The following is a 115343-nucleotide window of genomic DNA, read 5'->3' as shown; positions in this document are numbered from 1 at the left end:
GAAAGAAAGCCTCCTCAAATTCCGCATCCGCATCGTTCTTCACCGGTTCAAGGTCGGTTATGCCGAGATACCTATAGTAGGCGGTTGTCTTCTCGTCTGGCTCAACTAGCCCAGCTTTCCCGCCCATCTCCACCGCCATGTTGCAAAGAGTGAAGCGCCCGTCTATGCTTAGGGCTTTGGTAGCTTCCCCAGCAAACTCTACTGCCCGGTAGTTGGCTCCGTCAGCTTTCATCTGCCCAACAAGGTAAAGGATCAGGTCTTTAGATGAAACATACGGGGGTGGTTTACCTTCTAGATTGAATTTGTAAGTCTCAGGAACCTTGAACCAGAGTTTCCCGCTCATAAAGACTGCAGCCATCTCCGTCGAGCCTATGCCGGTTGCGAAGGCGCCAACGCCTCCGTAGGTGCATGTGTGAGAGTCAGCACCCACAACTAAGTAGCCAGGTTTCACATGCCTCTCCACCATCAGCTGGTGGCAGACTCCGGAACCTACATCGTAGAAGTTCTTCAACCCTTGCTCCTCCGCAAAGCGGCGCATCTCTCTGTGGAGGATAGACGTTCCTTCAGAGGCGCTGGGAGCCACATGATCTATCACTAGGGCAATCTTGTTAGGATCCCAGACCTTTTTACCGTTCATCTCCCTGAAGGATCTGATTGCTAGGGGTGCTGTGCCGTCATGTGCCATGGCGAAGTTGACTTCTGCCAGAACTATATCCCCTGCTACTGCATCCTTTCCAGAAGCTCTGCTAAGGATCTTCTCAGAGATAGTCTTACCCACCGAACCTCAAACTCCAAAGCTCCTCTAAACAGTAGAGACTAATAGTTTTCTAATGGATAACATCTAAGAATATTTAAATTACGCTCCAACACACTTATACCCACATGACCAATAGAGGTGCTACAGTTGCGTGAAAAAGTGGAGGAAGCTATATCGAAGATTAGACCCTCCCTCCAAGCAGATGGAGGAGATGTAGAGTTAGTTGAAGTTCAAGAGGATGGCGTAGTAAAGGTCAGATTAACTGGTGCCTGCAGAGGTTGCCCTATGTCTCGGCTTACGCTACAAATGGGGATTGAGAGAGCACTCAAAGCACAGGTACCCGGGATAAAGCGAGTTGAGTCTGTCTAGCTCCTACAGCCTTAAAAACTCTAAAGCTGAGTCTGCAAAATCAAGAGAGCTACTGACTGCCATCCTCCGCTTGACAAACTCCAAAGAATTTTTCACAATTAAAGAGCTTTCAGAAGAGAGTCTCACGCCGCAAGACTTGGCAGAGGATGCTTTAGAACTGCTCGTTAAAGAGAAGCTGGCTGTGAGAGATGGCTCATTCTTCAAGATAGAGCCAGCTTATAAAGTTTTGATCGCAGTCAAAGCCGTAAGACTGGGAGCTGACGCTGAAGGTGTAAGTCGGCACATATCCTGGCGTGAGTTTGAACAGTTTATAGAGTATGCCTTGAATTTTAGCAATTATTTGACGACTAGACACCACTATTTTAAGTCTGGTAGGAAGAGGTATGAGGTAGATGTAGTTGGAGTATGTGGTCAAATAGTCGTGGCGGTGGACTGCAAACATTGGAGTAGCAACTGGAAGCACGGTGAAATCAAGAAATCTGCCTTAGCCCAGCTGGAGAGGGTGAGATCTCTCTCTTCTGTCGAGGGCTTAAACGAGTTAGCCGCTAAGCTTAGAGTTGGGCTATCTGGATGGATATACGTAACACCCGTGGTGGCAACCTTCAAGGAGACAGCTGTCAAAGTCTACGCGGGAGTCCCGATAGTTCCAGTATATAAATTTGGTGCCTTCTTAGGAGAGTTGCTAGGCTACTTACCCTACCTCTCAACTTTCAGGGTGAACTTAAGTGAGCACTTTCCTTAGTAAAATTACCCGCTAAGTTCAAAGTAAAAATAAGAGGCGAGTAAAACTCAGCCGCTTCATCGTTTAAACTGGTAAGCTGGCGGAACTAGAGTATGGCTACCTTCGCTCCTAGGGCTTCGCCTGGAAGCGCCCTGCGGAAGCGCACTCTAATCATACCATTTCTACCATGAATATCGACAACCTCGCCTACTATCTTCTTACCACTCTTCTGGCTCAGCCAGACAACCTTTCTTCCGATATATCTTGAGGCGGCTGTATCATTATCGATGTCTGGTATCTTGACTAGGCACTCTTTATTCTTCTGTGTTTTAGGGCCTATCCTGAAGTTAACCACCACGCCATGCCTCTGCACCGTCAACACCAAGCTCCACGCCCCCACAGATCTAAACGACCCGATGAAGACCTTTTTTGTTTATTAAAATTAAACTTTGCGCGCCTAGGCTTCTGGCATAGGCTTAAATAATCAATCTTAGATAGGCTCAACTCGACTTAAGTTACAGGATTACTAAGTGTTGAGGTGAGGTCCTATCTCACAGATCCGAGTCGCCATAGCAGGGCTTGGAAACTGCGCCTCAGCGTTAATTCAGGGACTCCAATATTACAGAAATGTGAAAGATGAGGACTGCGTCCCAGGGTTGATGCACACAGTCTTCGCAGGCTACCGTATTAGAGACGTCAAAGTTGTCGCAGCCTTTGATGTTAACAGACTGAAAATAGGCAAGGATGTGGCGGAAGCAATCTTCATAGAGCCGAACGTATGTGCCAAGTTCGCTGAGGTCCAGCCTCTCGGTGTGGAAGTACTGCCAGCGCCTATACTCGATAGTGTAGCGCCTCACATGGAGGAGCCCTTCAAAGTCTACGATAGGAGTAAGATAAATGCCCCAGATGTCGCCAAAACTCTGGAGGAGAGTGGCGCTGAGATGCTGCTGAACTATATACCCGTCGGCAGTAACGAAGCCACAAAGTTCTACGCTGATGCCTGCCTCAAAGCGGGGTGCGCATTTGTAAACTGCATCCCGGAGTTTATAGCGTCCGACTCAGTTTGGGCTAGGAAGTTTAAGGAGGCTCGGCTTCCAGTTGCCGGCGACGATATTAAGAGTCAAGTAGGTGCCACTATACTCCATCGCGTCTTAACGAAGCTCATGATTGACAGAGGTGTAAAGATAGACGAGACCTACCAGCTTAACCTCGGAGGCGATACTGACTTCTTGAACATGACTGTGGAGGAGCGGCTTTCATCTAAGCGAGTAAGCAAGACTGAGGCAGTAACTTCGCTCCTACCATACAAGATTCCAACGCGGATAGGGCCTTCTGACTATGTTCCATTCCTAGGCGATGCGAAGATATGTTACATCCACTTGAAGGGTAGAAAATTCGGCGACCGACCTATAAAAATCGATGTAAAGCTTTCAGTCGAAGACTCACCAAACAGCGCTGGGGTGGCCATCGACCTAATACGTGCTGTGAAGGTAGCTTTGGATAGAGGGATCTCTGGACCTCTACTCAGTATTTCAGCCTACGCATTCAAGCATCCACCCATCCAAACAGATGAAGACACGGCTCGACGTTGGGTTGAGGAGTATATTCAAGGCATAAGAGAGTCCTGACTAGTTATAAGGTGGGTTGACTCTGTCTCCAATAAACTGGAGAGTTTTACACTTGAGACCACCGTAGTAGAGGGATTCATGACGTTAGAAGAGCTTACAAACCCTGACTTCATCCTTTTCACGTCACTGATATTAGTACCAGCCTACATGGCAAACGGTATGGGCCCTATACTTGGCGGCGGCAGACCCCTCGACGGCGGGAAAGTTTTCATTGATGGGCGAAGGATTCTGGGAGACGGGAAGACTGTCAACGGCACTTTAGGAGGTATACTCTGCGGCACTCTCGCATCTCTCGGCGAGATTGCCGTGGTGAACCTGTTTATGTCCCAGTTCTTCTCATTTTCTCTTAACCTGCTTCACGCACTGTTCGGTTTTGTAATCTCTGTAGGAGCGATCTCGGGTGATTTGACTGGAGCATTCATAAAGAGAAGACTAAACCTTCCACGGGGCGCCTCTGCACCGGGTCTTGACCAGCTTGACTTTGTTGTAGCTGCGTTGGTATTTGCTTGGGCATTCACTCGGCTGGTGTCTGTAGGTGGCGAGGTCACGTGGCTCACGGTCGTGGTTGTGGTTACAATAACACCCTTCATACACCTCCTGAGTAACTATGTAGCGTTCAAGATTGGGAAAAAGAATGAGCCTTGGTAAAATTGTTCTTTAGTCCGAGTTACGGGTCTCTAGAGCTGGCAGAGTTGAAATTTATAGGTATATGTTAATAACAATCTACGGCTCCACGATTGACCCGTGTAGCGTATCAATTTCTGAAAGCTTACCGTGATGAACGTATTTTTTGTAGGGAAAAGCTTTAATAACGAAATTTAGACTTCTTAGATTCTGTATAACTACACTGGAGGCAAAAAGATAAAGATTGGGGCAACCCACGCACGGGATCTTCCTGCCTAAGAAGTTCTTTGTAACAAGCGGATCAGCCAACAGCCCCACCTCAGCTCTGAACGCCTTTGACGCAGCCCTTATGAAGGCTGGAATAGCGCAATGTAACCTTGTATGCGTCTCATCTATCCTTCCTGCCGACGCTGAATTTATCAAGAACTGCGAGATAACCCCAGGCACCGTAACATTCTCAGTTCTAGCCAGAATGGACGGAGACCCAGGTGAGACCATAGGGGCTGGGCTTGGATGGGCATGGGGCGTCACACTTGACGGACAGAAATATGGGCTAGTCGCCGAAGCGCATGGATACAAAGATAGGGAGGCTATTGAGAGAGAGCTTAAGTGGAAATTGCAAGAGATGGCTAAGATCAGGCAGCTACAGATAACTTCCATCGAGTGTAAGCTCGAGTGTCTAGAGGTTCCAAAGGGACGTTATGGAAGTGTCGTGGTAGCTTTGATTTATGTGCCTTGGGAGCAAGCTGATTCTCAACGCCAACCAAACGCGGAGCGGGAATATCGGCGAACCGTAGTTAGTGAGAGCCCTATTATAAACCATCAGAAAGTCGCGATGACGGACTAATGCAGCGCAGGTATAGTGGATCAGGTGATATGTTTCGGTCTAGTTTTCCAGTCAAAACAAATGGTCGATAGGATTCAGTTCATAGCATATTTTCATCGCTTTGCGACTGCAAACGTTGTATAACAGAAGCTTCTCACAGGTAAAAGTCTAAATAAAATCGTCTGTCATGCAGGCTTATGTATGTTTTCTGTGGTGTTGAAGCCTTTTTACCCCCTGGTAATTAAGCCCAGATTTCCATAGTTAAGTGATGCTTTGTTTAGTAACTTGGTGGCATCAGTTGTATATGTAATATTGATGCAACTGGCTACAACCACGAGTTTCAGCAGACTTCGATTTTTTGAACCCAATATCACCTCTCCAATTTTTCGTATGCCGAACTTCAGCAGCCCACCATACGTCATTATTACATGGAATGGTGTAATTCATCGGACCTCCCATATTTTTGCACTAATCAAGCTTGATGGCGTGCGGTGGGGTCGGCTCAATTACACCATAGTGTGGTAGAGGATTAAATAACCTACCATATACCATATGGTGTAATTGAGGTGGGATGATGTTCAGAACTGTAAAGGACAAGGAATATATGGCAGACTACATTAGGAGACATGGTTACGTGACGGTCAAAGTAGAGGAAGATCGAACTAGCATAGGTGACCTTGCCATATTTTGTGGTTTGCTCTTCCCGTACAACCCAAGAAAAGCTAAACTTGCAGAAGTTCTTCTTCGTGAGATGAGCCGGAGGAAGACCCGTCGAATGGAGCTTACTTCCATCTCAAACGAGATATGTCGGAGGGAGCACTGCAGTGCAACTACCCTCTCACAGACTTGGAAAGCCCTACTGAATAGCGGTCTCCTAGTAAGGACTAGACGCAACGAGCCAGCCCAACTCAGTGAGACATTTTCTAATCGTCTCGAGATGATAGCTAACTACTGGCGCGAGAGAGTGAAAGAGATCCCAAAAGGAGAACTGGCCCGATAAAGCTGTGCGACTGCGAAAACATCTTTCTCCTCAAAGATAGGATAGTTAATAATATACCTATAGTCGAGGATCGCATGTTGGGAGAAGATCAGAGACACCGCGAACTCCATGATGACCCTCCAATGATATGCGAAAATTACTGTTTTGCCTTTAGAACAAGATCTATGAACTGGTCAAAGGGCATTATGACAACCATGAAGAACTCCTAAAGAGAGTTGTGTGATGTGTGGAATATAGGCTAAGGTTCCAGGTTATTCTAAATAATTTTTCTCTTTCAATGAATTGATTGTCTCCTTCAACCTAGCCACGCTTAGCCCCAATTCCTCACTCGCCTGTGAGAGGGAGATCCTCCCGCCGTGCTTGGTAATATAATTCAGTACTTCCTGCTCCGAGTCCGTTAGTATGAAAGAAACCTTTATTGGACTGTGGGGTGCCGCTGGCGGTTTAACTGTCTCAGGAGTGACGGATTGCGGAGCAGCTTTCTTCTGGGTGAGACCGCGGATGAGACCGTATACCCAAAACAAACCCGAGTAGCGCCATATCCACAGCACTTCCCCCCACCACTACTAGCTCACCACTTTCATATGCCATATAGATAGAGAACCATATAGCAAATCCCATAATCACCATAAGCACATTTAAAATTACCTTAGATGTTTTCATCTTCTCCCCACTTAACTTTCAAGTGGCTTTCGTTATTTAAAACTAATTGCCCGAAGAGCTTAATGCATACCTCTGCGTATTTCAGCTTTGAAAACCTCGAGTTTTATTGATATAAATGAGCCCTCATAGTAAACCTTCGTTAAAATATAAATATGCCACGGGCTGCAAGCTGAAAAATAATTTTGTTTATCTTCTCGTCCACTTCCTTACTCCATGCGTTAGCTCGCTCAGCGTTGTAGTTTATTAGGGAATAGATGTTGTTTATGTCCTTCGCCACTACATTACTCCACGCGTTCGCTCGCTTCTGGAACTCATCAAATCTGTTATTCAAGCCATCAATCGCGTCGCACAAACTCTTCAGCTTTTCCTCATTACTCAGTTCTTCCCAGATAAGAACTCTTTTCGGTTTAGAATTCACTTGGGAGGTTTTCTCTGACACCCCTCCAGCTGTTGGCTGGGCTTGCGGCCCCTTCTTCTGAACAGAGTTCATTTTTCCCTCCTCATTAGGTTCTAAGTTTTCTAATACGAGATTTACGGTTTTTTACCTTCAAAAAATTTTCTACATTTCGAGTTTCTCAAAGAGATCTTGTCTCTTCAACCGAACTTGGGGGTAAATTTTTGACTTTGGGGGGCGTTCGAGATCTGAGTTTTAAAGCGCAGTGGAGCGATTGTCAGAGGCGCGCGGTATCGGGTGAAGGGAGACCTTGAGGGCCTCGAAGATGTCAGGTTCAGCCGCCTCAAAGGTTGATCGGGGCTGAAAAACCTGTATGAACGTGTATGAGCGGGTAATACCATTTAAGATGAGAGGGCTAGGATTGTCATAGCCTCGACGAGGTTCACGGTTTATCAGCCGCACATTCTCATTTCTCGCCGAATTACTGGTGTAGGCTCTATGGAACCACGACTGGAGGGGTCTCCTTTAACCTCCGGCTTCTGGCTCCTCGGTCAGCTCGCCGAATTTTTTGAGGTGGCGGCTTGTAGCTTTCTGGATTATAAGTTGCTTCCCCTTTATCTTTACATGGACCCTAAGGCTTGGATCTTTAAATGGGAAGCTGGAGTCGCTAACCAGTTTCGTGGGCAGGTATATCCTAGGCGAGATATATGCCCGTCCAGTCTTGGTCTGCTTCTCGGTAACCTTGTAGCTGGCCAGAGCTTCTTTCATAGAAAATCACTTTCCAATTTTCTTTACATTTTCTTTAAGATTTTCTTAAGTAAAATTTTACTAAATATCAGCTATAAAAGAGTAACGCGAAGGTGAACCAAGTTGCATATAATTATCTGCTAGCTTCTAAAAATTGGAGACCACATGAGCTGTCCAAAATTTCGCACACTAGAAACTGGTTTAACCTAGTGATGGAGAGAGAAACTTTGATACCTTGGATTAGATAAAGTTCAGTATAGTATGGAGGTTTGTCGTTATGTCCTATGTGCATGAAGGAGATGAGGTTGACTTTGAGATTGTGAAAGAGGAGTGGAGTGAGTATAAACTTAAAGATGGAGCAACATTGAAAGTGAAACCGATCCTTCTCGGCGTTCTCCGTACAAACCAGCATGACCCCCTAGGAAACCCGGTATATATAGTCTCTTCCCAAAACGCAATCCGCGTGGTAAACGTCCCTTTTGAACTCAAGAAGAGGCCGAGGGGGCAGCAGGTAGTCTAAGCTAGCCGAAGGCAGCCCTACGAAGAATTTCTTACAAACTTTTTTAAACATCAAAAGGCGTATGATTCTGCAATTTGATCAGTCGTTTGACAGAGACATTAGGCGTGTAGTTATATGAAGGGTAGGAAAATTGGCTGGCTCATATGGTTCACGTTCTTCGTCGTCATAGACTTTGCAGTTCCCTACTTGCTACTTAAGGATGTTCAAAGTTTTTATGGGGCATACCTCTTCTGGGTGTTGATAACTATCATTGTCCTAGTTTCCGCAATAGTGTATATGCGCCCTTGGAAGGATGTGAAGAGCCTTTGATAGAAGCCACTTGGATCTACCTTGCAATCATCATATGGTTTGTTGCAGGGTGTATTGTGTCACACTTAGCACGGAGAAGGATGGGCAGAGGAGTTTCAGAATATTTCATAGCGAACAGGAAACTAGGCGGCTTCATCTCAGCGATGACTTACAGCGCAACCACTTATAGTGCATTCATGATGGTCGGCCTTGTTGGGTTAACTTATAGTACAGGCGTCGCCAGCCTAGGTTTCGAGTTAACGTACCTTATCGGAACTGGTATGCTCTTAATATTATTCGCTCCGAGATTCTGGCTAGCTGGCAAGAGATACCAGTATATAACTCCGGCTCAATTGCTGAGCGGGAGATACGAAAATCCCCTGGTAGGCGCAGTAACCACAGCCCTATGCCTCGTTATGCTTGTTCCTTACGCCTCCGTGCAGTTCATGGGAATTGGCTACCTTGTTGAAAGCCTCTCAGGCGGGACGATAACCTATATGGTAGGCTGCCTTATCGTGGCGGGAGTTACTCTTATCTATGCATGGTGGGCTGGGATGCGGTCTGTTGCGTGGACGGACGCCGTCCAAGCTGTAATAATGCTTGCCACATCGCTCTTTCTGTTACTCTTTATCATATTCACATTCTTCGGCGGCTTCGGCGATTTCATAGTTAATGTCGAGTCTTCTATTCCCTCACACCTCACAGTTAAGTGGCCGTTTACTCTCTTCTTGGGTCTCTCTCTGCCTTGGTTCTTCTTCGCCGTAACCAACCCTCAAGTTACACAGAGACTCTTCATACCAACGAACGTTAGGAGCTTAAAGACCATGGTGAGAGGTTTCTTGATCTTCGGATTCATATACACCATTATAGTAACCCTCTTCGGTCTGGCCGCCAAGATTGTAGAGCCTAACCTGAAGATCGCGGATATGGCTATGCCTATTCTATTGAGCAGAACTCCAACGCTCGTCGCTCTCTTAGCATTCGTAGGCATAGTAGTTGCAGCCACCTCAACCCTCAACTCCATAGTGCTCACATTGAGTTCTATGTGTTCAAGAGACATCTACAGGACAATTAATCCTCTATCATCTGAGGAGAAGGAATTACTGGTGGGCAAGGTAGTGATACCTCTCATGACAGTTGCATGTTTTGTATTTGCACAACTGAGACTTGAACTGATAGCTGTGCTCTCGTCTATGGCGTCTGCTGGGCTGCTTATGCAGCTTCCCGCAGTTGTGGGAGCCTTCTTCTGGAAGAGAGGTACAGCAGTTGGAGCATTGAGCAGCATAGCTATTGGTGGAATTATTGTTGGAGGGATGCTCATCGCAGGCTGGTACCCCTTAGGTCACTGGCCAGGAGTTTGGGGTCTAGCCGCAAGTAGCCTAATATTTGTAGGCGTAAGCCTACTTACTGAACCGCCCAAACGGGCTGAAGAGTTTTTGAGAAACATAAATGAAGCGTTAAAAACGCATAACATGTAGAGGCATCTACCTCTTCAACTACGAGGAAGCCTGAACCTGTCCAAAAATTGGAAACCGGTAGCCCTGTTGAGACCGTTATATATGTGGCTTCAGAGACTTTTCATGCTATGATTATTTTAGGTTAAGTGAGGCTTCCGCGGAGTTACACTCCATAACTAATTTGTTTATATGTGTTGGTAGCCCGGGGGAGATTTCCGCTCGAGTAGCCGAGTTTCGAACTCCCGTCGGCGGGTTTCTCCTCTCGAAGAGAACCAAAGCCCGCTATGCTTGGCCGCTACACCACCGGGCTAACCTCCTATGATAATAGCGTAAGTTAACAGATTTATATTCTCCTTCTTCGCAAAAACTAGGATGAAGAACTTTTTGATAAATAATTAAAAAAGATTAGATAAAAGGTTTAGTCTTCTAGGCCTGTTGGCGCCGGCCCGACTGGTGGTTTAGGCGAAGCTGTTGGCCCCTTAGTTCTCTCCGCAGTTATGACATCATCTATTCTGAGGATCATTGACGCTGCTTCGACGGCTGACTTCAAAGCCTGCTCCTTAACCTTCAGAGGTTCAACCACGCCAGCCTCCATCATATCGACAACCTTGCCCTTGAAGACGTCAACACCATGCCAGAGGCCTTCCGCCTTCTCATGAGCGGCTCTTAGTGAGACAATTATATCTATCGGATCTAAGCCTGCATTCTCAGCTAGCGTCCTCGGTATACCCTCAATAGACTCCGCAAAAGCCTCAATAGCCAGCTGCTCCCTACCACCGACCTGAGCGGCATAGTCCCTCAGCCGCTTAGCCACTTCGGTCTCTATGGCTCCTCCCCCAGCCACAATCTTGGGGCGCTCATACACGTCTGCCACCACACAGAGGGCATCATGGAATGCCCTCTCAGCTTCGTCTACAAACCGTTCAAGGCCTCCGCGTAGGAAGATAGCCACCGACTTTGGGTCTTTGCAACCTTCGATAAAGACCAGCTTGTCGTCACCGAACTTCCTCTCCTCCACCAGATCCGCGTAACCAAGGTAATTACTGGTAACACCCTCGAGACTGTTTGCCACTTTGGCGCCGGTAGCCCTAGCAATCTTCTGCACATCAGAGCCCTTTATTCTGCGTACCGCCATTATGCCTTCCTTTGCTAGGAAGTGTTGAGCTACATCGTCGATGCCTTTCTGGCAGAGTAGGACATTAGCACCAGTAGCCTTCACTTTATCGACCATCTCCTTTAACATCTTGGTCTCCTCGTCGAGGAAAGCTTTCATCTGGCGCGGGTCTTTTATACGGATCTCGGCGCTCATGTCGGTCTTCTCTATCTCCAACGGGAAGTCTAGGAGAAGTATCTTGGCGTTCTCGACTTTCTTAGGCATTGCCGGGTGTACGACTTCCTTATCTATGATTATCCCTTTGATCAGTTTGGTGCTCGAGAGACTCTCACCGGCCTTCTTAACCACTTGCACCTGTTCAACGTCAGCAAAGTATGTATCTCCTCTCTTTTCTACAATCTGCTTCACAGCATCTATTGCAATGTCTGTAATTGATCCGCGTGCTGAACTTATCGCTTTGCTGCGTATCGAGGTACTTGCAACCTTCGTTAACATCGCACGATCATTAACGTCGACTGGCATGGCGATTTCGTCCATTATCTGAAGAGCCTTATCAGCTGCCTTCTTATACCCAGCCACTATGACCGTTGGATGTATGTTCTGGTCTAAAAGCTCTTCTGCCTTTTTAAGAAGTTCAGTTGTGATAACAACCACGGTGGTGGTGCCGTCGCCAGCCACGGTGTCCTGTGCCTTAGCAGCCTCCACCATCATCTTGGCTGCAGGGTGTTGGACATCTATCTCCTTGAGAATTGTAGCTCCGTCGTTTGTCACCGTTACGTCGCCAAGGCTGTCCACCAGCATCTTGTCCATACCCCTTGGGCCAAGAGTAGACCTTAAAACTTCGCCAACTAGGCGAGCTGCCATTATATTATTTCTCTGGGCTGTACGCCCCCTTGTGCGCGCTGCGCCTTCTTTTAGGATCAATATCGGTTGTGTTGCTGCCATATGGCTACCTCCTTTCTCTAGCCTAGATCAACTTCTAATTTGGGCGTGCAATAAGATCTAGTGCGTGGATATAAATTTTTTTATCAGCTCTGCTCCTTTAAGAGCTTCTTTACGGCTAATTCAATGTCTTCTCTTTTAACCGTCTTCCGTCCGGCGTGGGCGCAGTAGTCCATAGCCTCCTTAGCTATTCTAATCGCCAGCTCCTCTAACGACTTCCTTAGCTCATCCGCAGCGGTTTCACTCACCCTGTAGGCTCCAGCCTTTTTGATCAATCTGTGTAAAGGAGCTAGAGACATCTCTTTAGCTGCCACATCTAACCTCCTCTAACTTTATTCAGGATTTTAAGCTATATAAAAGCTTTAATAGCTAAGAATTATGGGCAGTAGAGTATTTTTCAGATCTTCCACCTTAAAACCTCAACCAAACAATGCATGAGGCATTCTTCCCCGAGTTACAAGTTTAAATCGAATACACAGGTGTCATTAAAAAATGGTGATGAATTTGATAAGCACATATGGAGAAGCGAAATCCATCGGACCCTACTACATTGACTCCCACATCCACCTAGCTGACCCCACGTATGAAGATGATCTGCAGCAGATCCTCAAAGCAGCAAGAGAGGTAGGCGTTGTGGCAGTTGTGGCCAACTCTGAGGATCTAGATTCAAGCATCGCCACCATAGAGTTGGCCTCAAAGTTTCCGGACATCATATACCCGGCCGTAGGCATCCACCCTTGGCGTGCCTCCTCACTGAATCCAGGAGAGGTTGAACAGCTTATCGCGTATATTGCTTCAGTTAAGGACGAATTGGCGGCAATAGGAGAGGTTGGGTTAGATGGCATGTATAAAGATAGCCAAAGTTCTACTGGCTCTCAGATCCAAGTCTTCCATATGATGCTCAATATTGCGAGTAAAATGCGACTGCCCGTGATAATTCATTCAAGGATGGCTGTGCAATCTGTCCTAGACTGCATTGGATCCTATGATCTTATCAGCGTGATACTTCACTGGTACAGTGGACCTGTGGAATTTCTGAATCAGATGATTCAAAAAAGCTATTACATAACTTTTGGTCCCTCCCTCACATATGCTAAGCACATCCAGAACATAGCGGAGAGAGTGCCAATGGATTTGATCTTGACTGAGACAGACGGTCCAGTTCAGTTCCGTGGCATCTTTAAGAATGTGAAGACTTCGCCTAGCCTAATACCATATGTAACAGAAAAGCTGGCTGAGATTAAAAAATCAACAGTCCAAGAGCTTGCAGCTCAGATTCTTAGAAACAATGTCTCAGCGTTTCCAAAGCTCTCCAGCGGTCTCAGAAGCCTACTATACCTTTAAGCCGAGATAGAGACGGCTGATTAGTGAATAGTGAGTTAACATTTTATTGAGAGGTGAAGTTTAGGTATAAGCTAAGATTCGGGTTAGGAGACGAGGTGAGTAGATGCGGATTAAAAGAGTTGCGAAAATGCTCGTTGAAAAGTATCCTGGGAAGTTCTCTAATGAGTTCGGTGCAAACAAAGCGGCAGTAGCTCAGCTGCTGGACGTTAAATCAAAGAAGATAATTAACCAGATTGCGGGCTATATCACGCAATTGAAGAGATCTTCAACTTGAATTTTAAAACAAAAACTAGCGGCTGTGAGCTGTTACAGGATTTAGCCTCCATGAAACCAATATATACTTGGTCTTGGTGTAATTGTGATATCTCTGTTCAAGGTTATTTCATATGCCTAGCCCTAGGGGTCTATGGTGGTTGTTAGATTGAATGCGGATTACATAAACCCTCTTATTGCTCAGTTAGGATTTGGGGGTAGTGTAGGTTTCATAGTAGGCTTTGCCTTAAAGAAGATAATGAAGATTTTTATAGTGTTAGTTGGGGTATTTTTTGTGGCACTCCAGTATCTTGCATATATAGGTTTCATTGAGATAAAATATGAGAAGTTCGCAGAGGCAGCTGAGGGATGGCTGGCAACTTTCCAGGGAGAACTTAGCGCTCTATCCATCCTAGCAGCTAACATTCCTTTCGTTGGTAGCTTCATTGTAGGGCTTGCTTTAGGCCTTAAGACTGGCTGAACTAAACCTGCTACCATTAATCGATGTTAGACCTAGGCCGCCTTGTCTGAAATGTTTGAGAGGGTTAATCTTGGACTTGGTGTTTCTGGTTTTAGATTCGCTTATAGCCTACCCTGAAGCTACCTTGTTTCCGACTGCCTAAATGGTTCGGAGGCTGCGATATGAAGCCGTATTTATGGTTCCTCCTCCTTAGGCTTGGAGAGCTTGGTGCTTTAAGTGAGGCTATCCTAACTTCTACAACTACCTTAGCCGAGGATCTTGGCTGTTCTCAGCAGACAGTTTCTAGATGGTTGAAATGCCTTTCCGAAGGCGGCTATATCGATAGAAGAATTGACATGCGAGGTGAGCATGTTGAAATTACTAGGAAAGGTGCGGAGGAACTGACTAAGATCTATTCAGCCCTAGGAGCTCTTCTCCGTGGGAGGAGACGGCGAGTTGTTTCTATTGAAGGGAAACTCTTCAGCGGGTTAGGGGAGGGTGCCTACTATGTATCAAAGGACGGTTATATGAAACAGTTTACTTCCAAGCTAGGTTTCAAGCCTTACCCAGGAACTTTGAACCTTAGACTCTCGAGGTTAGCTGATGTAACCTTAAAGAAAGAGTTGGAGAGATCTCCGGGAATCCTCGTGGAAGGTTTCTCTAACGACAAAAGAACATATGGTTCCCTGAAATGTTTTAACGCGGTGGTGGAGGGAAAGTGTAAGGGTGCCGTAGTACTGATTGAGAGAAGCCATTATGGACCTGACGTAGTGGAGGTAGTTGCCCCAGTCTACCTTAGGGACGAGTTAAAGCTCTTTGATGGAGCAACAGTAAAGGTTAAGGTCTTCCTCTGAGACGCAAGTTTGCCAGATACTCGATAGGGTAAACAGTATTCCTTTTTTTATCTTAAACCTCCATAATAAGCTCGCCACAGCCTATCATAATCTTCTTCTATCACTTTTGCATCCGACCCCTCAAAAACTAAGATGTATTCAAGGTTTTTCCATAAGCCTGTTTCGGTGAGGTTTACTGAACCTACAACGGCATATTCTCCATCCACCACGTAAATTTTAGCGTGAGCCAAGTCGAACCCATATTTTTCAGAATCAACAGCTATTATTCTTAAGATCGGTTCAGTTTTTTCTTTCTTTAAAAAACCTATAACCCTTTTTAGTATACCTCCCTTTTCTTTCAGAATGTTGTAACTTTTTCTGCTAACGTCAAAAGTTTCATTTTGAGAATTGGGTTTACCCCGAATTTGAAGCATTACCCAGACATTAACGCCTCTCTTAGCTAGATCGACAAGTCTACTAGCATATATGGGCGAAATCCAAGGGCTGCAGATCTTAACGTATTTTTTAGCCCCCAAAAGTTGGTTCTCAATATAGGTCCCCACATTAGTGCCAAGATAGCTCCTCAATCTAAGAACCTCTTAGGCATCCTTACGAGTGAGGCATTTTTTTATATTTTAATTATAGCATGAAAGATGCTCTCTCAACATATCTAAGCAATAATAGTCCCGTAAAATGTGTGTAACAGATTTTCTCGACTATATAGGATGACTTGCGAGAGGATCCATGCTTATTCCGCAGGGAAAGATGAAAAGAATATCTAAATTTGGTAGCGGGGTATGGATTTGAACCATAGATCTCGGGGTTTCTCAGAGAGCTTATGAGCCCCGCGGGTTAAGCCTGGCTACCCCACCCCGCTAAGATAGGAGTATTACGCTTTACTTATAATTTTATCGATTAGCCCCCAATTATATCCAGTATTTGTCGCCTTCTGTCGCATTTATCTTGAAAACCAAGATTAGTAGTGTCTTGTCAGAGTCATTCACGACGGAATGAACGTCGCCTGGCTCTAAAAGTATTAGATCTCCCGCCTCGATTTTAGGTGTACCGTCCCCTGTGGAGATGTATCCTCCTCCCTCTATGACATAGAGGATCTCAGTAGTCACCTTATGGTAGTGAGGTTTCTCCTTCTCACCTGGGTCAACTTCAGCCAGCTGAATTATAGCTCCCTTCAACTTAATTTCCTCACCTCTTAAGAGAACCTTTTTCGAGTACCCCGTGCTCCTAGTCCATTCCAGTTCCATATGCCTAACTATCTTCACAATGGACACCGCGGTAACTGTCAGTGTTTTGCTGTCAGTCTCTCAGGTCTCTAACTCTCACACATGCGCTGTATAGATATAATGCTCCTGCCTATTTTTAATTTCGAGTAGAAGCATTATATTCACGGTCGAGATTATGAAGGTTAGAGCTCATCTCTGGATTAGCGGACTGGTTCAAGGCGTCTTCTTCCGACACAATACAAAGCAGGAGGCACGCAGGTTAGGGGTCACCGGATGGATCCGGAACCTTGAAGATGGGAGAGTTGAAGTCGTTTTGGAGGGGGAGAAGGAGAATGTGGACAAGGTGATTCAATATTGCCGCAAGGGTCCTCCAGGTGCGCATGTCACAGATATCGAGCTCAAGTGGGAGGATTACACAGGGAAATTCAAAGAGTTTAAGATAGTTTACGACATACCCAACTCTCGACTGACAGCCTCACCTGATGTGTAAATGGATCTGATACATATTCTCGAGTTCGCTTTAGCGGGGATTCTCCTAAAGATGGCAGACAAATACGGAGAAGAACGCAACAGCCTTATCGGCTATGCCTCGGCGTTCGCTGCCGCATCTCTCTTCTGGCTACTGGTGAATGTAGACCATTACACCTCAACAGCCATCCTAGCAGTCGTTATAGGCTGTATAGCCTCACTCAAAGTTGACAGATGGAACTTAGCCGCCGGATTAGCTCTTCTAGTGGCATTAATGGTGATTATCGGTTTAGAGTTTCCAGTCTTGCCGGCTCTTACAGCTCTCTCAGTTGCTGCGTACCTTGACGAGGCTGGCCATGATAGGCCATGGAGGATGAGGTATGTTAAACTGCTCTTCCGGTATAGGTTTTTCTTGAAGGGGGTAGCGGTTCTTCTAGCCGTAATAGGACTTCTGAATATGCTAAGTGCGGTAGGCTTAATCACCTTTGACATCTCATACGAGGTAGCTGGGGCCATGCTGAAGCGGGGTAGGTCAACTGTGGAGGCCGATTGAGCCTAGACCGTAGAACTCGGCGAGGGAGAGCGTTCTAAGTTGGTAAGAACCAGTCTTCTCACGCCCATACCTCATGTAGGGTTTGGTGAGATGTCGATGCGCCCTAGGTGGTGGAATGTAAATCCCCGGCGACAAGTTTCGCCTCTCAACCTCTCTAACTCTCTTCAAATTTCTCTCCTTAAGACCGCACCTCCTACACTCAAACCCTTTATCGACGCCTAGAGAACTCATTCTCCTCATACATCGAGGGCAAGACGGATTCACAAGTCTAACTTTCTCCGCTACATCCAGAATTTCAAGCTTCTCGAGGTTTATCGTTCGAGGATTAGTCTTGCTAGATTTCCTAACCCCACCATACACTCTAACCTTATCCCCTGGAACTAGCATTCTAACGACATGCGTGAATGAGCCTGTGGGCTCGTAGGCTGCACAATCAATCTCGCCAGTTTCATCCACCAAAGTTAAGATCACATGCCCCCCTGGAATAGTGACAGGCCAGCTTGCAACAGAACCCTCGACGACGACCGGAAGGAAGGGACGGATCTCATTGATCTTGTAGACGGTCTTGAAGTGGCTGTCAGTCCCGTGGTTGGTTCTGAATATAACCCACCTCTCGATCTCTTCAGACACCTTCACAATGCTCAGCGCCTCACGCACCACCCCCGGCGTCTCTCCCCTGATGCCGAGGAGCACCGGGTCTGGACCCCTCGGGGTTATTAAAATTCTTCCAGTCTCGGAGTCTATGTTATTAAAGGTTAAGCCTTTGGTCCTCTTATCCATTTCAACAACCGATCCTACGTCAACTATCCTCGGCTTACCCCGATTCTCCGGCAACCTGTAAGCTATTGCCTCGTAAGTACAATCGCCTCTGAATAGTCCCCCAACGGCTGCGAGAGCACCTATGATACCCCTACGCCCCTTAAGCGCCACAGCCTCAACAGGGAGATTATTCAGTATATTATTTGCCGCCTTGAAGTTGACTATTCTACAGACAGCCTCTGCAGAGAACTCTAACAAAGCTTCAGGAACTTCACCCTTCAAGAACACTACTCCAGGGTCAGTTCGTTCAGATGCCAAGTCAGAGTTCCGCTCCACACAATGTATCACCACTTCTTTTATCGTGTCAATCTCAGCAGGGTCAGGGCTGAGCCTCAGACAAATGGCGCCATTTCCTCTAGTCTTCCATGGTATATTTGGGTTGAGTCTGAGTATGTTTGGGTAATCGATGAATGCCACATTATACCTTGAAAGCTCTTCAACCAAGAGAGCAGCAACATATGTTGTGCAGCCCCCTTTAAGCGAGTCTGTATCATCGATACCTATGTGAAACTGAGGCACCATCCCAATCTGGCTCTACCAAGATAGAGAAAGGCACCACACCTCGAGGGGTGGGCTGGTTTTTATAGGTCTATTTCACGCCGCCCTCTACGACGATCATAGTCAAGGTAGACCTTACCTTGTCCAGTCTCCGAATGCTCCAACTGATACACTCCTTCAGCTTGTCCATGCTGTCAGCCTCAACCTTAGCCAGAACATCATACACGCCGTAAACTATGTAGGCTTCCTTGACACCATTCACTTTCTTCAGTTCTTGGAGAACTTTATCTTCAGCTCCAATTTCAGAGTTGATCAACACAAAGGCCGTTGGCATAGCGACAACCCCGTCTAACTGTGCTTATATCACACTTAGACTTTAAACTTTTTGATTTATGGCTGGTGGTGAAACAGTGTATGAAGGTTTGAGTGCCAGAGAAATGGCTGCTATAGAGCAGAACGCCGAGTATTTGGGGGTTTCAATGGGTCAGTTGATGGAGTGCGCGGGTAGGGCTGTAGCGGAGGTAATCTCTTCAAGGCTGAAGCCTGAGAGCAGATGCACCATCTACGCGGGTACTGGCAGAAACGGCGGGGACGGCATGGTTGCTGCGAGGCATCTTGCTTCGAGAGGGTTTAAGGTTACTGTGATACTTGTCGGCTGCGAGGAGCGGATAACAGACCCCAACGTTAGGCGAAACTGGGAGACCATACGCAGAATGACGGCCACCGTGGAGACACTAATCGCGAAAGATTCAACGATGCTACCCACACAAGTTCAAACCGATATAGTAGTCGATGCGCTATTGGGTACTGGTGCCCGAGGTAACATCACACCCCCAATCCTTCAGGCTGTGATTAGCATAAACAATACAAGAGCGTTCCGTGTGGCAGTAGATATCCCCACGGGCATCGACGCCTCTACTGGGGATGTTCTGGGAGAGGCTGTCAAAGCAAACTTGACTGTTACCTTCCACAAACCGAAGAGAGGTCTCCTTAAGGCTGTGGAAGGTTACGTTGGGGATTTGGTCACCGTGGATATTGGCATCCCCAAAGAGGCTGAGATTTATGCCGGCCCAGGCGATGTATACCTTGTCCGTCGGCCCAGACCACACTTAGCCCATAAAGGGGATTTTGGAAGACTGCTAGTCATAGGTGGGAGTGAGACTTATGTGGGTGCACCAGCCATAACTGGACTGGCAGCCTTGCAGACTGGAGTTGACTTGGTGTATGTGGCTGCCCCTAGAGAGGTTGCCTACGCGATCTCAACGATATCCCCCGACTTGATAACCGTGAAACTTAGTGACAATCATCTTACTGAAGACGGCTTGGCTGTTGTGGCGCCTTTCATCGAGAAAGCTACTGCCGTCGCGATTGGGCCTGGCTTAGGTCTCCACCCTGATACAACCCAGGCTGTAGAGTCTCTGCTAAGGAGGATTGAAGTGTCAAACAAACCTCTCGTCCTAGATGCAGACGGTCTTAAGGTGTTGGGGTGGATGCGGGAGAGACCAAAATTTACAGCCGCAGTGCTCACACCTCACGCTGGTGAGTACAAAATTCTCACGGGCGAAGAGCCTCTGCCACAGCTGGAGGCAAGGTCGAGGCAGGTTAGAAAGTCAGCGGAGATGCTTGGGGCGGTTGTTCTACTTAAGGGACCTGTGGATGTAATCTCTGACGGTCGCAGGGTTAAACTGAACTTCACTGGAAATCCAGGGATGACCGTGGGAGGCACGGGTGATGTTCTGACTGGCGTGGTGGGGGGTTTCTTAGCTCAAGGTGTAGATGTCTTCGAAGCTGCAGTAGCTGGTGCCTTTGTTAATGGCGCGGCAGGCGATCTGCTCTATAGAAAGAAAGGGTACCACATCTTGCCCACTGATCTGATAGAAGAGATCCCCTACGTCATAGAACACCCAATGGAGCACATAGCTGTGAAGCAAGACCGCTAGAAGAATGAAGACTCAACAGCCAATATCTCTTCAAAGCTTCGTGCTCGACTATACTCTTCCAGCAACTCCCGATTGAGGGAGAGGAAACTTGCCCCCCATTTATAAATAGAGAGAAGACTCTCAGCTTCAATCTTAAAACCAGCGATAAAGAGGGTGGCTGCTAAAGCCTCAACAGAGCTCAAAATGGCTCTATGCCCATAATTCACAGGGTTCCCTGCGATGAGAGTGGGAAGCCTTCGGTTTATGCCTGGGAACCTTCTAGAGAAGACTTTCTTGAACATCGCCCAGGAACAGTCGATAGCAACGAGACCCCACCGTGCTACTGCATCCCGGTCGGCGGGGGAGAAGATGTCGTTAGAGACTGGGTTGAGCACAACGGCACGTTTAGGAATGTTTGACATTCGTGTTATTGGAGTGGCGAGGCGTAGGCGGCGAAGCTTTGCGGAGGTACATTTTTCAGGGTCATCTTGCCGCATCTCATAAACGTAAAGCTTAACCGGAAAACTGAACAGTTTACTACTCAACAGTAAAGCGTACCTCGAACTCTCGTGGTTGAGGTGGTTTGGCGTCTGGGCCGTAACCCGCTTTCTGTTTTAGGCGGCATGTGGCTAAGCGGACTACCCGCGTCTCGGGTGGAGCTCATAGACGCCTATTCGTCCTTGCACCCCGCAGAACAGCCGTTGCACTGTAACCAACGGGGTCCTAGGCGACTTACTACGCCTCATAGCCATATCTCGTTGGGCATATCGTTTCTGTGCTGTGGTTAGGGCTCTCGCCCTGCGCCTTGCGGCGCTGCGGGTCCACCGTGTGAGCGGAGTTTCCTCCAGCCTTAAGGCTGGGAAGCCGCCCACCCACTCGCCAAACCACCTCAAAAATAAATAAATGCAAGTTTGAAATAAACTTAGAGATAGCTCCCGCCCAACCTCTCTAGGCAGAGACCCTTTAGCCTCCCAGCAGTAAATCCGCCTACCAGCCACCTTATAAGCCTACTGAGCGACTTCCTTTCCACCATAAAGTTTATGCCACTGTATTTTACGTCGAAAAGTATAAGGTTCTCGGCTGGCGCTGGTTTAGTAACTTTTTTGGGCTTGTAAGCGGGGTCTAAAAGTTGGCCTAGCAACTCGATATTGCTCCTACCCTGCCCAACCTCGATCAAGGCAGCTACTAACCTCCTTACCATTCCACGAGCGAACCCCTTCGCCGAGACCCGGAAGAGGATGAAGCTTCCCTCCCTATTCACTGTGAACTCATCAATTGTTCGCAGGCAGGGCGCCATACCAAGGGTGAAGTTTCGGAAGTCATGCCTCCCAGTTAATAGTTTAGCTGCTGTTGTCATCTCATCCAAGTCTTCACCCCGGTAGTAATGGAGATAAACGTATTCTCTACTCTCCGCCCTCTTCCTCGGGTTGAAGCCATCTGGAACCTTGGCTGAAGCCCACGCCGTTATGTCCAGGGGGAGGAAGGCATTGATACGGGGCGTTGAGAACTGTTCCTTGGTACTGAAGGCTACAGTCTGTGCGAGGGCGCTGACTCCTCTATCTGTTCTAGAGGCAGCTTGAAACCTAGCTGCGCTAGGATCTGTAACTAGTTTCGACTGTTTAAGGGCTTTAAGTATCTCCGAGGCCACGGTTCGCTCAGATCGCTGAGACTGGAAACCGTGATAGCTTCTGCCATCATAGTAAAATCTAACAGCGTAACGAGGCGTGGATGTTAGGCCTCCATCGCATGTTTTACGATGTGGGGGGCCTCTGGGATGATTAAGTTATGGAGAGCTGTTTCCACGGCGTTAGGGGAGCCTGGAAGGCAGAAGATAGCTTTGCCTCTCTTCACGCCGGCTATAGCCCTCGTGAGGATAGCAGCTGATCCTATCCTCTCGTAACTGATCCTCCTGAGAGCCTCGCCGAAGCCTTGAAGCTCCTTCTCCAGTAGTCTCCTGACGACTTCAATAGTAACATCACTTCTAGCGATGCCGGTGCCTCCGGTGGTGACTATTGCGTTGATTTGCTCATTCTCGATGATCTTTTCAATCGTGGCTGCTATCTTCTCAGGATCGTCTGGGATCAAGAAACGTGACGATATCCTGTGACCTGCCCCTTCGAGGAATTTAACTATCAGATCACCTGAGAGGTCATCGACCTCGAAACCTCTCCTACTCCGCTCATACTTTGAGGTGCTAATAGTAACTACAGCGAAGGTTAAGGAACGGGGCGCCTCATGTTTATGTTCTAAAGATGTGTGGCTCATGGTTTTTCAACAACCTTCCTCTCCACGATCAGATCTGTAATTCTGGTAGTGGGATATTGGCCGGCTTCATTCTTCTCATAAGGTTTAACCATGTCCCAGATGTTAAGGAGAGCGGTGGCTGTAGCTACAAGTGCCTCCATCTCAACGCCAGTCTTAGCCTCAGCCTTCACGGTGGATGTCACCTTAACCGTGTGCGTTCCCGTAATCTTAACGTCAATCTTCACATGTGTGATTGGAAGGGGATGGCATAGCAGGATGGTTTGACTTGTACTCTTAACTGCGAGGATACCAGCGATCTTAGCCATCTCAAGCGGGTCTCCCTTTTCCACATCTCCCCTTCTTATGCGGTCAACAGTCTCCGGCTTTAAGTGGATGCAACCCGAAGCTGTGGCTATTCGCACGGCGGATGGCTTACTCGATATGTCAATCATGGATATGTTACTCACTGGCAGTAGCCGCCTCCCTGTAAAAAATAATTCACCTAACGCATAAATAAACACTGTAAAGCTTCCCCGCCATGACGCATAAAATAAGGTCGCGCCGAATAAGTAAACCATTTTAAATTTGTTAAGCCAAACATCTAGGTTACATAAACCTTTTTAGCAAAATTTTAAAATCATAGCGGGTTAATCGCTCAGTAGGGAAGGATGTCGTGTCCGAGCTCTCCACGGGATTCAAACTAATGCGGAGGGCCCTCAACACAGGATCGGTGAGGGCGCTAATAAGGTACTGCATTAAGAAGTGCGAAAGATGCGGGAGGAGACCTATCGATACCTATCTAGACGAGTTATTAGGAATGAAGATTGAGAAATGCCTTGAGTGTAGAATCGCCCTAAGTATCCTCAGGTTTGTCACAGGAGTCACAGTCAAACCTGAAAAATGGAAGGGACCTGGAAATTCCAGCATCAAGGATGTTATAAGCAAGAGCTATTGGCGTAAGGGTGTTGTCTCGCTTCTGAAGGGTATCCTATATTTTGGTCCTCGTAAACCTTTCGTCACAGGAGCCCCACTTCTTGTTGTGTGGAATTTCACTAACCGATGCAACTTGGCGTGCCAGCACTGTTACCAAGACGCCAAGCCTTCAGGTTTAAGCAATGAACTCACAACAGAGGAAGCCCTGAAGATTGTGAACGAGTTTGCTGAAGCTGAAGTTACCTCAATCTCCTTCTCAGGCGGAGAGCCCCTATTGAGGCGGGACATCTACGATGTGGCTAAGAGAGCTAAGGATCTCGGCATGTATGTCTCAATAGCAACGAATGGGACGATGTTAACGAAAGAGACTGCCCAGAAGCTGTCTGAGGCTGTACACTATGTGGAGATAAGTCTCGACGGCGTCACACCGTATATCCATGATGGATTTCGGGGAGTTAGCGGCGCATGGGAGAAGGCGATCCAAGGTATAAGGAACAGCGTAGAGGCAGGCCTTTACACCACAATAGCCACCACCGCCACTAAGATTAACCTCGCAGAAATCCCTGAAATAGTCCGTTTCACCGAAGAAGTTGGCGCTAAGGGCTTCCTCTGCTTCAACTTTATTCCAACTGGCCGAGCCTTTGATGCCAAAAACATTGATCTAAGCCCTACCGAGAGGGAGAACCTTCTCAAGTTCCTCTACGAGAAGCTGGTAGACTTCACGATAAACGGGGGCCCAAACATCTTCGTCACTGCTCCTCAATTCAGCCGGGTTGGTATTCAACACTCAAAAACCCTCAAAGAAAAGTTCGCCAGTCAGTGCAGAAACTCTGCACTAATACCCACGACTCACTACGGTAACCTGCCAGACGTTACTACGGAGGTCGCTGGCTATATTGGCGGTTGTGGGGCGGGGAGGGTCTACTGCGGGCTTAACCCAGATGGGGTTCTCATACCTTGCGTTTTCATGCCTATTCCCCTAGGCAACTTGCGCAGGGAACGTTTTGAAGACCTCTGGGTGAACTCCCCGATACTTAACGATTTAAGGAACCGCGATAAACTTGTGGGGCGTTGTGGAAGATGCGGTTACAGGTATATATGTGGCGGGTGTAGGGCTAGGGCTTATGGCTACGCTGGCAATTATTTGTATCCAGACCCTGGCTGCATTAGAAGCCTTGAGGAGGCATAGACATAGGTTTCTAGCGATTCTAAGCTCGGCGACCCCGACATCCTAAGTTTCCATGAATGGCTTTTAAAGAGCTATAAGACTTCATCTATCTTTCGCGTCATGAAGAGCTGAGCGCAGAATGGAACCGTTTCCTCGCCTCTTTTCTCATACTGTATGACGAAGGACTTAGCCGTCGGGTAGATCTCTTTTATATAGTCGCCAATCTCCTCAGCTTCTAGGGAGAAACTATTCCTAGGTATACAGATGGTAGTTCTCTTCACCTGAAGATGCTCAATCTGGAGTGCGAAGGCACTCTCACGTTTCATAACCATATGAATTATGAGGGGGATCTTAACGAACTTGGATGAACTCTTCAGCTTACGCCGCGTTTCCCCTTCAAGCTCTTCCATAAAACATTCACTACGGAGGTAAAGACAGACACCAGTTATAATAAACATTACGTTTACAGTTGCCGTGATTCCGCCGCTAAATATCAAATATTCACCATTTCTGAATCACTCACTCGACGAGTGGGTAAATCTCTTCTGCCACATAGCTAAAGAAGCCTGAGGGGTCAAGCCGGTTGAAGATGGTGACAATGCCGTCGCGGGTTATCCCCACAATATGCCCATAACGTTTAGAGGTTATGACAATATACCAGATGCTCCCGTGCTTAAGGTATTCGGAGTATAGTCCGGTGTCGGCGAGGCTTGGACCGTAGAGGGAGAGTTTCTTGACGTTTGGTATGTCCACTTCATCGAAGAATATCACCTTTGTACCGTCAGGATTGCCCTCATGGTAGCGCTGTAGCGCCTCTTGGGGTATCCTAGCCTCTACAATGTAGCCCGTGGTGGCGAAGATTATTTCACTCAACCTGTTAGCGATATTGTTAGCGTTCCATTTCTTTTCAAGGACTGTAAGGAGGAGTAGACCTCGCTCATATGTAAAGGCAAATTGCGCCTCGATAGTTTTAGGCACGGGCACAAGCTCGCCATGGTGTCGAATATGAACAATCTTATCCTGAGCATAGAGACCCTCGAGAACATTTCTCCGCAGCGAGAGGTCTCTGAACTCCGTCACCAACCTAAACTCTTTATCCCCCTCGGTGTAGGATTCCTCCTCACGGTAATTCTTCAGCTTTGCAGCTACGGCATCAAGATCGATCTTCTCTCTAACCTTAAAGATCTTTCCGGCTAAAACCAAACCTAACACCACCAAAAAATAGATTTAACCCAGTCTTCAATGTAGCGCTCTATTGTTCACAGTGCTTCTCCGTTAGTAGCTAGCCTCACCGCACATGCGGTTAACCTTATAACGCCCAACGCCCTCTAACCCTTTGCGGGTATCTATGAGTCAAGATGAAGCAGTCATGTGGGTTGAGAAGTACAGGCCAAAAACTTTGGCCGAGGTGGTTAACCATGAGAGCATCGTTGAAAGCCTTAAGGGCTTCTTGAGGAAGCCTCTCACGATGCCTCACCTCCTCTTCGCAGGGCCGCCGGGTAACGGGAAGACTACGGTGGCGCTTTGCGTAGCCCGACAGCTTTTGGGTGAGAGTTGGCGGAATTATACGTTAGAGCTTAACGCCTCTGATGAGCGTGGGATTCAAATGGTTCGTGAGCGCATAAAGACTTTCACCCGTCATATAACTGGTGCGATGGCTAATGTGCCTTTTGGCATAGTGATCCTTGACGAGTGCGACCAGATGACGGCTGACGCGCAGACGGCTCTAAGGCGTATAATGGAGGCAAACTCGCTCACCTCACGCTTCATTCTCGTCTGTAACTATTCCAGCAAGATTATTGAGCCTATTCAGAGTCGATGTGCCATCTTTCGTTTTGCCGCCCTCAGCAGAGAGTCGGTAGTTGAGCAGCTTCGTTTTATAGCTAAGAAGGAGAGGGTCGAGCTCCATGCCGACGCCATAGACGCGATAGTAGAATACTGCGACGGGGATCTACGGCGTTCAATCAATACTCTTCAAGCCGCAGCTGTTCTGGGCAAGACGGTTGATAAAAAAACCGTTCTAAACGTGATTGGTCAAACGAGCTCTGAAGAGGTCTCGAAGATAGTAAAGACAGCGCTCGGCGGGAACTTTCTTGAGGCTAGGAAGCTACTCTACGAGTTAATGGCAACTCAAGGCATGTCTGGGCTAGACATCATACGCCAGATCCACAGGGAAGTAGCTAATTTGAAGGTTACACCAGAAGTTCAAATCCAACTAATAGATCTCCTCGGTGAGTATGATTTCCGCCTTGCGGAGGGAGCCAACGAGGACATCCAACTCAGTGCCCTACTTGCACAGCTCTCACGTTTAAGCGCAAAAACGGGAATTCAACTTTGAGTCGAGTTATGTGGTCTGAGAAATATCGCCCTCAGAATATAGCTCAAGTTGTAGGCAACGAGGAGGCAAAAGTTAAGTTTCTTAGATGGCTCCGAGCTTGGAAGCCTGGCGCCAAAGCTGCCCTACTCTACGGGTCGCCGGGAGTTGGTAAGACGACGTTGGTTCAGGTGGTAGCCAAGGAGTTGGCATACGATCTGGTGGAGATGAATGCCAGCGATACTCGTACTGAGGATGCAGTGTTGAGGGTGGCGGGGCATGCGGCAAAAGAGACATCACTGGAACAGTTCTTCTACGGCTCCAGAGGAACGCTGATTCTTCTGGACGAGGTCGATGGGATATATGGACGGGATGACAAGGGTGGAATTGGAGCTGTAACAAAAGTGATTAGTGAGTCGGGAGCACCAGTTGTACTAATTGCTAACGACCCAGATGATCCGCGCGTACGCGGGCTACGCGAGTACTGTGAAGCGATCAGGTTCTACGAGGTAAGACCCCCAGCTATCTTAGCCCTCCTTGAAGAGATCTGTATTAGGGAGGGCGTTAAAGCTGAAAAGGATGCTCTACAACTCATTGCCGTGAGAAGCCAAGGCGATGTTAGATCTGCGATTAACGACCTTCAAGCCGCGGCAGAGCCTCATGGAGAGGTAAGGGTTAGCGACCTAAAGATTCAGAAACAGCGTGATAGACAGTTAAGTATATTCGAGACATTGAAGGGCATCTTTTTGGCTGATACCCCTGAAGAGGCAAGAAGATCTCAGCTGGATTCTCAGGTAGACTATGAAACACTTTTCCAAAGTATCCACGAGAATCTACCTTACCAGTATGGTGATCTTGAGGAAGTCGCAAATGCCTACGAGAAACTTTCGAGGGCTGATATTTACTTTGGACGTATAAAACGAACCCAAGACTATGGGCTCCTCGGCTATGCGTTGGAACAGATGACTATGGGTGTAGCCTCGGCTAGGCGGCACCAATACCAGCCAGCCGCCTACAAGTTCCCGCCCCAAAAGTTCATCCTGCTAAGTCGAATGAGAGGCCAGCGGGAGATCCGTGAGAGGATTTGCGGTTATGTGGGTGCCAAATGTCACCTCTCTAAGCGGAAGGCTGCTGAGAGTTTTCTGCCTTTCTTTAGGCTCATTTTTAAGAGAGCTCCGGATGAAGCCTCACGTATAGCTGAGTGGCTGGGTTTAGGTGAGGAGGAGGTTGGCTATCTAGGTGTGGAGGCTAAACAGGCTGTTAAGGATTTGAGGTGGGGTAGAGATTGAAGGTTATAACGAAGGATGGGTTCAAGCTTCCTTTTGTTGGGAAGGAGAAGTTTATCGAGTTGATGAGGATCGGTGTAGGTTACGATAGGCAGGCTAGGACCTTCTTCATCAGCGACCTAGACCGCATAGAGCACGTGAAGGCTGCCTTAGCTGAGATCATAGGTGAGGAGGTGACATTTGCCCAAAGCTGCTTTATTTGCGGGAGATCGTTCCCATGCAGTGAGTGCCGTTTCTATGGTGAATGCAAAACACAAGACATTCCCCTTAACTGTATCTGCGACACCTGCCTAGATAAGCCTGACCTTTATAGGCGATACGTGGAGAAAGGTATCAAATTATTCAAGACTTAAGCTAGCACGCCACAACAATGCGAAATGCGTCTTAAATCTCTTGAACCCATTAAACCCTAGGGTTCCTGAATAATTTATTGACCATGCTGACCGATAAGCGTATAAATGAAGTTTTAAGAAGCGTTACGCGGTGGGAGGATGCAGGCTGTAGAGTATAGAGCTGGGCTTCTGATCTTCGACGATCTTGAGCTTTTCAAGAGGGCTGTAGATGAGACAGGGTTCATCTTCGACTTTCAGTCTCTGAGCAAATTAAACGTAAACTTCCTAAAGAGCTCAGATCAGAATCTGATCTTGCTCCTCAAAGATTACGAGGGAGATTTCAATAATATACTATTCTTGAGTGAAAGAGAGGCTTTCTTATACACAAAGAGCCCCCCACCAGTGGATGCCTTCAAAACTTACGATAGAGTTTATGGCAAGCCATATGGCAAGAGCACAGTCCTTGCCTTTCTAACATTGAACAAAGTGTTACTCAGCTACAGGACGAAGCTAGAAGCCCTTATAAACTGTATGAGGGGGCTTGAAGAGGATTTTGATGCAAAGCGGTACCGCGACCTCACTTTGGAGTTCGAACGCCTCATCGATAAAGTTGAAGATTTCCATGATATCCTATTAAGGTTGGAAGAGAGACAAATAAGGGAGGTTGAAACGCGGTATCTATCTTTCGACTACAGCATACTGATCGCTGAAAGCAACGGATTACTGGATAGATGTAGGCATAGATTAAGTATGCTTAGAGAAATTGCATGGGACTATGAGATGCAAACCACAAGAGAGCTTAATCGGAGAATTGAGAGGCTTAACGATGTTGTTAAAAGGCTTACCGCGCTAACACTTATCCTTATGATACCCACTCTAATTGCAAGCCACTTCGGCATGAATTTTGAGTATATGCCAGAGTTACGAATACCGTGGGCATACCCAGCCGTGATAGTTGTTCAAGCATTAATCGCCGTGATGGCAATTTTCATCCTGAGACGAATAGGATGGCTTTAGCCTTGAGTGGAAAGACAAGTATATATTATTAATGCGTACGCTACGCTGGAGTTATTTTCAGCCAATTTTATTGGAGACCTTCATACCTCACGCCTATATGCGATTTAATCACTCAGGCTCTTCAACCTCAGCAAGCTCCAAGGTAAGAATTAAGTCTGGAAAGTGTTAATTATTTGATAGGGAAATCATAAGTTCTAATATCTTCGGTGAGGAGTTCGTGAGTACGTCAAGTGATGATACGGTACAGCCTAAGAAGATAGAGATAGTGCAGGCGATGACTTCTGGCGTCTCCATACGGAACAATACAACTGAAAGGGTTGGCGTGCTAATCCAGTTTTATAGAGGCGACAAGCTCGTGCAGGAGTTAGAATGGTTGGCTGCAGAACAAGGCTTCACAAAGAGAGCTATTCCGTTAGGAGTAACATCCGTCAAGGTAACTTCACTAGACAGAAACACAGTTTACGATGAAGCAACCATATCGGCGGCGCCGATTAAGGTCGCTAAAACCTCCAAATCAATCAAATCCAAGTTGGTCATACGCAGAAAGTTCCTAGTGATCCTTCTCTGGCTACTTGGAATGATCCTACTGTTAATCTTATAATCTTGGATAGCCTCGCCTTTGATGACAAATAGCCCTGGCCCAATTGATAGAGGTGAGGGAATTCCACTCAACTGATTCGTTAGAATAATTGTTCGCTAGAAGTTGGAACCGAAACAGAGATATATATGATTCCCTCATCATGTTTTGAGGTGCCTTACAGTTTGCCACTTGCGTTTGTTCTTATAAACGCAGAGTTAGGATCCGAGGAGGAAGTTGTTGAAGAGTTGAAGAAACTCTCAAACGTTAAAGAAGTATATGTGGTCTATGGGATTTACGACATAATTGTAAAGGTTGAGGCTGAATCTCTAGATAAACTCAAAGAGTATATCTTCTCAAAGATAAGGCAAATGCGCAACATTCGGTCAACCTTGACCATGGTAGTAACGTCCAGCTCCTCCGAAACTAAGTAGCCTAAAGTCCTCTCAGCTATCGGCCACCGTTCATGATAGCCACAGATAAACTGCCAAATTTCATTGCTTCGGCGTCAGCTTAGCCTTGATCCCTATGAAAGCTGGCCCTTTAACCATTATCTTTTTGTGCTCGGCAGTTATATACTGCTCAGCAATCTCGTTAATTTTAAGATTTACGTCGCTCGGAAGTTTGACCATCTTGACGCGGAGGTTGATCTCAAGTGGTTGGTCGTCCTTTACCGCCCTTTCTATCTTCGCGACTGCCAGGGAAGCCACTCCATCAACATATCTTATCCCAGTCGAGACTCCTCTCACTCTAGCCTCCCGGATTATTGGGATGTTATCCATCCCTGCCTTCGGAATTCCCAAGATGTTACCGTTATAGACGTAGATGGTATTTAGGGCTGCGGGCCCAAGCAACTTTGCGCCATTATCCGGCTCGTATACAAAGACTTCAAGTTTCTTCCCTGCCATTTCACCTTTATAGGCGAGGAATTCGCAAGGGCTAGGCTCATCTGCTTTTTGTATGGCGGTATTTATGATGGCTTCTAATATTTTTTCACCCTCAACGGTTGATGGCTTCTCGGCGACCTGAATCATCTGCGCTAACTCTGTGTCCTCGTATTCTTTTTTGAGGTAGAAGTGAGGATACATCAACTCCCTAATGTCGTTGACACAGTGCATAATCATGGTGATCCTTTCAACGCCGAGGCCGACATTGAATACGGGATACTTGATATCATAGTTAGCTAAGGAGACTGGCGAGTAGAGCCCCATGTCCCCCACCTCGACCCATTGATCTTTAAATTTTATGAAGACTTCCTCCTCCATTTGAGGGGCGTAGTATTTGCCGGTTGCTTTCTTGACAACAAACTTGGCGTCCTTAAAACCTAACTCGAGGAGGATAGCCTTTGTCAGCTCCTCCCCATCCTCTAAAGTTATCTCGTCATTCATAACCACTAGGGATGCGACAGATGAGGCATAGAGGTGAAACGGGTCAAGTTTCTGCTCTCTTCGATACTTGACCCCAATTGAGAACTTCTTTATGGGCAACACCTCAACGTTTTGAAGACGAGATAATACGGGGAACCAGAGGGCTGTCATATGTGAGCGGAGAACAAGTCTTGTGGGCAAAGGTCGCAGCTTCATCAGCTCAGGGAAAAGTGCCAATACAGCTGTTGCCTGCTCTGTCTTAACCCTTAGCTTTGTGACTATCTCTTCGACAAGGTCTTCCCCACCAATCTTTCCCTCCTTGTAAGCTCTGAAGATCCGCTTCAGCTCCTCTGTCTCATTCTCGGTGAGGTTTGGGATTACTTCCTTTATCTTCTGGAGCTTCCCCCCGCCAAGCCCTAGTTCAGGTCTAGGAAGACCTGCCAGATAGAAGCAGCGGTCTAAAATTACCGGCGCTTCAGGCCCGTATTGCCTGTAGACTTCTGACTCTTCAACTATCTCAGGGTTTATAATCTCATCGAAGCCGTAGGATAGGATGATCTGTCTGAGCTTCCAGATCATGTCTGAGACTGGATGAGTTCTCCCCTGCGTCCTATTCCAGAAGATGGATCTTCCTCTTTTTGCTAGGAGCCCCTTAGTCTCGAGCCAGGCGTCCTCATAATTTTTCTTTGCTTTAGCCTTTATAGCTTTAACATCGAATTCAACCATGTTGCTTACCTTGGACTGTCTCCACCTCTGATACTTAGACTTCGCCTCAGAGGTTTTAAAGAACTCTCTAAAAGCTTTCACTCCAACTACCGTAATTATTGGGGTTACAGTGAGCTAACCTAGTTTCTTCGGTTTATCCATACTGCTTAGGAGGACGACTCTACTCTCAACTGATTCGTCTATTAACTTATAACCCGTCAGCCTACTCAGCTCCCGTGAGAATGAGAGAATCTCTTCGTGAGTTGGCATATTCTCGAACCTAAGCCTCCGCCTGGAGAAACCCACATACATATATGATTTAGCCTCCACATAGGTGCTACAACCCTTTAAGATAAGCTTTGCATACCCGTCCGGCTTTTGAAGGTTCAGCCCACGCACAAGAGTTAGGCGTATTACTGTGGGGCACTTGAAACTTCTGAGGAGATCTAAAGATTCTTTTATATTCTTCCACCCATCAGTTACTTGCGGTCTGCAGATTCTCTCAAAGACGCTCTCATCATATGCGTAGAGTGAGAGGTAAAGCTGACTTGGCTCATGGGAGAGCCTCGCTAGAGCTTTAGGTTGAGTCCCATTAGTTACAAGGAACGTTGTCATACCTCTGCGGTGGAACTCTCGGAGAAGGTCGCCTAAGGACTGGTATAAGGTCGGCTCGCCGGATAGGCTTATGGCTGCATGTTTAGGATTTAACGCTTCACCATATCTTTCTGGGTCGATCTTCTTATGTGTTTTATACCCTGAGAGAATGCGCCGCTGCGCCTCAATAGCTTTCTCGACTATGAATGATGGTTCATCCGGCATATCCAATCTAGTTTCATCAAACTCCAAACCCAAATCGCTAGGTTGGAGCCTCCAACAGAAGAGACAGCGTAGTGTACAGTTGTAGAGGGTAGGGGTCATCTGAACGCATCGGTGGCTAGATATCCCATAGAATTTCTGCTTGTAACATGGCCGCTTGTTAACAAGGCTCTCGTGGAGCCACCTGCACTTCTTCACAGCTGAGTGTGATCCTATCAACTGGTACTTCTCACGCTTCAGAATATTTGAGAGGTAATCACCCTCCACCAACTGGCGCGTCTGTAACTCAACCCCACTCATACACTATTTTGAGTAGAGCTGAGCCTTATGAGCATTTCACCTAAGAAGGCTAAAATATCATTATCACCAACTATATTAATGAGAGCAATGATCCCCGCTGTTTACTTCGACTTCGTCGGAACTCTAGTTGGTACCTATGACTTTAGGAGGCACTTGGAAGACGCTGTCAGAGCTACCTCCATAACTGAAGACTGCGTGGACCCTGAAAAGTCTATTTTGTTGGACAAGGAATATACGAGGAGAGTCCTAACAGACCCGGAGAGTGCCCTCCGCACTGCTAGAACGAAGGAGGTTATGGAGGAGCTTAAGCGTAGGGGCTTTAAGAGAGTTATATGGACTTCCGAGGACCCATACACAGTTGGGGAGATTCTAAAGAGGGAGGGGTTACAGGTCGATAGGATTGATGCCACCACAGGTTACGGCATACCTCTCCATACCGGTGTGGATTTCATGTATAAGCCCTTTAAGAGGAAAGTTACCAAGGCGGATCTGCTCAGTAAAACAGAGTACAAACCAACCATAGTGGTTGACGATGATCCAAAAGGTTTGGAGCATTGTAAACTCTCAGGGCGAAGCGACATAGATAAGTTCGTCTGCATAGTAAACAGGCCGGATAGCGTTGAAAGTCAAAAACCCTTCAAGAATAAACAAGCAGAGTTGAGGCTAAACGTGAAACTATTCTTCAGCCAGACCGTCGAATCTCTACTTGAGATTTTAAGCTACGCTGGCAGGTAGACCAAGTTGGTTGAAGTTAAGGTTCTTCGAACTGGCTGGTTTAAGTTCCTTAAAGGGGGCGATGGTTGCGAGGCAATGTGTACAGTCTCTCTCTTAAGTGATGGGGGCAAGTATATTCTGGTGGATACTGGCGGCCCAGGTGAAGGTTGTGAAATCGTACGGCTTCTGGAGGGGGAAGAGTTGGCGCCGGAGGACATAGACTACGTCGTAATAACTCATTATCATCCTGACCATGTGGGGAATATGTGCCTCTTCAGTGGTGCAACCTTTGTGGATGGGGTTGAATCTTTCAAGGGAAGCTCGTATACTTTCTACAGCGGTGAGTTTCTTCTAACCGATAAGGTCAAGATTATCCCCACGCCTGGTCACTGTTCCAATGATGATTGTAGCGTGATTGTTGATGGAGAAGCTGGTGTGGTGGCAATAGTAGGGGACTTATTCTGGAGTAACCAGAGAGATGAACCTCCGTTCATCTTCGACCATGCCTCTCTCAGGAAGAAACGTGAAGAGATTATCCAGGTCGCGGACTTCATCATCCCTGGACACGGCGGCATGTTTAAAGTAGACAAAAACCGACATAAACGTTGAAGATTCTGTAGTAAAATCCTCGTTTACCGAAAGAATTATAAGCTGTAGCCCGCTAAATCCATGTTACCATACTAAATGGAGGATGTACGATATGGTCAAACACATTGGATCGATGCTTGACGTGACAAAAGAGGAAGTGGACAAGTATTATGCAAGGACGAAAGAGCTCAAAGACGGGTTGAAGAAGGGACAGAGACCACCTTTACTAAGAGAGAAGACTTTGGCAACGGTCTGGGAGAGACCATCGCTTCGAACAAGAGTCTCTTTCGAGGTAGGCATGGCGCAACTAGGCGGTCATATGTTAATGCTTAAGGCATATCCGAAAGAGGCGGCGGACATTATCTTCGGGGAGGATGTACGCGATCAAGCGAATGTCCTTAGCAGCATGTGCGACCTGATAGCAGCTCGTGTCTACTCTCACAAGACCATAGAGGGTCTATGCAAGTATTCAACTGTCCCAGTACTTAACATGATGTCAGATGAGGCTCACCCAATGCAGGCGCTAACAGACATGTACACGGTTTTAGAACATAAAGGGAAACTGAAGGGTCTGACTATGGCCTATATGGGCGATGGGCAAGGGAACACCGCACAAGACAATGCCGTTGCAGCCACTATGATGGGAATGAACTTTATACTATGTTGCCCAGACTACGATAAGGTCAAAGGCCAAATTCCAGATAGTCTCGGGTATCCTCTACCAAAGTACTGGGATGTAGCCAAGGAACACGCCAAGAAGACCGGCGCTGAGTTAAAGATTGAACACGACCCGATTAAGGCTGTGAAAAATGCGGATGTAATCTATACTGATACATGGATCGCGATGGACAAGCCTGAAGAGAAGGCAGCTCAAGAAGCCATAAAGAAGGTCTTCATGCCTTACCAAGTCAACGCGGCGCTACTCAAACACGCAAAGCCGGACACAATAATCATGCACTGCCTGCCAGCCTACAAGGGTAACGAGATAACAGCTGACATGTTCGACCACCCCAACTGCCGCATCTACCAGCAGGCTGAGAATAGGCTTCATGTCCAAAAGGGCATAATGGTAACGCTCTTGGGTGCTTAGGTCTAATACTAGACCTACTTTCCCTTTTTTTCTCCATGAGACAACTTTCTAGATTTGCTTGAGTTGGCGGTCAAACCTTGTATTAGGAGGTAGCGTTTGCCGCTGCTTTAACAACCCCCACTCTCACTATATGGCTCCCAAAACCATCGCTAAAAGTGCCATCCTAGTCACGAGCCCACTCCGAACTTGCCTAAAATAGACCGCATGCCTCGTATAGTCCACATCTGGGTGGATCTCATCAACCCTTGGAAGTGGGTGCATTATGATGAGTGAATCTTTGGAGCCCTTTAGGGTGGCTGGTGTGATCTTATATGCTCCCCTGACCTTCTCGTATTCGGCTTGGTCTGGGAACCTTTCCTTCTGTATGCGTGTAACGTAGAGCACATCGAGTACGGGTAAGAAATCCTCAAGCTTTTGGCTCTCCTCTATGATTTTGAATTTGCCACGAACTGCTTCCAAAACTTCTCTCCGCATTCCTAACTCCGCAGGAGAAATAAGGTAGAGGTTTACATTGTAGAGTGAGAGAGCATAGGCTAATGAGTGAACTGTACGACCGTATCTGAGATCACCCAGCAAGCCTATATTCAACCCATCGATCTTGCCTAGCTCCTTATATATTGTGTAAAGGTCTAGTAGAGCTTGAGTTGGATGCTCCTCAGCACCAGCACCTGCATTTATCACTGGAACTGAGGCATAGTCAGCTGCAAGTCTGGCTGAACCTTCCAAGGGGTGCCTTAAGACTATAACGTCAAGATAGTTCTCCACCACACGGATGGTATCGGCTAATGTTTCTCCCTTCTGGACCGCACTGGTAGCTGGCTCTGCGAATCCTATAACGTCCCCCCCAAGCCTCTTCATAGCGGTCTCGAAGCTTAACCTCGTTCGGGTGCTCGGTTCGAAGAAGAGGGTACCCATGATCTTTCCAGCTAACATTTTTAAACTAGTCTTGGAGGTATGCTCCATCTCCCCCGAAACCTTCAAGATATAATCGATCTCCTCCCTCGAGAAGTCCTTTATAGAGACTATGTCCCTACCGCTGAAGTCCAACGTAGTCACCAAATAGCATAAATCATCTGAGCTGGGATATATATCATAGGCTTTAGTAGAGTGGTCAGTTATGGCGGAAGGTGAACTGAGGGTAAAGAAGATTCGCGACGGAACCGTCATAGACCACATAACCGCGGGGAATGCCCTCGCCGTCCTGCGAATCCTAGGAGTTAAAGGGCGTGAGGGAGTTGTTGTGAGTCTCCTTATGAATGCTCCGAGTGAGAAGTTGGGTAAAAAAGACATTGTGAAGATCGAAGGCAGGGAGTTAAGCCAAAGCGAGGTCGACAAAATAGCCTTACTAGCTCCTAGAGCTACCATAAACATTATACGAGACTATGAGGTAGTTGACAAGAAGGAAGTGAGGATTCCACGTATTATCAAAGAGATCTTGAAATGCCCGAACCCTACGTGTATCACAAACAGTCGGGAGCCTGTCAAGACAACCTTCATAGTCCAGAGGGAGGATCCCCCGCTGCTAAAATGTTATTATTGCGGCAACCTTGTGGAGAAGGAGATGATCTTGTCGCAGTTCTAGACTTAACTAAATTATGGTAAACTTGATTTAAGCTGGCGACTTAAATACTACCTACAATTGCAACAGGATTATAGGGGGATTGTATGGGCAGTCTAAGGGGGAGAGATTTCCTCACATTAGCCGACCTAAGTAAAGCGGAGTTGATTGAACTCCTTAATTTTTCAAGGGAGTTGAAGAGTAGACCCCTCTCTGATGAGCTTAAAGGGAAGACTCTTGCCATGCTATTCGCGAAGACGTCTACACGGACCAGAGTCTCGTTCGAGGTCGGGATGACGCAGCTTGGCGGCCACGCCATCTACCTCCACTGGAGCGATACAAACTTCGTTAAGGGGGACATCCGCGATGAGGCGAAAAACCTTGGCAGATACTGCGACGCGGTTATGGCCAGAGTTTTCACCCATGACCAGATAGAGAAGATAGCCGAGGGTTGTGAGAAGCCGGTCATAAACGGTATGGATGATCTACATCATCCCTGCCAAGCCCTAGCCGACCTGCTCACTATCTTCGAGGCGAAGGGGCGATTCTCTGGGATTAAAGTTGGTTGGGTTGGAGATGGGACAAATGTGTGCAATTCTCTAATCCAAGGTGCAGAGATGTTAGGGATGGAAATGGTCGTCGCTACGCCTAAGGGATATGAACCTAGCATCAAGACTGGAGCCACAATAGTTCGTGACGCAACTGAAGCGGCGAGGAACGCTGATGTGTTAGTTACGGATTCCTGGGTCTCACTGGGTAAGGAGGCTGAGAGGGAGGAACGTCTCAAAGTCTTCAAGCCTTATCAGCTTAACTCCCAACTTCTATCTCTTGCGAAGAGGGACTGTATAATCCTCCACTGCCTACCAGCTCAGAGAGGGCTGGAGATAACTTCAGAAGTATTGGACTCGCCTCAAAGCTGGGTTTTCGAGGAGGCAGAGAATAGGCTCCACACGCAGAAGGCACTGCTTCTGAAACTTTTGGCTGGGCTTTAGGCTTCCTTAGAAGTTGAGAAGCGCGAGTTGAGGGTTTACCCCTTGTATAAAGAAGGGCACGCTGGCATATCTTTTCTTATATATTCTCCTTTCATGTTCACTTTTAAATTTACGGGTGCTGACATGAGTTATGTTCTTATGACTGGAATTTTGATGGCAATATTTTCTATAACCCCAGATATTGATCTTCACTTTGAAATTAAGCATAGAGGCATTACGCACACCCTTCTGTTCGGCATTGTTCTAGGCGCCTTTCTCGGCATCCTGCTCAGATACGCTTACGAGCCTTTAGGGTTACTGATGGGATTTATTGCTGGCTTCGGTGGGACTGTGAGCCATTTATTGGGAGATCTCCTCACATATAGCCCGTTCAAACCTCTTTACCCGTTCTCAAATAGAGAGGTGGCTCTAGGTTTATTCAAGGCTTCAAATAAGGTTATGAATGCCACTTTTTTTGTGTTAGGAGTCTTTACATTTCTTATCTCCTATCAACCTGCGATCTTTCTAAATATTCTAGCATCTATATAGACTGTGGCATGCGCCGTATGGCAGAGCGTAATTATTCCAGTCCAAACTTTGACACTACGGCTTCAAGGATTTTGTTCGCAGAATCCTTGCAACTTAGTTGATCAGTATTCACGGTTACTTCTGGGTTGAGGGGATGCTCGTATGGGGCACCTAAACCAGGCACAGTACTACTCAGCTTGTTTAAACCTTTCTTGTAGATCCCTCTCGGTGCGCCTAAGAGTTTCCTCCTCCTTTTCTCCCTCTCAATGCAGAGTTCAAGTGGACATTTTAGATATGCCTCAAGGAAGTTGCCGATCTCTTTCCTTGCTTTGTCTCTATACCTCCTCCGGTTTCCAGTCGCATCTATGATTACGTTTATGCCATTCTGTGTAAGAAGTTTGGCGGTGAATATGAGTGCACTATAGACTTGGTCTCTCTCTTTCTCTGTATACCCCAGCCTCGGGGTGAGGCTTCTGCGTAGCATATCTGAAGACAGGATCTGGGTTAAAATCCCCTTGTTAGCGAGCTTCTTTGCGAGGAGACGCGCTATGGTGGACTTGCCAGAGCCAGGAAGCCCTGTTATCCACACAGCCCACCCTGAACGATACTTCCTCAAAGCCTGCGCCCAGCCTGTAGGATCTTAAGGAGTTCATCTATCGAGTTTATTGTGTAGGTGGGGTTCTCTTCGGCGGGGAGGGGTTCCTTGCGTGGTTCATTATTCCAATCGATGAGAACTGTCATCATGCCCAGAGCCTTTCCACCTTTAATGTCAACATCCGTCCTATTGCCCACCATCAGGGCTTCTTCAGGTTTTAGCCTCAACCTCTCTAATGCGATAGAGAATATCCGTACATCAGGCTTACGGTAGCCTATATCCTTTGACACAACAACTGTGTCAAAGTAGTCTTCTATCCCAAGCTTCCTTAGAATTCTTCTAACGTCCTCTTCAGTCTTGGTATCCGTATTGGATACTACACCCAATTTATAATTCGACTTAAGTTGGTTGAGAGTGAAGACTACATCGCCAAGTAGCTCACAGCCCCCCTCTTTGATGAGGGTACCACCTAAATCGAAAAGGATCCCTTTAATAGTGTCCATTTCACGTAACATCGGAATTAATACATGTCTCCTCTTTCTTCTTACATTCAAAATTTATAAACTTCATCCTGGAAAATTATTTTACCTGCTGGTTAGTGTTCGTGAAAGGGCGACCATGATTAACTTACTACGGCATGCCGCACACATAGAGTTCACCACGACGAGGTTACACTAAACCAGTGATGCCTCTCGAAACAAAATGCTGCGGCTACGTTGGTGATCTTATTTGAGTTTACTTAGGAAAATTGGTCTCACAGTTGTTGGCGTTCTGGTTTTGATCGTTATCGTGGGTGCCTTAGGCTTCGTGCCTCCCTCAAACCTGGAAAGCCCTCAAACTTTGACACCAGGCATCGTCTCGACTCCTACCAGACACCTAGCGGGTGTAGTTAGTAACGTTACGGTACACTTTATGGACGTAGGGCAAGGCGACGCCATTTTCATCGACACAAACGGTAAAGATGTTCTCGTCGACGGTGGGGGCAGATCGGCTGGGAAAGCTGTTGTAAACTACCTTATAAGCCTAAATATAACCAAGATCGACCTAGTAGTTGGAACACATCCACACACAGACCACATAGGTGGACTCGTCGCCGTAATGACTGTTTTAAATGTCACCAGCGTGCTTGATAATGGCGATGTGGCGGATACCCAAAGCTACCGCGACTACATTAAACTGGCAAGACAGAGAGCACTCAGGGTCGCGGAGAGGGGGGATGGTGTTCAATTGGACAATATCACGGTAATGACTGTCCTCGCCCCGACGCAGCCCTTAGAGTTTAAAGATAGTAACAATAACAGCATTGTGCTTAGGGTGGATGTGGGTAATGTTACATTCATCCTAACAGGTGACATTGAAGCCTCTGGTGAACAGAGCATCATCAGGGCAGGATTAGACATTGATGGTGAGATTCTGAAAGTAAGCCACCACGGTAGTCGAACATCAACTAGTTTAGAGTTCATTGAAGCAGTAAGCCCAGAGGTTGCCGTCATAAGTGTCGGCAAAGGAAACATTTATGGACACCCGCACCAGGAGACCCTTATAAAGCTCGCAACCAAGGGTGTTCACGTATACAGGACGGATTTGAACGGTAGCATCGTCATCTCAACCGATGGAGCAGGTTACACTGTATTAGTTGAAACGCCAACCGCCTAGTTATTACCACAATTTGCGTCTGTCTTCTACATTAAATTGGCCACGCAACCTTTAGGATAGCAGAATAGTTTAAATTTTAAATCTTGAATAAGCTTACATTTATCTAGCTAGACGCTATGGATTGATTAATATGCCTTTTTGGGGGAGGAAAAAGAAGGAGGCGGATAAAGAGGCTCCGACGCCCCCGCAAGTTTCGTCAATTCCCTACCCTAAGATTGAGAGAACCATTAAACCTGAAGAGCTTGACAAGTTCAAGAGTGAATTTAGAATCTCCAGCGTCGAGAGAGAAATCATAGGAGATGCCCTCACACGCCTCTACGAGGCCGCGGCGGAAGGTAAAATAACGGAAGAGGAGAGAGACCGGCTTGCTGCAAAATACAAAGAGATCATAACAAAGTTAGAGTTGACGATGAATCATAGCCAAAGGGTGATAGGACTATATGAACTTGAGGAAAGCCGTGCTGAGCTATTAAAAATGTTCCAAGACAAGATCGCCGAACTAAATGCGAAGATAGAAGACATAAGACGAGACTTAGGTATCACCCAATCTATCACCAAAAGTGTGGCCGAGATCAAACCTGCCTCAACCCCGGTTCCAGATAAGGAGGAGAAACCTAAAGTAGCTGAGAAGACCCCCCCAACGCCGAGAAAGACCAAGGCTGACGAGACGCTGGAGAAGTTGAGACAGGATCTCCAGAAACAGCTTGAAAAGCTTGAACAGATTGAGATGGAGGTCTAACTTTCAGTTTGAGTTGGCTAGAGGAAGCCAAGAGGAGAGCGGCTGAGGAGGCTGTAAAGCACGTAAGGGACGGCTACGTTCTAGGTTTGGGCACCGGTACTACTGCGCAGTATGCGATCCGCGAGATAGGTAGGAGAATCAGGGAGGAGGGCATCAGGGTTTTATGCGTGCCAACATCATATCAGGCATTCTTCTTAGCCATACAAGAACGCATACCTATAACAACCTTAGATGAGCACCCCAGGTTAGATTTGGCCATAGACGGGGCTGACCAGATTGACGAGAGTTTAAATCTGATTAAAGGTGGAGGCGCGGCTCTAACCAGAGAGAAGATCGTCGGTTCCGTTGCTAAAGAATATATCATAGTTGCAGATGAGACTAAACTCGTGGAGACGCTTGGATTGAACCACCCAATCCCACTAGAAATATTGCCTTTCGCTAGGGCACCAGTTTTTGAAGAACTAAAAAAATTTTGCAACACTCTAAAGTTGAGGGAGGGAGTTGGTAAGGCTGGCCCGGTGGTGAGTGATAATGGAAACTTTATAGTTGACGCAGACTGCGGGTTTATAAAAAGACCGAAGGAGCTTGAGGAGAGATTTAAAAAGATACCGGGAGTGATTGAGTCAGGGCTCTTTGTAGGCATGGCGGATATGGTCTACGTAGGGAAGAAGGATGGAAGCGTCGAAAAGTTAGTGAAATCGTAGACGTGTGGTGGTTTATACACAAAAAGTAAATATGGAACGTTATCCTTTCAAACCCTGCATGATGACGTCGTCCCAGCCTGAACGCCTAAAGGCGTCATGAAGACCACGCGACGATCTGACCTCTTCCTGAATTGTTGACGAAGCAATCTCAGTTATGGTTACCGTAGAATTGAGTAATCTTCAGAGTATGCTGGTAGCCTCCAGCGGATAAGATGTTGAGCCTTTGAGCTTCTCCATCAGGGATTTTAATGTACCTGATGTTCTTATAACTCGGAAGGCAACTGGTTTACCCTCTATCTCTCTAATAAAGACTAGGGCAGCTTTCACTAGCCCCACATGTTTGTGGGAGCACCTCAACACGCCGAAACACTTATTCTCGCTGTGTACGGGTAAAGCGAGGTTAACTTGGCTAAGGCCATAGACTCCGAAGAGGCGTAAGAGACTATTCTGAACTGCTCTGTGAACTTTACATGTGGTGAATCTGCTACTTTCAGGGTATGTTTGGAATAGGATATACCTCTTCCTAGTAGTCTTGACCATCCTACAACCCCACATTAACAAGTTTAACTCCTAACTCTAAGGATTGACTGAGCTTCTCCTTATTCCTCTTGATGATCTCCAATGGGTAGCTTGAGACTGCTGCCTTTGAACTCTCTAGGCTCAAGCCGAAGAGATTGATGAAGGCTATGAGATCTCGGGGTCCTCTGAGGTTTATAGCTGACTCAGCCCCACTGGAGACTACTATGCCTATTCTACTCTTTTCAGCGATGGTTAGGCGTCTCCGCAACTCGGTAAAAATCTTGAGTAAGCCTGTATTATCAGCTTGCAGAATCTCGACTATATTAATCTCTAGGTTGGCGTTAGATGAAGAAGCCAATTCCGCCTCAGCCATATCGAACCAGCTCCTTTCGTACGTGAAAGGAAAATTTAAGATGTCTACACGATGGTCTTTCGCAGCCTGACGTGCAACCTGTTTTGTACGACACTCTACCGCCACCACCACATACTTTCGCCTCAGCCGTCTCAGAGATTGGAGTAATTCGTTTGGCGTTTCTGGTTTCAGGTCTACTCGAGACACCGGCTCCAGCCCGTGCTCTCTGGCCAGAGCATGGAATCTGTTTACGATGCCCTCCGGAGTACAGGGAGGGAGAGATATACCAATGGTACAATACCCGAGTTGCCCCGCCCACCTGAAGAGTTCATTTACTTCCGCCAAATTTGAGACGGAAGGTTTGACATGTAAATCTACATATTTGGCAGACAGACAGGAGCCCCCTCTAAGTTGTCTGCAGGATTAGCTGCCGGCTGGCTTCTATCACCTGTTGCCGTTGCCTTTTAGGGAGGGAGAACTTGAATTGGAGACGAATCACATCGAATTCGCCGAGCCTTATTTCACCTCGATAGGCCGCTTGTTTATCAAGCCTAATGTAGAAGTTGCCATCTTCATCTATTCTCCGCTCTAGGTCTGAGGATAATTTTTCAAGTTCTTGCCGTGGCAGCCTGTTGAAAAGTTCTTCAGTCATTTTCCTTATTCCTGATTTTCTGTTCACTCTCGCCTTCATGAGTACTATTGGATTCCCGAAATGACCTTCCAACTGCTCTCGGCTGATTTGAACCTCGTCGAGAATCTCACTAGATATTACGTTCTGTAGAGCGGTCATAACTTTCTCAAGGTTCTCTGTAGCGTGGCTTATTGCCCTAACTTCGATGAAGGCTAGTGGCAGGCTGCGAACAGGCATGATCTTCACGTCTGGGGGGTACGAGAATGAGGCCCCCTATAAGTGTCACGGCTTAGCGGCGATCCAGCTTATTTTCGGGTCGCTCTTGATTGAGGGGTGGTGCGGATCTACGAGAATTACTTCGTACCATTTGTATTTGCCATCCTCCCATATCCAGTAGCTGTTAAGAACCTTGAGGTTGGGGTATCTCTTAGCAACCCTCCCCTCAGCGATCTCCTTGAGGCTCTTCGCAGGGGTGTAGCGGACTACGCCCATTCTCTTCGGTCTCCTCCCCATTCTAGGCCTCTGCTTCCTTAGCCCTCCTCTTCTAACTCGAACTCTTACGATGACGTAGCCCTGCTTTGCTCTGTAACCTAGAGCGTGGGCGCGGTTTGGTCGGAGGGCATGTTCGACGCGAACTACAGTCGGGCCTCTCCGCCAATGTATTGCTCTACGTCGGAGTTCCTCTTCGAGCCCAGTGTTTTCAGGGTTCTTCCAAAGTTTGGCCACTTGCCGGTACATCTATCGTGCCCTTCTCCTTAGTTTCGAGGTCGCCCTCACGTTAACTTAATGTTAACGTTAGGTGACATTGCTTCGATTTGATAAAGATTTTGTTATCGTGGCTTCAGTTTAACGTTTATGATGACACTGTTGCCTTCAGGTACTTTTAATGTGCTGGTTGAGGCACCTTTAAACCAGAAGCTAATAAATATTTGATGTGGCGTTTTGGAAAGTCAGAGTCACATTTACGGTAGTTCTAATAGATATTTGTGTGTAGAGTACTAGGGAGTGTTAGAGGGAATCCCAGTAGGGGGAGTTGACTCGGCATGCCTGTGGAGGTTGGCTTGGAGATTTATGGTGAGAAGGAGGTTATTTTGCCGTTTTTCACGGGGCATGTGGCGCGGGGTTTATTGTTGCATATTGTGAGGCAGGTGGATCCAAGTGCTTCTGGGCTGCTGCATGAGTTGAATGTTGCCAAGCCCTACTCTGTTGCACCTTTACAGTTTAAGAGTAAGGCGCGGTGTGATAAGGGTTATCTCATGGATAATCTAGCCCCTTGCCGGGTTCATTTCAGATTTTTAAAAGACGAGTATGCGAATTACCTCCTTCGGTTTTTTGAGAAGCAGGGTAGCGTGTTAGTTTTTGATACGTCTTTCAGGATTGCCTCCATAAGTGTGAATTGTAAGAGTTATGAGGGGTTAGAGAAGGAGGCTTCGGCAGCTGACGCTCTCCGTCTGGTTTTTAGGACACCTACCTATCTAGCCAGTTTGGGTAGCAGTTTCCATTGGATGTTTCCTGACGCTGTGAAGGTTTTCTGTGGGCTTATGCGGGTTTGGAATTTGTTTAGTGACTGTAAGCGGTTTGGTAGGGGGGAATACCTAGCCTACAAGGAGTGGCTGAATAAGAATGTGGGCGTAAGTGAATATGAACTGTGGACTAGGTTGGCAGTTATGAAGCAGAAGAAGGCGGTAGGGTTTGTTGGTTGGGTAACATATGAGTTGAAGGATAAGGAAAGCTGGTGGAACAAGATCACATGCATGCTGGCGAGATTTGCAGAATACGCAAATGTGGGAGGAAATAGAACGGGGGGGTTTGGGGTAACCAAGTTTGCGTCTAGGAGTTAGCTAAGTTTCACGGTTAAATTATCCACCCCTCTCGCCTATTCTCCATCTAATGGAAGATGGGTGGCTTATGTTTTTTTTATCTCGTCATTTGTGAATTTTGAAAGCCTAGAGGAGAGATATGCTTTGAAGCTTAGCTTTGAGCAGTGAATTAAACTGAGTCTGGTTTTTTGGTTTTTCGATTATCTTTATATGTTGGTTTGCGGTTATAGGGTAATCGGTGTCTCTTTCGCGGCTGCCCTCATCTTGGGGTTATCTTTGCTGGATAAACCGCGTCTGAGGTCGGGATGCATAGCGAAAATCCCAACAAAGGGAATTGAAAGTTTAGCTTTTATAAGTTCAATCGGGGCCTCTTCGGGTTTAGATGCATAGCGAAAATCCCAACAAAGGGAATTGAAAGTTTGGCGAACGTCCAAGTTATAGGGCTCCGTTAGCCGTGAGGATGCATAGCGAAAATCCCAACAAAGGGAATTGAAAGAAAGCTGGGTTTTCGCTTTGACGAACAATAAGCCGCATGTAGATGCATAGCGAAAATCCCAACAAAGGGAATTGAAAGATAAACCGGTGATGAGATGTTTGCGTGATTTTTTTGGCAAGGATGCATAGCGAAAATCCCAACAAAGGGAATTGAAAGATGATGCGAAATTCTCCCCCATCTAATTGGGTAGCTATACCATCGCGCTGTAAGATCCAGATGCCCGCCTAACTACGACGGCTTTAAACCTTTTTAGTCGCTCCTAAGATCATGGATACGACGGTTGAGTTCGATGTCAACACCAAACTTACTGTTCATAGGTCACATCTCACTAGATAGAATTCGAAACATGTGGGGTGAGCGTACACAGGTAGGCGGAGCTGCCCTCTACGCGGCCATGGGCGCCAAGACGCTATCTAACAAAGTCAGAGTTATCTCATCGGTAGGAAAGGACTTTAACTATGTGCACCAGATATACTCAACACTACCAAGTTCCCTCATAAAGAGAGTTAACTTGCCTACAACATCATTCACTATAACTTATGACGCAAAGTTCAGAGCCACCTATTTAGATTCTAAGTTAGGATCGGGCAAAATGATCAGGGTTGCAGACCTTCCCCCAAGCTGGCTTTGTGGAGATGAATACGTCCACCTTTCCCCTATGCACCCTCCAAAAGTCCAGAAGTTTGTAGAGCGCATAAGGAAGATCTCACCGAGCACATGGATCTCCGTTAACAGCTGTATAGAATATATGAAGTCGCATAGGAATAGACGAATCCTCAAAGATCTGGCAGATGACGTAGACCTCTTCATTGTAAACGAGGAGGAAGCTATGGCACTGGCGGAAGATCATAGCATATCCTCAGCCGCTCACAGAATAAAAGGGAGACGCATCGCCATAACTCTAGGTGAGCTGGGGGCTGTAATAACCGAAGATGGTAGGAGCGAGTTGATCCCTGCCCTCAGTGGTATAACTATGAAACCACGGGACACTACAGGCGCAGGGGATACATGGTGCGGTGCACTCGTCGCCTCATATGCCCTAACTAAAGACTGGACAAAGTCCGTTGTAACAGCATGCATAGTTTCAGCACTTAAATGTCTAGACTGGGGCTTCGACGCGATAAAAGATATACACTTCAACCACCCAGATGAACTAGTAGATCATGTTCTCAAAATCAAAGAAGGATCGAGACAGCTTAGCTTGAGAAAATTTATCAACTAGAAAAGGAGCTACCGCAGTCTGCGTAATTCATCCCACGTTTAGATCGCCAATGATGGAATAGATACAATTGCGCATACCCGGCCCAATCACCAAACCTCCGCCGAATAAACTCACACACCACACTCCTCCCGGGAGTGCAACCGTTAAAATAAAGTTCCGCAACCGCACGCTCCACCCACCTATCTACGGGGGCAGCCATAGTGAAACCCAATCCGTAGAGGCAGAAGCAGTTCGCAACCTTCGGGCCGACTCCCCTCAGCCCTAACAATCTATGATATGCTTTTGAGTAATCAACACCACGTAGAGCCTCCAAGTCTATGCGGCTACTTTCAACTGCAAGGGATGCCTCACGTATATAATCAGCCCTATAACCCAGACCACCAATAATAAGTTCCCCCTTCTCAGCTTTGGCTAAAACGTGGGGTTCAGGAAACGAATAGAACTCACCGCAGCCGACCTTGAATTTGCAACCCCACCTTCTTTTTAGGAACCTTACCATCGAGTTCCACCTCTCAACCGAAGTATTCTGTGAACATATTGAACAAATCAGGCTCTCAAACAGGTTTGTAGCCTTCATAGGGCGAAGTCCGCGTAAAGTTGCGAAGGAGACAGCTATAGGATCTGAGCTGAACTCACGATAGAACAATCCTAAGTCATCTCCTAGACGAAAAAGTGAGATCACATACTTGGTTGCATATCCGGTAACATCCTCTTTTAGACGCGCCTCGCTGGTAATGTGTACATCTAGGGTAGGGCAGTCAATTGGCCCCCTCTGGTTGATGCCGATCACTATAGGAACACCAGCCCAAACCTCTACATCTTTAAATCCAGTCGTGTCCCTCCACCAAATGGCCTCATTAGTCTGGCCGCTCAGCATGGTTTCATTTAGGTTAAAAGGCTGTTTGATTTTTATCTCGAAGCTGACCTGATTGACCAGAGTTACTATCCCTCGATTTACGTCGTGGCCAGAGCTTGGGATCAGTCATCTTGCATGGGAAGGTGCAAGTAGATATACGTTGGTTGAAGGTTTGTAAGCTTTTAACGTTGTCAATAGGCATGTATTTTATTTTACTTCCTCAGAGAACATTTTAACTATTTTTTGTATAATACACAAATTCAGCTTAAACGCTGAATGTAGCCGCGATCTAAAGTTTAGATCCGTAAAGAAGCCAAAATCTTATGTTTTCCAGTCTCACCTTCAGATTCTTAAGAAAGCTTGTTGGTCAAGGTTTCGACCATCCTAGAGGGAGCGGTCTGAATTCGGAATAGGGAGGGCTAAAGCTACTGTGAGAAGGCTCACATTTGAAAAATATCTATTCACCATACCTCTAAGCTTGATCCTTCTCGGATGGGAACTTACAGTCAGAATCGGCATCATTCCAGCACAGGAGGTACCCCCACCATCCGTCATATTCGCAATCCTAATACTGGATCTCTTCAATCTTCCATTCCTATGTCGCGTACTCTACAGCTTCATAAACTTAACAAGCGGCATACTCATAGGGCTATTCATCGCAGTTCCCATTGCCATCTGCACCGGACTTAAAGATAAACTAGACTCAGCCTTAACACCAATAATCCTCATGGCTGGAGCTCTCCCAAATCTTGCCATACTGCCCCTCTTCGTCCTATGGTTCGGCCCCGGCGGATTGGCCGCCACCTTCATGGCGATGGTCAGCTCATTCTTCCTACTATACTTCACAGTGAGGGAGGGAGTCAAAGACATCCCACACGACTATTTCCACGTGGCCACTATCTTCAGGACAGGGAGGTTGGACGTACTAAGAAAGATTATCATACCTGCGGCCCTACCTCAGACCATTACAGGCGTCCGGCTAGCCTTTGACCATGTCTGGGAGATCATATTGGCCATCGAGATCTTCGCAGGCGTCGCTGGGATAGGTTCGTTCATAAATCTGGCAGTAAGTGACGGTTTAATCGTAGACGCCTTCGCAGGCATATTCGTAATTGGCATTTTGGCTATAGCCGTTGATAGATTTGTTTTTCAGACTCTTGAAGGAAAGGTGAGGAGGTGGCACGAGTGACACGTTGCTTGGAGATTATTGATGTAACTAAAGTTTACCCACTCGGCAACCATAACATCCCCACCCTCGACAGAGTCTCCTTCCATGTACATGATCGGGAATTCTTCTGCGTAATAGGCCCTAGTGGGTGTGGTAAATCGACGCTCCTAAGGATGATGGCTGGGCTAGATGCACCAACATCAGGTGAGATCCGTCTACGAGGTGAGAGAATAACCCACCCACATCCTAAGATCAGTATGGTCTTTCAGTCTTTCGCCTTATTCCCTTGGAGGAATACTCTGCAAAACATAGAGTACGGCCTGGAAGTTCGAGGCGTCCCAAAAGCTGAGAGACGAAGGATCGCCGAGGAACTAATAGAACTGGTCGGTCTCAAGGGGTATGAGTACAGCTACCCGAAACAGCTGTCCGGTGGAATGAAACAACGTGTCGGGCTTGCTAGGGCATTGGCAGTCGACCCCGAGATCGTGTTAATGGATGAACCCTTCAGCGCACTAGACGAATTCACCGCTCAAACCCTGAGGAGTGAAGTTGTGGAACTTTGGAAGAGTACAGGAAAAGTCTTCATTCTAGTCACCCATAATCTCACCGAAGCCGTGGAACTGGCCGATAGGATAGTGGTGTTAAGCGCGAGGCCGGCGAGAGTTAAAAACTTGATTAATGTAGATCTGAAGAGACCGCGAAATAGGTCGAATATCAACTTTATTCGATGCCAGAAAAACCTGTTTAATCTACTACGTGAAGAGCTTGAGAACACCATTATGCGGCATAGATTGAGAGCTATTCATGAACACCACGCCATAGAAGACATCGAGGAGTAATTTTCATGCCTGATCGTCAGATTCGCCCTGAGCGACGAGATCTGGCAACATAACTGGGCCGCTCACCATGTCTCATAGAACTCGTAAGGTTCTATACCTTTCCTAGAAAGTTCTAGGCAGATAAGATAGGTCTTATAGTCTTCCTCGTAACAATCTTGGCATGAAAGGTAGTATCTGTTATCTTTGGACTTGCACCGTCTAAGCTCCTTAAAGGGAACTTTATTGGTTAATACTTCCACGAAGCTTTAACGTTACTAGCATATAAAAAATTTGCTAACAGTTTGGAGGGTTATTCAAGGTATTAGTTCACCAATTGGCTCTACATCATAGCAGGGAGAGGAGTATTTTTTTCTCAAATAGACGAGTCAAACGAAGGTTTTGAATATGAGAATGTAGGTTATTTGTACACAAAAGTTGTTTAATGTTAGCATATGTGCGGCGTATGGTGGTGAAAAAATTTGAGACGTAAATTTCTCGCCGCAAGAGAGGACCTAGTAGATAAGTTAAGCAAAATTGCGCAAGAGAAGAATGTGACACTCTTTGGCATGGTTAACGAAGTTCTGGAAGAGTTCATAAGAAGCGAGGAGAATGGTCAAAGTCTACGTGAGGTGGTAGATAGTCAGCTGATCCTTAAAATGGCGAAGGAGGCTGGATTAATTCTAGTAACCGAAAATTTTTGGAACTACATCCTTGATAAAGGATTCGAAAACGATAAGGAAGTGCTAGACGAGATGTGGCGTAGCACTGGGCAGTGGTTTGGGAGATGTTGTAAAATAAGACTCCCCAGCGAAAGCCCATTAGGGACTCTTGAGAGGGCTATGCGGGCATTACCGTGGAATATATCCGAGGTTAATATTACTCGGAGTAAGGATGGAGGTAATGTCACATGTATAGGTTCGAGGCTCTCTTTACCCAATACCACGTTACTGGCGGCGTTCATGATCGGCTTCATGGACTCGTTCGGCTATACACTTTCTAGTAGGAATATCTCGAGAGGAATCATCTCCCTCGACTTTAAACGTGGAGAATAAAATGGATTTCACACCTAAGAAAGATAAGAAGTTCATAGCTGTGAGAGGAGATTTACTCCAAAAGATAATTGAGATTGCAAATAAGGACGGGAAGTCGGTATACGGTTTTGTTAATGAGATTTTCGAGCAAGCGATTAGGGCTGACGAACTGAAGCTCTCACTCAGTGAAGTTGTTGAGTTTTATTCGTTAATAGAGATAATGAAGAAGGCAGGAGCTGTAATTACACCTGCCGATACTCTTGACCATTTAATAAGTAGATTATACCCGCTAGAGAAAGAATCCCTACAGGAAAGATGGTATCTTTCCGGTGTCTGGTATGGTAAATACCTCTCAACCCGTTTCAACGACGCTCTGGGCGTCTTCAAGAAACTGTTAGAAGCGTGCATTTGGAACATCTCAGAAGCTAACCTTTCAATTAATAACGACGGTACAATATCTTTAAGATGCGTGGCGCCAAACCAATCCCGTGAAAGTACGGAACTCTTCTCAAAGTTTCTAAAGGGAGTATTTAGTGCGCTCAACTACAAGGCGATTAAAGAGGAGTTCTGGCGGGGAATCATACTTATGGAGTTGAAAAGGCACACACCACTGGACGACATTGAGCTTGGAATTGAAAAGTTGTGAAAAGTTTACTATTACACATCAAGTTCTACCCCACTATATAAAACGGCTAATCCCGGAAGATTGGGGCGGGCGCAGAATTTCGAACCTATTTCACTATTTCTTTATATAGTGTTTGAGTCATTTTTGTAAATTTTACTCTTAACAATCACCCTCTTTTTACTTAGACCTTTTCCACACACTTAATACATTTTTAGCTCCGCCATATATTGTAGCAAAAATTTGTGACAAGAACAAAGATTTTTGTGGCAGACAAAAAACGGAGGAGAAACATGTGTCAGACAACCTGGTGAAAAATTGGGATAGAGAACTTAGAGATTCAATGTTCCAGAGGTTAGAAGACAAAGTTCACAAGATACCTCTGAGGGAGAGAGTTTCTCAGGCGAGTTATCGACTGAAACTGTTGCAAGAGCGTCTTGAGCAGGCAAGCAAAAGAATGCAGAATCATGACAAAGAGCTTTTCGATAAATGTGTAGCTGCGGAGCTGTCCAAGGACCCCCAACGGGCAATAATGTATGCAAACGAGTGCGCAGAAGTTAGGAAAATGGCGAAGGTTCTACTTCTCAGCCAGCTGGCTATAGAGCGAGTTCTACTTAGACTTGAGACTGTTAGGGAGTTTGGGGACGTCATAGTTGAGATGGCACCAATATCTGGAGTTATACATGCGTTGAAAGGTAGATTGGCAGGTGTCATCCCTGAGGTCTCTTATGAGCTCGCTGCGATAGGTGAGATGATGAATGGGATGATCGTTGAGGCTGGAGACGTTACAGGATCCACTTACAATGTTACAACCATAAACGAGGAATCCAAAAGGATTTTGAATGAAGCTGGCACCATAGCTGAACAGCGCATTAAAGAGAAGTTCCCAGAATTGCCAACAGCCTACAGAGCAGCTACTTCGGAAAGGGAGTTCACCTCCAAGTAAAGCCACCGATCAAGTTTGGGTGGTGGTTAAAATTCGCTTTTTTGATAAATTTGGAGGGGTAAGAAAGAAAACTGTGAAGGAAAGGGTTGAAGAGAAAATGCACATTTCTCGTGTTCCTCTTAAAGAGAAAATAGCGCACGCCATGTATAGGATCGACACGCAGATGACTAAACTTCAGCAGATGTCTGCAAAACTGCAGGAGAGAGACAGGGAGATGTTCGAACGTTGCATCGGCGCTAAATTATCCAAGGACGACACTCACGCAGCTATCTATGCCAATGAGTGCGTTGAGATCAGGAAGATTGCAAAGATAGTGATATCTGCAGAACTCGCATTGGAGAGAGTTCTGTTGAGGCTTCAAACAGTGGAGGAAGTAGGCGATCTATTAGTTCAGATGTCTCCGGTGCTCGGCATAGTCAAGGAGACTAAAGGAAAGTTAGCAGGAGTAGTCCCAGAGGTTTCACGTGAACTTGAAGATATAAACACTCTGCTGAGTGACACCTTGGTAGAGACTGGCGAGGTAACCTCTAGAGATGTGATCATCGAAGCCACTTCCGATGAGGCTAAGAAAGTCCTAGAAGAGGCGTCAAGTATAGCGGAAGAGAAGATTGGTGAGAAGTTTCCAGAACTCCCACAGCAACTATTGGCAGCTGAGAAACCCGCTGAAGCTCCTATCGCTTTAACCGAAGGAGGGGGCACAGAATATAAGCCAGCTCCAATTCCTAAGGGGCAGTTGGAGGAACAGATCTACAAATACATCAAGGACTGTGGGGGCGAAATGAGCGTCGAAAAATGCGCGCGAGACCTCGGCGTATCTAGCGAGGACGTGAAGAACGCTATCAACCGGCTCTGCGAGGAAGGAAAAATAATACTCCAATAGTATAGCCAACTTTGAGATCATTATTGAGGTAGAAGTACTTTGATGGCATCAACCGAGCTTGAACAGTTTGCTGTAAAGTATGCCCGAGAGGCGATAAATTCTGACACCCAAGGTTCTAAGTCCATGGCTATCGCGAAATATCAGCAGGCAATCGAGGTTCTTCTACGGCTTTGTAGTCTTTACCCTAACGCGCCCCAGAATCGTGTCTACATGGAACGCATAGATGCCTACAGAAAACGGGTAAACGAACTCAAGACTGGAGTTTCTAGGCAAGAGCTGAGCGACCACTCTCCCCCAGCCAAATTTGAACAGCTAGTTCTGAGCGAGAAGCCTAACGTTAAATGGGGCGATATAGCAGATCTTGAAGACGCTAAAAGGGCGATTCAGGAGTCGATAATCTACCCAGTTAAGAGACCTGACCTCTTTCCGCTAGGATGGCCAACCGGCATACTCCTCTTCGGGCCGCCGGGTTGTGGCAAGACGCTGTTAGCTGCGGCGGTCGCCACGGAGATAGATGCCGTTTTTTACTGTATTGACGCAGCCTCAGTCATGTCCAAATGGTTAGGCGAATCTGAGAAGAATGTGGCTCAGCTCTTTGAATCTGCTGAGAAGGCTTCTGCGAGGGGCCAGCCAGCGATCATATTCATAGATGAGATCGACTCGCTGGTTGGGGTGCGGAGTGAAGAGGTTGGTGGTGAGGCTAGAATGAGAAATCAATTCTTAACAGAGATGGACAACGTCTCAAACAAAAATAAGAGACAACACATCTATGTGATCGGGGCTACAAACAAACCCTGGGCTCTAGACTTGCCCTTCATTCGGAGATTTCAGAAGAGGATCTACGTTCCACTCCCAGACCATCAATCTCGGTTAGAGATCTTCAAAATTTACCTCAAGAATTTGAGGTGTTCACAGGATGTGGATCTTGTAGAACTTAGTAAGATGATGGAAGGCTACTCTGGAAGTGATATCCGCGACATTTTTCAGAGTGTTCACATAAAGACTGTCAGAGAATTCTTCGAGTCGAACGACGCCGGCAAGTGTAGGGCGCAACCTCGCGAGATTAAAATGTCCGACTTCATGGAAATATTACGAGAGAGAAAGCCGAGTGTCTCCCAAGAAGTTATAAAGTCCTACACTAGGTGGTTCGAGGAATTTAAGGCTCTATAATACTGGAGGCTCCTCGCCCTTGTCTATCGATGATGTTGACTTAAGAATTCTAGCCGAGTTGGTGGAGAATTCGAAAGTTCCATTCACGGATATCGGTAAAAACCTATCCATACACCCAAACGTAGTCGCCTATCGAGTTAGAAGAATGGAGCAGGCAGGGATTATAAAGAAGTATACTGTGCTCTTAGATCTGGAGAAACTTGGTTTGAGTGAACACATCTGTGTGAGTGCGAATTTCCCAGGCTTCACCGAGCGGGACGACCTAATTAAGGAAATAGCAAGCATACCTCAGATCTTTAGATTATTCAGCACATTAGGAGATCCGGGTTTGATGATCTTTATTTTAGGCAAGAATAAAACAGAGATAAACGAAATCATATCGCGGATTAGGAAACTTGACATTAACATCGAAGCCACTTCCCCGATAGTCAAAGTTTACCAAGACTGGCTGCAAGGATGCTTCCTTCAGAACTTAACCGAGAGGAACGGTCAAACTGGACGAAGCCCCAATAAACCCGCAGCTGCATCCAACGGCGACATAGCCTATGTTTTAGATAGATAACTTCTCGTATTCTCTCTTTTTCGTCTCGAATTGTCTCCTTGTCATGTAACGCCGCGCAGGTATACCTTTGACAACCACTCTGGGTGGGACAGTTTTAGTAACCACCGAGCCAGCCGCCACAACAGCTTCTTCCCCTATCTTCACGCCCGCGCCTATAATTGCGTTCGCACCTATGACAGCTCCATCTTCAACAACAGTCTTCCTCCTCACCTTGCTTTGAGGGTATTTATCGTTTATGAAGCACGCCCGCGGCCCTATGAATACATTATCTCCGATCATTATTGGTGCAGAGATAAATACTGCGGATTGAATGCTCACCCCAACCCCTATCTCTACTCCTCCTCCCTCGATAAGACTGCCTGAGCCGATCATAGTCCCATCTCCAATAACTGCACCTTCACGGATCATCACGTTATGGCCGGTCTCGACGCGTCTACCTAGCTTTACACCTTCGTAGATTACGTTAAAGCTGCGGAGGACGCAATTTGCATGAATGGTTGCACCTTCACTTATCTCGTCATACTGCGAAAATGCTGGTTTGCTTGGTTTTTTAGCTGTCTTATCTATTAAACTGAGCTTACCCTTGGTGGGGAAACCTATTATTGTCTGGTAGCCGATTATGCTGTTCTCTCCTATTGTGGTCGAACCTAATATGACATTATAACCTTCCAGAAGGACTCCTTGTCCTATAGAAGCTCTAGGCGAGAGATAGTAGGCGGGTGCGGTTTCACTCATATACTACCTGCGTCCCAGCTTCAGACATATAGTTTTTTGCTTCGCAAAGAGATTTTTAGGCATAAACAGATAAAAATTGAGCTAGCGGAGAAAGGAAGTTAAACTATTTCGTGAAATAAATGGTTGAGGCATCTTAGACTAAGACGTATTCATGGTTTTTCTATCAGCTTTTAATTTTTTTATCAAAGACCTTGCTAAGTCTACATAATTTGTTGCTTGAGTGTTGTAAATGTTTGAAATTATGCAGCTAACGGCTATCAGTATCTTCATCTTCTCTTACTCGCTTATTTTATCTGGAAAAGTCAATAAAACTCTTGCTGCTGTAATAGGCGCCGTACTAGTTGTAGCCACCGGGGTTGTGCCTAGTGATATTGTTCTATCCTTCATTAACTGGGAGAGCCTCGGGCTGCTGGCAGGGATGTTCATAATAGTGACAGCACTTAAACTGGCAGGTTTCTTCAGGTGGGTCGGGTTACATATTGCAAAGACAGTCGATCACCACCCCGTACTAATGTTCTTCACGCTGCCACTCATCACAGGGGGTCTCTCCTCATTCCTAGACGCAGTTACAGTTATTCTAGTGATGGCTACCATGACCATAGAGATATTGGACGGGTTAGAGATCAATCCAACCCCTTTCATTATGGCTGAAATCTTCGCCGCAAATATTGGCGGCAGCGCGACGATGATGAGCGACCCTACCAACGTCGTCATTGGAACCTCGCTAGGTTATTCCTTAACAGACTTTCTCGCGAACACAGGCCCCATCTCCTACAGCGTCTTAGTGCTAATCTTGGCCGCTCTAGGTGTTATCAACCGAGGTTACCTAAAAGAAGGTTTGATGAAGCATCCTATACACAAATATAGGTTGACACATAAACCTAAAGACGCTATCCTCGATTGGAGACTTCTCAAAGTTAGCGTGCTCGCTTTCTTCCTCGCCGTGACTCTGCTTGCCATCCAAGAGATTGTAGGGATATCCGCAGCCATGGCTGCTATCTTTGCAGCTACTCTAATCTTAGCCTTCGACCTACGTGGCTCCTTCGGCATTATTAAGAAGGTTGATTGGAGTATATTATTGTTCTTCGGTGGGCTTTTCGTAGTGGTAGGGGGGCTGAAGAACACAGGAGTTCTAAACCTAGTTGCAACTGCTATATCGAGCGTAACTGGGGAGAACCTAGTAATCGCCATAACAGTAGTATTCCTGCTAGCTGCAGTTCTCTCAATTTTCGTGGATAATGTCGCCTTGGCAACGGCTTTCATTCCGGTAATTCAAGGCATCGCCGTCTACGACGGTTTGGAGTTAGCTCCTCTGGCTTGGGCTCTCTCTTTAGGTGTATGCTTTGGGGGGGTCGCTACCCCGTTCGGCACAGCTACCAATATAGCAGGGTTGTCGATCTGTAACAGAATGAATCATCCCATCTGTTGGAAATCTTATTTCCGTACTACAGCACCTTTAACGCTCATGGTCTTGCTCCTAGCTGACACTTTTTTGATTCTTCGCTATGCCCTATAAGAGGCTCCAAAAAAATGTTAGGCTAGTATCTTCTGGGAGATATTGCCAGCCTCCACCGTTGTGTAGCTGCCCCCGTGGGTGGTGGAGGATCTAAGTTTTAACGCCTCGTCGAAATGCTTAGCGTAGACTTTGAGTTCTTTAACCTTCTGTTTAGCTTCCTCTCCCTTGTACTTACTCATATGCTCCCTTATCGCCAGCATGGTAGCTGTATTGACGAGAGCTGCTAGATCTGCGCCAGTTAGACCCTCTGTCTGAGAGGCTAACTTGCCGAGATCAACATCCTCAGCTAAGGGCTTCCCTCTAGTGTGAATTTTCAGTATCTCTAGCCTTGCCTCACGGTTAGGTGGAGGTACGTAGAGTAGCCTGTCAAATCTGCCAGGTCTAAGTAACGCAGGGTCGATGAGGTCTGGCCTATTAGTAGCTCCAATAATCACGACATTGTTAAGCTCCTCTACTCCATCCAGCTCTGTTAGGAGTTGGCTGATCACACGCTCAGTGACATGAGAATCGCCGTAACCTGACCCACGTGAGGGAGTTAGTGCATCTACCTCGTCAAAGAAGATGATGCAAGGCGCTGCCTGTTTTGCCTTTCTAAAAATTTCCCTCACTGCCCTCTCGGATTCGCCAACCCATTTTGATAAGAGTTCAGGCCCCTTAACACTTATGAAGTTGGACTCACTCTCGTTAGCTAGAGCCTTGGCCAAGAGTGTTTTACCTGTCCCAGGCGGCCCGTAGAGTAATATGCCTTTAGGTGGCTTTGCGCTAACATACTTGAAAAGCTCAGGATATTTAAGAGGCCACTCTACTGCCTCCCTAAGCTCCTGTTTCACACCCTCCAACCCACCAACATCCTCCCAATGCACATTAGGAACGTCTACCAGAACCTCCCTCATGGCTGAGGGTTCTACTTCCTTCAACGCCTCTTGGAAGTCACTCATAGTTATAGTGATTCTGTTCAAGGTCTCGGTTGGGATACTTCCTTCCTCTAGATTTATCTCAGGTAGTATCCTTCGCAGTGCCCTCATTGCAGCCTCTTTACATAGCGCCTCCAAGTCAGCCCCTACAAAGCCGTGAGTGACGTCCGCCAACTTTCCAATATCCACATCCTCGGAGAGAGGCATGCCACGTGTGTGAACTTGCAGAATCTCCATCCTACCCTCACGGTCCGGTATTCCTATCTCGATCTCTCTATCGAAGCGGCCAGGTCGCCTCAAAGCTGGATCTAGTGAGTTTGGTCTGTTAGTAGCGCCAATTACCAATACCTTACCTCTGGACTCCAAACCATCCATCAAAGCTAGAAGCTGTGAGACAACTCGCCTTTCAACTTCCCCCGTAACCTCCTCTCTCTTCGGCGCTATAGAGTCGATCTCGTCTATGAATATGATGCTGGGCGCGTTCTCCTCTGCCTCTTTAAAGATCTCTCTTAGACGACCCTCACTCTCTCCATAGAATTTGCTCATAATCTCGGGGCCGCTGATGGCGATAAAGTTTGAATTGGTCTCATTGGCTATTGCTCTAGCTAGAAGGGTCTTGCCAGTTCCTGGTGGACCATATAACAGCACTCCTTTAGGTGCGTCAACGCCCAGTCTCTCAAAGAGTTCAGGGTGACGGAGGGGCAGCTCTATCATCTCTCGAACTTTCCGTATCTCGTTTCTCATTCCGCCTATATCTTCATAAGTGACCCGAGGTATGGTCCTGGTAGTTTTAGCTGGTTCTTCGCTTAAGGTAATCTCCGTTTCAGGTGTGACAACCACAACCGAGGATGCAGGTTGGAAGCTAGATACAACTAAGTCGATTCTTTTACCCATAATGCTGATGGGTATGACATCTCCCCTCGAGACCGCACGCCCCTCAATTAGTTGCCCCACATACTCTTCGCCGCCAATTATTCTCAGAGGCTCCGCAGGGGCAAGAGCCACTTTCTCCGCAGGCTTCGCCTCAACTTTTCTCACAGTTACTTTGTCATCTATGCTAACCTTCGCGTTGCTTCTAGTGGATCCGTCTATTCGAATTATGGACTTTCCATAGTCCTCACGATATCCCGGCCAGTAAATTGCCGCAGTCTTCTGCTTTCCAAGAATCTCGACCACATCGCCGGATGTAAGCTTAAGCTCGCCAGCAATTTTTGGGTCTATCCTCGCTATGCCGCGCCCCACATCGCGTGGGAGCGCCTCTGCCACACGCATGATAACTGAAGACATTTTCTTGTTTCACCTACACCGTTGGTAACTAAAAGTTAGTATCTAAAAGATATATAAAAACCTTTCCCAAAGGGCCTATCTACCTCGCACCCTGAGAAACCTAGCCACAAACGAAAACCTACGAGTCTATGTGAACAAGCCGGCATCTGCGAAAGAACAAGTATGAGAAAGGAGAGATTATTCCTCTACTAACAGGTTTATCACAACCATGACTAATAAAGTTGTCATCGGATTTTTATGCGTATAATTAGCTCGGCAGACTTATCTAAAGGTTGGGGATATGATAAATGCTCAGAGTGGGAGAAATCTATGAGCCGAGGCAACATTTCAAAGCTCACGCGTGGATAAACAACTGTGTCGTATACGAGAAGGCTGAGAAGGACTACATCTCTTTTTGGGATGAGATTGCCAAAAAAGAAGTCAACTGGTTTACGCCATACGAGAAAGTACTAGATGACACCAACGCGCCTTTCTACAAATGGTTCGTCGGCGGCAAACTGAACATATCCTACAACTGCCTCGACAGGCATATAGCTACGTGGAGGAAGAACAAGGTCGCGTTAATATGGCAGGGCGAGCCTGACGGCGATAGAAGAATCATAACCTACTATGAACTTTACAGGAGGGTACTACGGTTCGCCAACGCTCTAAAACAGCTTGGAATAACGAAAGGTGACAGAGTTACAATTTACATGGGAATGGTTCCAGAACTACCTGTCGCAATGCTTGCCTGCGCCCGAATCGGTGCAATTCACAGTGTAGTTTTCGGCGGGTTCTCCGCCGCGGCACTGCGGGAGAGAATAAATGACGCTCAAGCCAAGTTAGTCATCACAATGGATGGTTTCTATAGAAGAGGTAGGATCGTTGAGACCAAGCGAATTGTTGATGAGGCGATTGAACTTGCACCAAGCGTTCAAAATGTCATCGTGATGCGAAGAACAGGGCATGATGTTAACATTATGGATGATCGGGACATCTGGTGGGATGATTTCCAAGATGGTGTGGAGCCGAAATGTGATGCGGAGGTAGTTGACAGCGAGCATCCACTTTATATCCTTTATACCTCGGGCACAACAGGCAAGCCGAAGGGTGTCATGCATGTCCACGGCGGCTACAATGTTGGCACTCACATCACAACTAAATGGGTATTCGACCTTAAAGATGAGGACATATTTTGGTGTACAGCCGATATAGGTTGGGTCACAGGTCATAGTTATGTCGTTTACGGCCCGTTCTCAAACGGCGCAACTGTGTTGATGTACGAAGGAGCACCCGACTACCCGCACCCGGATCGGTGGTGGAGTATAATTGAGCATTACGGTGTTAGCATCTTCTATACATCCCCCACGGCGATTCGACTATTTATGCGATTTGGTGAAGAATGGGTTAAAAAGCATGATTTGAGCACTTTGAGGCTACTCGGAACGGTTGGGGAGCCTATAAATCCTGAGGCATGGAGATGGTATAACAGAAATATCGGTAAGGACAACTGCCCGATTGTTGACACTTGGTGGCAGACTGAAACAGGCATGATCCTTATAACACCTTTGCCTGGAGTTACAAAGTTGAAGCCAGGCTCAGCGACATTTCCATTCCCAAGTGTGAAAGCTGAAGTCGTAGACGACGAAGGTAGACCTCTGCCGCCTAACACGCGTGGAAAGCTAATTTTAACCAGACCATGGCCCGCGATGTTGCGGACTCTCTGGAGGGATCCGGATGGGTATATTAGGCGGTATTGGAGCGCGTTTAAAGACAGATGCGTCTACCTTACCGGAGATGGAGCGATGAAAGATGACGACGGATACTTGTGGTTGCTAGGCAGGGTCGACGACGTCCTAAAGGTCGCGGGACACAGACTGGGAACAGCTGAACTTGAAAGCGCATTGGTTGCACATAAGGCGGTTAGTGAAGCTGCGGTCATAGGGCGACCTCATGAAATTAAGGACGAAGTGCCTGTTGCTTTCGTTATACTTAAAAAAGGCGTAGAGCCGACGGCAGATCTTAGAAAGGAGCTCAAGGATCAGATAAAGACTATGATAGGCCCGATAGCCGTACCCGACGAGATATACTTCGTTGAAAAACTGCCGAAGACTAGAAGTGGTAAGATAATGCGTAGGGTGCTTCGCGCTCTCGAGAAGGGAGAGAGCATAGGAGATATAACTACCCTCGAGGATGAAACCTCCGTGGAAGAAGCAAAGAATAAAGTAACCGAAGGATAGGTAGCACCTACCTTTTTCTTTTTTTAAAGAGAGGACATTTTTTAGAAGATATGCACACTAATTAAATGTGCACCTTAGGTTTGCGGTAAGATTAATGTTGATATTTTGGGTTCTATAGTTTTGGGGTTACCTAGTTGACTATAGAACCTAATGCCTTGGCTACGGCTATCGAGGCTTTAAGCTGGATCGAGTTGAGCGGCATTGGACTTTCTTATGCCACCATGAGAGCGGCAAAGCAGCTAGGCATTAGGGATGAGGCAGTTATCGCTTCAGCCAATGCTCTCGTCCAAGAGACACTTAGGAGAGAGGCTGTAATAGGGAGGATTCTGGCTACTGTCGTCCCTTCTGAACTTCTACACAAAGTAACAGCTGGTGTAAGAAGTTTCCTTAGAATTTACACTTATTTAACTAAACTCTCGCCTCAGACGTGTAAATGTTGTGTAGAGCTAGTTGAGGCTTCTAGGGAAATTTTGGGGTGGAAAACCCTACACCCGGTGGAGGCGTTTCTCGGCAGGCTTCTAACTTTTGAGCCAGCTACTATCTATGAAGGTCTGGCCGATGTTGAGAGGACAGCCTTGGAGACTTCTCATCCAGACTGGTTCGTCAAGTACTGCTACCGCCTCCTTGGAAGGCGAGAGGCATTGAGGCTACTACGGAAATCCGCTGAAGGTGTGTCCAGTTACGTCCACCTAAACACACTTCATGGGTCCGAGGAAACCATAACCGCCGCGCTCACCAGAGAGAGGATCAATCTCAGCCATATGCCTGAAATGTTACACCTGCATCTTGTTTCGGGTGGGAGTAGGTTGCTATGGAGAACTGAAGCTTACAGGAAAGGTCTCCTCTATCTCGAAGATAAAGGCAGCTATTTAGCTGTCTCAGCTTCAGGCGTAGAGAAAGGCATGAGAGTCTTAGGCATGTTTGCAGACGGCGCAGCAAAGATTGCTCACCTAGCTCAACTGATGGAAAACAGTGGGGTCATCCTCTATGCAGAGCCCCGTCCTGAGAAGACAAAAGCATTGGAGCGAGATATTAAGAGACTTGGCGTGAAAATAGCCAAACCCCTCAGCCTTAAAACTCAAACAGCTTCACCCGCCCCTATCGATGCCGATATTATAGTTGTCAACCCTCCTTCAAGCTTAACCGGCATCTTCGGGACTGAGCCGTCTATTAGATGGAGCGTTAAACCTGAAGATATCAAGAAAAATATGGCTCAGCAAGTTGGTGCCTTGGAGGAATTTTCTAGACACGTCAAGGTCGGTGGCGTCGTGATTTATATTACATCCAGCATTACGGTGGAGGAGAATGAGATGGTTTTGGAGCATTTCCTAAGTTTGAAGCCCGACTTTAGATTAGTGGAGGTGAGAGGTGTGGGAAGGCCGGCCTTTAGAGAGCTCCACAACTGTGTAAGGATTTATCCTCATCTACACGACTCGGACGGCAGCTTCATAGCTAAGATTAGAAGGGAAGGCTAAATATTTCTTTTTATTTCCAAGCTTATCTCATGTCTTCCTTCTAGTTTATATGAAGCAGAGTATCTCGAAGATAATCTTAGCGGAAGCTTGCAAGAAAATCTTCGTACGCTCTACGTGTCACAGCTTCTATGAAGCAGAGTATCTCGAAGATAATCTTAGCCGCTTGGATTGCGGTTATTCCGAAGTCACCCTTTGGTGCAACCTCGACTAGGTCGAACCCCACAAGCCTCTCATCGCAGAAACCATGAATTATGTTTAGGAGCGATGTGACTTCTAACCCTTCAGGCTCAGGATTTCCAACCTCTGGAGCATGTGCTGGGTCCAGTACATCCATATCAAGAGTCAGATAATATCGGGAAAATTTTTGAAGAGAATCTTTAATCGAGTCAGCCGCCTCACGCCAGCCGTCATGGAGTATTTTGTGAGCTGTTATGTTGTGAATTTTATTCTTCTCAACGAAGCTCAACTCCTCTTTGCTGGTAGCTCTTGTGCCTGCAAAGATTATCCGCTCAGGTCCGCATTTGTCGACTATTCGGCGCATTACCGTGGCGTGTGAGATTTTCCTACCGTTGTACTCATCCCTGAGGTCGTAATGAGCATCGAAGGAGACTAACGCTGTATCTCTAGGTAGCGCATTTAGGGCGTAATATGTGAGTGTGTGCTCGCCGCCGAGGATAACCGGCATCTTGCCAGCATCCAAGATCTTAGAGGTTACCTCTGTGACACAGTCTAAGCTACCTGCTACCTTAACATTTCCTAAATCACACATCTTCAAATCTTCGACGTACAAGTCAGTTCTTGGGCTGTAAGTTTCAATGTTGAGGGAAGCTCTTCTCACGGCCTTAGGTCCTAGCCTTGAACCTAGACGATATGTGCTGGTCTTATCGTATGGCACTCCAAATATTACGTAAGAAGCCTCGTTAAACTGGGTTTGATACCCTGAGAAAGGCTCCTTAACTGGCCTAATGCAACTGCCTAGAGTTTTCATTGGTTCGTCAACTTCGTTGTTACTCTGAAGTGCTCAGATTAAGCTTAACATTGATAAGCCTTTCTGGCGTGATACTGATCTGTTCTGCAAGCCCCAACATTTTGGCATACGCCTCTTTCATCTGGGTTTCTATGCTGTAAGGATCATCTTGCCAGTTTCCTCGGTAGGGGTGAGGCCCGGGTACTTCTGGGGCAGTTCACTCTTAAACCACTCCGACCCTAAAGTATCTACGAATAGCTTCACGGCTGGTTTTGTCAGCCGTCCCTTTAGTATTGCAAAGTCGTAGCTCTCTTTGGCTAGAGGTATGAAGTCCAGCCCGTACAGGTTGGCGGTGGTTTCGGTTGCAAGCCCTACATCAGCCGTACCACGCATAACCGCCATAGCTACAGCGATATCAGACTTAGCCACAATGCTGTAGCCTATTATCTTGGATGTTACCTCTTTAAGATCCAACCTCTTACTGTTAGCTAGCCTCTGAAGGAGGTGATCAAGAATTAACCGCGCTCCAGAGCCGGGTTCACGGTTGATCATGGAAACCTTCCCATCTAGGAGGTCTTCTAAGCTCTTTACACTTTTTGGATTCCCCTTGCGGAGTAGCAACCCTTGAGTTCGAAAATAACCTCGTACGAGCATGATTTTCCCAGCTAGCCCGTAACGCTTGAGACAGTGTAGGTTGTACTCTTCAGCGTCAGGATTAAAAATATTAACGCCTGCAATGTCAGCCTCACCTCTACTTAACGCCACTAAACCCCCAGAAAAACCTACATTAATCACCCTCGGGTTTAGCTCAGGCATACTCTCAAGCATCAGATCCAAGATAAGATCCACACCCACACAGTAGCTTCCGGCGATCACCAAGTTGGCAGGTCTTAGTTCGGAGCTGAACAGTTGTACTCTAACTGTCTCCCCACGCTCGAGGATCACTACACTTTCAGGAACTTCTACAATGCCATCCGCCTTCGAGATAGATGTTATAATGCCAGACCCGCCTAGGACTGGATATGCAACATACCCCCCAGTTTCAGCTAGTGTGAGGCTTACCGGCACGTACTCCCTGCACCCAGCCACTGAATAGATCTTTTCCCCAATTCTCGCATCAACCGTCTTGGACTCCACCTCAACCTTCAACCCAGCCATCCGCCTCAGTGTGGGTTGGACTAATATTTTGAAGGTTATCATGGCTGATGTTGGATACCCAGGAAGACCGAAGACTGGTTTCCCAGCCACCACGCCGATCATTGTGGGTTTTCCTGGCTTAACAGCAATTCCGTGAACTAGCACGCCTAGCGAACCCAAGTTTTCAGTCACCCTGTAGAGCAGATCCTCTGACCCAGCTGAGGTGCCTCCAGAAACTACTACTACATCGCAAAGCTTGAGGGATGAAGATACCTTCTGCGTTAACTCAGCAAAGTCATCCTTAGCTAAACCCATAAAGATAGGTTCGCAGCCGCAGCTTGTTACGGCGTCACAGATCATCCTAGAGTTCACGTCATATATTTGCCCGTAATCTAATTTTTCCCCAGGCTTTTTGAGTTCGTCTCCTGTGGAGAGGACTGCAACCTTTGGCTTAATGAAGCATGGTACATGAGTTATTCCGAGTGCCGCCAAGATGGCGGTCTCTCTATATGTCAGCAGGGTTCCCCTTCTAAGTATCCTCTCCCCCACTGGGATGTCGGAGCCTGCAGCGATTATGTTCTCACCGGGAGTAGACACTTTACTTATGTTCACGTGAGCATTCTCTCGCCATGTGTGTTCGAACATCACTACTGCGTTTGCCCCAATCGGGATAGGGGCGCCGGTGGAGATCTCAACAGCCTCCCCGCTAGCCAACTCAAATTTGGGCTCATCCCCAGCGGCTACCTTGCCAACTACCTTTAAAGTTCTAGGTCGTCCCTCATCAGCTCCGTAGGTGTCTTCGGCTCTAACAGCATACCCGTCTACAGCAGCCCGATCAAAAGGAGGTATATTTATCGGTGCCGCGATGTGCTCAGCTAGAACTCTCCCGGCAGCCCTCTCGAGGGAGGTGTTCTCGCTCCCTATCGGGTGTGGGTTGAAGTGTCTTTCAAGTGTCTCTAACGCCTCCTCGATTGAGGCGAGTTTCCTGAAGACCTTGCGGCTCACAGTGGTTCACCTAGGGGCCTCAACAAGATTACCTCTACCTCCTCCCCCTCAGCCAGCCCCTCAACATTCTCGGGTATGACCACCATCCCCTTTGCCCTGGTCATTGACGAAATAACTCCAGAGCCTCCAGCCATGATAGGGATGGCAACATAGCCGTTCCTCTTCTTCTCCAAATCTACTCTCACGTAACTTCTTACACCTGGAGTTGAAGCTACACTCCTAATCATCCTGGCCTGAACAGTTCCACCCCCCAACCCTAAGCTCGGCGACCCCAACATTACAGCTAAAATTCGCCTTACAAAGACTAAGAAAGCTACCACTGCCGCCACGGGGAGACCTGGAAGCAGGACAACTGGCTTACCTCGGATGACCGCCAATGCAACTGGTCTCCCAGGCTTTATAGATACACCGTGAACTATGATTCCAGGCTCCCCCAGCGAATTCACGGCATTAGGCAGTATGTCCTTCGAACCTGCGGAAGTCCCCCCGCTACCGAGAACCAAATCTGCCTTCTCCAACGCCCGCTCTATAGTAGCCGTTACATGTTTGAAGCTGTCATGTACTATCCCAAAGTCGAGGGGGTCTCCCCCCATCTCCCTGACTAATGCTTGAAGGGTGTACCGGTTAACGTCGAAGATTCTGCCACCTCCCAGTTTGCAGCCGGGCTCGACTAACTCACTACCAGTCGAGAATACTGCTACCTTAGGTCGCCTAATGACGCTCACTTTCGTCACTCCGGCAGCTGCCAGCATGCCGAGGTCGTATGGCTTCAAAAGCGTCCCCCTCTTTAGGACTGTCTCCCCCTTCCTTACATCCTCTCCTCTCTTCGAGACATTATCGCCTGGGGCTGTAGCCTTCTGGATCGCCACTCTGCTCCCATCTATGCTACTAGTGTACTCGTACATAACCACAGAGTCTGCCCCAACCGGCATAGGAGCGCCTGTAGAAATCCGAGCAGCCTCCCCTTCCCCAACATGCAATGACGTTTCACCTCCTACCTCTTCAACCCCTACTACGTTTAGGACTATAGGGCTTGCAGCAGAAGCTCCGTAGGTGTCTTCGGCTCTAACAGCATACCCGTCTACAGCAGCCCGATCAAAAGGAGGTATATCCAGCTCGGCTTGTATATCATCAGCCAGAGTCCTCCCCAAGCTCTCCCTGAGTGCTACCACCTCGGGAGATAGAGGCTTTAGATTAGCCTCTCTCATGAACACATCCCAAGCTTCGTTAACTCTGAGCGGTTTGGCGAATCCCTTTCCCCTAACATCCCTCAAAGTTCGTCCACCTTTAGGGTCCTAGACGGGTTCTATCTCAGCCTCGCTTGAGCTTCTTTCCTAGTCTTTTCATGCTTATCTTTTGTGTGCTTCTTTCCTACTCCAACGAATGGGATGAAGGGTATAACCGGTATCTCAAAGCCGCTGGATAAAAGTCTCTTTACCCACCTCTGTCTCAGTATCCAAAGTGTCGGTAAGATTGCAGAGATAGCGATTATAACGAGAATCTCAGCCACGGTTAGACGGGCGCCTAGGTTAGCTATCCCCAACACGGTTGCGACCGTGTTTGGGAATAAGTATATGGTTGCGACTACCGTCAGAAAGAGCATCACCATCGTGAGATCCTTTATCTCGACATTGGACCGATAAGAGGAAGCAACTATCGCAGCGGTCGCTTTCGAGTTGTGGATCTCGAGACACTCAACCAAAATCTCACGAAGTTCGTTAACAGTTCCGATCTGCCTCAGAAGGGAATCATGAGCCTCCTCTACGAGTTCATTGACCTTACTACCTCTGAGGCTGGGGGGTAGCTCTCTCAGAGTTGATAGCAGAATATCTGCCAGCCCATAGTTGACTTTGTTAACAGCTACAAGTTCTCTCCTAAGAGAAATTGTTTTACTGACTGCTCCGAGTTCGCTGGATCCGATGAGTTCATCTTCGACATCCCAACTCTTCTCCTCTAATCTCTCAACTACGCGGAAAGATAGCTGGGCTAGGCGTTCCATTATGAAGTGGAGTATAACGTCCAGTCTGTATACGCCGTAGTGGTTCATCTCATCTTCCAAGTTTTCATAGACTTCATCACAGGCTTCTGAGCCCTCATGTACTGTGACAAGAAATTTATCACCTAATAGAACCAGCACTGGGAAGCTTTGTAACTCCTCCAGGTAACACAGCTCTTGAAGAACCAGCACCTTATATCCCTCGCTAGTCTTCATGAGCGGTTTCGTCTCTCTTTTATAATCTTCAAAGATATCTGGCGAAACGGCGAGTTTCTTAACGAGCATTTCCTTCTCTTGGGGGGAGGGAGAACCGTCGAGCCATAGATTACCTGCCTCCGATAGAGAGGAAAGCTGGCTCTGGGAGATGTGTTCGATTTTTTCAAGCCTGTCTTGACGGAGTAGAACCGCCCTCAGCATATTCGCAACCCCTAAACTATTTGGGACGGGTAGCAATAAATTTACGTTTATCCAAAGAGCGGGATAGCAACAGGCTTGCTTCAATTAAGAGTTTTGAGTACATGTTATATCTCAAATTCGTGCCCACATCTGGGGCATCGTGCTAAGCTACACTGAAAAGCTGAAGGGCAGCCGCCACATGCGAAGGTCCTACCGTAAGATATAGAAAAAGTGTAGCTACATCTAGGACATTTGAGTAACCTACCGCTCGACCCTTTCTTGCTCATGCCACCAATCTAAGCTACTAAGGCTTAATAAAATGTTCTTAATACTCTAAAGCTTAGGTTACTATCCTATCTAGCATGCCCTTCTTCTTCGCCCTGACGATCTCCAAAGCGATTCTGTCCCCTGTACTCATGACTCGCTTATATTTTGCATTTGCATACTGGGAGCCGATGCCTTGATGGACGTTGGTTCCGCCACCGTGCCTAACTGCCACATCTTGCGTTTTTGGGACGAAATCGTAGAAGGCGCTGCCAGCCGCGTCGTAGACACCTTGAGTTACTGCTTCGACATATGGTTGCTTTTCAAAGGTTATCAATGTCTGGATGCAATAGGCTCCAATCATTCCCGGCGGGTCTGACTTCTGGGTAAACTCGACGAAAGCGTCAGCTATCGGGTAGATCTTTCTCAGAAGGGACTCCCTCAGACTGATTAAGCTGTGAGCTGTCACCTCAAAGCTTATGGGGTAGTTGGTCTTGCTCCAATCAGCTTTCAACTGGTCTCTTGCCAGCATGCGGAGTATGCCGTCGTGAGTTGTTTCTCTCCTCTCATCTATTGAGAGAAACTCGTTCGCCAGCCTGCTTCTACTTACATAGTTCTCTACAACTCCCCAGTTCTCCTCTGCGTATAGGGGTGAATAGAAGAAGTTTAGGTTGGCGGTTACACCTGGAATATATTCTTCGACTCTCCCATCCTTCAGATCTTCGAACAGAATCTCCCCTGATGCTAGGGCGTTTCTCACTTCCTCCTCCAAACTAGCCCCATTAGCGGCAAATATGAACCCTCTCTCAAGTCTCCTTCCCGCGTGGGGGATCTTTAGAACTAGAGGTTGCTCGATTTCCTTTGGAAACTTTATCCCATCGCCAGTAATTTCGTATTTGTATGGAGTTGGGTGGGGGATCCCCGCCTGCTCCAGGTACCAATAATAATTCTTCTCAAGTTTCTCTCTGTCTTCTATCTTGAGGAGCCCCCGCGAGCCAAGGATCGGGACGGAGAAGTCATCCTCAATCTTCTCACAATTATCTCCGCCAACATACACGGCGAAGGCTCGGTTAGGTATCTGGATAGCCTCCAATTCAAGCAACGTGTCAATGTTCTCCGGCTTCAATATTTCATCATAACGGTCTAAGATTAGGATCGCAACGGACCAGCGCTCTTTTTTTCTAGCAATGTCTCGGATGTCTTCTGATACGTAGAGGTCACGCTCGACTACTTGTGGTAGATTCTCAATCTCCTCCTCAGGTCTTCCAACTCTGGGCTCCCTTAAATATATCTCAGCCCTACCCTTAGTCGTATAGATGAGCCCCCTTATTCCGTAGTCCCTCAGCCCAGCCATCGCGTCCAAGGCTGAGTGGGAACCTAAAACTAACCCCATCGGATTTTTATATCTGCGTGCAATCTCTCGCATCTCTTCCAGGGCGATCACTTCAATCACTGCGCTCCAATTTTTCCTCCAAATAGTGAGGAGTTATAATAAAAGTTTTAGGTATACTCCATTGACAATCTAGGGGCATTTTCCAGTTGAAGGTCTTATGGAGCCCCGGGCGGGATTTGAACCCGCGACCTTAGCCTTTTTGTAGGTGCAATCAATTTGCTTTAATATTTTACCAAGGCCACGCGCCAACCATGCTGCGCTCTCTCACCCTTCACCGAGGGAACCGAGGCTTGACCGGGGCATACTTGAATCTCAAATTAAGCCTAATATGTCTTGCGTCAATTCAGTCCTCTTGCAACTTGGTAGAGAGGGTGGAAAAGTGTAAATAACAATTTATAATAGGGACTGAGTAGGCGCTTCTTCCCGGAGGCGTTTACTGTTCCTACGGCGGTTGATTTGGGGAGGGTTGTCTCGATAAAACGTGAGGTCATCGATAGTCTACTTAGTTATGCCCAGATATTTCACCCAAAGGAGGGAATCCTTCTTCTGCGAGGTACGACTCGGAAAGGTGCTGTCAACATAACTGGCACCGTGATACCACCTTTGGCCACTCATAGCTACAATTTCTCCAGCTTTCCATTCTTCATGTTGCCAATAGATCCATCCATTGTGGGGGTGGCGCATTCACATCCATCTGGCGCTAAGCGTCCCTCAATAGAGGATTTAAACAATTTTTACGGCAGCCTGATGGCGATTGTAGCTTACCCCTACAAAACCGAGGAGGATATAGTCATATTTGATCGAGACGGTAACACTTTAAAGTTTAATGTCATCTAAGTATGCTCTCAAAACTGTGGACGCAGCCTTTAATAGGTTGAACTTTGAAACTTGACCTGTCGACGTTCATGGTGAGGGTGACAGTTGCCGGTTCGTGCCTTCGTGCTGGTTACAACTAAGCCGGGAACTTCGGAAGAGCTTGTTAAGGCTAGACGGATTAGGGGGGTGAAGATGATTAACTCAGTCCTAGGTCGGTTTGATGCAGTAGCTGTGATCGAGGCGGCGGACTTTGAAGAATTATCCAAGATAATCTACGAGATGATTGAGAAAGCCCCTAACATCATCCATACCGAGACCCTTGTCGCGCTCTTCCATCCTCCTTGATAAGGTAAACCTTCCCAACGTAGACTGAGGGTTCAGAATAAGGTCAAAAGTGTTTCGGTGTGAGTTATGTTCGGGTATTTCTCTATCACCTTGTATATGATGTCGGTTATGGTCTCTAGGTTTTCCGCCTCGATCACGACTACTGCATCAAACCGACCGTAGACCGAGTCGGCCAGAATAACACCTTTGATCTCCCGTGTAGTCTTGATCTGTCTGAGGACTTCTTCGGAGGTCCCTGGTTTGGTGGTGATTAACACGTAGGCTCTCATTTCGACTCAAATACGAATTAACGACGTATTAGCATATTACATTTTCCCCACCGAGGGAATAATCAAAAAGGCTTAAACTTAATCATTCAGTATAGGATTACATAGGTATTCATCGAACATCCGACCTGATTTATTTGAGTATTGTCTAGTTTAACCTGTAACATAACCTTTAAATTCAATGAAGTTATTTATTTTCCAGAAAGGATATGAGGAGGAGTAAATGTCGTCTCCACAAATTGAGCTGATAAACTTAGAAGACCCCGCCATATCAAGGTGGCTTGACCCCGTAACTAAACCGTCTACCAAAGCAAGCTACAAAACCGCCATCAGAGCATACCTAGCCTTCACAGGTCTAACCGCAAGCCAACTCATCGACGAAGCCGTAGAAGACCAAACCAGAGACATACGCCAAAGGCGTGGCATAGTCCTCAACAGGATAGTCGGGTTCTACCAATATTTGAAAAAGGATTACCCCATAAAAAGGCGTGGAAGATGCGAACATACAGAAGTCAAGAAGGGTTTGAGCGATAAAGCCGCAAACCTCTACATAACCGCCATAAGAAGCTTCTACTCGACTTTCGACGTTGAAGTGCGCCTTAAGGGCCGCTACAGGCTTCCCAAACCGAAGGTAACCAACCGAAGGATGAGGTTGAGCTCTAGTCAGGTCAAGTTGTTGGTGGATCATGCAAGGAACCCCCGTGACAAAGCCGTCATTCTCACCATGTTTCAAAGCGGGATGGATGTCTCGACACTGTGCAGTCTCAAATATGGAGACATACGGAGAGGTCTCGAGTCTGGAGAGATCCCCCTCAAGCTAGACCTCTACCGACCGAAAACTGGAGTGGAATATTTCACATTCCTTGGGCGTGACGCAATAGAAGCAGTCAAAGTCTACCTCCGAGACCTTGAAGCCAGAGGTGTGAAGCTTCAAGACGGTTCGCCACTATTCCAAAGGGAACGACCACATGGGGCTCCACTTCAACCACACCTAGTCCAGAACATGTTGAGAGAGGTGGCATTAAAGGCGGGCTTCATAGACCCCTATAATAACGGTAGAGACATCAACCCGTTAAGTCCCCATGCCTTGCGTGAAAGCTTCGGTAGCATAATGATTAACTCAGGCGTACCAGACACCATAGTTGACTTCTGGTTAGGGCATGCAATCGGAGAGATGGCGGAAGCGTATAAAGGGCTCCAGTTTGAGAGCCTCAGGAAGATGTATCTCGAACGGGAACGCTTACTGAGCATAACCCCCCCTCCAGTCGACCCGTCGGAGATTGAGAGGAAGGTTGACGCCAAGGTGGATGAACGCATCCAAAGCCTCCAGAAGGTGATAGAGAACCTCTCTGCAGAAAACTTGGAGCTTAAGAGCAGGATGGCAAGGTTGGAGTTGGAGAACACGGAGCTCACTGGAAGGATTAACAGGGCGTTGGAAGAGGTTGCGGAGATAAGGAAGCTTCTAACTTAACCAGTTTATTTTAACTAATAGAAGCCTCTAAAATAACCAGTTTACCTTAACTAACAATAACAGGATCACATGTGTAGAAGGGGAACATTGGTTCTCAATCTACACTAAAAAGCCGACTCTGTATGGGAAGACTGAGACCCATTGAACAAAATCATTCTTTTGTTCAATATCCATACTTTTCAAGTTTAAGACACTTTGTCATATTATAATATGACAGAGTGAGTTGAGTGAGACGTGGATGAACTGGTTGTATGGGTTCCCCAACCATACTGGATGAGACCTCTCCTTAAGGCATATGGTTGAAGAGAGAAAAAAGGTTGGGGGATGAGGGGGTGCCTCTAACCTTCACGGTTTAATCTTTCTTCTTGAGTTTCTTACCCATCTTTTTCACCTCGCAAGCGTGAAGCGGGGGGTTATACTATGCCAAGTTTTCTCTTCACTGTGCGGGTGCTTCTGTTGAACTTGCGGAGACCTTGTTGAATCTGGAAAATTTTATGTGCGGCTCTATTTGGTGGTGTAGCGAAAGAGGCTTCCACTATGAGGTTGGCGTTCTCGAATGCTACGAGGTATTCTACTGGTGTGCGGGCTCTCTTTTCTCTTCTCCGCTTCTTGTTCGGTTCGGGTTTCACGGTTTTTTCGGGGGGTTTTTTCGTTTGGAGGGTAGGGGTCTGAGGCTTAGTTTTGCCTCTTCCGCATGGTTGAACATGTTTCTTCATATGCCTGTCCCCCTAAGGTGAGAGTAGATTTAGTTCATGTTTTACCCGTGAGATGCTGAAGGGTAGGTAGCGTTTCTTTCGGGCATGCGTGATGAAGTAGCGGGTCTCTTTCTCGTTAAACTTGGATTTGAAGAGCGTTCTAAAGAGGGAAAGGATCTGGTCGTCTGTGTAACCGTTGTTGATGAGTTCGAAGAGTATGGCTAGGTATCCGTGGTGGGAAAGGTGGGCTCCAGCCTTAGCTAACAATATGAGGTCTTGAACTGGTGTTCTAATCTTATTGAAAGGGGGGGCTTGGTTGCGGTTTCCTTCCCCCGCTCTCACCTTCCGCTCCAAGAAGATGTGGTGCCATGCAAGTTTGAGCATGTGAGCGGGTAGGGGGCTTCTCTCTCTGATTTTCGCCAAGTCTTCCCCGCTCAGGTTGACTTCCACTCCTTTCTCGTTTATGGGGATGCACATTTGACCGCTCTTCTCGTGGCGTGTATAAGGAACCCGACTTAGCCGTTTAACGTCCCCCAGAACCTGATGGTCTAACGTGGAGAACTGGAGACCCTTCAAGATGAGGCTGGCGACTTTGCGATAGACCTCTGCTAAGTCTTCGGGGGCTCCAGTTATGGCTTGTGGAAAGAAAACGTAGACACCCGCACCTTTGAGACCTGAGCGAACGATTAAGGGCTCCGCATGGTAGAACCGTTTTAAAATCTCTGCGAACTGGAGAGCCTCATAGATGGCTTTCTCAGGCTCTGTTGCGTTGTCAAAATCGAAGAAAAGCTTGTCGAGAGCGTAAACCGTGTCTCGATCCCGATAATGGTTCACTGACATGAAGACTGGAGACTTCGCCGCTTCACATTTCTCAACAAACTTGACGAAATCTATAGGGTTGTCTACGAAGAACCGAAACGGGTTACCAACCTCTCTGCCGAACAAGCCGAACCACTCAAACCAGAAGTCTTCTCTCCGCATTTAGACCACCTTTAAACCGTGGTCGGTTTGCTTATGTGAGAGCACATCGTAGGGGAAACGGAACTTCCGTCCACAGATCTCACATTTGAACCTTGGTGGGAGACCTGGTACTCCACTGACCATCGGTTGAGGTTCACTACCCTCCGTTGTGAGACAGTGGTGCTTCTCTACAGTGCAACTAGAAACCTCACTAGAAACGCCAACAGAACCACTGTTAGAAGTGCCGCAAGAAACATCATTAAAGCCACCATGAGAGCCGTTCCCCCTCTCGTCGTTCGACGAATTCGACGAATTCGACGTTAATTTTAGGGATAGGGTATTGGGGTCTGAAGTGGGGGTAGGGGGTTCTTCCACATTAACGTCGAAAACGTCGAAAACGTCGAAACTTTCACTCTCTAGAGCGGTCTGTTCGTCTTTTTTAGCTTCTATTTCAGGTTGAGAAGCTTTATTTTTAACACTATCTCTAAATTCGCCTTTTTCTAAGGTTTTTTCGTTTAAAGAGGCGTTGTCTAAGCTTTCTTTTTTATCGTTCGACGAATTCGACGAATTCGACGTTAATTTTAGGGATAGGGTATTGGGGTCTGAAGTGGGGGTAGATGGTTCTTCCACATTAACGTCGAAAACGTCGAAAACGTCGAGCTCTATACCAAATTGTTTTTCAAGCTTGGCGAACTGAGGCTGGGTGATATAGTATTTTCGAGCCGTGTCCCGTTTGGGTGTGAGTTTCATCCTTGAAAGGAGCCTGCCTATGAGATACACGTTCCATATCTTTGGAAAGTGGAGTTCGTCGTACTCTCCGCTTTCTATAAGCACAGTTTTGATGTACGCTTGAAGAGAAGAAGGTGTGAAACACACAATTTTTTCGTTCGTTTCTTTGAATAGGAGGGCTATGGCGTCAAGTATTGTCTTCTCTTTCACATTTAACTCTACAAACTTTGAAGCGTACAGGTCGTTTGCTAGTTTATAGAGAGAAGAGAGAACGTCCTTCCCAACTAAGTTGGCAATCGTGAAGATGGGCGTCCATATTTCTCGTTCATGTCCCAGAAACGGAACATTAATGTTCTTAGACGTCTCGACGACACATTTAGCCTTGAAGAGCCGCAACATGTAGAGCCGATCTCTTAGAGCGGCAAAGTCTTCTGGCGTGGGATCCCGACCTATAGGGTCTCGAGCTCGTTCCATGTGGATGAATATTGCACGTGCCTCATCCGCATTCAACCCCCCCGCTTCAGTGGGCTTCTTAGTTGAAGCGAAGACTAGTGGCATGTACAAGTCGAAGAGCGAAATAACGAACTCTTCTCGTGGGGTCTTCTCGACTCGTGGAACCTTGACGCCTTTCTTGAATGTGGATCGGGCGAAACTCCAAGCTGACCGTCCTAACAGTCCCTCGTCCACACATAAGGTGGGCTTGATGGCGTGGCATAGTCGGAAGATGGAAGCGTCACTCGGTTTTGTGACCATGTGACCGTGTCTAGCCATATATGTGACCGTTAGGGCTCCTCTTGTTTTTCCGCATCCCTGAAAGCCATAGAAATAAAGCCATGGGAACGTTTGGAATGCGTCGAAGAAGTATGTTGCGATAATGTAACATGCCAATAAATCGTAAAGCCGTGGATCCCACTCTAGGTTGAGAAAACGTCTGAGCTCTGTCTTTACCTGTCTGAAAATTGCGGGGAACTCCGCTTCTTTGTTTGCCTCTTCAGGGCTAGCCGCAACCCGCTCCACAGTCTCTAACGGTATCAACGTCTGAATTGGGTCTTTCACAAGGTTATCCTTCTCGAGGTAGATCTCTTTATCACCATAGGGAATGGCGTCCACTGCACTGAGCGATTTAAAGTAAAGTTGGAGCTCGTGGTTGTGGTGGTGGCACCAAAAAAGATAAACGGTTATCTCTCTAGTCTTTATTGGGTCTTCCTTCTTTGTTTTTTCCACTTCTGAACGGGCGAAGGTCAGCTCACCAACTATGATGCCGTTTTCTCCGCTATGGAAGAGAGAGGCTGGATGAGCGGAGATTCCCTTGTTCACCAGAGGTCTATAAACTGTGCCATCCGCAGTTCTGATGGCTAACGTCCACTTTTCACAGATTTTATAGTCGTCTGCAGTGAAGGTGCGGGTTCGCCTATTCTCTTGGTGTATTGAAGCTCTGGGGCACTCTAAGCCTAAATAGTGACCGCAATTCACACATGACGCCAGTGGAAGGTTAATAAACTCTTCAAAAGGTGTGCATTTGGGGCACTTCCCCCGCTCCATGATCGCTCCGCATGTTTTACAAGTTTGGTTAGCCGCTTCGCTCATCTCCGTTTCACCTTTTTGGTTGATGGGGGGGTTTCTCTCAGAGCGTTGAGGAGACGTGGGCAACAACAGAACCCGATGGCGTCTTCGATGGCGAAGCAGTTAACGGATCCATTGGCTTCGATGGCGAAGGGGCATAATTCCTTAAAGAAACGTTTAAAAGCCTCTTTATGTTTATACTTATTTACCACGTTTTTCCTCCTCTTTTTCTTTGTTATCTCGACTTGAGAAGTGCTTCTAGCCGCTCGAGCTTCGGCAAAAGGAGTTCCCTGAGCTTTCTTCCGCATTCTGGGCACAGTTCTAGGCGTGGGTTGGTCTCAGACATTTTTCGTTTCCCCCTCCTTCTCGATTGAAGCGTTCACGGTCTTCGTTAGAATGTTGAGGTCTTGGAGAAGGAGCGTTACGGCGTAACGGTAGAAGCTACTTCTCGAATAGCCAAGTCTTCTTCTAGTGGTTTCTACGATTTCATCTATCTGGTTTGGAAGATAGATGAGTCGATTAACCCCTTTTCCTTTATCCATAGTTGGTCAAATTAAAAATGAGCGAAAACCTTATATAATAGTAATGGTATAGTGAATCTTAGGATCTAGTGAACCATTATGTTGGTTGGTCAATCTCCTCTTTTAAGACATAAAAAAGCAAAAGAAGCCTTTTTGAGGCTTATTGAGAGAGGTCCTCTCTGTTGGAGTGAGCTGGCAGACATAGTTGGTAGGGGCTATATGCACATTTTCATGTCAAAATGGGCTCGGTTCATAGAGAAAAAAGGCTTCGCTCTTCCAGTGAGAGAGAAGGGCTCTTGGGGTCGTAGACGTGAACTTTACGGTTTAACTCAACATGGTGTGGTTAACCTTCTAAGGTGGGGGCTCCTACCCATCTCCAAGGTGGCACAGGTCGAAGAGAAACATAACGTCAACTATACTCTGATGGAGAATTTCCCAGTAAGCCATGAGCCGTTAAAAACTGCAGTAGACGCACTGTTCAAGTTTTTGAGAAAAACATTCCCCGAGGTCTTCTACGGCATCCTGTTAAAGGTGAACTTTGAAGAGCTCGAAGTTTCCGACTATGTGCCTCTACTGTTTTGGGTCGAATGGAAGGTTTCCACGTCTCCTTCCCCCCATAGTTCTGATGTAGGAAGAGAAGAGGCTGAGCGGTTCGTTAACTGTCTCCGAAGGTTGGAAGAGACTGGTGAAGAGGTTAAACTGTTGCCTTGGGCGAAAGAAATGGTTAACATCCTGATCAAAATGCGTGACTATTTCTTTCCACCCAAAAAAGAGGTAGGTTTCGAGGTTCGGTATCACCCAGTGAAGTAGAGGCTGGTGGAAGGATAGGGGGAACGGGGTTACTTCCGCTCTTGCCGCTCTTGGGTTTTAACCACAACATTAGCGTAGGGGAAAACCCAATATGTCGACCTCGACTTAGCCAAGCTTTCTCACCATTTCTTTAATTATTTAAAATGAGGTTGATAAACTGTTGGGTAATTGTCAACTTTATTTATTTCCCCCAGAACCCCCCACTCCTAATAGAAAAATTGGAAAAGGTGAATGTATACCCCTATTTTTTTAGTAGAATTTTCCATCAGTTTGAAACTTCTAAGTTAAACTAGTATTGTTTCAATCCTTTTTAGGTTTCTTGCTTTGACATGGGCGCTACTGATCATCAATGTGAGCGTTCCTATACTTAAGTCAAGTTTCTCTCCTACTTTCTTGAGGAGTCTGTAGGCTTGGACGACGTTTATCGGCCACCAAGAATATATGTCACAAGACCTCAGGTAGGCGGTCAGATGTAGACTCCCTTCCCTATACTTGAAGTCAACAATCTGTATAGCTGGGAAGCTATAGCGGGGGTTGAGGATGTGCTCAGAGTCCATCCCTGGATGGAAAGTTAATGCCACTGCACGGCGGCTGAGTAGATTGTTTCTGAGAACTTTCGTCACGTTATCTTCGATCTGATTCAGTCGTCCTCTAGGGAGTGCCCATTCCCAGAGATGTGTTCCTGGGCTAAAGCCGGGGATAGGTCTGACTAGACCTTCTAATAGGTGGGGGTGATCGTTGATCTTCGTGTCTCTAGAGAATGCTCTAGGCAGCGTGTTAGAGGGCTTCAATATGCTGGTGATTAGATTTAGAACCTCCTGGGTTTTCTCTAGATTTTGAGGGTCCGTAATATATTCTCCATTTCTACGAATGCATCTTAAAGCTTCTTTCCAAACATTTTCATTGGTGAGCCCTACGACCACATAGTTTCCTTTCAAGATCTGCCCTCTCATAATATGTTGGGTAGTGGTCGTCCCTCCAACTCGCATATTCTTTCAGGGGTAAGTGGCGGTAGTTCGAAGTCTCTCAAATAGACAGTGAAGCCTTCTCTTTTCGTTCCTTTCATATCAATCAGGCTTGCGGATCTCATTGCTTGTATCTTCTGGTATACGGTTGTGTAAGGGATCCCTGTTCTAGAGGCTAGGTCTTTAAGCGACATTTTCCTACCAGGGGCTAAGCAAAGTTCGCATAAAACTCTTCTTACATCCTTTTGAGATAGGAGTCTAAGTTGACTCCAAAGGTTCTCTTCGGACAACCTTGCCACATAATAATATTCAGGAATTCAGAATTTATATTTTCTGAAGCCCGAGAGTTAAAAACATAAAAAATAACCTCAAAAAACATCTATTTTAAAAAAATATTGATTTTAATAGATTATTTTTCAATTATTTTAGTTATACGTGCACAAAATTTATAAATAACCTCATAATAGATCTATACTCGTAAAATAATGGAAAGAAAATGCTGCGTAGAGGAATGTTGAATGAAAATTTACATCTCGAAGTCGCCTGTAGCTAGGAAATGTATAACAATCATAAGGCGAAGTATATCCCCGACGAAAGTTGCTTTCGCCTCCATGGAACTTGGGAAAGAATTAGGATACGATATAATTGATAACCTTGGGTTGGATCCTAAAAAAGAGTACACCGCCCTCTTAGGATCCAGAGACAGTTATTTTGAGACAGCTGGTCTAAAACAAGTCTTCCCAAGGCTGAAGCTTATATACTTAAACTCTAGAGAAGCCCACTTCCAAGGTGAAAAAACCCCACTCACAGAGACAGACTGACCGATGTGTGGTTCATCGTTGAACCAGTCGTAAGTAGACAGTCAAGTCTGTTGCGTATGATAAATTACTCATTAAATTACTCAAGCTATCTTGTAGGGCTCCACTTCCTTGCAGAGAGAGCGTCCTTAACGATGGCACAGAGCCGCCTTGACGGCAGACCGTCGCTTGATTATGTGCAAGTGGCTGAGCTGTGTGATGACGGATCAGTTAGTGAGCCGGGTTTAGGGCTATCTAGGATCAAGGATTATGGGGATAAGGCCTTCGGAACCTGGGGGAGTCATTATTCTCTCAGCGAAGAAGTTCAGCGCTTAAAATCTTTAGTGAACCAGCCTGCAGGTATACAAGAGGCCTTAAGGGGGCTCATTCTTTACCTGATACTAAGACGGGAGAGAGCGTCTAAAATTCCAACATGTTTGTCGAAGCCATCCGCAGCTTGGATCTATAACTGTCTCAAATATTTGGAGGCTGAAAGGGCCATTCGGTCTCCAGAAGGTTTGGTTGCTAGTTCTCATCCAGGAACTTGGCTTAATTATGATAGGTTGTGTGAGATTATCTCCGATCTAGTCTTTGAGAGCTTTATAGTAGAGGAGAGGTCAAGTTCTAGGTATTTCAAGCTGACCGCGAAGGGAGCCAAGTATACTCTGGAGGTTTACCTCCCATGCTTGGCTGAATCTCCACTTTGGAGAAGGGCTATTGAGTTGATAGTGGAGAAGACAGACTGTATAGCTATGAATTTATCCCAGCCTCACAAGCCTGTAATGGAAACTGCAGTAGATTACACTGGTGGGTGTGGTGTGGTGAGTCAACAGCCGATTGAGGTTATAGTCTAAAAAGGGTTGAGAAGATGAGGGTATTGACTGAAACGGACACAAAGATCATTAGAGCACTATCGGATAACGGGAGACTTAAACTCAAGGCGATAGCTTACCTAGTTGGAGTCTCAGATACAGAGGTTAAGAGACGTCTCACATATTTGGTCTCGTCGAACATTATAAAATTCACCCCTCTAGTTCACATTGAGAGGCTTGCACTATCAATAGCTGTTGTAAGTTGCTCATGCAGCGACTTAAATGGGCTCACTCAATACATCGAAGTACTAGAAGCCTGCCCACGAGTTCTGAGCTTAGTCACGTGCACTGGGGCTCACAATTTAGTAGCCACGGTAGCCGCTGAAGATTACAATACATTGTGCGCGGTGATTGAAAGGAATTTCCGCCTAAATCCACTTTTCAAGAATATAGAGGTCAGTTTTGGAAACTTTGAGAAACCAACGCATCTGCCGCTACTCAAAATCTCCGAAATGCTGGAAAGAACCCCATGTGGGAATAGCTGCCTCGAGTGCTTCTTCTACCAGAAAAATCGATGCCAAGGCTGCCCCGTGACAAAATATTGCCAGCAACCTTTCCCACACATAAACTCTGAAGGACGCAACTCTAACCTCAAAAACTCTACAGCATCTTCCCCAGATCCAACCATTGCTTTCAAGCGTGAGGAGTTATCTCCACGGATAAATTCAAATACAACTCCTTGATGGGGGTGGGTGGCCGTTATTCCAGTTCCAAGGGACGTTTATACACGGTGTGTGAAAAACCTCAAAGATCTATTGATACTTATAGCCCTAGAGGATTCCCCGAAGTGCGGTTACGATGTGCTCAGCTATATTCATAATCACTTCATGGTTCTACTAAGCCCAGGCACAGTCTACCCGTCGATTGAAGCGTTGAGGAGAGATGGACTAATCGAAAGTCTTCCTAATGCTGAGAAAAAGCTCTATGGACTAACTCAGAGAGGAAAGGAGATGATCAAACTTGAGTTTCGTGGATACGTAGCCGTCTTCCGTCGTCTATTTTCAGACTCGGCTAGCTTGAAAGAAGAGGAAACATGGCTCGTACGGTGAAGATTCAAGTAAGCTTTGTGTCCATTAGTTTCTCAGCCAGACTTTTAACTTTGCCATGTTCGCTGAATACTATCTTAGTTTCCAGTCTCAAATTCAACCCCAAACGGCGAAATAGTGCAAATAAAACATCTCCTGTAAGAGGCTCATCGAGTTTCTTAGTAACTATAAGGTCTGCAAGCTGTTTCACGATGAACTCTGTCTCCGTAGGGTACTGAGCCTTCGCCGCCTCTAACACTTCTCTCCCTCTGCCGACAAGTTTGGCACCTACGATTGCCCAGTTATCTACGATGTGAGGGGGCTTAGGCGCGGCTGTTGCCTCCTTAAGCTTCCGCCTTATCTCTAAAAGCTTCCTCATCTTCAACATTTCCAGGTCAGCATCAGCCTCGGAACCCATCACCAATCACCCAAACTTACCCCTTAACTCGCAAGATATGAAGCTCTTTACCCCTTCTTAAAAGAGTTACTTAACCAAGCCCCGGATAGATTGTCCCTCCTAAGCGAATTAATATACCCTCTGCAGCTTGCCAAAGCATTCTAACACTTCCATGTAGACGGTTAGAAATACTTATACGAGTGGCTGTTGAAATTTCAGTTGAGAAAAAATTTGTCCGATTTCTCCCCCGAAGAGATTAGAAAATACAAACTCAGGATGCTGGCTAAAAAATACGGAAAGCCGCCTGAAGGTTACGATCCAGCTATAGGCGACTACAATAGGCAGTGGATAATGATTCGCCCAGGTCACAACATCCGCTACACCGCCTGGATAAAGTATTTGGAGGATTTAGATCGCCTAGAACGTTTGGATACAAGCCCAGTTCGGCCTGAAACGAGTGCTAAACAACACAGAAGACTACCTATTGCTCCGTTTGACCTCTTTTTAGCTTTACTTGTCTTAGTGGGGGCGTCATGTTATATCGCTGGCGTCGAACGTGTAATATCCATCCTATCAACGCTTCAATACTTCGCACTCGAGATAACATCTACCACGTGCGCTCTAATTGAATGGCGCTGGAAGTTTTTCTCCAGAAAAGTCTTCCCCACCCTCTCCAAGTTCCGCCGTTACTGTAGGCTATGGTTTAGTCGCCTACTAAGAGGCGAGCTATAACCGCTCCGCTAACATGGCACTACTGGTTTGAATTAACAACATCTCAGTGGTGCTCCATAACCAGTAAAGGACATGTAGAAGCCTCCATTCTTGTGCCCTTTTTGAGGCAATTGAGCTAGCTATCAGCCGGTTAAACCTGTAAAAATAGCTTTCCTTGAAAGCTTTACCGGCGGTTCACTGTGCAAGTTACCGCGGTTGTATGTGTCAAAAGTTTAAATATTAACCCAGATCTTACCATTCTAGATGATGTGGACTGACCTGCTCCTAGACCCTCTACAGAGGGCCGATGAGGAGAAGTACCTCCGCTGACCTCTTGGAGAAGAGTAAACCTCAAAATAGTTTGGAACACGTCGACGAAAAGGGCTCAGTTTATTTAAGTCAGATGTTTTGAGCGGCTTAAAGTCCAAGATAGAAGAACCAGTAGCATTCAGTAAAAATGTCTGTCCAGAAAAGACTATTATATAGAAGCTTCTCTCTCAAATCGGTTTAAACTATGTCTTCGCATCCCTTCACCGTGTATAATATACGGTATGAACACAGTCCTGCAGCGTTAATAGCTTCGAAGAAAATCCCAAAACTTACTGTAGCCGGAGAGGAGATCGGCCCTTATGTGGAGAACACACAGTTCAAGGTTAGGATGTGGGTAGCTGAGGCGCTCATAAAGTTAGGTCTGGCACGGTTGCAGCCCGAAAGAGAACCCATAAACCTAGCAGAGCTCCACAAGATTCACTTAAAAGAGACAATGCAAACCAGTCGACGCCTCTCCGGTCTCCCAGAAAATTTCTACCCACGTTTAAAGAGGTTCATTAAAGTTCTCAGGGAAGAAAGTTACGCGAACCCTGCAAAAGCGGCTGAGTTACAGAAAGCAGTCCAGCTGTCCATTGACATTCTCACCTGTCGCCTCAATAAGATCCTTCTCTTTACCTCTCTAAACAGTAAATCTGATACAATATTCCAGAATCTAACCCCTGAAGAGAGAGCCCTCTATGAGAGACTTCGTGGAGAGGTAGAGAAGTGGCAGTCAGCAGTTTGGCCTTTGCAGGAGGATGAATGAGTTGGCTGTTGAGACCTCGCTTGACGTTAAGGAAAAGCTCCAAGAGTTCTTTAGAGGAAATAAATATAGGACGCTGATCAAACAAATGGCGGTAGAGGGTAGACGTTCTCTCGAAGTTGATTTTCTAGATCTATCTATCTTCGACAGTAGCATTGCGCAGAAGTTGCAAAAAAACTTTGATACCTACCAAGAGGAAGCGAGAGAGGCCCTCCTAGCACAATTGAGGGTGGAGGCGCCTGAGTATGCTGAGACTGTCAAGAAGACGCGAATCTATGTTAGATTCAAGAATCTTCTAGAGCCTACATCCCTCAGAAAGATATGCTCCGACCAGATTGACCGACTGGTCTCCTTTGATGGGATTGTAATACGCGCCACCCCAGTGCGCCCTTTACTCGTAGAGGCAGCCTTCAAGTGCCGCTGTGGAGAGACAATCTTCAAACACCAAGAGGGCCCCTTTGTTAGACCGCCCTCGCGATGCGAGAACCCCTCCTGCCGGAGGGAGAGAGGCTTCGAACTCATCGTTGAGAAGTCCATGTTTATGGATTGCCAGGAATTCAGGGTTCAGGAGAGACCTGAAGATCTACCTCCAGGGCAGCTTCCCCGTTTCATCGAAGTTACAGCTCTAGACGACCTTGTAGATACAGCGAGACCTGGGGATCGGGTAAAAGTGACCGGCGTCGTCAGGGCTAAGCCAGAGTTCATCCCAGGGAAAGGACGCCTCAGGACTTTCACTGTTTCAATCGACGCAAACCACATCGAGACGGTCAGCACCGAGACTGGTGAGGTAGAGATATCTCCGGAAGACGAGAGGAAAATAAAGGAGATTGCTAGGAGAGAATTTCTTTACAAAGATCTTGTAGACTCAATTGCGCCGACTATCTATGGGTATGAGGACATCAAAGAAGCTATCGTATACCTCCTCTTTGGAGGCGTGCCCAAGACAACACCAGAGGGTGTCTCGATACGTGGAGATATTCATGTACTTTTAGTGGGAGATCCGGGAACGGCGAAGTCTCAGCTACTGCGATATGTAGCCCGCCTATCACCTCGAGGGCTTTTCACGACTGGGCGTGGAACTACCGCCGCCGGCCTCACCGCAGCGGTTCTGAGGGAGAAAAGTGGGGGAATGGCACTTGAGGCTGGCGCTCTTGTACTCGCCGATAAAGGTTTAGCTTCAGTGGACGAGATCGACAAGATGAGAGATGAGGATCGTGTAGCTATGCATGAGATGATGGAGCAGCAGACTGTCAGCGTGGCTAAGGCTGGTATCGTGGCTACCTTGAATGCGCGGGCGTCGATACTGGCTGCGGCAAACCCAAAGTTCGGGCGGTATGAGGACCGGTTGACAGTATCCGAGAATATTAACATCCCCATAGTCATACTTTCAAGATTCGACCTTATATTCATACAGAAAGACAAACCAGCTAGGGATTTCGACGAGGCTCTCTCGGAGCACATCCTAAAAGTTCACAGGTCAGCCGGCTCAGCTGCCGCGCCACCGATACCTGCTGATCTCCTAAGAAAATACATAAGCTACGCTAAAACAAGGGTACACCCCAAGCTAAGTGAGGAGGCGGCTAAGCGGCTTAGAAGCTTCTATTTGAAGATGAGGGAGTCATCTGGTAGCGATCTGGAAGAGTCCCCCATCGCTATAACTGCGCGGCAGCTGGAGGCTTTAGTCAGGTTGGCTGAGGCCAGAGCGAGAGCTGCTCTGAGGGACACTGTGACTGCTATGGATGCTGAGGCGGCAATCAAGATAATGGAGAAGTCCCTCAGAGATGTTGGCGCGGTTAGGGAGGCAGGGTTGGTGGACATTGATGTTGTGATGACTGGGGTTCCTAAGACTGTGAAAGAAGGTTTGACCACCACGTTAAAGTTGATAGGAGAAATAGAGAAAGAGGCAGGTGAGGTTGACCTTGAAGTGCTCTATCAACGTCTCGAAGCCGAATACAAGATAAGTAGGAGTAACGCTGAGGGCTATGTGCGGCGGCTGAAGAGTGATGGCACCATATATACCCCTCGGGATGGCTATGTGAAAAGGGCTCGGGCTTAACCCTCTCTAATGACCGGTTGAGATCTTTGCGCATCGAAGATTTGGAGATTCCTAAAGAGGCTAAAGAAGTCCTTTCGGCTGCAGGATATAGTGAACTGTATCCACCTCAGGAGGAGGCTATTAGGAAAGGGGTACTTCAAGGCCGTAATCTTGTCTTGGCGAGTCCTACCGCCTCTGGGAAGACCCTTATTGCGGAGCTCTGTGCGCTGAAACACATCCTTGAGAAGGACGGCAAAGTCCTTTATCTAACACCCTTAAGGGCTCTCGCCTCTGAGAAGTTTGATGATTTTCGGAAGTATACACGTCTCAGAAAGGCGAATGGAGACCCTATACGCATAGCTATATCAACGGGGGACTATGATAGTAGCGACTCCTATCTTGCAAAATACGACTTGATTATTGCTACCAACGAGAAAGTTGAGAGTCTAATCCGTCACAGAGCTTACTGGGTTGGGGATGTCTCTCTTGTAGTTGCGGATGAAGTTCACCTACTCCAAGATAGTGATAGGGGGCCTACTCTAGAGGTTGCCTTAGCACGACTCAAGCATATAAACCCAAGCTTGCACATCCTTGCACTCAGCGCCACAGTCCGTAATGCTGAGGAAGTGGCTGAGTGGCTGGGGGGCGACTGTGTAAAGACGGATTGGCGCCCAATTCCGCTGAGGGAAGGAGTTCTCATCCACGACCAGATCTTCTACAAGGACGGTGGCTCAGTCAAGATTACACGTTTCCATCCAAACCAAGCTCTGAACCTCGCGGTTAAGACTGTAAAGGAGGGTGGGCAAGCTTTGATCTTTGCTGAGACTCGGAAAGCCGCCATGACCCTAGCCCAGAAAGGCTCCTCTGCCATAAAAGAACTACTCTCCCCAAGCCAGAAGAGATCCCTAGCCGCCATCTCTGAGGAGATCTTGGAGGTTAGCGAGAGGACGCGGCTCAGCGAGTTGATAGCCGAACTTGTAAGGGGCGGTGTAGCTGTCCACCATGCTGGAATCCATCATCGCCACAGGAAGATCTTAGAGGACTATTTCCGTAGAGGAGTTATAAAACTGCTTGTGGCCACTCCGACGCTTGCGGCAGGTGTAAACCTCCCAGCTAGAGCCGTCATCATAAATAGCTACCTCCGTTACGAACCTGGTTACGGTCGAGTTGAGATCCCCACATTTGAGTATAAGCAGATGGCTGGGAGGGCTGGCCGGCCGAAGTATGACGAGTTCGGGGAGGCTATTCTGATAGCTAAAACATTCGACGAACAGGAGAGTCTCATGGAAGCGTATATATGCGCTGAACCTGAAAAGATCCAGTCGAAGCTGGCCATAGGTAGAGTTCTCAGATCACACACCCTAGCCACCATCGCCTCAGGCTTCGCCAATACGGAAGCTGGCCTCTTAGATTTTTTCAGCGAGACATTTTACGCGCACCAATATGGGGCGAAGATTGTGAAGCGGCCAGTTCTTGAGGCTTTAGACTACCTTATAGATAATGGACTGGTGAAGCCTAGGGGGAAGTTTATAGAGGCCACTAGCTTTGGCCGTAGAACTTCAGAACTTTACATCGACCCTGAATCCGCCGTGACCATAAGGGACGGCTTGCTGAACCGCGCTTCACGCCTTACTGATGTGAGCCTGCTCAATATCGTCTGCCACACGCCGGATGTGGCCCCTAGGCTCTACCCCAGCCGTCGAGAATTGCAGGATCTTCAGGTTTTTCTTGGGGAACATGAGGATGAGCTGGTGTTTAAAGCGCCTGACCCTTGGCATAACTATGTTGAATATGAGACCTTCTTAGGAGAGTTGAAGTGCGTTAATGTTATTATGCATTGGATTGAGGAAGCTAAGGAGAATGACATCTTGGAGTTATACAAGGTTGAGCCAGGTGACCTTTACAGGCTGGTTGAGACGGTTAGTTGGCTGCTCTACGCCACCCATGAGTTGGCGTCTCTCTTCAAGTGCGAGGATCTCCTTCCGAGGATAGGTGAGTTGAAGATTCGGGTTCAGTACGGCGTCAAGGCTGAGCTCATACCTCTGGTAGCACTGGAGGGTGTGGGGAGGGTTAGGGCTCGTGCTCTCTACAGTCGGGGGCTTCGGAGTCTCGGCGAGTTGAGGCGGGCTAGTGTGTCTGAGCTTATGGCTGTGCCTGGTATAGGTTCACGGATAGCTAAGGTGATAAAGGAGCAGGTTGGGGGGCTTATCAAGAGGGAGGAGTTAGGTATGCTGAAAGCTGAAAAGTCGGAGCAGAGGGCTCTCTCAGAATTCGAGTAGACTGCTAAATATAACCTCGTCATATTAGAAAACTTATGGTTCGGCACATCAAGACTGTGCTGTTAGATTACGATAATACGCTTCACAACTCGGATTCAAAGTTTGCTGAGCGGCTTGAAGGCATACTCCCCATTAGCGGGGCAAAGCTTTGGGAGCTCTACTGTTACTATATCCATAGGGAACTTGTCCACGAGTTCTACCCGGAGAGGCATGACGATGGGGAATTTCATTGCAAGTTGCTCTTCAAGTATCTCGGCATCCCCTACGACAGGTCTTCTGTTAGACGCATCTTAGAAGGCTACTATGAGGCTGAGGTGGACTGTTGGAGGAATCCTACCTTCTATCCTGAGACCTTCCATTTCCTTAACATGCTTAAGGATCGTGGATACAAACTCTGTTTGGCAACCGGGAGCCACGCTCAAGAGAAGGTTGAATGCGTCGAGAAGTTCGGGTCTAGGGTGTATTTTGAATTAGCCTTGGAGGAGAAAATCTTAGGCTACCGTAAGAGTGACCCGCGCTTCTACAGCGAAGCCTTGGAGTTCTCTAACTCGCAGCCAGGAGAGACTGTCACCATAGGAGACAACCTCACCCACGACATCCTACCCGCGAAGGCAGTGGGGGTTAAGGCTATTTGGGTTAATAGAAGAGGTGAGCGTGTATTTCGGGATCAAACTAGACCGGATCATGAAGTTAAGGATCTCTTAGCTGTACTAAGGTGTCTTGATGAATTTCTGATAGTTTAATTGGTCCCGCGGGCAGGATTCTCACCTTCGCGGTGGAAGTTTTGAGCCTGCGACACTCCGGTTTCTGTTGGCCTGGAAGGCTGGTGGGTCTACCCGTCGGGCAAACTCTACAGCATCTCCTCCCCAGCTATTTCACGAGGATCGGAAGCTCTTCCAGGCTGAGCTACCGCGGGACAAAAAACGAAGAACAATATCGCAATATAAAGCTTTTTAGCGTGTAATTCACGGTTAAACCTTTCCCATATCTTTCAATTCCCTTTGTTGGGATTTTCGCTATGCATCCCCCCGCGATAATGAGCCAAAACACCGCAATTGAAGCTTATTTAAAAGTTTCAATTCCCTTTGTTGGGATTTTCGCTATGCATCCGTAGTTTCGGTAGAGCGTCTTAATTTCAGGGTCTACAACAGTTTCAATTCCCTTTGTTGGGATTTTCGCTATGCATCCCGACCTCAGACGCGGCTTATCCAGCAAAGATAACCCCAAGATGAGGGCAGCCGCGAAAGAGACACCGATTACCCTATAACCGCAAACCAACATATAAAGATAATCGAAAAACCAAACCTAGAAGGCACCTATGTGACGCCTACATAAACTCAGTATAACTGGGAATTTTTAATGCAGTAACATGCCCCTCCTCGTTATTCTGTATCATCAGTTCCTGAGTAGTCTAAATGATAGACTGGCCAATTACTTAATCGATTACCTTACTCAGCCTCTGAGCGATAAACTCTAGGTCTTCGTCTGTGAGCCCGGGGTGGACTGGGAGAGAGAAAACCTGCCTCGCCGCAGTCTCAGTCTTTGGTAGTGCCCCACGTCTGTAACCATATCTCCTTCTATACAACGGCGAGAGGTGAAGTGGCGTGCGATAGTAGACTGCAGCCTGGATTCCAGAATTTACGAGTTTATCTACTACCTTATCCCTCTCACCAGCCCTACTGCCCCTCAACCTTACAGTATAAACATACCAGCTGTGGCTGTATCCCTGCGGCTCTTGAGGGAGTATAAGTTTCCCCGATGCCTCGAGTAGTGATGTTAATTTATTCGCATTCCGCCTTCGCGCATCATTAAACCTTGGAAGTTTTAAAAGCTGGTTATAACCTATAGCGGCAGCAACCTCAGACATCCTATAGTTATGACCCACTCTTTCGCTGTTGTAGAGCTTACCTTCCCCATGGTTCCTTATCGACGCAAGAGCCTCCGCATACTCTCTACGGTTCACAGTCACCATACCGCCTTCACCTGTAGTCATATTCTTTGACGCGTAGAAGCTGAAGCAGCCGAAATCCCCTATGGAACCAGCTTTCCTCCCATTATACGCAGCTCCATGAGCTTGAGCACAGTCTTCGATTATAATTATATCATGCTTCCTAGCGATTTCACATATTTTCTCCATATCAGCCATGAGACCAAACAGGTGCACTGGAATGACTGCACGCGTTTTACTCGTAATAGCTGACTCGAAAGAGGAGGGATCCATGCAGAAAGTTTGTGGATCAATATCCACGAAGACTGGTTTAGCTCCTGCAAGCACTACAGCCTCAGAGACAGCAGCAAAAGCGAAACTGGGAACTATCACCTCATCACCACTCTGCACCTCTGCAGCCATGAGAGAGGCATGCAAGGCAGCCGTTCCAGAACTCATAGTCAGAGCATACTTGACCCCGATGTACTTCGCAAAGGTCTCTTCGAATCTTTTCACATAGGGGCCGTCTCCATGTTTGCTCGTAAGTATCCCGCTCTTCAAGACGGAGGTTACAGCGTCTATCTCCTCCCTTCCAATCAGGGGGTGGGCTATTGGAATAATTCTGCGCAATTCTCCACACATCTGCCCTAATATTAATCGATTATTATAGGATAATTGATTATTCGTGTTGGCAACAGGTATATAAGAGATCCGTCTCTTTCAGAACAAAATACCGGTAACCACCAGTGTAGCCTATTATCACACTTTGAATCTAGCCCCATGGTAAGTTTTATATTAGAAAATATAATTCGAAAAGGTGCATTTAGAAATTCTAATGCGGTGATGTGTAACTGGGTATAACCTCAACAGTTTTCGATAGTAACGATACCGCGATAATAGGACCACCAAAACTTACCAGATTCGAGGAGGCTAGAATTATAGGAGCCCGCGCATTACAGATAGCGCTCGGAGCCCCACTCCTCATAACCCCACCAAAAGGGGTCACTAAACCTATAGATCTCGCCATACTTGAACTTAGAAAAGGCGTCCTCCCAATCACGATAAGAAGACAACTACCAGACGGCACCACATCTGATGTTGACGTGCAAAAAATTTGTCGGGGATAAGACATCGCTAAAGCATAATACCTACCTTAACATTGCTTATGTGAGTGACGCTAAACTTGGAAGACCTTAAAAGTTGGCGGATTGCGACCATCATACTGACAGCAGTTGGCATCTTAACTTTATGCTGGGATGTGTTGGGATATTACAATGTGGTTGTAAGGCTATTTACATCCGAGTTTAACATATTCATTGTATATACACCCATGGTCTTCTCCATCTGTGGATATCTGCTGATGAGGCGAGACAGAAAGCAAAGCTCCTCATGAGACACCTGTTCTCTCACATATTAATGGAGTAGGTGAATGTTCCCTATCCTAATCTTCTCAAGCCCGGCACGCTTAGCGGCCTCGAGGCACGCGTAAGCTGTCTTACGTCTGGTAGTAGGCAGATCACCCATAACGAATCTTGGGCAGAAACCCAAAAGCGTATAAGGTATCCTGGGGTTTATCCCCGCGATGAAAGAAGCTATCGAGTATACCTCAGCCTCATCTATGTACCCGGGGACAAGTAGGGTGCTTGCATTGAGGAGAGGGAGTTCAGCCCTAGCCTCGAAGAACTCTCTCCCGATCATCTCAAAGTTCTCTAACGCTAGCCTATTTGAGACCCCGCAGAGAGCCATATTTAGAGATTCACTCCAACTCTTTAGATCAAACTTAATGTTGCCACCGCTCTTCAGCGAGAGCTCAGCGGCACGTCTAGCGTATTCTCTCCTCATGTGGCCGTTTGACTCCCAACAGATCCGCAGGATACCTCCGGCGGCCCTCTCAATGGCGATCTCGCTTGTCTTCAGGGCATGAGGCATCTGAGGACTTGGGTCTCCCCCGAAGAAGCAGATACATGAAACATCAGAGGTAACCTTCGAGGCTAACTCCTCGGCGCTCATCCTTGGGCTCCGCAATGAAGCATTGCGGCGGTAGTGCCAGTTCTGGCAGTAAAGACAGTCGTAAGAGCAGGCGCCATAAAAGACCGCGAGATTAAACCGGCCAACCTCAGGACCTGATGTGTAGGCGTATTTTGGGTATCCGGCTCCGGTGCAGCCTGGGCAGAACCACCAAGCTACACAATTAGTTGGGAGAGGATCATAGTACCACTCCAAGACGGCCTCTTGATGTGTTCCACCATAACGAAGAAGCCTACCCTCAACATTGATAACAAGCCCACAGTAGCCAAGCTGTCCTTCGCCGATTTTACAGTCGTTAGCGCAGCCGCCGCAGACAAGCCCGGCGTGGTTTCTTGGAGGAAATTCTGGAAGGTTGAAACTCCTCCTACTGGCTGCGTGGGCTTCGCCTGTTACTCTCAAAGCCTCTTCCGGCTTGTTTCTGATACATTCGAGACATACACCCAGACCGTCAGATATGAGATGAGAATCTTTACCGCATACCTTGCATATTCCCACTATTGCACCTACCCTTAGAAAGGCTACCTATACTTAGGAAGAGTGGCATAAATTTATAGCCCTCCCGGACACGCAGTGACCCCTTCCTCACGGAGTATTCGTCAAAATGTTTCACACCGTCCCCTCGGTTTATGGCTGTAGAGTATACTGCGACCGGCACAGGCCCCCTCCTATGTGTCCTTTTGGCGGTTGGGGTCAGATGGTCTGTTAGAACTGCAATGGTATACTCACCTTTTAAGCCTCCGAGAATTCTTCCCACAAGCCGCCTGTCGAGATCCTCTATCGTTTTAATCTTTAATTTTAGGTCTCCAATATGACTGGCCTCATCGGGTGCTTCTACGTGTACGAGGACGAGATCGTGGTCTTCTAGGCTCTTCAAGGCGTAGTCAGCTTTTCCTTCATAGTTGGTATCATGGTAACCTGTGGCGCCTGGAACCTTCACCACATCCATCCCAACGCATACGCCGATGCCGTTTACGATGTCTACAGCGGAGATGACGGCACCCCTGACTCCAAATTTTTCTTTTAGAGGGTGAAGCTGCGGTTTTCTCCCGTGACCCCAGGGCCACATCAAGTTCCCAGGGTTCACCCCAGCCTTGACCCTCTCTAGGTTAATGGGATGTTCGGAGAGAATCCTCTCAGACCTGATTACCATATCGTTTAGAATGCTTGCTGTCTCCGCGCCACTCTCATCAAGGGGTTTGACAAGATGTCTTTTGAAGGGCTTCCCTATAATGTCGTGGGGTGGGGTGCACCTTACCTTCTCCGAATATTTGCCACCCTTCAAAAGCATGATATTTCGAAAGCTCACCCCTGCATAAAACTCCACCTCACCTTCCTTAGCGAAGACCTCCTTTAGACGGCTTACCAGCTTCCGCGCAGACTCAGAGTTTATGTGCCCTGCAGAGTGGTCAACTAGAATATCGTTCTTAACCGTCACAAGATTGCATCTGAAAGCGATGTCGCCCTCTCCGAGGGCGAGTCCCATGTTCGCAGCCTCGAGTGGACCTCTCCCGGTGTAGCATATTCTAGGGTCGTAGCCTAAAATAGATAATGTGGCTACGTCTGTGCCAGTGTCCAAGCCTCTAGGGAGCGTTCTCAGGGTTCCGCAAACTCCACGGGAGGTTAGGTGGTCCATGTTAGGGTGTTCCGCCACTTGTAATGGTGTTTTTCCATCCAGCTCTTCCAATGGGTAATCTGCCATGCCATCGCCGATTATCAACACAAACTTCACAGCCACTCCTCCTAGAGATTGACCAGTCTTGTTCCGCTTTAGATTTTCCTTACATGCAAAACCACGGGTCAGCTATTTAATTCAATCAATATACCGCTGGGAGAGGCTTCGTTTTATCTCGATTAAATCTCTGAGGATGGCGCTAGCTGTCTCAACCCCTCCAGCGCCCCTACCTATCACAGTCTCTTCCCCGGCGTACTTTGAGACATAAGTCACCGCATTTAATACGCCATTGACACAGAGAGGATCGCCTTTAGGTATCAGTTGAGGTGAAACATTCAAAGCCCCGTTTATTGTCCCTAGGAGCTTTATTTCGTAGCCCTTGGCTGCAGCCTCCTCTACGGCTTTGGATGTTACTTTCCTAATACCCTCTACTCTCACATCTTTAAGTGTAACCCTCAAACCCATGACACAGTTGGCTATTATAACCAGTTTGCAGGCAGTGTCTAGTCCATCGATATCCATGGAAGGATCCCTCTCCGCATAGCCAAGCCTCTGAGCCTCAGCTAATGCCTCGTCAAATGACACTCTCTCCATGGCCATCTTGGAGAGTATATAATTGGTAGTACCATTCAGGATGCCCCGAACTGAGAGTATAGCGTCGCCGGGGAGACACTTCTTGGCGAAGTCCAATATAGGTGTCCCTCCACCCACAGCCCCACTGAACCTCAACAGCCTGCGGTTATGGTTGGCAAGTTCCTGAAGAGCTGGGAAGGCGAGCGCTAAGGGACCCTTATTTGTAGTTATCACATGCTTTTCAGCTTTTAGGGCAGCCATTATGTGAGATAACCCCGGCTCCCCATCATTTATATTAGTGGGTGTAAGTTCCACCACAACCTCGGCGGCAGCATCATTTATTATCTCTAAAGCCGAGAGTTCAGGTCTCCCATGATGCGGGTCTGCTGCTACAGTACCTCTCTCCCTTTTTGTGGAAAGAAGCCTGTCTACATTGATGCCCTTTACATCAACCGCGGCGCCGCCCTTGTCTACTACAGCTACGATTACCGGGCGGACGCCATATTTTTTGGCGAGTTCCGATGAGCGTAGAGACAGCATCCTTGCGAAGCTTTGCCCAACTACACCGAAACCAACGATTATTATCCTCAACTTTGGACACCTAGTGCCCTCTTAACGGATTCCATGCTGGCTTCGATCTCTGCGGGCTTCTCACAGGTCTTGATAACTATATCAGCATCCTTCAACCCGTGGCCTGTAGCCACGCATACCACGAGATCGTCCTTGGCAATCCGGCCTTCCCCTAATAGCCTTCTCAGCCCAGCGATAGAGGAGGCGCTCGCCGGCTCCACGAAGAGTCCCTCCCTCCGAGCTAGAAGTTTCTGCGCTTCAAGAATCTCCTCATCGGTGACAGCCTCCGCTGTGCCGCCAGAGTCTCTTATTGCTTGGAGAGCTTTCTTCCAGCTGACTGGGTGACCTATTCTGATAGCTGTGGCGACTGTCTCAGGCGTCTTCACCGGTTCTATCGTATCACGTCCCTCCTTGAAAGCTCTGACTATTGGAGACGCCCCCTCAGCTTGGATCCCAACCATCTCCGGGAGAGAATCTGTGAAACCAAGTTTTCTAAACTCTAGGAAGCCTTTCCAGATAGCTGAAATGTTTGCGGCATTCCCTACAGGAACTATGACTTTATCTGGAACCTTGAAGTTTAGCTGCTCACAGAGCTCATATGCCAAGGTCTTCTGTCCTTCGACACGATACGGATTGATGGAGTTTAGAAGGTATATCTCCTTATTTCGATCACAGAGTTCCCTAGCCAACTTGAGAGCATGATCAAAGTTACCGAGGATCTGTATTACCTCCGCGCCATAGACCATAGCTTGAGCAAGCTTTCCATAGGCGATCTTACCGGAAGGAATGAATACGATACACCTTAAGCCTGCTTTAGCTGCGTAGGCGGAGAGGGAGGCTGATGTGTTCCCTGTAGAGGCACAGATGACCGTCCTAGCTCTTAATTCTAATGCCTTCGTCACCCCTACGGTCATTCCGCGGTCCTTGAAGGAGCCCGTTGGGTTGTCACCTTCATTCTTTACATAAAGCTCTCTGACGCCCAGTTTAGTAGCTAAGCCTTCGCACCTGTGCAGTCTTGTCCCACCCTCCATAAGAGAGACAGCTAGATGAGGATTGGTGATTGGGAGGAGCTTCCTATACTTCCAAACGCCTAAGGGTCTTTCACTCAGCTCATCTAGTCTAAGTTCGCGTTTGATTGCCGGGTAGTCATACTCGATGTTGAGGAGGTCCCCGCATCTTCTACACGTGTATACGACCTCCTCTTTACTGTATATCTCTCCGCAACCTATACATCTTATGAGGAACATCCCTCTATACTCCAAATAACCTGAACTTGACTAACCTTACAAGGTTTAACGCTAAAAGTGTTTCTAGCATGGTTCATGTTTTGAAAAGATTTAAATGGAGATCTAGTGGATTAGCTCTACGACCCAAAGGACCCTACGAGTTCTAGCGGTTAGAGACATAGAAGGGTTAAACTGTGAAAAAGGTGGGTAAACAATCCTTCAAGGCCGAGGATGCGAAGCGTCTCCGTTACGCCGAGTATATTAGATCTGTGGGTGTGAAACCACTAGAGACAGGTAAATGGGAGGAACTCAAGGAGTTTATATATAAACCGAGAAACCTCCAGACCGATGTTATTATGGACGACACCACCCTACGGGAGGGACTACAGATGGCTGGACTAACTTCCCCATCCTCAGACGACATGTGCAAGATCGGCTGTTTGCTTAGAGACATTGGCATAGAGAGAATTGAGGTGATGACTTTCACAAAGACGGACCAAGAAGCCGTCAAGAAGATGCAGGATGCAGGATTAGGGAAGCTTCTTGCCGCTTGGTGCCGAGCAGCAATAGAAGATATCGATATAGCTTTGAAGTTTGGCTTCGAGCAGGTTGGGATCTCTCACCCTGTATCCTATATCCACTTTGTAAAGTGGTCTGAGAAGAGCCTTGGAGAACTGGTTGATAAAGTCGTGGATAGCGTAATTTATGCACGGAAGCATGGCCTTCAAGTCTTCGTTCATGGGGAGGATAGTACACGTGCTGACTGGAGCTTTGAGAAGAAGTTCATAAACGCTGTTGCCGATGCGGGGGCGATCACTTACCGCATATGCGACACTGTAGGCTGTGGATTATCAGACCAAAAGGCACCTCTCCCAGCCGGTATACCGGAGAAGATCAAGCGAATAAAAAAGGAAACCCGTATACCGTACGTCGAGATCCACGCGCATGACGATCTTGGTAATGCCGTGGAAAATACGATGGCTGCCATTAGGGCTGCTTCTGGGCTATACGATAAGGTCTACGCGAGCACAACCTTCTTGGGGATAGGTGACCGAGCTGGGAACGCGGAGACAGAGAAAATTATAATGAACTGTTACCTCCACTACAATGTAAAGAAGTGGAATCTCAAATATCTTAGAGAGATGGCCAACTTTCTTGCCTCATCGTTGAACTATCACCTCCCTCTAAACAAAGCGATAGTTGGCGATGCAGCGTTTGAGCATGAGTCGGGTATTCACCTCTTCGGGTTAAAGATGCACCCACTCACCTATGAGATTTTCCCGCCAGAGCTGGTCGGCCAAGAGAGGAGGGTTGTGATTGGGAAGAGGTCTGGGAAGTATGGCATACAGATGAAGGTCGAAGACGTCATAGGTGAAAAAGTCGATGAAAAAGACAGCAGACTCCTCAAACTCGTCGAACTAATCAGAGATGAGTTTATGAGAGGAGAACGAAGGTTCGCATTCACCGAGGAAGAATTTAAAGAACTCGCAAGGAAGGTGGGTTTCGAGATTAAGAATGACGCCCCACCCAAGTAGAGCAAAAGAGGTAACCGCAGACATATAACCCAGCCAGCCGAGTTTTTCCGGGTATGCCCCTTTAGGATGCCATCTATTAAAATCTGAAAATAACATGCCACTAATCGGAGCTGGCATATGCTGACTCGTTCGATGCTCCCTTTCAACAGGTAATATTTAAATTGGTTACCTTTGGTTAGTAGTTAGCGATCAGCTTTAATCTATCATGGTTTGGTGTTAGGCTTTGCATGGTGACGCCAAGTCCACGTTGTCTACCTCGGTTGTTGAGATGGTACGCGACCTTGTGATGAAGCATAACGAATGGCGGGGGCGGTGCATAAACCTCATAGCAAGCGAGAACATAACAAGCCCAGCTATTCGAGAAGTTCTAACATCCGATTTAGCTCACAGATACGCTGAAGGTAAACCCTCCCACAGACACTACCGCGGCTCCAGATACATAGACGAGATAGAAACCATAGCTGTCCAGTTGGCTGAACGACTTTTCAGGGTTGACCATGTTAATGTAGTTCCTATCTCAGGATGCCAAGCAGTATTAGCCATGTTCTACGCCCTAACTAAGCCAGGTGATACAATTATGTCTTTGGGGGTGCCGAATGGAGGGCATATAAGCTATATGGAGTTTGGGGGGGCTGGGGTTCGAGGGTTGAGGGTTAAGCCCATCCCATTCGACCCTAAGGAGATGAATATTGATACGGAAGCCGCTGTTAAGAGCATAACCGAGACGAAACCTACCCTAGTTCTGCTTGGTGGAAGCGTCATTCTATTCCCACAACCTGTACGGGAGATGAGAGAGGCTGTGGAAGAGTATGGCGGTTATCTGGGTTACGACGCAGCTCACGTCCTAGGTTTAATCGCTGGGGGGATGTTTCAGGATCCCTACAGAGAAGGTGCACATATCATACCAGGAAGCACTCATAAGACATTTCCCGGCCCTCAAGGCGGCATAATATTCTGTGAGAAGAAACTTGAAGCGAACGTTGACAAGGCTGTCTTCCCAGGTTTGACTAGCAACCACCACCTCCACCGATTAGCAGGTTTGGCTATTGCTCTGGCAGAGATGGAAAAGTATGGAAAAGAGTATGCAGCTCAAATCGTTAAGAATGCCAAAGCGCTTGCAGAGGCTCTGCACAGTCTGGGGTTCAATGTTTTATGTAGCCACAAAGACTTCACTGAGTCACACCAAGTTTTGGTCGATGTGGCGAAGTTTGGCGGTGGGGACTACGTATCAGGCATGTTGGAGCAGGCTAATATAATATGTAATAAGAACCTCCTTCCCTGGGACGACTTGAAAAAGGTAGATGCACCCAGCGGAATAAGGCTTGGAGTTCAGGAGGTGACGCGGTTGGGGATGAAGGAGACCGATATGCAACAGGTAGCCGAGTTCATAAAGCAGACAGTTATAGATGGTAGAGACCAAAAGGAGGTGGCAAGCGAGGTCGGCGAGTTTATTGGAAGATTCCAAACCATAAAATATGCTTTCAACTCGAAAATCAAAGCCTACGAGTATATGAGAATCCTCTAAGTCCTAACCTCCTTTCAATTAACACACACCTTCCCTCCTTAGGGGAGGTTTCCGTTCATAGAACGGAGATATGGCATATAGTGTTACTAAGTCTAACAGCCTAGTGGTGGTTCATGTTCAACACGGGCATAGCTATGGCGTATCGCACTTTCAGAGTTTTAGGAAGTTAGCAATTATCTTTATTCCATCCCTCGTCAATATGCTCTCAGGGTGGAATTGAACTCCCTCTATAACATACTTGCTATGCCTAACCCCCATAACTGTCCCGTCCTCCGCTCTAGCAGAGACCTCTAGGGTCTCAGGAAGCATTTCTTGGATAGCTGCCAAGGAGTGGTATCGAGCGGCCTCAAACGGGTTTGCGAGGTCCCGGAAGATGGTCTTCCCGTCATGGTATATAAGTGAGACTTTTCCATGCATTGGACCGACTGGGGCACGCCCAACCCTCCCCCCAAATGCTTCTACAATGGCCTGATGACCTAAGCAAACGCCTAGCATCGGGACCGTAGGATACGAACGGATTATCTCTGTTACTCTGCCAGTAGTCTTACTGGGGTGGCCTGGGCCGGGCGATATAATTATCTTATCAGGTTTGATCCTCTTCACTTCTCCTGGGCTCGTGGAGTTGTCGACCACAATTACCTCAGATCCCAGCTGAGCGACGTAATCGACGAGGATATAGACGAAAGAGTCTTTGTTGTTAATGAACAGAACCTTCACGACATTGCCTCCTCAGCCATTGTTATGGCTCTCAACATGCTTTGCATCTTGTTCTCAGTTTCTATCCACTCAAGCCTAGGCTGGGAGTCGGCAACAATCCCGGCGCCAGCCTGAACACTCGCCTCTCTCCTTAGGAGCTCTATTGTTCGAATAGTTATTGCCCAGTCCATGTCAGAATTGAAGGCAATGTATCCAACGCCCCCAGCATAAATGCCTCTGCTCTCTTTTTCAAGTTCCTCGATTATCTCCATAGCTCTGAGCTTCGGTGCACCGGTAACTGTTCCCGCGGGAAAGACACATTTGAGCACATCTATTGAGGTTAACCCTCTCCTGAGGACTCCCTGGACACTCGTAGTGAGATGCATTACGTGCCGATACTTTTTAAGAGTCATTAAACCCACAGTCCTAACTGTGCCGGGCTCTGAAACCTTGGATGTATCGTTCCTGGCTAAATCGACGAGCATAACGTGTTCAGCCCTCTCCTTCGGGTCGGTGAGCAGCTCTCGCTCCATTATTGCTTCATCCTCATAACTTCTCCCCCGCCTCCTAGTTCCAGCTATGGGGACGGTTGTTATCTCCTGCCCATTCAAGCTGACTAAAGCTTCAGGGCTACTGCCTACTAAGCATAGTTCCCCGAAGTTTAGGTAGTACATGTAGGGGGAGGGGTTGAGCCTTCTGAGTTGCCCATAAATGTCAAGCCCACTTGCATCAACTCGGCGAGAAACCTTCCGAGAGAGAACAACCTGAAAGATGTCACCCTCTAAAATGTATCCTTTAGCTTTCTCTACCATCCCAGAGAATTCGTCTCGGCTTGTATTCGACTTGAAGCTCACGGCAGATAGCCCAACGGCGCTTTGAGTCTCATCACGATGGCGTTTATATGAACTTAGGGCCCCCCGAATCTCTCGGGCGTCATCCCACCTGCCGTCCACGGCATTGTCTATGTAAAAGAGTTCCCCTCGCTTGTGGTCGTAGACAATGACCCTCGAGTGCAACCCCAACAGAAGGTCGGGTGTCTCAGCTCGGCTCGTAAACCCAACCCAAGGGGCGACTATATCATAGGCCAGATAGCCTAGATACCCTCCATAAAAAACCTGTCTAGGGAATATATCTGGCCTCGCAAGTTTCACCTGCGGTATCCTCTTCGCTAGGATGTTGAGAGCTTCAATCCTATTCTCGACGCGGTCGTCAACCGTAGCCCTAACCAAAGTTCGACTTCCAATCTCGCCCATCTCGGCGAAGAGTGCTTCGCCCCTCTCGTTAAAGATGTCCTCAACCTCAACCCTGTCGCCCTTCACTCTAAGAAGGTAGTCGGGTTCAAGGCAGATGAAGGAGTAAAGAGGCTTGTCCTCGTCACCGATGGATTCTAGGAGGAAGGAATAATTTGACGGACACCTGTCTATAATATGCTTAAATAAGCTGAAAACCTCGAAGTTTCGCCCCAAAAACTCTACCCTCTGATCCACCAAGTTATAGTCCACCTACTCCCAATTTTGGCGGTAAGTCGCAGACTTCAGCTCTCTAACAAGCTCCCCCACCGCCAAGAAACCTGCCTCTAGGTTATTCAGCGATGTAGCGTAACGGTCGATTATGACTGAACCCACGATTACACCGTCAGCGCCAGCTGCGAGTACATCCCTCACATGGGATGGACGAGATATACCGAAGCCTACAGCCACGGGTATTTTTCCACACGTATACCTTGTTATTCTCTTCACGGTTTCCATTGTGAGATTTGAGAGAATTTCTCTGGCGCCAGTCACCCCCAGTATTGCCACCAAATAGATGAAGCCGCTTGAAGCTTTGAGGATCTTCTGCAACCTTAACTCGCCAGTTGTAGGGGCGACTAACTGAATCAAGTCGACACCATGCCTCCGTGAAGCCTCGAGCGCCTCACCACACTCCTCCACTGGCAGATCGGGAATTATGATGCCGCCGACCCTCGCCTCAGCTGCTTCTCTAAAGAAACGCTCAACACCCCTCTGGAAGACGAGATTATAGTAGATTAGCAGAACCAACGGGTTAGTGGTGATGCCCCGTGCCTTCTCGACTAGACGAAAAGCAACATCTGTATTCACACCATTCGAGAGAGCTCTCTGGTGGCTTGCCTGTATAGTCGGGCCGTCAGCTAGAGGGTCTGAATAAGGGAACCCCAGCTCAATTATGTCAGCGCCGCTTTTATTCAGTATCTTCACCAGTTTTAGAGAGGCTTCAACCGTCGGATCCCCCAGCGTAATATAGGATATGAGTGCACCCTCACTCTTGGACCGTAGTTCTCCGAACTTCTCAGCTATCTCGCCCACTGGCTCAGCCCCCAAACCTCCGAACTACCTCGACGTCCTTGTCACCCCTCCCCGATAAGTTGACGACGACCACTCCATCCTTGCCAAGGGTTCCCCCCATCTTAACAACATGAGCAAGAGCGTGGCAGGGCTCCAAGGCTGGGATTATCCCCTCCAAATGGCAGAGTAGGCGGAAGGCTTCCACAGCCTCCATGTCTGTTGCTGTTGCAACCTCAATTCGACCTGCATCCATTAAGTAGGCGTGTTCCGGGCCTACACCTGGATAGTCAAGCCCAGCGCTGACGCTGTAGGAGGTCTGAATTTGACCGTATTGATCTTGGAGGATGTATGTGTATGCGCCGTGGAGTATGCCAGGCTTCCCAGCTGCGAGGGGGGCTGAATGCTTGCCAGTGTCGAGACCCCTCCCCCCAGCCTCAACCCCAACCAGCCTGACGCCTCCGTCATCAATGAACTCGTAGAAGGCTCCTAGGGCGTTGCTCCCACCTCCAATACACGCTACGATAGCGTCTGGAAGACGTCCCTCCTTCTCTAGGATCTGGGCTTTGAGTTCTTTACCGATCACCCGCTGGAACTCCCTCACTATGAGGGGGTATGGGTGGGGGCCCACTACAGATCCCAAAACATAGTAAGTATGCCTAACATTGGCAATCCAGTCCCTTAGTGCCTCATTTATGGCGTCTTTTAGAGTTCTGCTACCTGACCTTACAGAGTGAACCTCGGCGCCTAGAAGCTCCATCCGATAGACGTTATGTCTCTGCCTCTCAACATCCTCCTCCCCCATATAGATCTCAGTCTTCAACCCGAAGACAGCCCCCGCCGTCGCAGTGGCAAGCCCATGTTGCCCAGCCCCAGTCTCAGCTATTAAGCGCCGTTTACCCATCCTAAGAGCCAAGAGACCTTGGCCTAGGGTGTTGTTCAGCTTATGAGCACCTCCGTGGACAAGATCCTCCCTCTTCAGGTAGACTTTGCACCCGACCCTCTCGCTGAAGCGTGCCGCATAATAGAGAGGTGTGGGTCTCCCAGCGTAATCTCTTAGGTATAGGTCGAGAGCTTTCTGGGACTCTTTATCACGCTGGAACTTATGGAATGCCTCTTCCAACTCTTCGAGGGCTGACATCAAAACCTCTGGGACAAACCTTCCCCCATAAATACCAAACTTGCCATTAGCGTCTGGGTGCCTTCCATAGTAGCTGGAACCGTCACAGCTCAATCAATTCAGCCTCCTAACCTTCTCGATGAACAACTTAACTTTGGAAAGATCCTTCACCCCAGGAGAAGATTCAACCCCTGAAGAGACATCCACTGCATAAGGCTCAACCACCGAGATAGCCTCCTCAACGTTCTCTGAGGTTAATCCTCCTGCGAGAATGAGGGGCGAAGGTGCCACCGCGTCGCGGATACGCCTAGCGACCTCAAAGTTCCCCCTAACCCCTGTACCACCCATAAAGCCACCTATCGCCGAGTCGACGATTAATGCGTCAACTAAGCCCGCCAACCCCTTCGCCTCTAATGTCAGATCTCGAACCATCACCTCACTATACCTGGAGTTAACGTCAACCGCTAAAGCACCGATAAGCTTAACACCACCCCTCAGCCTCCCAGAGATCTCAGAGATAGCGTCGAGACCTATCCTGCTGTGAAGTTGAACCGCGTCGGGGCGTAACCTCTCCACAGCTTCAAGGATCTCATCTACAGACGTTGAGGCTGTTACAGCCACGGTGTATATGAGTGGAGGGGCTGCCGAGATGAGATCCTTAGCCACCTCAAGGCTGATATTCCGAGGAGAGCTTGGCGATTTAACTACAAACCCTACGGCGTCAGCTCCGTAACCCACAGCCGCCCTCAGAATTGCGAGGTCACGTATTCCACAGATCTTAACCTTTACCAAGCTTAAGGGCACCTACCAGCTCCTCAACTTTAGCTACTACATCCTTCGCTCTCATAAGTGAAGATCCAACGAGGACAGCGTCAGCGCCGCAGCTTAACAAGAATCTGACATCATCAGCTGTCTCCACGCCGCTCTCAGAAACCACTAGGGCTTCCGGACAACGCCGCCGAATCAGAGGCGCAAGCCTTTGAGTCTTTTTTAAATCAACCTTTAGGGTGTCTAGGTTGCGGTTATTTACCCCCACCAGTCGCGGATTGAGAGGAGCAATTCGATCTAGATCTTCCTCGCAGTGTACTTCGAGTAACGGCTCGACACCCAGAGTGAGGGCTAGCTTATAGAGCTTTGAGATGTCAGGGCAGATCTCAGGGATTAGAAGGATGGAGTCTGCACCAAGCTGGGAAGCTCTGAGAATCTGCCTCTCGTCGATTATGAAGTCTTTCATCAAGACGGGTACTTCAACCATCTCTCTAACCTTAATAAGGTTCTCAATACTCCCATGAAAGAATACAGGCTCGGTCAAGACACTCACCCCCACAGCACCAGCCTGGACCATCTTAAGTGCGATCTCACCAGCATCAATACCCATACAAACCCAGCCTGCTGAAGGAGAAGCGGGCTTCACTTCACCGATTAAGGGAGCAAACGAACTATCGCTGATAGCTGCTACGAGGCTGTGCTTAGGTGTACTAGACTTAGAAGTAGCCTGAGTGTAGCTACCGCATTCGACCTCAACCCTCAGTCGCGTATATTCAATCACTCGATCTAAGAAGCCCACCTTTACATAACCTCAGATAAGCCGTTTCGAAACCAATCGCGGCAAAGTTTCTCTTTGTAGAACAAGATTCAAGAATGAAGTGAATATTGGAGAGTATGTGTTCTGTACGCGAATATAGCAGGCGTCATGTCGATGCCTGTCGGGGGAGGCTAATTCCAGTCCAGATGACGACGCGCCCCAGTAATTGGTCGCTGAAAAGATGTCTTCTTTTTTATTTAAGGGTTTTGTGGGGCTGAAAAATTTAACCTGTCTACCTACATTTGAGCCTACGAATCACATCATTCTTCACGGGCCCAAACCCGATAATTGCAGGGAGGGCTGTGAGGCTTTTCACGTCGATTATTGCATCGGCTTCCTCTTTCACTAACCTCTTCGGGTTTACCCCTACTCCCAATCCTGAGTTCTTTATAATCAATAGATCGTTAGCGCCATCGCCGACTGCTACGCACTCGTCAAGACTGATCTTCTCCTTTGCGGCAATCTCTCTGAGCACTCTTAACTTAGACTCAGCGTCTACAATTTCACCTGTGAACTCACCTGTGAGGCGACCTCCGTCTATAAGTAGCTTATTCGAGTATACATAATCTACACCTAGCTTGCGCCCAACATCCTCCGCGAAGAAGCCGAAGCTTCCAGTAATTATGGCAGTGGCGAAGCCCAGCTTCTTAAGTTCTCTTATAAGATCTTGCGCGCCTGGAAGAACCTTAATCGCCTTCCTCAGCACCTCCAAATCTTTCATTCTTAAACCCTTGAGAAGCCTCACCCTCTGCACGAGTGCCTCCCTAAAGTTAACCTCACCCTCAAGTGCCCTGCGAGTTATATCTGCGACTTCTCTCTCAACCCCTTTGATCTTCGCGAGCTCATTGATGATCTCAGTGTCGATTAGAGTCCCGTCGAGATCGAAAGCGACCAGTTTTCTCTCACGCTGGAATGCCTCAGGCTCTTCGACTGCGACACCTGAACCTAACTCGACGCCTTTTTCTTTTAGTTTAGAGATAAGCTCAGCCAGCGTTATGTTGGCGTGGGAGATGTCTACCAGCATCACCATCACGAATAGGTCACCCAGAGCTGAGGCTCTGGTCTTGAGGATGTTAGCACTACAATTTGCTAGAAGTGTAGAGAAACCTGCTACTATGCCCGGTCGATCCTTCCCTATGGTGGTAACCACCAAGTTTTTCATCTATAAGACCTCGAGAACTCTTCTCTCATAAACTTGGACCTTCAACCCGAGTTTTTTCCCCTCTCTAACTAACTCTTTCTTCAACTCCGCCTTCTTGGCTGAAGATTCGTTGAATTTGACTACGAGTGACATAACAAATATGCCACTCAACACAACTTGATCCATATCCTCGATGTTACCTCCAGCCTCAGCTATAAGTGATGTTACACCGGCTACGAGGCCTGGTTTATCGCGTCCAAGTGCCACCACAACTATCTCTTCACCCAAAAATCAACACCTCAAAATGCTAATTTTCATTAACCGTCGAGGAGAGGTTAACTTGTGATCTTACCCAACGCCTCCAATAGTTTGTTATTCTCATCTGGATTCCGCACAGTAACCCTTATGCAGTGCTTCAACATAGGGAGACTGCTCACATCACGTGTCACTATTCCTAACCTTAGAAGCTTTTTATGAGCTTCAGAGCCAGATAAGTGTTTGAACTTAATTAGTATGAAGTTCGCCTCGGAGGGGTAAACATGGAGTGCATCTAACTCTTTGAGAGCACGCACCAGCCTCTCCCTCTCACCGATGATGAACTCCACGTTTTTCCTCATGTAACTAACATTCTCCAAGGCAAATTTGGCGAGGATTGCCGATATAACACCGACACTGTTAGGAGGACGGACGCGGTTGAGGGCTTTAATAGTCTCAAGATTGGCAAGTACATAGCCGACCCGTATACCAGCCAAGCCGAAGGCTTTAGAGAGAGTCCTAACTACGATTAGATTTTCATGCTTCTTCACGAGGTCTGCTACAGTTTTGCCACAGAACTCGAAGTAGGATTCATCAACTACAACAGGTAAATCCACCTCCCTTAATAATCGCGTAACGTCTTCCCTCCTAGTAGAGTTGCCAGTTGGGTTGTTAGGGCTACAGAGAAAAATAGATCTCGCCTCCTTTGCGGTTCTTATGACTGAGTCTACGTCGTCTGAAAAATCTCTGTTCCTAGGAACTTGGATAACTTTCCCACCCATTATCTCTGCTGTTACGCGGTACATGGAATACGTCGGCTCAGAGGTCACTACGATGGATCCAGCGTCTACGAAGGTTTTAACTATAATATCGAGAGCCTCATCTGCACCGTTGGTGACCGAGATCTGATCTATACTGGCACTGGTATACTTCGATATAGATTCGCGTAGTGATGCGTATGATGTATCTGGATACTCGTTCACTTTGAGGTTACTTAGCACATTACTCAACTCCGAAAGAACTTTTGAGGGAATGAAGGGAAGGGTATTGGTGTCGAATCTTAGTACCCTTTCGGCTTCGATGCCGAACTCTGCCGAGATCGCTTCAGCGGTGGGCTCCCACTCATATGGCTTAAAGCTATTCAAGACAGCTCGGACTTTCAAATGAATCTCTCCATTCAAAGCGAACCCCAACGTATAATCTTAAAAGTGATTATAAAGGTAGTGAAACTGCTAAACGTAACTATCTGAGACTAGTGAGAGTGAAAATTCTAGCTATCCATCACATTTCTAACCCTACAGTTCGTCTCTAAAAACATTACCTTAACATGTTGCTGATGGCCAAATCCCTGAGACCTTGATTCAAAAAACTAGAGTTCAGCGTGCATTTAATTGATGTATAAATGCCGCACCACACGTATTATCATTGTGGATTGAACTTTATGCTCGAGGGTAACTCGCTAGCCATCTTCTTTCGCAAAGTCTTGTAGGTATCAAGTAACTCGTCCAAGTATGTTATCCACTTTCTAAGTTTCTCAGCGTCGCTTGGAAATCGGAACATCAAGTCCTCAGAGAATTTTTTAAAGCCGTGCCGTCTATAGAACTCCTCCAACTCCTTTTCATAGCCAAACTCTGGGAAAGGAACCACAGCCATAAGAGCCTCACCATACTCGCCGAGGATTCTATTTAAAATAATTGACCCAATACCTCTACGCCTGTAGTTCTGAGCCACCTCCAGAGTCTCCAAGGTTTTTCCCCCAGGCAGCTCCGCGAGGTCATCGACAATCCCGTATCCTATAAGGTAACCATTGTCGACTGCACACCAAACATCTTTCTTCTCTGATATAAACTTCTTAAGCTTCCGCTTAAGTTCAATCTTACCTTTCGCGTCGTCGGTTGACACCCATCTGCTGAAGCCAGCTGCTATATGGAGTTTAGAAAGTTCGGTGAGAGATAGCCTCCTGACGATCATTAACGAGCGCCACCTTCATCTACGCGTGAGGGCGTTGAAGCAGAGTGTGAACTTTCTCCACGAGAGAGCTGACCGCTGAGGGCGGTATGGCTCCATCTTCCGTGACGAGTAAGCTGACATCTTGCGGCGGCGTCAAGTCGTAAACTGGATTCAGAATTTTAATTCCCAGACTCCGCGCCTCTTCTGGAGGCAGGATGGAAGCTGTTTCCCGCTCTTCGAAACGAATATTATCGACGATTTTCACATCGGGGCATATTTTGCATAAACTCGCCATGACATAAACACTGACGCCTGCCTCACGGGCAGAGTGAGCTACCGTCGCTGTACCTATCCTGCCGAGAACAGCCCCGTCGAGTAAGATAGCTGTAGCTCCCAACAGAACTTTATTCACTCGACCCATGACATGGCGATGGGCGGAATCAATTATAAGTGTAACCGGGATTCCTAGATCCGCAACAGCCATCGCGAAGAGTCTACCGTGAAACTCGGGGCGGGTCTCAGTCGTTATAACTTCCAGACGCTTACCGGACTGCTGTGCCCTACTTATAACCGATAAGACTGTTGTGCTGCAACCATGAGTTAAGATTGTGTCCCCATCGGAGATGTAACTGGACCCAACCACCCCAATCCTATCTACCGAGTCTCTCACCATATTAGAAAAGTTTCCAGCGCTAGATGAGACTACTTTCTTAAGCTCCTCTAAATCTGCACCCCTATCAAAAGCTGACCTCAGATGATCCAGCACATATTGGAGCCCATTCTGGAGTAGAAAAAGAGTTGGTCGCACTTCGCGTAAACGGTTGCAAGCATTAAGTATGCTTCTCACGAAATCTTCGCGTGTTGCCGCAGGCGAGTTTAGGCTTAAGCCACCGATAGCTCCGAGGCATGCAAGCGTCACTTTGACACTTCCGACTATACGCTCCTTTGCAAGATCCGTTATCAAATCCTCTAGACGAACCGACATTCGCTCTCAACTAATAATAGAGAGTGAAACTTTCGTAAATCCTTTTTCTATCCTGATTTACAGCTCACATCGGCATGCTAAACCCTAAAATTTTTAGTATCAGTCATAATTCCATCCATTGCCCCCTTAACTTGGAACTTAATACCAAAAAATTCTTTTGGTAACATAAAACCGAAAGGGATTTAATAGTATGTGTTCTTAATTTAGTAGGGTTGTTGTATGTCTTGGGATGAATGGTTCGAGAAACGTAAGCGGCGGCCTTTTTTTGACTGGGGTATATTCGGCTTACCCTTCTTCTCTAAAGATGTGGATGAGATGTTCAAGGAGATGGAGCGGAGAATGGAGGAGATATTCAAGGAACTCGGTGAAGCGATACCTCAGGACTTCATTAGGGAGCGGAAACTTCCCGACGGTAGCGTTGAGCGAATTTTTGGCCCGTTTGTGTATGGATATTCAATGACCGTGGGCCCTGACGGCAAACCGCAGATAAGAGAGTTTGGAAATATTAAGCCGATAGCTAGAGCCACTAGAACTGGAGGTATAAGACCCTCCCTAGATATCAAGGATGCAAGAGAACCATTGGTAGATGTTATGCCTACAAATGGAGAGATCAAGGTAATAGCCGAGTTGCCTGGGGTCAATAAGCAGGACATAAATTTGAGCGGCTTGGAAGACAAACTAATCATCTCTGTAGATACACCTGGGCGTAAATATTACAAAGAGGTAGATCTACCGGTTAAAGTTGATGTGAAGTCTGCGAAGTCGACCTATATCAATGGCGTCCTCGAGGTAACTCTACCTAAGGTCGAGGAGAAGAAGCCTAAAGGCGTCTCGATAAAGGTAGAGTGATCCTCCCAAAGCCCTAGCCACGCGTGTATAGCCTCCATCTTATTCCCCACCCGTCCATCCCTGTTTAATAGTGCACTTTCTAACTAACTCGCTAGAATTTTTCTGATAGCCGAATTTCTGAAAGACAAAGTGAATGAAAAGGAGGCGTACCTGAAAATAATTACAAACAACTTATGCTACAGCCGAAATTCTCGCTTTGTAGAGGCTTCAGCTGAAGCGCTGCATTATATTCGATATGGATAATCCATCCAATGTTTTATAAACTAAACTCGCATATTCAAAGCATAGGTCGGTGGGCCGTGACGAACCATTTGGAAGCCACAAAAAAGGGGGAAGACTGCGACTGTCTCATGGAGCTCATTAGAGCTGGGAAAATTTTAGGTATCAACGTGTCTTGCGATTACTTTCCATGCCATAAGAACCTAGAAGATTGCACTTGGTGTTATTGCCCATTTTATCCATGTGAGGACGAACTCACTGGCGGGCGGTATGTGAAAGCTAACCAGCCTGGACTTGCGGTCTGGAGCTGCAAAGACTGTACATGGATACATAGGCTGGATGTGTCTCTAGCGGTTATGAAGGAGCTTCAAGCTCTTACGAGTGAGAGGCAACTTGACTCCCATGAAGCGTTAAAAAGGATACGTCTCAGAATCTTGGAGTCGCTGAAGCCGGAGGTAATACATGTAACTTAGCTACCGAAACGGAATTTTCTACTAACTAATATACGCTTCCGGGATCCTTACAACACTATTGGCTACAGAGTTTTTTCAAGGCAGCCCAACGCCTTTCAACATCCGCTTGAATCACATCGACCTCGCCCCTACACTCCGGCGTGAACAGGTGTTTAAATCTCCCTTGTATCTTCAGGTATTCTTCTACTGGCTTAGGCTTAGGGATGTCTAGGCTCAGCACATAACGCCCATCTATAATCTCGTATAAGGGAAAGACCCTAGTCTGAACTGCCAACTGGGCTAGCTGAATAGTCGCCTCACTTGGAATTCTCCAGCCAAGAGGGCAGGGCGCATAGACGTGAACGAATGCCGGCCCATCCACCTCGAGCCCTCTCCTAACCTTTGAGATATAATCATTCCAGTATGCGATGGAGGCTGTGGCAACATAGGGTACTCCATGGGCGGCCGCGATGGCCGCTATATTCTTCTTCCAGACTAACTTCCCGGGGATGGCCCTCCCAGCTGGGCTAGTTGTCGTGGAGGCCCCGTAAGGCGTCGCACCGGAACGTTGAACTCCTGTATTCATGTACGCCTCATTGTCATAGCAAACATAAAGGAAGTCATGTCTCCTCTCCAAAGCCCCAGAGAGAGCCTGCAACCCTATATCAAAGGTTCCTCCATCGCCTCCAATGGCGACGATGTCGATTTTTTCGTTGATGATGCCTCGCCTGCTCAATGCCTTTAATGCGCCCTCAATGCCTGCAGCTGTAGAGGCGGCATTCTCAAATGCTGAGTGCACCCAAGGTATATTCCAGCAAGTGTAGGGGTAGATAGTTGACCCCACCTCGACACAGCCTGTTGAGGTGGTGATTATCGTTGGTCCTCGGAGGGCTTTTGTCATTATCCGCATAGCCACAGCCGGGCCACACCCAGCACAAAGCCTGTGGCCTGACGTGAAGAGTTCTTCCTGCGGTAATTCAGCTAGCTTAACCATTACTCCCTCACCCCTACTTGAATCAGAGGCTCATCTACCCGTCCCGCTCTAAGAACATCAAACGACTTATCAAATATCTTCCTGAAGTCTGCAGTCGATATGTCGCGACCTCCAAGTCCATAGGCTACATCGAATATGTAAGGTCCATCTCTTATCCCATACATTGCTGCGCAGACATCACTAAAAAGTGGCCCCCCTACGGCGCCTGGGCTATAGGCTCGATCCAATACGGCTAAAACCTTCAACCCCCTCAACGCTTTAACCACCTCTCTAGCTGGGAAAGGCCGGTAGAGATGGAGCTTCAGCACACCGACCTTCTTGCCCTCCTTACGTAGCTCGTCTACAGCCACCCGCGCTTGGCCTGCAGTGCTTCCGAGGCATATGACAGCTGACTCAGCATCCTCCATCATATACGATTGTATGATAGCATGCTCCCTCCCGCTAACCTTCTTGAACTCCTCTTTGGTAGTGCGTATGGTGGCTATAGAGGCTCTCAAAGCTTCTTCTTGTTGGCGTTTAATCTCGAAATAATAGTCGGGTAGAACTAGGGCGCCGACTGTTATTGGCTTTTTTGGGTTAAGCGTGTAGGCAGCTTCCCTCCCAGGTAAGAACCGCTTAACGTCATCGTCACTCAATAGGTTCACGCGTTCCAATGCATGGGAGATTATGAAGCCGTCGTAGCAAACCATTGTAGGTAACGTGACCTCTGGACTCTCAGCTATCCTAAAGGCCTCAAAGATGCAGTCGTAAGTCTCTTGAACATCCTCAGCCCATAGTTGTATCCAGCCGCAGTCGCGAGAGCCGAATGCATCTGAATGGTCGCAGTGTATGTTTATCGGTGCTGAGAGAGCGCGGTTTGCGACGGACATGACTACAGGGCAACGGAGGCCTGAGGTTATGTAGAGCATCTCATGCATATAGGCCAAGCCTTGGCTTGAGGTGGCTGTGAAGACTCTAGCGCCCGCCAAGCTTGCACCAATGCACGCTGACATGGCTGAATGCTCTGATTCTACACAGATGAACTCCGTATTGATCTCGCCGTTTGCCACATATTCGCTTATCTTCTCAACCACAACTGTTGAGGGTGTGATCGGATAGGCGGCTACCAAGTCTACATTGCATTGCTTCACAGCTTGAGCGACAGCTTCATTCCCAGTTAAACCAACAATCATCGCTCGGCTACCTCTCTTCAATCATCTTAATTGCATGTACAGGGCATACCTGAGCACAGATGCCACACCCTTTACAGTAATCATAGTCAACGTAGACCTTCTTGTCCCTCCTCTTAATGGCCGCATCAGGGCAGTATATCCAACAGAGTAGACAATTAACGCACGCATTCTCGTCCACAATAGGCTTAAAAGCTTTCCAATCTCCAGTTTTATACTCGAGGGCGGACCCAGGCTCCAAGATGTAGCCGCCTAGGGGGAGGTCACGCCACCCGGAAGCTGGAGTGATCTTCTTCAAGACCCCTTCACCTCGTCGTACGCTCTCACTATTGCTTTAATATTCCTCTCTGCCAATGTACTTAGAAAACGCTGAGAGACCGCTTTTATCACCGAATCAAGAGATGCCACACCAGTCGCCTTGATTAAAGCTCCTATTATTGGTGTGTTATAAATGGGGCGGCCTAGAATGTCCAACGCGATTCGGATAGCGTTAACCGTGTAAAGCTTTAGGCTGCCGCATCCAATATCCCCAGCTAACTCTTCTGGTGCCCTGTTGCTGTTGACAATCAATTTACCACTCATTTTAATGTCTCTGTAGACTTCGGGAGAGAGTACTGTAGGATCAATGACTGCCACCACGTCTGGATTATAAATCTGACTATGCAAGTTGATCGGCTTGTCACTTATCCGCGTGAAACTGCGAACAGGGGCGCCAGTTCTCTCAGGTCCAAACTCTGGGAAGGCTTGAATATACTTTCCATCTAACAAAGCGGCCTCAGCCAGAATTCGACCAGCGGTTACGACCCCTTGCCCCCCTCTCCCATGCCATCTAATCTCCACAAGCATCTAACATAGCCTCTCGCTGGGATTCCGAATATTTTAGCTTCAACACTCATATTAGATTCGAGATATATGTATTTTCCATCGACTACAACTTAAGCAAACCTTGGTCAGATGAAACCTTAAGTCCCTGGCATTCCTTCACACTAGGAACCGAGCAACTAAGGAACCAGCTGTAAAGACCCTACCAGCTCTACCGCAAGAATTATTACCTCACGAATTTTCCCTCTTATAGGGATGGTTAAGGGTTGTTTGAGCAGCTGACTGACTTAGAGCTACTTGGAGCTTTCATAACTGTATTCGTCTTAAACATTATACCCTTCATGGGACCCTCGAACCTGCTAATCGCGATGAACGTCACTTCCTT

At 47.3% G+C, this 115343-nt stretch carries 128 protein-coding genes, 3 tRNA genes, 1 other RNA gene, 1 pseudogene and 2 CRISPR repeat arrays (2 of these 135 cut by a window edge); of the genes and pseudogenes, 65 read left to right on the top strand and 68 right to left on the bottom strand.

Features of this window, described 5'->3' with window-relative positions:
- A protein-coding gene (locus tag QXJ75_00935; GenBank protein ID MEM3736644.1) for a 3-isopropylmalate dehydratase large subunit crosses the window boundary here: on the bottom strand, positions 1-778 show its 5' portion. 479 nt of this gene lie to the left of the window's left edge; 778 of the gene's 1257 nt are visible here — the first part of the coding sequence; its start codon is at positions 776-778; its stop codon lies off the left edge, out of view.
- Between the two features lie 126 nt (positions 779-904).
- On the opposite strand from QXJ75_00935, the gene QXJ75_00930 reads away from it, so the two are divergent.
- Together QXJ75_00930 and QXJ75_00925 are read left to right on the top strand one after the other, a co-directional pair.
- The gene (locus QXJ75_00930; protein MEM3736643.1) at positions 905-1126 is read left to right on the top strand and encodes a NifU family protein; all 222 of its coding nucleotides are present in this window, start codon (positions 905-907) and stop codon (positions 1124-1126) included.
- On the top strand, positions 1113-1868 hold the full coding sequence (locus QXJ75_00925; protein ID MEM3736642.1) for a hypothetical protein: 756 nt from the start codon (positions 1113-1115) through the stop codon (positions 1866-1868). Before QXJ75_00930 ends, QXJ75_00925 begins: the two co-directional genes overlap by 14 nt.
- A gap of 85 nt (positions 1869-1953) precedes the next feature.
- Here the strand turns inward: QXJ75_00925 and QXJ75_00920 are convergent, their stop codons facing one another.
- Positions 1954-2229 carry a 50S ribosomal protein L35ae gene (locus QXJ75_00920; GenBank protein ID MEM3736641.1) on the bottom strand — a complete coding sequence of 92 codons (276 nt, stop codon included), beginning with the start codon at positions 2227-2229 and terminating at the stop codon, positions 1954-1956.
- Positions 2230-2476: 247 nt separating this feature from the next.
- Here QXJ75_00920 and QXJ75_00915 point away from each other — a divergent pair, with 247 nt between their 5' ends.
- The 4 genes from QXJ75_00915 (at position 2477) to QXJ75_00900 (ending at position 5925) form a co-directional block, all read left to right on the top strand.
- Positions 2477-3475 carry an inositol-3-phosphate synthase gene (locus tag QXJ75_00915; GenBank protein MEM3736640.1) on the top strand — a complete coding sequence of 333 codons (999 nt, stop codon included), beginning with the start codon at positions 2477-2479 and terminating at the stop codon, positions 3473-3475.
- A gap of 78 nt (positions 3476-3553) precedes the next feature.
- Positions 3554-4123 (top strand): CDP-2,3-bis-(O-geranylgeranyl)-sn-glycerol synthase, encoded by a 570-nt coding sequence (locus tag QXJ75_00910; GenBank protein MEM3736639.1) that lies wholly within the window; start codon positions 3554-3556, stop codon positions 4121-4123.
- Between the two features lie 220 nt (positions 4124-4343).
- A complete protein-coding gene (locus tag QXJ75_00905; GenBank protein MEM3736638.1) occupies positions 4344-4946 on the top strand; it encodes a pyruvoyl-dependent arginine decarboxylase in 603 nt (200 codons plus the stop codon).
- A 553-nt stretch (positions 4947-5499) separates the two neighbouring features.
- On the top strand, positions 5500-5925 hold the full coding sequence (locus QXJ75_00900) for a hypothetical protein (GenBank protein ID MEM3736637.1): 426 nt from the start codon (positions 5500-5502) through the stop codon (positions 5923-5925).
- A gap of 453 nt (positions 5926-6378) precedes the next feature.
- On the opposite strand, the gene QXJ75_00895 is transcribed toward QXJ75_00900, so the two are convergent.
- The 3 genes from QXJ75_00895 to QXJ75_00885 all read right to left on the bottom strand — a co-directional run bounded on the left by QXJ75_00895 (position 6379) and on the right by QXJ75_00885 (position 7750).
- Positions 6379-6588, bottom strand: coding sequence for a hypothetical protein (locus QXJ75_00895; protein ID MEM3736636.1), 210 nt, complete (start codon positions 6586-6588; stop codon positions 6379-6381).
- A gap of 139 nt (positions 6589-6727) precedes the next feature.
- A complete protein-coding gene (locus QXJ75_00890) occupies positions 6728-7078 on the bottom strand; it encodes a hypothetical protein (protein ID MEM3736635.1) in 351 nt (116 codons plus the stop codon).
- Between the two features lie 429 nt (positions 7079-7507).
- On the bottom strand, positions 7508-7750 hold the full coding sequence (locus QXJ75_00885; GenBank protein MEM3736634.1) for a hypothetical protein: 243 nt from the start codon (positions 7748-7750) through the stop codon (positions 7508-7510).
- A gap of 256 nt (positions 7751-8006) precedes the next feature.
- Between QXJ75_00885 and QXJ75_00880 the strand changes: the two genes are divergently transcribed.
- The 3 genes from QXJ75_00880 (at position 8007) to QXJ75_00870 (ending at position 10015) form a co-directional block, all read left to right on the top strand.
- A complete protein-coding gene (locus tag QXJ75_00880) occupies positions 8007-8249 on the top strand; it encodes a hypothetical protein (protein MEM3736633.1) in 243 nt (80 codons plus the stop codon).
- Positions 8250-8363: 114 nt separating this feature from the next.
- Positions 8364-8558, top strand: a complete 195-nt coding sequence (locus tag QXJ75_00875) for a hypothetical protein (protein MEM3736632.1) — start codon at positions 8364-8366, stop codon at positions 8556-8558.
- On the top strand, positions 8555-10015 hold the full coding sequence (locus QXJ75_00870) for a sodium:solute symporter family protein (protein MEM3736631.1): 1461 nt from the start codon (positions 8555-8557) through the stop codon (positions 10013-10015). The genes QXJ75_00875 and QXJ75_00870 overlap by 4 nt, the downstream gene beginning before the upstream one ends.
- 174 nt (positions 10016-10189) lie before the next feature.
- On the opposite strand, the gene QXJ75_00865 is transcribed toward QXJ75_00870, so the two are convergent.
- From QXJ75_00865 to QXJ75_00855, 3 genes are all read right to left on the bottom strand, one after another.
- Positions 10190-10304, bottom strand: a tRNA-Gln gene (locus QXJ75_00865).
- A gap of 108 nt (positions 10305-10412) precedes the next feature.
- Positions 10413-12053: a thermosome subunit beta gene (gene thsB / locus QXJ75_00860; protein ID MEM3736630.1), complete on the bottom strand. Its 1641-nt coding sequence runs from the start codon at positions 12051-12053 to the stop codon at positions 10413-10415.
- A gap of 83 nt (positions 12054-12136) precedes the next feature.
- A complete protein-coding gene (locus tag QXJ75_00855; GenBank protein MEM3736629.1) occupies positions 12137-12349 on the bottom strand; it encodes a histone family protein in 213 nt (70 codons plus the stop codon).
- Positions 12350-12554: 205 nt separating this feature from the next.
- Between QXJ75_00855 and QXJ75_00850 the strand changes: the two genes are divergently transcribed.
- From QXJ75_00850 to QXJ75_00835, 4 genes are all read left to right on the top strand, one after another.
- Entirely contained in the window at positions 12555-13394 is an 840-nt protein-coding gene (locus QXJ75_00850) for a TatD family hydrolase (protein MEM3736628.1), read from the top strand.
- 103 nt (positions 13395-13497) lie between these two features.
- Positions 13498-13668: a 30S ribosomal protein S17e gene (locus tag QXJ75_00845; protein ID MEM3736627.1), complete on the top strand. Its 171-nt coding sequence runs from the start codon at positions 13498-13500 to the stop codon at positions 13666-13668.
- Between the two features lie 132 nt (positions 13669-13800).
- Complete coding sequence (locus QXJ75_00840) at positions 13801-14127, top strand: FUN14 domain-containing protein (protein MEM3736626.1); 327 nt, start codon at positions 13801-13803, stop codon at positions 14125-14127.
- A 161-nt stretch (positions 14128-14288) separates the two neighbouring features.
- The gene (locus QXJ75_00835) at positions 14289-14960 is read left to right on the top strand and encodes a DUF120 domain-containing protein (GenBank protein MEM3736625.1); all 672 of its coding nucleotides are present in this window, start codon (positions 14289-14291) and stop codon (positions 14958-14960) included.
- A 47-nt stretch (positions 14961-15007) separates the two neighbouring features.
- Here the strand turns inward: QXJ75_00835 and QXJ75_00830 are convergent, their stop codons facing one another.
- From QXJ75_00830 to QXJ75_00820, 3 genes are all read right to left on the bottom strand, one after another.
- Positions 15008-15526: a phospholipase D family protein gene (locus QXJ75_00830; GenBank protein ID MEM3736624.1), complete on the bottom strand. Its 519-nt coding sequence runs from the start codon at positions 15524-15526 to the stop codon at positions 15008-15010.
- A gap of 198 nt (positions 15527-15724) precedes the next feature.
- Positions 15725-15816, bottom strand: a tRNA-Met gene (locus tag QXJ75_00825).
- A gap of 49 nt (positions 15817-15865) precedes the next feature.
- A complete protein-coding gene (locus QXJ75_00820; GenBank protein MEM3736623.1) occupies positions 15866-16219 on the bottom strand; it encodes a cupin domain-containing protein in 354 nt (117 codons plus the stop codon).
- A gap of 136 nt (positions 16220-16355) precedes the next feature.
- On the opposite strand from QXJ75_00820, the gene QXJ75_00815 reads away from it, so the two are divergent.
- Complete coding sequence (locus QXJ75_00815; protein ID MEM3736622.1) at positions 16356-16670, top strand: acylphosphatase; 315 nt, start codon at positions 16356-16358, stop codon at positions 16668-16670.
- Complete coding sequence (locus QXJ75_00810) at positions 16671-17201, top strand: hypothetical protein (protein ID MEM3736621.1); 531 nt, start codon at positions 16671-16673, stop codon at positions 17199-17201. It begins immediately after the preceding gene.
- Here the strand turns inward: QXJ75_00810 and QXJ75_00805 are convergent.
- Positions 17181-18542 carry a tRNA(Ile)(2)-agmatinylcytidine synthase gene (locus tag QXJ75_00805; GenBank protein MEM3736620.1) on the bottom strand — a complete coding sequence of 454 codons (1362 nt, stop codon included), beginning with the start codon at positions 18540-18542 and terminating at the stop codon, positions 17181-17183. The two genes, QXJ75_00810 and QXJ75_00805, sit on opposite strands and share 21 nt — an antisense overlap.
- A 67-nt stretch (positions 18543-18609) precedes the next feature.
- Positions 18610-18852, bottom strand: coding sequence for an Lrp/AsnC ligand binding domain-containing protein (locus QXJ75_00800; protein ID MEM3736619.1), 243 nt, complete (start codon positions 18850-18852; stop codon positions 18610-18612).
- Positions 18853-18910: 58 nt separating this feature from the next.
- Between QXJ75_00800 and QXJ75_00795 the strand changes: the two genes are divergently transcribed.
- Positions 18911-20458, top strand: a complete 1548-nt coding sequence (locus QXJ75_00795; GenBank protein MEM3736618.1) for an NAD(P)H-hydrate dehydratase — start codon at positions 18911-18913, stop codon at positions 20456-20458.
- On the opposite strand, the gene QXJ75_00790 is transcribed toward QXJ75_00795, so the two are convergent.
- From QXJ75_00790 to moaC, 5 genes and pseudogenes are all read right to left on the bottom strand, one after another.
- Entirely contained in the window at positions 20455-20982 is a 528-nt protein-coding gene (locus tag QXJ75_00790) for a DUF367 family protein (protein ID MEM3736617.1), read from the bottom strand. The genes QXJ75_00795 and QXJ75_00790 overlap by 4 nt on opposite strands.
- A gap of 41 nt (positions 20983-21023) precedes the next feature.
- Positions 21024-21317, bottom strand: an RNA gene (gene rnpB, locus QXJ75_00785) — RNase P RNA component.
- 42 nt (positions 21318-21359) lie between these two features.
- Positions 21360-22139: pseudogene (gene truA / locus QXJ75_00780) on the bottom strand (tRNA pseudouridine(38-40) synthase TruA).
- A 29-nt stretch (positions 22140-22168) separates the two neighbouring features.
- Complete coding sequence (locus QXJ75_00775) at positions 22169-22702, bottom strand: MogA/MoaB family molybdenum cofactor biosynthesis protein (GenBank protein ID MEM3736616.1); 534 nt, start codon at positions 22700-22702, stop codon at positions 22169-22171.
- Positions 22699-23133 carry a cyclic pyranopterin monophosphate synthase MoaC gene (gene moaC, locus QXJ75_00770; GenBank protein ID MEM3736615.1) on the bottom strand — a complete coding sequence of 145 codons (435 nt, stop codon included), beginning with the start codon at positions 23131-23133 and terminating at the stop codon, positions 22699-22701. Before moaC ends, QXJ75_00775 begins: the two co-directional genes overlap by 4 nt.
- Before the next feature lie 221 nt (positions 23134-23354).
- Here moaC and QXJ75_00765 point away from each other — a divergent pair, with 221 nt between their 5' ends.
- Positions 23355-24803 (top strand): radical SAM protein, encoded by a 1449-nt coding sequence (locus QXJ75_00765; protein ID MEM3736614.1) that lies wholly within the window; start codon positions 23355-23357, stop codon positions 24801-24803.
- 71 nt (positions 24804-24874) lie between these two features.
- Here QXJ75_00765 and QXJ75_00760 read toward each other — a convergent pair whose 3' ends face one another.
- Positions 24875-25192, bottom strand: a complete 318-nt coding sequence (locus tag QXJ75_00760; GenBank protein MEM3736613.1) for a hypothetical protein — start codon at positions 25190-25192, stop codon at positions 24875-24877.
- Positions 25193-25301: 109 nt separating this feature from the next.
- Positions 25302-25985, bottom strand: a complete 684-nt coding sequence (locus QXJ75_00755; protein MEM3736612.1) for a hypothetical protein — start codon at positions 25983-25985, stop codon at positions 25302-25304.
- A 145-nt stretch (positions 25986-26130) separates the two neighbouring features.
- On the opposite strand from QXJ75_00755, the gene QXJ75_00750 reads away from it, so the two are divergent.
- The 6 genes from QXJ75_00750 to QXJ75_00725 all read left to right on the top strand — a co-directional run bounded on the left by QXJ75_00750 (position 26131) and on the right by QXJ75_00725 (position 30742).
- Complete coding sequence (locus QXJ75_00750) at positions 26131-27120, top strand: replication factor C small subunit (GenBank protein ID MEM3736611.1); 990 nt, start codon at positions 26131-26133, stop codon at positions 27118-27120.
- Positions 27117-28385, top strand: a complete 1269-nt coding sequence (locus QXJ75_00745; GenBank protein ID MEM3736610.1) for a replication factor C large subunit — start codon at positions 27117-27119, stop codon at positions 28383-28385. The genes QXJ75_00750 and QXJ75_00745 overlap by 4 nt, the downstream gene beginning before the upstream one ends.
- Positions 28382-28735 (top strand): hypothetical protein, encoded by a 354-nt coding sequence (locus tag QXJ75_00740; protein ID MEM3736609.1) that lies wholly within the window; start codon positions 28382-28384, stop codon positions 28733-28735. Before QXJ75_00745 ends, QXJ75_00740 begins: the two co-directional genes overlap by 4 nt.
- Positions 28736-28873: 138 nt before the next feature.
- Complete coding sequence (locus QXJ75_00735) at positions 28874-29731, top strand: CorA family divalent cation transporter (protein ID MEM3736608.1); 858 nt, start codon at positions 28874-28876, stop codon at positions 29729-29731.
- A gap of 217 nt (positions 29732-29948) precedes the next feature.
- On the top strand, positions 29949-30332 hold the full coding sequence (locus QXJ75_00730) for a hypothetical protein (GenBank protein ID MEM3736607.1): 384 nt from the start codon (positions 29949-29951) through the stop codon (positions 30330-30332).
- Positions 30333-30493: 161 nt separating this feature from the next.
- Positions 30494-30742 carry an Lrp/AsnC ligand binding domain-containing protein gene (locus QXJ75_00725; protein ID MEM3736606.1) on the top strand — a complete coding sequence of 83 codons (249 nt, stop codon included), beginning with the start codon at positions 30494-30496 and terminating at the stop codon, positions 30740-30742.
- Positions 30743-30802: 60 nt separating this feature from the next.
- On the opposite strand, the gene sepS is transcribed toward QXJ75_00725, so the two are convergent.
- Positions 30803-32482 carry an O-phosphoserine--tRNA ligase gene (gene sepS / locus QXJ75_00720; GenBank protein MEM3736605.1) on the bottom strand — a complete coding sequence of 560 codons (1680 nt, stop codon included), beginning with the start codon at positions 32480-32482 and terminating at the stop codon, positions 30803-30805.
- A 33-nt stretch (positions 32483-32515) separates the two neighbouring features.
- Complete coding sequence (gene twy1 / locus QXJ75_00715) at positions 32516-33496, bottom strand: 4-demethylwyosine synthase TYW1 (GenBank protein ID MEM3736604.1); 981 nt, start codon at positions 33494-33496, stop codon at positions 32516-32518.
- 78 nt (positions 33497-33574) lie between these two features.
- On the opposite strand from twy1, the gene QXJ75_00710 reads away from it, so the two are divergent.
- From QXJ75_00710 to argF (QXJ75_00700), 3 genes are all read left to right on the top strand, one after another.
- Complete coding sequence (locus tag QXJ75_00710; GenBank protein ID MEM3736603.1) at positions 33575-34231, top strand: hypothetical protein; 657 nt, start codon at positions 33575-33577, stop codon at positions 34229-34231.
- Between the two features lie 6 nt (positions 34232-34237).
- Positions 34238-34819, top strand: a complete 582-nt coding sequence (locus QXJ75_00705) for an MBL fold metallo-hydrolase (protein MEM3736602.1) — start codon at positions 34238-34240, stop codon at positions 34817-34819.
- A gap of 91 nt (positions 34820-34910) precedes the next feature.
- Positions 34911-35888 carry an ornithine carbamoyltransferase gene (gene argF, locus QXJ75_00700; GenBank protein MEM3736601.1) on the top strand — a complete coding sequence of 326 codons (978 nt, stop codon included), beginning with the start codon at positions 34911-34913 and terminating at the stop codon, positions 35886-35888.
- 126 nt (positions 35889-36014) lie between these two features.
- On the opposite strand, the gene pyrB is transcribed toward argF (QXJ75_00700), so the two are convergent.
- Positions 36015-36935: an aspartate carbamoyltransferase gene (pyrB, locus tag QXJ75_00695; GenBank protein MEM3736600.1), complete on the bottom strand. Its 921-nt coding sequence runs from the start codon at positions 36933-36935 to the stop codon at positions 36015-36017.
- A 70-nt stretch (positions 36936-37005) separates the two neighbouring features.
- Between pyrB and pyrI the strand changes: the two genes are divergently transcribed.
- From pyrI to QXJ75_00680, 3 genes are all read left to right on the top strand, one after another.
- Positions 37006-37470, top strand: coding sequence for an aspartate carbamoyltransferase regulatory subunit (gene pyrI / locus QXJ75_00690; GenBank protein MEM3736599.1), 465 nt, complete (start codon positions 37006-37008; stop codon positions 37468-37470).
- Positions 37471-37553: 83 nt separating this feature from the next.
- Complete coding sequence (argF, locus tag QXJ75_00685) at positions 37554-38438, top strand: ornithine carbamoyltransferase (protein ID MEM3736598.1); 885 nt, start codon at positions 37554-37556, stop codon at positions 38436-38438.
- Between the two features lie 27 nt (positions 38439-38465).
- On the top strand, positions 38466-38966 hold the full coding sequence (locus QXJ75_00680) for a metal-dependent hydrolase (GenBank protein ID MEM3736597.1): 501 nt from the start codon (positions 38466-38468) through the stop codon (positions 38964-38966).
- A 31-nt stretch (positions 38967-38997) separates the two neighbouring features.
- Here QXJ75_00680 and QXJ75_00675 read toward each other — a convergent pair whose 3' ends face one another.
- Together QXJ75_00675 and QXJ75_00670 are read right to left on the bottom strand one after the other, a co-directional pair.
- On the bottom strand, positions 38998-39561 hold the full coding sequence (locus tag QXJ75_00675) for an adenylyl-sulfate kinase (protein MEM3736596.1): 564 nt from the start codon (positions 39559-39561) through the stop codon (positions 38998-39000).
- Positions 39558-40094, bottom strand: coding sequence for an HAD family hydrolase (locus tag QXJ75_00670; GenBank protein ID MEM3736595.1), 537 nt, complete (start codon positions 40092-40094; stop codon positions 39558-39560). The genes QXJ75_00675 and QXJ75_00670 overlap by 4 nt, the downstream gene beginning before the upstream one ends.
- A gap of 175 nt (positions 40095-40269) precedes the next feature.
- Here QXJ75_00670 and QXJ75_00665 point away from each other — a divergent pair, with 175 nt between their 5' ends.
- From QXJ75_00665 to rpiA, 3 genes are all read left to right on the top strand, one after another.
- On the top strand, positions 40270-41196 hold the full coding sequence (locus QXJ75_00665; protein MEM3736594.1) for a ComEC/Rec2 family competence protein: 927 nt from the start codon (positions 40270-40272) through the stop codon (positions 41194-41196).
- 130 nt (positions 41197-41326) lie between these two features.
- Positions 41327-41935 carry a hypothetical protein gene (locus QXJ75_00660; protein MEM3736593.1) on the top strand — a complete coding sequence of 203 codons (609 nt, stop codon included), beginning with the start codon at positions 41327-41329 and terminating at the stop codon, positions 41933-41935.
- A gap of 8 nt (positions 41936-41943) precedes the next feature.
- On the top strand, positions 41944-42639 hold the full coding sequence (rpiA, locus tag QXJ75_00655; protein ID MEM3736592.1) for a ribose 5-phosphate isomerase A: 696 nt from the start codon (positions 41944-41946) through the stop codon (positions 42637-42639).
- 180 nt (positions 42640-42819) lie between these two features.
- Here rpiA and QXJ75_00650 read toward each other — a convergent pair whose 3' ends face one another.
- From QXJ75_00650 to QXJ75_00635, 4 genes are all read right to left on the bottom strand, one after another.
- Positions 42820-43194, bottom strand: coding sequence for an Rpp14/Pop5 family protein (locus QXJ75_00650; protein ID MEM3736591.1), 375 nt, complete (start codon positions 43192-43194; stop codon positions 42820-42822).
- A complete protein-coding gene (locus QXJ75_00645) occupies positions 43181-43855 on the bottom strand; it encodes an RNase P subunit p30 family protein (GenBank protein ID MEM3736590.1) in 675 nt (224 codons plus the stop codon). The genes QXJ75_00650 and QXJ75_00645 overlap by 14 nt, the downstream gene beginning before the upstream one ends.
- Positions 43856-43916: 61 nt before the next feature.
- The gene (locus tag QXJ75_00640; GenBank protein MEM3736589.1) at positions 43917-44378 is read right to left on the bottom strand and encodes an RNA-binding domain-containing protein; all 462 of its coding nucleotides are present in this window, start codon (positions 44376-44378) and stop codon (positions 43917-43919) included.
- 45 nt (positions 44379-44423) lie between these two features.
- A complete protein-coding gene (locus QXJ75_00635; GenBank protein ID MEM3736588.1) occupies positions 44424-44879 on the bottom strand; it encodes a 50S ribosomal protein L15e in 456 nt (151 codons plus the stop codon).
- A gap of 305 nt (positions 44880-45184) precedes the next feature.
- Here QXJ75_00635 and cas6 point away from each other — a divergent pair, with 305 nt between their 5' ends.
- Entirely contained in the window at positions 45185-45982 is a 798-nt protein-coding gene (cas6, locus tag QXJ75_00630) for a CRISPR system precrRNA processing endoribonuclease RAMP protein Cas6 (protein ID MEM3736587.1), read from the top strand.
- Positions 45983-46265: 283 nt separating this feature from the next.
- Positions 46266-46613: direct repeats of the CRISPR family, unit length 37 nt; unit sequence GATGCATAGCGAAAATCCCAACAAAGGGAATTGAAAG.
- Between the two features lie 133 nt (positions 46614-46746).
- The gene (locus tag QXJ75_00625) at positions 46747-47679 is read left to right on the top strand and encodes a carbohydrate kinase family protein (GenBank protein ID MEM3736586.1); all 933 of its coding nucleotides are present in this window, start codon (positions 46747-46749) and stop codon (positions 47677-47679) included.
- On the opposite strand, the gene QXJ75_00620 is transcribed toward QXJ75_00625, so the two are convergent.
- Positions 47672-48556 carry a hypothetical protein gene (locus tag QXJ75_00620; GenBank protein MEM3736585.1) on the bottom strand — a complete coding sequence of 295 codons (885 nt, stop codon included), beginning with the start codon at positions 48554-48556 and terminating at the stop codon, positions 47672-47674. The genes QXJ75_00625 and QXJ75_00620 overlap by 8 nt on opposite strands.
- Positions 48557-48965: 409 nt before the next feature.
- On the opposite strand from QXJ75_00620, the gene QXJ75_00615 reads away from it, so the two are divergent.
- Both QXJ75_00615 and QXJ75_00610 read left to right on the top strand, forming a co-directional pair.
- Positions 48966-49724 carry an ABC transporter permease subunit gene (locus tag QXJ75_00615; GenBank protein ID MEM3736584.1) on the top strand — a complete coding sequence of 253 codons (759 nt, stop codon included), beginning with the start codon at positions 48966-48968 and terminating at the stop codon, positions 49722-49724.
- On the top strand, positions 49721-50542 hold the full coding sequence (locus QXJ75_00610; protein ID MEM3736583.1) for an ABC transporter ATP-binding protein: 822 nt from the start codon (positions 49721-49723) through the stop codon (positions 50540-50542). The genes QXJ75_00615 and QXJ75_00610 overlap by 4 nt, the downstream gene beginning before the upstream one ends.
- A gap of 62 nt (positions 50543-50604) precedes the next feature.
- Here the strand turns inward: QXJ75_00610 and QXJ75_00605 are convergent, their stop codons facing one another.
- Complete coding sequence (locus tag QXJ75_00605; protein MEM3736582.1) at positions 50605-50781, bottom strand: hypothetical protein; 177 nt, start codon at positions 50779-50781, stop codon at positions 50605-50607.
- Between the two features lie 219 nt (positions 50782-51000).
- Here QXJ75_00605 and QXJ75_00600 point away from each other — a divergent pair, with 219 nt between their 5' ends.
- The 6 genes from QXJ75_00600 to QXJ75_00575 all read left to right on the top strand — a co-directional run bounded on the left by QXJ75_00600 (position 51001) and on the right by QXJ75_00575 (position 55732).
- On the top strand, positions 51001-51573 hold the full coding sequence (locus QXJ75_00600) for a hypothetical protein (GenBank protein MEM3736581.1): 573 nt from the start codon (positions 51001-51003) through the stop codon (positions 51571-51573).
- Position 51574: 1 nt separating this feature from the next.
- Positions 51575-52198, top strand: coding sequence for a hypothetical protein (locus tag QXJ75_00595; GenBank protein ID MEM3736580.1), 624 nt, complete (start codon positions 51575-51577; stop codon positions 52196-52198).
- Between the two features lie 271 nt (positions 52199-52469).
- On the top strand, positions 52470-53120 hold the full coding sequence (locus QXJ75_00590) for a Snf7 family protein (GenBank protein ID MEM3736579.1): 651 nt from the start codon (positions 52470-52472) through the stop codon (positions 53118-53120).
- A 73-nt stretch (positions 53121-53193) separates the two neighbouring features.
- Entirely contained in the window at positions 53194-54000 is an 807-nt protein-coding gene (locus QXJ75_00585; GenBank protein MEM3736578.1) for a hypothetical protein, read from the top strand.
- Positions 54001-54042: 42 nt separating this feature from the next.
- Positions 54043-55170, top strand: coding sequence for an AAA family ATPase (locus QXJ75_00580; protein MEM3736577.1), 1128 nt, complete (start codon positions 54043-54045; stop codon positions 55168-55170).
- Between the two features lie 19 nt (positions 55171-55189).
- Positions 55190-55732: an Lrp/AsnC family transcriptional regulator gene (locus QXJ75_00575; GenBank protein ID MEM3736576.1), complete on the top strand. Its 543-nt coding sequence runs from the start codon at positions 55190-55192 to the stop codon at positions 55730-55732.
- Here QXJ75_00575 and QXJ75_00570 read toward each other — a convergent pair.
- A complete protein-coding gene (locus QXJ75_00570) occupies positions 55721-56467 on the bottom strand; it encodes an acyltransferase (GenBank protein ID MEM3736575.1) in 747 nt (248 codons plus the stop codon). The genes QXJ75_00575 and QXJ75_00570 overlap by 12 nt on opposite strands.
- 229 nt (positions 56468-56696) lie before the next feature.
- Between QXJ75_00570 and QXJ75_00565 the strand changes: the two genes are divergently transcribed.
- Positions 56697-57983 carry an SLC13 family permease gene (locus QXJ75_00565; protein MEM3736574.1) on the top strand — a complete coding sequence of 429 codons (1287 nt, stop codon included), beginning with the start codon at positions 56697-56699 and terminating at the stop codon, positions 57981-57983.
- 17 nt (positions 57984-58000) lie between these two features.
- Here the strand turns inward: QXJ75_00565 and QXJ75_00560 are convergent, their stop codons facing one another.
- A complete protein-coding gene (locus QXJ75_00560) occupies positions 58001-60184 on the bottom strand; it encodes a CDC48 family AAA ATPase (protein MEM3736573.1) in 2184 nt (727 codons plus the stop codon).
- 287 nt (positions 60185-60471) lie between these two features.
- On the opposite strand from QXJ75_00560, the gene acs reads away from it, so the two are divergent.
- A complete protein-coding gene (gene acs, locus QXJ75_00555; GenBank protein ID MEM3736572.1) occupies positions 60472-62403 on the top strand; it encodes an acetate--CoA ligase in 1932 nt (643 codons plus the stop codon).
- A gap of 134 nt (positions 62404-62537) precedes the next feature.
- On the top strand, positions 62538-63878 hold the full coding sequence (locus tag QXJ75_00550) for an RsmB/NOP family class I SAM-dependent RNA methyltransferase (GenBank protein ID MEM3736571.1): 1341 nt from the start codon (positions 62538-62540) through the stop codon (positions 63876-63878).
- A gap of 76 nt (positions 63879-63954) precedes the next feature.
- Here the strand turns inward: QXJ75_00550 and speB are convergent, their stop codons facing one another.
- The 5 genes from speB to QXJ75_00525 form a co-directional block, all read right to left on the bottom strand.
- On the bottom strand, positions 63955-64866 hold the full coding sequence (gene speB / locus QXJ75_00545) for an agmatinase (GenBank protein ID MEM3736570.1): 912 nt from the start codon (positions 64864-64866) through the stop codon (positions 63955-63957).
- 129 nt (positions 64867-64995) lie between these two features.
- The gene (locus QXJ75_00540) at positions 64996-66987 is read right to left on the bottom strand and encodes a molybdopterin biosynthesis protein (protein ID MEM3736569.1); all 1992 of its coding nucleotides are present in this window, start codon (positions 66985-66987) and stop codon (positions 64996-64998) included.
- Positions 66984-68261 carry a molybdopterin-binding protein gene (locus tag QXJ75_00535; protein ID MEM3736568.1) on the bottom strand — a complete coding sequence of 426 codons (1278 nt, stop codon included), beginning with the start codon at positions 68259-68261 and terminating at the stop codon, positions 66984-66986. The genes QXJ75_00540 and QXJ75_00535 overlap by 4 nt, the downstream gene beginning before the upstream one ends.
- 32 nt (positions 68262-68293) lie before the next feature.
- Positions 68294-69400, bottom strand: a complete 1107-nt coding sequence (locus QXJ75_00530) for a CorA family divalent cation transporter (protein MEM3736567.1) — start codon at positions 69398-69400, stop codon at positions 68294-68296.
- A gap of 319 nt (positions 69401-69719) precedes the next feature.
- On the bottom strand, positions 69720-71096 hold the full coding sequence (locus QXJ75_00525; GenBank protein ID MEM3736566.1) for a DUF1297 domain-containing protein: 1377 nt from the start codon (positions 71094-71096) through the stop codon (positions 69720-69722).
- A 396-nt stretch (positions 71097-71492) separates the two neighbouring features.
- On the opposite strand from QXJ75_00525, the gene QXJ75_00520 reads away from it, so the two are divergent.
- On the top strand, positions 71493-71873 hold the full coding sequence (locus tag QXJ75_00520) for a Mov34/MPN/PAD-1 family protein (GenBank protein MEM3736565.1): 381 nt from the start codon (positions 71493-71495) through the stop codon (positions 71871-71873).
- An 84-nt stretch (positions 71874-71957) separates the two neighbouring features.
- Positions 71958-72197, top strand: coding sequence for an Lrp/AsnC ligand binding domain-containing protein (locus QXJ75_00515; protein ID MEM3736564.1), 240 nt, complete (start codon positions 71958-71960; stop codon positions 72195-72197).
- Between the two features lie 32 nt (positions 72198-72229).
- Here QXJ75_00515 and QXJ75_00510 read toward each other — a convergent pair whose 3' ends face one another.
- Positions 72230-72466, bottom strand: coding sequence for an Lrp/AsnC ligand binding domain-containing protein (locus QXJ75_00510; protein ID MEM3736563.1), 237 nt, complete (start codon positions 72464-72466; stop codon positions 72230-72232).
- A 220-nt stretch (positions 72467-72686) separates the two neighbouring features.
- Here QXJ75_00510 and QXJ75_00505 point away from each other — a divergent pair, with 220 nt between their 5' ends.
- On the top strand, positions 72687-73934 hold the full coding sequence (locus tag QXJ75_00505) for a tyrosine-type recombinase/integrase (protein ID MEM3736562.1): 1248 nt from the start codon (positions 72687-72689) through the stop codon (positions 73932-73934).
- 413 nt (positions 73935-74347) lie between these two features.
- Here the strand turns inward: QXJ75_00505 and QXJ75_00500 are convergent, their stop codons facing one another.
- The 5 genes from QXJ75_00500 to QXJ75_00480 are packed head-to-tail and all read right to left on the bottom strand — an operon-like array spanning position 74348 to position 78423.
- Positions 74348-74650 (bottom strand): hypothetical protein, encoded by a 303-nt coding sequence (locus tag QXJ75_00500; GenBank protein MEM3736561.1) that lies wholly within the window; start codon positions 74648-74650, stop codon positions 74348-74350.
- A 12-nt stretch (positions 74651-74662) separates the two neighbouring features.
- Positions 74663-75610 (bottom strand): hypothetical protein, encoded by a 948-nt coding sequence (locus QXJ75_00495; protein ID MEM3736560.1) that lies wholly within the window; start codon positions 75608-75610, stop codon positions 74663-74665.
- Positions 75611-77905: a hypothetical protein gene (locus QXJ75_00490; GenBank protein ID MEM3736559.1), complete on the bottom strand. Its 2295-nt coding sequence runs from the start codon at positions 77903-77905 to the stop codon at positions 75611-75613.
- The gene (locus QXJ75_00485) at positions 77902-78189 is read right to left on the bottom strand and encodes a hypothetical protein (protein ID MEM3736558.1); all 288 of its coding nucleotides are present in this window, start codon (positions 78187-78189) and stop codon (positions 77902-77904) included. Before QXJ75_00485 ends, QXJ75_00490 begins: the two co-directional genes overlap by 4 nt.
- A 30-nt stretch (positions 78190-78219) precedes the next feature.
- Positions 78220-78423, bottom strand: coding sequence for a hypothetical protein (locus tag QXJ75_00480; GenBank protein ID MEM3736557.1), 204 nt, complete (start codon positions 78421-78423; stop codon positions 78220-78222).
- 132 nt (positions 78424-78555) lie between these two features.
- On the opposite strand from QXJ75_00480, the gene QXJ75_00475 reads away from it, so the two are divergent.
- Complete coding sequence (locus tag QXJ75_00475) at positions 78556-79212, top strand: hypothetical protein (protein MEM3736556.1); 657 nt, start codon at positions 78556-78558, stop codon at positions 79210-79212.
- Positions 79213-79496: 284 nt separating this feature from the next.
- Here the strand turns inward: QXJ75_00475 and QXJ75_00470 are convergent, their stop codons facing one another.
- Entirely contained in the window at positions 79497-80201 is a 705-nt protein-coding gene (locus QXJ75_00470) for a thymidylate synthase (GenBank protein MEM3736555.1), read from the bottom strand.
- Positions 80162-80467, bottom strand: a complete 306-nt coding sequence (locus tag QXJ75_00465; protein MEM3736554.1) for a helix-turn-helix domain-containing protein — start codon at positions 80465-80467, stop codon at positions 80162-80164. Before QXJ75_00465 ends, QXJ75_00470 begins: the two co-directional genes overlap by 40 nt.
- Before the next feature lie 228 nt (positions 80468-80695).
- Here QXJ75_00465 and QXJ75_00460 point away from each other — a divergent pair, with 228 nt between their 5' ends.
- Genes QXJ75_00460 through QXJ75_00445 form a run of 4 tightly spaced genes read left to right on the top strand, consistent with a single transcriptional unit; the run spans position 80696 to position 82895 of the window.
- Positions 80696-80998, top strand: a complete 303-nt coding sequence (locus QXJ75_00460; GenBank protein MEM3736553.1) for a hypothetical protein — start codon at positions 80696-80698, stop codon at positions 80996-80998.
- 50 nt (positions 80999-81048) lie between these two features.
- On the top strand, positions 81049-81828 hold the full coding sequence (locus QXJ75_00455) for a hypothetical protein (GenBank protein MEM3736552.1): 780 nt from the start codon (positions 81049-81051) through the stop codon (positions 81826-81828).
- A 14-nt stretch (positions 81829-81842) separates the two neighbouring features.
- Positions 81843-82529 carry an Lrp/AsnC family transcriptional regulator gene (locus tag QXJ75_00450; protein ID MEM3736551.1) on the top strand — a complete coding sequence of 229 codons (687 nt, stop codon included), beginning with the start codon at positions 81843-81845 and terminating at the stop codon, positions 82527-82529.
- 9 nt (positions 82530-82538) lie between these two features.
- Positions 82539-82895, top strand: a complete 357-nt coding sequence (locus QXJ75_00445) for a PadR family transcriptional regulator (GenBank protein MEM3736550.1) — start codon at positions 82539-82541, stop codon at positions 82893-82895.
- Positions 82896-82899: 4 nt separating this feature from the next.
- Here the strand turns inward: QXJ75_00445 and QXJ75_00440 are convergent, their stop codons facing one another.
- On the bottom strand, positions 82900-83289 hold the full coding sequence (locus QXJ75_00440; protein ID MEM3736549.1) for a double-stranded DNA-binding protein: 390 nt from the start codon (positions 83287-83289) through the stop codon (positions 82900-82902).
- A 210-nt stretch (positions 83290-83499) separates the two neighbouring features.
- Here QXJ75_00440 and QXJ75_00435 point away from each other — a divergent pair, with 210 nt between their 5' ends.
- The 5 genes from QXJ75_00435 to QXJ75_00415 all read left to right on the top strand — a co-directional run bounded on the left by QXJ75_00435 (position 83500) and on the right by QXJ75_00415 (position 90108).
- The gene (locus QXJ75_00435) at positions 83500-84000 is read left to right on the top strand and encodes a hypothetical protein (GenBank protein MEM3736548.1); all 501 of its coding nucleotides are present in this window, start codon (positions 83500-83502) and stop codon (positions 83998-84000) included.
- Between the two features lie 493 nt (positions 84001-84493).
- A complete protein-coding gene (locus QXJ75_00430) occupies positions 84494-85054 on the top strand; it encodes a hypothetical protein (protein MEM3736547.1) in 561 nt (186 codons plus the stop codon).
- A gap of 1 nt (position 85055) precedes the next feature.
- Positions 85056-87107, top strand: a complete 2052-nt coding sequence (locus tag QXJ75_00425; protein ID MEM3736546.1) for a minichromosome maintenance protein MCM — start codon at positions 85056-85058, stop codon at positions 87105-87107.
- A 26-nt stretch (positions 87108-87133) separates the two neighbouring features.
- A complete protein-coding gene (locus QXJ75_00420) occupies positions 87134-89365 on the top strand; it encodes a DEAD/DEAH box helicase (protein ID MEM3736545.1) in 2232 nt (743 codons plus the stop codon).
- A 35-nt stretch (positions 89366-89400) separates the two neighbouring features.
- Complete coding sequence (locus tag QXJ75_00415; protein MEM3736544.1) at positions 89401-90108, top strand: HAD family hydrolase; 708 nt, start codon at positions 89401-89403, stop codon at positions 90106-90108.
- 1 nt (position 90109) lies between these two features.
- On the opposite strand, the gene QXJ75_00410 is transcribed toward QXJ75_00415, so the two are convergent.
- Together QXJ75_00410 and QXJ75_00405 are read right to left on the bottom strand one after the other, a co-directional pair.
- Positions 90110-90281, bottom strand: a tRNA-Tyr gene (locus QXJ75_00410).
- A gap of 71 nt (positions 90282-90352) precedes the next feature.
- A CRISPR array of direct repeats spans positions 90353-90557; the repeat unit is 37 nt; unit sequence TTTCAATTCCCTTTGTTGGGATTTTCGCTATGCATCC.
- A gap of 243 nt (positions 90558-90800) precedes the next feature.
- Positions 90801-91934, bottom strand: coding sequence for a DegT/DnrJ/EryC1/StrS family aminotransferase (locus QXJ75_00405; GenBank protein ID MEM3736543.1), 1134 nt, complete (start codon positions 91932-91934; stop codon positions 90801-90803).
- Between the two features lie 209 nt (positions 91935-92143).
- On the opposite strand from QXJ75_00405, the gene QXJ75_00400 reads away from it, so the two are divergent.
- Both QXJ75_00400 and QXJ75_00395 read left to right on the top strand, forming a co-directional pair.
- Positions 92144-92419 carry a DNA-directed RNA polymerase subunit K gene (locus tag QXJ75_00400; GenBank protein ID MEM3736542.1) on the top strand — a complete coding sequence of 92 codons (276 nt, stop codon included), beginning with the start codon at positions 92144-92146 and terminating at the stop codon, positions 92417-92419.
- 44 nt (positions 92420-92463) lie between these two features.
- Positions 92464-92685 (top strand): hypothetical protein, encoded by a 222-nt coding sequence (locus QXJ75_00395; protein ID MEM3736541.1) that lies wholly within the window; start codon positions 92464-92466, stop codon positions 92683-92685.
- Positions 92686-92705: 20 nt separating this feature from the next.
- On the opposite strand, the gene QXJ75_00390 is transcribed toward QXJ75_00395, so the two are convergent.
- The 4 genes from QXJ75_00390 to thrC all read right to left on the bottom strand — a co-directional run bounded on the left by QXJ75_00390 (position 92706) and on the right by thrC (position 97382).
- Positions 92706-93815, bottom strand: a complete 1110-nt coding sequence (locus QXJ75_00390; protein MEM3736540.1) for a radical SAM protein — start codon at positions 93813-93815, stop codon at positions 92706-92708.
- On the bottom strand, positions 93790-95049 hold the full coding sequence (locus QXJ75_00385) for a cofactor-independent phosphoglycerate mutase (GenBank protein ID MEM3736539.1): 1260 nt from the start codon (positions 95047-95049) through the stop codon (positions 93790-93792). The genes QXJ75_00390 and QXJ75_00385 overlap by 26 nt, the downstream gene beginning before the upstream one ends.
- Before the next feature lie 81 nt (positions 95050-95130).
- Complete coding sequence (locus QXJ75_00380) at positions 95131-96156, bottom strand: homoserine dehydrogenase (protein MEM3736538.1); 1026 nt, start codon at positions 96154-96156, stop codon at positions 95131-95133.
- A complete protein-coding gene (thrC, locus tag QXJ75_00375; protein ID MEM3736537.1) occupies positions 96153-97382 on the bottom strand; it encodes a threonine synthase in 1230 nt (409 codons plus the stop codon). Before thrC ends, QXJ75_00380 begins: the two co-directional genes overlap by 4 nt.
- A gap of 173 nt (positions 97383-97555) precedes the next feature.
- Between thrC and QXJ75_00370 the strand changes: the two genes are divergently transcribed.
- Complete coding sequence (locus QXJ75_00370; GenBank protein MEM3736536.1) at positions 97556-98896, top strand: hypothetical protein; 1341 nt, start codon at positions 97556-97558, stop codon at positions 98894-98896.
- A 223-nt stretch (positions 98897-99119) separates the two neighbouring features.
- Entirely contained in the window at positions 99120-100421 is a 1302-nt protein-coding gene (gene glyA / locus QXJ75_00365) for a serine hydroxymethyltransferase (GenBank protein MEM3736535.1), read from the top strand.
- 150 nt (positions 100422-100571) lie between these two features.
- Here the strand turns inward: glyA and QXJ75_00360 are convergent, their stop codons facing one another.
- From QXJ75_00360 to QXJ75_00310, 11 genes are all read right to left on the bottom strand, one after another.
- Positions 100572-101138, bottom strand: coding sequence for an aminodeoxychorismate/anthranilate synthase component II (locus tag QXJ75_00360; protein ID MEM3736534.1), 567 nt, complete (start codon positions 101136-101138; stop codon positions 100572-100574).
- The gene (locus tag QXJ75_00355; GenBank protein MEM3736533.1) at positions 101135-102619 is read right to left on the bottom strand and encodes a chorismate-binding protein; all 1485 of its coding nucleotides are present in this window, start codon (positions 102617-102619) and stop codon (positions 101135-101137) included. Before QXJ75_00355 ends, QXJ75_00360 begins: the two co-directional genes overlap by 4 nt.
- Positions 102620-103456, bottom strand: coding sequence for a tryptophan synthase subunit alpha (gene trpA, locus QXJ75_00350; GenBank protein MEM3736532.1), 837 nt, complete (start codon positions 103454-103456; stop codon positions 102620-102622). It lies immediately after the preceding gene.
- A complete protein-coding gene (trpB, locus tag QXJ75_00345) occupies positions 103446-104651 on the bottom strand; it encodes a tryptophan synthase subunit beta (GenBank protein MEM3736531.1) in 1206 nt (401 codons plus the stop codon). The genes trpA and trpB overlap by 11 nt, the downstream gene beginning before the upstream one ends.
- Entirely contained in the window at positions 104652-105341 is a 690-nt protein-coding gene (locus QXJ75_00340; protein ID MEM3736530.1) for a phosphoribosylanthranilate isomerase, read from the bottom strand.
- The gene (locus QXJ75_00335; GenBank protein MEM3736529.1) at positions 105316-106104 is read right to left on the bottom strand and encodes an indole-3-glycerol-phosphate synthase; all 789 of its coding nucleotides are present in this window, start codon (positions 106102-106104) and stop codon (positions 105316-105318) included. The genes QXJ75_00340 and QXJ75_00335 overlap by 26 nt, the downstream gene beginning before the upstream one ends.
- 250 nt (positions 106105-106354) lie before the next feature.
- The gene (serB, locus tag QXJ75_00330) at positions 106355-107284 is read right to left on the bottom strand and encodes a phosphoserine phosphatase SerB (protein MEM3736528.1); all 930 of its coding nucleotides are present in this window, start codon (positions 107282-107284) and stop codon (positions 106355-106357) included.
- On the bottom strand, positions 107285-107551 hold the full coding sequence (locus tag QXJ75_00325) for an ACT domain-containing protein (protein MEM3736527.1): 267 nt from the start codon (positions 107549-107551) through the stop codon (positions 107285-107287).
- A 47-nt stretch (positions 107552-107598) separates the two neighbouring features.
- Entirely contained in the window at positions 107599-108699 is a 1101-nt protein-coding gene (gene hisC / locus QXJ75_00320) for a histidinol-phosphate transaminase (protein ID MEM3736526.1), read from the bottom strand.
- A gap of 241 nt (positions 108700-108940) precedes the next feature.
- Positions 108941-109489 carry a GNAT family N-acetyltransferase gene (locus QXJ75_00315; protein MEM3736525.1) on the bottom strand — a complete coding sequence of 183 codons (549 nt, stop codon included), beginning with the start codon at positions 109487-109489 and terminating at the stop codon, positions 108941-108943.
- Positions 109490-109508: 19 nt separating this feature from the next.
- Positions 109509-110453 (bottom strand): hypothetical protein, encoded by a 945-nt coding sequence (locus QXJ75_00310; GenBank protein ID MEM3736524.1) that lies wholly within the window; start codon positions 110451-110453, stop codon positions 109509-109511.
- A 219-nt stretch (positions 110454-110672) separates the two neighbouring features.
- On the opposite strand from QXJ75_00310, the gene hsp20 reads away from it, so the two are divergent.
- Positions 110673-111302, top strand: a complete 630-nt coding sequence (gene hsp20, locus QXJ75_00305) for an archaeal heat shock protein Hsp20 (GenBank protein ID MEM3736523.1) — start codon at positions 110673-110675, stop codon at positions 111300-111302.
- A gap of 311 nt (positions 111303-111613) precedes the next feature.
- Positions 111614-111994 (top strand): cysteine-rich small domain-containing protein, encoded by a 381-nt coding sequence (locus tag QXJ75_00300; GenBank protein ID MEM3736522.1) that lies wholly within the window; start codon positions 111614-111616, stop codon positions 111992-111994.
- A gap of 55 nt (positions 111995-112049) precedes the next feature.
- Here QXJ75_00300 and QXJ75_00295 read toward each other — a convergent pair whose 3' ends face one another.
- From QXJ75_00295 to QXJ75_00280, 4 genes are read right to left on the bottom strand one after another with little or no spacing between them, the layout of a single operon-like run.
- Complete coding sequence (locus tag QXJ75_00295; GenBank protein MEM3736521.1) at positions 112050-112967, bottom strand: thiamine pyrophosphate-dependent enzyme; 918 nt, start codon at positions 112965-112967, stop codon at positions 112050-112052.
- Positions 112967-114139, bottom strand: a complete 1173-nt coding sequence (gene porA, locus QXJ75_00290; GenBank protein ID MEM3736520.1) for a pyruvate ferredoxin oxidoreductase — start codon at positions 114137-114139, stop codon at positions 112967-112969. The genes QXJ75_00295 and porA overlap by 1 nt, the downstream gene beginning before the upstream one ends.
- 7 nt (positions 114140-114146) lie before the next feature.
- Entirely contained in the window at positions 114147-114434 is a 288-nt protein-coding gene (locus QXJ75_00285; GenBank protein ID MEM3736519.1) for a 4Fe-4S binding protein, read from the bottom strand.
- Positions 114431-114982 (bottom strand): 2-oxoacid:acceptor oxidoreductase family protein, encoded by a 552-nt coding sequence (locus tag QXJ75_00280; protein ID MEM3736518.1) that lies wholly within the window; start codon positions 114980-114982, stop codon positions 114431-114433. Before QXJ75_00280 ends, QXJ75_00285 begins: the two co-directional genes overlap by 4 nt.
- Positions 114983-115224: 242 nt before the next feature.
- On the opposite strand from QXJ75_00280, the gene QXJ75_00275 reads away from it, so the two are divergent.
- Positions 115225-115343: the 5' end (the start) of a hypothetical protein gene (locus QXJ75_00275; protein MEM3736517.1), read on the top strand. Its footprint extends 505 nt past the window's final position; 119 of the gene's 624 nt are visible here — the first part of the coding sequence; the start codon lies at positions 115225-115227; its stop codon lies beyond the right edge, outside the window.

This window comes from Candidatus Bathyarchaeia archaeon (assembly GCA_038883335.1).
Taxonomy (GTDB): Archaea; Thermoproteota; Bathyarchaeia; order Hecatellales; family Hecatellaceae; genus JAVZMI01.
The sequence above is the reverse complement of the archived record's forward strand: the minus strand, read 5'-3'. Positions and strand labels throughout refer to the sequence as shown.

Bases quoted from the DNA above. Each gene is read 5' to 3' on its own strand.
- QXJ75_00735 (MEM3736608.1), top strand. From the start codon at position 28,874: ATGCAGGCTGTAGAGTATAGAGCTGGGCTTCTGATCTTCGACGATCTT.
- twy1 (MEM3736604.1), bottom strand. From the start codon at position 33,496: ATGAGTGGGGTTGAGTTACAGACGCGCCAGTTGGTGGAGGGTGATTAC.
- acs (MEM3736572.1), top strand. From the start codon at position 60,472: ATGCTCAGAGTGGGAGAAATCTATGAGCCGAGGCAACATTTCAAAGCT.
- QXJ75_00660 (MEM3736593.1), top strand. From the start codon at position 41,327: ATGCCTTTTTGGGGGAGGAAAAAGAAGGAGGCGGATAAAGAGGCTCCG.
- QXJ75_00810 (MEM3736621.1), top strand. From the start codon at position 16,671: ATGGATCTGATACATATTCTCGAGTTCGCTTTAGCGGGGATTCTCCTA.
- QXJ75_00710 (MEM3736603.1), top strand. From the start codon at position 33,575: ATGAGAGCAATGATCCCCGCTGTTTACTTCGACTTCGTCGGAACTCTA.
- QXJ75_00570 (MEM3736575.1), bottom strand. From the start codon at position 56,467: ATGAGTGAAACCGCACCCGCCTACTATCTCTCGCCTAGAGCTTCTATA.
- argF (MEM3736601.1), top strand. From the start codon at position 34,911: ATGGTCAAACACATTGGATCGATGCTTGACGTGACAAAAGAGGAAGTG.
- QXJ75_00840 (MEM3736626.1), top strand. From the start codon at position 13,801: ATGGTGGTTGTTAGATTGAATGCGGATTACATAAACCCTCTTATTGCT.
- QXJ75_00490 (MEM3736559.1), bottom strand. From the start codon at position 77,905: ATGAGCGAAGCGGCTAACCAAACTTGTAAAACATGCGGAGCGATCATG.
- QXJ75_00495 (MEM3736560.1), bottom strand. From the start codon at position 75,610: ATGCGGAGAGAAGACTTCTGGTTTGAGTGGTTCGGCTTGTTCGGCAGA.
- thrC (MEM3736537.1), bottom strand. From the start codon at position 97,382: ATGTTCCTCATAAGATGTATAGGTTGCGGAGAGATATACAGTAAAGAG.
- QXJ75_00855 (MEM3736629.1), bottom strand. From the start codon at position 12,349: ATGTCTCTAGCTCCTTTACACAGATTGATCAAAAAGGCTGGAGCCTAC.
- pyrI (MEM3736599.1), top strand. From the start codon at position 37,006: ATGGCGGAAGGTGAACTGAGGGTAAAGAAGATTCGCGACGGAACCGTC.
- hsp20 (MEM3736523.1), top strand. From the start codon at position 110,673: ATGTCTTGGGATGAATGGTTCGAGAAACGTAAGCGGCGGCCTTTTTTT.
- QXJ75_00280 (MEM3736518.1), bottom strand. From the start codon at position 114,982: ATGCTTGTGGAGATTAGATGGCATGGGAGAGGGGGGCAAGGGGTCGTA.
- QXJ75_00510 (MEM3736563.1), bottom strand. From the start codon at position 72,466: ATGAGAGCCTACGTGTTAATCACCACCAAACCAGGGACCTCCGAAGAA.
- QXJ75_00805 (MEM3736620.1), bottom strand. From the start codon at position 18,542: ATGGTGCCTCAGTTTCACATAGGTATCGATGATACAGACTCGCTTAAA.
- QXJ75_00880 (MEM3736633.1), top strand. From the start codon at position 8,007: ATGTCCTATGTGCATGAAGGAGATGAGGTTGACTTTGAGATTGTGAAA.
- QXJ75_00450 (MEM3736551.1), top strand. From the start codon at position 81,843: ATGAGGGTATTGACTGAAACGGACACAAAGATCATTAGAGCACTATCG.
- QXJ75_00910 (MEM3736639.1), top strand. From the start codon at position 3,554: ATGACGTTAGAAGAGCTTACAAACCCTGACTTCATCCTTTTCACGTCA.
- QXJ75_00295 (MEM3736521.1), bottom strand. From the start codon at position 112,967: ATGGTTAAGCTAGCTGAATTACCGCAGGAAGAACTCTTCACGTCAGGC.
- QXJ75_00795 (MEM3736618.1), top strand. From the start codon at position 18,911: ATGGCTGGTGGTGAAACAGTGTATGAAGGTTTGAGTGCCAGAGAAATG.
- speB (MEM3736570.1), bottom strand. From the start codon at position 64,866: ATGAAAACTCTAGGCAGTTGCATTAGGCCAGTTAAGGAGCCTTTCTCA.
- QXJ75_00565 (MEM3736574.1), top strand. From the start codon at position 56,697: ATGTTTGAAATTATGCAGCTAACGGCTATCAGTATCTTCATCTTCTCT.
- QXJ75_00815 (MEM3736622.1), top strand. From the start codon at position 16,356: ATGAAGGTTAGAGCTCATCTCTGGATTAGCGGACTGGTTCAAGGCGTC.
- moaC (MEM3736615.1), bottom strand. From the start codon at position 23,133: ATGATTGACATATCGAGTAAGCCATCCGCCGTGCGAATAGCCACAGCT.
- QXJ75_00775 (MEM3736616.1), bottom strand. From the start codon at position 22,702: ATGAGCCACACATCTTTAGAACATAAACATGAGGCGCCCCGTTCCTTA.
- QXJ75_00640 (MEM3736589.1), bottom strand. From the start codon at position 44,378: ATGCCTGTTCGCAGCCTGCCACTAGCCTTCATCGAAGTTAGGGCAATA.
- QXJ75_00440 (MEM3736549.1), bottom strand. From the start codon at position 83,289: ATGGGTTCCGAGGCTGATGCTGACCTGGAAATGTTGAAGATGAGGAAG.
- thsB (MEM3736630.1), bottom strand. From the start codon at position 12,053: ATGGCAGCAACACAACCGATATTGATCCTAAAAGAAGGCGCAGCGCGC.
- QXJ75_00310 (MEM3736524.1), bottom strand. From the start codon at position 110,453: ATGTCGGTTCGTCTAGAGGATTTGATAACGGATCTTGCAAAGGAGCGT.
- QXJ75_00890 (MEM3736635.1), bottom strand. From the start codon at position 7,078: ATGAACTCTGTTCAGAAGAAGGGGCCGCAAGCCCAGCCAACAGCTGGA.
- QXJ75_00480 (MEM3736557.1), bottom strand. From the start codon at position 78,423: ATGGATAAAGGAAAAGGGGTTAATCGACTCATCTATCTTCCAAACCAG.
- QXJ75_00635 (MEM3736588.1), bottom strand. From the start codon at position 44,879: ATGTACCGGCAAGTGGCCAAACTTTGGAAGAACCCTGAAAACACTGGG.
- QXJ75_00580 (MEM3736577.1), top strand. From the start codon at position 54,043: ATGGCATCAACCGAGCTTGAACAGTTTGCTGTAAAGTATGCCCGAGAG.
- QXJ75_00900 (MEM3736637.1), top strand. From the start codon at position 5,500: ATGTTCAGAACTGTAAAGGACAAGGAATATATGGCAGACTACATTAGG.
- QXJ75_00650 (MEM3736591.1), bottom strand. From the start codon at position 43,194: ATGTGGGGTTGTAGGATGGTCAAGACTACTAGGAAGAGGTATATCCTA.
- serB (MEM3736528.1), bottom strand. From the start codon at position 107,284: ATGAAAAACTTGGTGGTTACCACCATAGGGAAGGATCGACCGGGCATA.
- QXJ75_00460 (MEM3736553.1), top strand. From the start codon at position 80,696: ATGAAAATTTACATCTCGAAGTCGCCTGTAGCTAGGAAATGTATAACA.
- QXJ75_00620 (MEM3736585.1), bottom strand. From the start codon at position 48,556: ATGCTGAGCGGCCAGACTAATGAGGCCATTTGGTGGAGGGACACGACT.
- QXJ75_00625 (MEM3736586.1), top strand. From the start codon at position 46,747: ATGTCAACACCAAACTTACTGTTCATAGGTCACATCTCACTAGATAGA.
- QXJ75_00470 (MEM3736555.1), bottom strand. From the start codon at position 80,201: ATGCGAGTTGGAGGGACGACCACTACCCAACATATTATGAGAGGGCAG.
- QXJ75_00835 (MEM3736625.1), top strand. From the start codon at position 14,289: ATGAAGCCGTATTTATGGTTCCTCCTCCTTAGGCTTGGAGAGCTTGGT.
- QXJ75_00750 (MEM3736611.1), top strand. From the start codon at position 26,131: ATGAGTCAAGATGAAGCAGTCATGTGGGTTGAGAAGTACAGGCCAAAA.
- QXJ75_00530 (MEM3736567.1), bottom strand. From the start codon at position 69,400: ATGCTGAGGGCGGTTCTACTCCGTCAAGACAGGCTTGAAAAAATCGAA.
- QXJ75_00415 (MEM3736544.1), top strand. From the start codon at position 89,401: ATGGTTCGGCACATCAAGACTGTGCTGTTAGATTACGATAATACGCTT.
- QXJ75_00875 (MEM3736632.1), top strand. From the start codon at position 8,364: ATGAAGGGTAGGAAAATTGGCTGGCTCATATGGTTCACGTTCTTCGTC.
- QXJ75_00595 (MEM3736580.1), top strand. From the start codon at position 51,575: ATGGATTTCACACCTAAGAAAGATAAGAAGTTCATAGCTGTGAGAGGA.
- QXJ75_00500 (MEM3736561.1), bottom strand. From the start codon at position 74,650: ATGAAGAAACATGTTCAACCATGCGGAAGAGGCAAAACTAAGCCTCAG.
- QXJ75_00485 (MEM3736558.1), bottom strand. From the start codon at position 78,189: ATGCGGAAGAAAGCTCAGGGAACTCCTTTTGCCGAAGCTCGAGCGGCT.
- QXJ75_00405 (MEM3736543.1), bottom strand. From the start codon at position 91,934: ATGTGTGGAGAATTGCGCAGAATTATTCCAATAGCCCACCCCCTGATT.
- QXJ75_00800 (MEM3736619.1), bottom strand. From the start codon at position 18,852: ATGCCAACGGCCTTTGTGTTGATCAACTCTGAAATTGGAGCTGAAGAT.
- porA (MEM3736520.1), bottom strand. From the start codon at position 114,139: ATGATTGTTGGTTTAACTGGGAATGAAGCTGTCGCTCAAGCTGTGAAG.
- QXJ75_00560 (MEM3736573.1), bottom strand. From the start codon at position 60,184: ATGTCTTCAGTTATCATGCGTGTGGCAGAGGCGCTCCCACGCGATGTG.
- QXJ75_00895 (MEM3736636.1), bottom strand. From the start codon at position 6,588: ATGAAAACATCTAAGGTAATTTTAAATGTGCTTATGGTGATTATGGGA.
- QXJ75_00505 (MEM3736562.1), top strand. From the start codon at position 72,687: ATGTCGTCTCCACAAATTGAGCTGATAAACTTAGAAGACCCCGCCATA.
- QXJ75_00315 (MEM3736525.1), bottom strand. From the start codon at position 109,489: ATGATCGTCAGGAGGCTATCTCTCACCGAACTTTCTAAACTCCATATA.
- QXJ75_00885 (MEM3736634.1), bottom strand. From the start codon at position 7,750: ATGAAAGAAGCTCTGGCCAGCTACAAGGTTACCGAGAAGCAGACCAAG.
- cas6 (MEM3736587.1), top strand. From the start codon at position 45,185: ATGCCTGTGGAGGTTGGCTTGGAGATTTATGGTGAGAAGGAGGTTATT.
- argF (MEM3736598.1), top strand. From the start codon at position 37,554: ATGGGCAGTCTAAGGGGGAGAGATTTCCTCACATTAGCCGACCTAAGT.
- QXJ75_00845 (MEM3736627.1), top strand. From the start codon at position 13,498: ATGCGGATTAAAAGAGTTGCGAAAATGCTCGTTGAAAAGTATCCTGGG.
- QXJ75_00760 (MEM3736613.1), bottom strand. From the start codon at position 25,192: ATGGAAGAGCTTGAAGGGGAAACGCGGCGTAAGCTGAAGAGTTCATCC.
- QXJ75_00430 (MEM3736547.1), top strand. From the start codon at position 84,494: ATGTCTTCGCATCCCTTCACCGTGTATAATATACGGTATGAACACAGT.